Here is a 109,236-nt window from a genome sequence, read left to right as displayed (position 1 = left end):
AGATTCCCATGAGCAAGTGGATCCGGCAGAGCCACCGCTGGTTGTCCATCGCCTTCACGGCGACCGTGCTCGTCGCCATCGTCGCCGTCACCCAGGAGGAGCCCGCCATGTGGGTCTTCTACCTGCCCTTGTTCCCGCTCATCCTGCAGCTGCTCACCGGCCTGGTCCTGTTCGTGCTGCCGTACACCGCCAAGCGCCGCGCCTGACCCGCCCGCATTCCAAAGGATTCCTTGACATCCGGGAACCCGTCGGCTCAAGATTCCAAGCATGTCTTTGGAATCTTGGCGTGAGCTTCCGCGGCGGAAGCTCGACGACCCGGTCGCGATGCGCGCGTTCGCCCATCCCGTCCGCCTGGCGCTGCACGAGCTGCTGATGCGCTCCGGCGCCACGACCGCCGCCGACGCCGCCCGCGAGGTCGGCATCAGCCAGGCGCTGGCCTCCTACCACCTGCGGCAACTGGCCAGGTACGGCTTCGTGGAGCAGGCGGAGGCACGCGACGAGCGGGAACGGCCGTGGCGGGCGACCACGCTCAGCCAGGAGTGGTCGAACACCGAGTCCGACCCCGAGTTCTCGGCCGCCCGGGGCCTGCTGGAACAGGTCATCATCGAACGGGCGCTGGCTCAGCTCGCCGAGTGGCGGGAACGCCGTGCGCAGGAGCCGGAGGAATGGCGGGGTTACGGCGGGGTCGGCAACAGCTACCTCTACGTCACCCCCGACGAGCTCACCGAACTCGAAAACGCGATCGGCCGCCTGATGGAGCCGCTGATGGCGCGGATCACCGACCCGTCAGAACGGCCGGAGGGGGCCAGGCCCGTGTTGTCGGCCCATCTCCTGGTCCCGCTGCCCGTGACCGGCACCGGTGACTGAGGTCGGGGCCGCCGGGATCAGAGGCCTGTTAGCGGACAACCGGGACTACCGGCGGCTGCTCTCTGCAGGACTGATCTCGCAGACCGGCGACTGGGTCATCAGCACCGGCCTGGCGTACCACATCTACGTGCTCACCGGCTCCACGCTGTCCAGCGCAACTATGCTGCTGGCCGCCCGCCTCCCGGACGTCCTGCTCGGCTCGCTGGCGGGGGTGCTCGCCGACCGGTGGGACCGCCGCAGGCTGCTGGTGGCCACGGACCTGCTGCTCGCGCTGGGGCTGCTGCCCCTGCTCGCGGTACGCGATCCGGGCCAGGTCTGGATCGTCTACGCCGTCGCCCTGTGGACGGGCGTGATCAGCACGGTGCTGTTCCCCGCGCAGAAGGCACTCGTGCCGCAGATCGTGCCCGAGTCGCAACTCGTCAGGGCCAACGCGTTGCACGGGCAGAGCGGCCAGGCCGCCAGGCTGCTGGGCGCGCTGGCGGGCGGGGTCGCGGTCGGCGCCGGCGGGATGGCCGCCGTGGTCGGGATCGGCGTGGCCGGTTTCCTGCTCTCCGCGCTGCTGATGGCAGGGCTGCGGACGCCCGCCCGATCCTCGGCCGTGACGGTCACCGTGGGCGGGCAGTGGGTCGCCGGACTGCGGCTGGCCAGGGAGAATCGCGGCGTGCGCCTGCTGGTGGCGTACATGGTGATCACGGGTTTGGGTGAAGGCATCTTCGGCACGCTCACCGCGCCGTTCGTGGCGGACGTGCTCGGCGGGGAGGGGGAGGCGTACGGGCTGTTCCTGTCGGCGCAGGCGGTCGGCGGGATCGCGGGTGGCATCGCGGTGGCCGCGCGCCCGGGGAAGGCGACGCCGCGGGCGTTGTTCGGCTGGGGGACGGTCGTGTTCGGGCTGGCGGACCTGGCGTTGTTCACCTACCCGCTCGTGACGCGCGAGTTGTGGCCCGCCGTCGTGCTGATCGCCCTGGCCGGGCTGCCGGCCGCGGTGCTGGTGGCGGGAATGACCACCTACGCCCAGACGGTCGCCGGCGAGGGCCGGGTGGGTACGGTCTTCGGGCTGCTCGGCAGCGCCCAGGCCGCCACGTCGCTGCTCGGGATGGCGCTGGCGGGCGTGCTCGGTGAACGGCTCGGCATCGTCGCGACGCTGTGCCTGCACGCCGGTGGCCTGATCTCGGCGGGCGTGCTCGTTCTGGTCAGCACGCGGGACAGCCGTGGGAGTGAGGTCCGGGACTTCACCCCCGGGGGCTGTTAGCTTGGGCGGGTGGTGAGGTCCGGGACCTCACCACCGGGGGCTGTTAGCTTGGGCGGGTGCCCGTGACCAGGTAGACCACATCCGAGGCCACCCGTACCGCATGATCCGCGTATCGCTCGTAGTACCGGCCGACCAACGTGATGTCGATGGCCGGCTCCACCCCGTGTTGCCAATCCTTGGACAAGATGTTCCTGAACAGCTTGCGATGCAGCCTGTCCATGGCGTCGTCGTCCTGCTCAAGCTCCAACGCCTGTTCCACGTCCCGCGAGGCCACGCAGCTGCCGGCCTTGGTGACCAGGTTCTCGGCGATCTGCCCCATCTCCAGGATCGTGGAGCGGAGCCCCGGCGGGATCGCGGAGTCCGGGTGCCGCAGGCGGGCGACCTTGGCCACGTGCACGGCCAGGTCTCCCATGCGTTCCAGGTCGGTGCCCATGCGCAGCGCCGTGATGACGCTCCTCAGGTCCACCGCGACCGGCTGCTGCCTGGCCATCAGCTCGAAGATCGACGATTCGATGTCGGCGAACGTCGCGTTCACTTCCTCGTCGCGGGAAATGACACTCTCGGCGAGCTGGAGGTCGGCGTCAAGGAGAGCCGTGGTGGCCCGTGAAATGGCAGAACGAACAAGGCGGGTCATTTCGACCAGCTTGTCGGTCAGTGAATCGAGTTCCTCATGGTACGCGTCGCGCATGTCGTCACCGTACGACCCTGTCGATGAACGAACCCCTACAGCTAGATGAACTTTCCAGGAAAGGGTCGTTCATCCCCTGATGAGAGGGTCTGTCCGTGACAGAAGGCCACCTACCATCGGAGGCATGAGTGAGATGGCCATGAGCTTCGCGGCCCTGGCCGGGTTCGTGGTGGGCGCGCTGGCGGTCCTGTTCTATCGGAACCAGATCGAGGCGCCAAACCGCACCGCCGCGACGGACGGAGTGGAGACCGGTGCCGCGCTGCCGCAGGGCGTCGCGTCCGTGCTCGCCGTGCTGCCCTCCTCCGCGGTGGTCCTCGACGCCCACGACCGCGTCCTGCGCGCCAGCTCGGCCGCACGGGCGTTCGGGCTGGTCAAAGGGGACCGCCTGATGGCCGCGGAACTGCTCGCGCTGGCGAGGCAGGTACGCCGCGACGGCGAGATCCGCGAGAGCGAGATCGACGTCGCCGGGCACAAATTCGGTCAAGAAACCACAAACTTCGCAGTCCGCGTGGCACCGCTCGGCTCCTACGGCCAGGTGCTGGTGCTGGCCGAGGACCAGACGGAGCGGCGCAGGGTCGAGGCCGTGCGCCGCGACTTCGTCGCCAACGTCAGCCACGAGCTGAAGACCCCGGTGGGCGCCATGAGCCTGCTGGCCGAGACCATCCAGGACGCCGCCGACGACCCCGAGGCGGTCAGCCGCTTCGCCGGGCGCATGCAGCTCGAAGCCGCCCGCCTCAACTACCTCATCCAGGACCTGATCACGCTCAGCAGGATCCAGGGCGCCGAGCCCATCCCCACGCCGGGCCAGGTCTCCATCGACGAGGCCATCAACGACGCCATCGGATACTGCAACACCAGGGCCTCCGCCAAGGACATCGGGCTCGTCACCGGCGGCACCGAGGGCCTGCGCATCTGGGGCGACGACGAACTGCTCGTCACCGCCCTGCGCAACCTGATCGACAACGCCGTCGCCTACAGTCCCGACCACACCAGGGTCGTGGTCAGCGTGCGGCCCGCGGGCGACTCCGTCGAGATCAGCGTCAGCGACCAGGGCATCGGCATCCCGGAGGAGGCGCTGGAGCGCATCTTCGAGCGCTTCTTCCGCGTCGACGCCGCCCGCTCGCGCGCCACCGGCGGCACCGGGCTCGGCCTGGCCATCGTCAAGCACGTCGCCGCCGCGCACGCCGGCGAGGTGTCCGTCTGGAGCAAGGAAGGGTCCGGCTCCACCTTCACGCTCCGCCTGCCCGCCTTCGGCGGCACGGCGGTGGCAGTACCACCCTCGATGCCCCTGGAGGCAGCCTCGTGACTGAGCGAAGCGAAGCAACAATCGGACACAGCGCTCATGGCGTCACGGGTCCGGCGAAGGAGAACTCATGACGCGCGTACTCGTTGTGGAGGATGAGGAGTCCTTCTCCGACGCACTGTCGTACATGTTGCGCAAGGAGGGCTTCGAGGTGTCCGTCGCGGCCACCGGGCCCGAGGCGCTGGACACCTTCGACCGCAACGGCGCCGATCTGGTGCTGCTCGACCTGATGCTGCCCGGTCTGCCCGGTACGGAGGTGTGCCGCTCGCTGCGGCAGCGCTCCAAGGTGCCGGTCATCATGCTGACGGCCAAGGACAGCGAGATCGACAAGGTCGTGGGCCTGGAACTGGGCGCCGACGACTACGTCACCAAGCCGTTCTCCTCGCGCGAGCTGGTGGCCCGCATCCGCGCGGTGCTGCGCCGCCAGGGCGACGTCGTGGAGGAGCTGGACACGGCCGTGCTGGCCGTCGGCCCGGTGCGCATGGACGTCGACAGGCACGTCGTCGCCGTGCGGGGGGAGCAGGTGCAGTTGCCGCTCAAGGAGTTCGAGCTCCTTGAGGTGCTGCTGCGCAACGCCGGACGGGTGCTGACCAGGGGCCAGCTCATCGACCGCGTCTGGGGTGCCGACTACGTGGGCGACACCAAGACGCTGGACGTGCACGTCAAGCGCCTGCGCGCCAAGATCGAGTCCGACCCGTCGAACCCGCGCTGCATCCTGACGGTGCGGGGCCTGGGCTACAAGTTCGACGCCGTCGAGGAGTGACGAAACCCCGGTACCAGTTCGGTCGGTACCGGGGTTTTGTCATGTCCGCTGCCGGGTCAGTGAGCTTCTTCCTCAGCCGCCGGGGCGGTCGGGGTCGGGGTGGGCGAAGGGGGCGGGGTGGCGTTCGGGGCCGGGGGGTAGTCCTTGAACTCGCGGCTGCGCGTGACCACAGGCACGTCCATGGACACGACTCCGGCCTTGGCGAACTGGAGGTCCAACTTGATGCTCTCGCCGCCCCTGAGGCTCTTGGGGATCGCCTCAAGCATGATCTGCGGCGTCGGCTTGCCGGTGTTGACGAGCTGGTTGCTCGGGAGCTGGATGGGGGCCGTCACCTTCACCGTGCCCATGTTGCCCGCCGAGACCGCCTGCAGGGTGTCGGGGGCGCCGGCGGTGTTCAGGATGTTCAGGTAGATCGGGGCGGAGCCGCGCCAGGCGAGCTGCGCTCCGGAGTCGGGCCCCAGGATGAACGCCTGCGGGATGTGAATGCCGCTCTTGCCGTACTTACCGTTTTCGATCAACACTTGCGCCTCGTTCGGCGCGTACGGCTTGTTGGTGGTGGCGTCGAATCCAGCCCCGCAGCCCGTGAGCACGGGGGCTGCCAAGAACGCGGCGGCTACGACAATCCAGCGAGGGCTGGTCACGGGCGGGTTCTCCTTGGTTCTGCGCAGGTGTCGCGCGTGCGTGATGTGCAGCGCCCACCATATCCACCCCTATGCAAGGTCATATCCACACCCCCGCAGGTCATTCGCTATGTCCGGAAATGCGATTCATAGAGTTGAGCAGTTGTCAAGCCCCAATATGCGGCTTTGACCTGCAGTTATGAGGATTTCACTGTTCCGGGAGGCTGTGGATGCGTGGTACCCTGGAGTACAGCGGAAGGGGTACTTGTCACATGACTTTCCAGGTCGGCGACACTGTCGTCTACCCCCACCATGGGGCTGCTCGGATCGAAGCAATCACGAAGCGATCCATCAAGGGTGAGGAAAAGACCTACCTGGTGCTCAAGGTCGACAAGGGCGACCTTACCGTCCAGGTGCCAGCAGAAAACGCAGAACTCGTCGGCGTGCGCGATGTTGTCGGCCAGGAAGGCCTTGAGCGGGTTTTCGATGTCCTTCGGATGCCGCACACCGAAGAGCCGACCAACTGGTCTCGTCGATACAAGGCCAATCTCGAGAAGCTCGCCTCCGGCGATGTGAACAAGGTCGCCGAGGTGGTTCGGGACCTGTGGCGGAGGGACCGCGAGCGCGGTCTGTCCGCGGGCGAGAAGCGCATGCTCGCCAAGGCGCGTCAGATCCTGGTCAGTGAGTTGGCTTTGGCCGAGAAGACCAATGAGGACAAGGCTGAGGCCCTTCTCGACGAGGTTCTCAACTCCTGAACACGAATCTTCCGCGGGTGGGCGTCGGTGTCGACGTCCACCCGTTCGCTTCGAGTGACTCAGGGCGCGAGCTCAACCTCGCGGGCCTGAGCTGGCCGGGTGAGGCCGGGCTTGAGGGCCACTCCGACGGCGACGCCGCCGCGCACGCGGCCTGCGACGCGTTGTTGTCCGCGGCCGGCCTGGGCGACCTGGGCCGGCTGTTCGGCACGACGGACCCGCGCTGGGCGGGCGCCACGGGTGCCGCCCTCCTTGAGGAGACCGCCCGCCAGGTACGCGCCGCGGGCTTCGAGATCGGCAACGTGGCCGTCCAGGTGGTCGGCAACCGGCCCAAGCTGGCTCCCCGCAGGGAAGAGGCGGAGAAGGCGCTGAGCGCCGCCGTGGGCGCGCCTGTGAGCATCTCCGCCACCACCACCGACGGGCTGGGCCTGACCGGGCGCGGCGAGGGCGTCGCGGCCATCGCGACGGCACTGGTCGTCAACCTTTCCTGATTGCGCAGCGTCATACCAAGGGACCCTGACGGTGTCCTTACGGGCCGTCGCGCGGCCCACCCAGTTCGGAGGCGGCGGTTCGTCACTGGCGCGGTACGGACCGCCGCCTTCCTCTGGGTAGTTTTGCCTGATCAGGGGTATGTGTCCCCAAGACATGTGAACGTCTCGGGGGGAGCTACACATGATCGGCGCGATTGTTTCCGCAGTAGTCATCGGCGCCATCGTCGGTGCGCTGGCCAGGCTTCTGGTGCCTGGCAGGCAGAACATGTCCATCGGCCTGACCCTTATCGTCGGCATCGTGGCCGCATTGGTCGGCACGCTGATCGCGCACGCGTTCGGCTGGGCCGACACGAGAGGCATCGACTGGATCGAGCACATACTCCAGCTCGTGCTGGCCGTCATCGGTGTGCTCCTTGTGACCCGGATGGGCATGGGGCGCGGTGGTGGCGGTGGCCGCACCGGTCGAACCATGACCTGACCTGGCGATTCGTCAAGACGGCGCATAATCGCCGTAGATCGGGTAGCCGACTCCCCGTGAGAGTGAACCGCTCACTTTCACGGGGAGGTTTCATGTCATGACCATCGAATCCATCCTTGGCGCCATCGTGATTGGCGCCGTCATTGGCGCAATCGGTCGTCTGCTGCTTCCCGGTAGGCAGGCCATCGGGTGGATCCTCACCATCGTCGTCGGCATCGTGGCCGCCCTCCTGGGCACGCTGCTCGCACAGGTGCTTGGTGTGGAGACCACGCCCGGCATCGACTGGATCGAGCTGGTGATGCAGGTGGTGCTCGCGATCGTCGGGGTCGGACTGGTGGCCGGGCTTCGGCGCGGCTCCAGCGTCTGAGGACGCCCGACCGCAAGGCGGGATACAGAGGCCCGCCCGGGAACCCTCCCGGGCGGGCCTGTCGCCATTGCCCTGGAACCCTTGCCCTCTGACGAGCCGGCTATCTCGGCCGCCTACCCGTCAGAGGGCCTTATCCGCGGGCCAGCTACCGGCCAGAGGGCATCGTCCGCGGGTCGGCCACCTGCCGTCGGCCACCTGCCGTTGACCACCTGCCAGAGAGCATCGTCCGAGGGCCCGGCGGCCTGCCTCAGGGCCTGCCGGTCCCGTGATGGCCTTGTAGGGCGCCTCGGCCGCTGTTCCTCAGTCCTGGGGCGGGCGTGGGGTGCTGCGCAGGCGTCCTGAAGGGGCTGGGGTGTCGTCGTGGATCACCGGGTGCGGGGCGGTGTCCTCCATCTCGTCGTCCGCGTCGTCCCGGCGACCCTCCGTGTGGTTGGCGGCCGCGCGGCCGTGACCTGGAGCGGGGGTGTCGTCGCCGACGATGGGGTGCGGCTGGGTGTCGGCGTCCTTGTCGTCGTCCTGGTCCTCGGGGAGAGGGTGGACCAGGACGTCGGACGGCTTGACACGGTCACCCCATCGAACGGGCCGCTTCAACGGCTCCGGCTCCGGCTGGGGCTCTGGCACCGGCTCGGGCTCCGGAACCCGCTCAGGCTCAGGCTCGGGCTCAGGCGTCGGTACGCGCTCAGGCTCGCGGGCCTGCTCCGGGATGGCCTCCGGTTGGCGGGCCAGCTCCGAAACGGGCTCTGGCCAGCGGGGCCGCTCCTCCGGCATGGGTTCCGGCTCGCGAGATCGCTCGTCGAGTGTGGGCTCGGGCTCGGGGGATCGCTCCTCCAGCGCGGGCTCCGACTGACGGACCCACTCCTCCGGTGCGGCCTCTGAGCGTTGAGGTCGTTCCTCGTGCGCGAGTTCTGAGCGCTGGAGTCGCTCCTCCAGCGCGGGCTCGGGCTCGCGGGGTCGTTCCTCCAGCGCGGGCTCCGACTGACGGGATCGCTCCTCCGGCATGCGCTCCGGCTCGCTGCCCGCCTCCTCCTCATCCTCACCCTTACCCGCACCCTCCCGCATCGGCCGCTCCGACACTTGGGCCGCGACCGGCGGAGTCTCAGGGGCGGCGGTAGGGCCGACCAACGGGGTGGGCTCCAGCACATGCCCGGGAGCCGCCTGTGTGGCCAGCGGAGGCGGCGCCTCGGCCTGCGGATGGGCACGGTGGAACGGCACGATGTCCAGCTCCGCCGTACGATCCCTGTCCCGCTCCTGGTCCTCGTGGGCCGGGGCGCGCCGCGCCTGCACATGCTTGATCAGCAGTAACCACACCCACAGCGCCAGGGCCAGCATGACCCAGGGCGCCAGGGCCACGCCGATGGCCGTCTGCCGTACGTCGAACACGAACCGCACCGCCGTCGCCACATTGGCCGCCGCTGCCGCCGCGATGAGCAGGACCAGCAGGAACGCGGCCTGCACGCGTACGAGCAGCTTGGCCGAGCGCAGCAGGAGCACGCCGAGCAGCGCGATGACCAGCAGCGCGTCGAAAGCCGCCGGATAGAGGAAGGCCAGGTCGGGCCGGGCCTCACCGGTGAGGGCCAGCGCGCGCAGGTCGTCGAAGGAGAGCGCGCAGGCGGCCCCGGCGAGGGCGGCCACCGCGAGCCCGGCCAGGGCGAGGCCCAGGCGGCGGAGCACAGAGGGGGGAGTCACGTCCATGGCACTTTCGAGCCTACAGAACAATGGGGGTCAAGACCGATCAAGGGAGGCCCCGTATGACCGAGCTGTCGGCAGATGTCCGCCAACTTCTGGACGCGCCGAATTTCGCGACAGTGACGAGCCTCAACGCCGACGGCGGGCCGCAGTCGTCGGTGGTGTGGGTCCGTACGGACGGCGACGACGTGGTGTTCTCGACCGTGAAGGGGCGCAGGAAGCCGCGTAACTACGAGCGTGACCCGCGCGCCAGCCTGCTGGTGATCGATCCGGGCAATCCGTACCGCTATGTGGAGGTGCGCGGGCGGGTGACGATGACGCCCGACCCCGAGGGGGCGTTGATCGAGGAGCTGTCGCAGAAGTACCGGGGCCAGCCGTGGGAGGACAAACCGGGCACGGAGCGGCTCATTGTACGGATCTCTCCGGAGAGGGTCTTCCTGCGGGGCTGATTTATCGACCTGATTGCGCCTCCGAGGCGTTAGCCTTGCCTTCGTGACCCTGCACATCTACGACACCAGCACGCGCGCCATCCGTGAATTCGTTCCGGTCGAAGCCGGCCGGGCGTCGATTTATCTGTGTGGGGCCACTGTGCAGGCTCCTCCGCATATCGGCCATATTCGCTCGGGCGTGAACTTCGACGTACTCAGGCGCTGGCTGGCGCGTACGGGGTACGACGTGACGTTCTGCCGCAACGTCACCGACATCGACGACAAGATCATCCGGGTGTCGGCCGCGGAGGGCGTGCCCTGGTTCGTCGTGGCCGAGCGCAACCAGCGGGCCTTCACCTGGGCCTACGACACGCTGGGCTGCCTGCCGCCGACGGTCGAGCCGCGGGCCACGGGGCACGTACCCGAGATGATCACCCTGATGGAGCGGCTGATCGAGCGCGGGCACGCCTACGCCTCCGGCGGCGACGTCTACTTCAGCGTGCAGTCCTACGCCGACCGTTACGGCTCGCTGTCCAACCAGAAGGTCGAGAACATGCGGCCCGCGGCGGACACCGACGACGAGTCCTGCAAGCGCGATCCGCGCGACTTCGCCCTGTGGAAGGGCGAGAAGCCGGGCGAGCCGACGTGGCCGACGCCGTGGGGGCCGGGGCGTCCCGGCTGGCACCTGGAGTGCTCGGCCATGGCGACGAAGTACCTGGGGCCGGCGTTCGACATTCACGGCGGCGGGATCGACCTGATCTTCCCGCACCACGAGAACGAGATCGCCCAGTCGCAGGCGGCCGGCGACGGATTCGCGCATTACTGGATGCACAACGGGATGCTCAAGATCGGCGCCGAGAAGATGAGCAAGTCGCTCGGCAACTCGTTGCTGATTCCGGAAATGGTGCAGAAGGTACGGCCGGTGGAGCTGCGTTACTACCTGGCCGCGCCGCATTACCGTTCCTCGATCGATTACTCCGAGGAAGCGCTGTTGGAGGCCGCGGCGGCGTACCAGCGCATTGAGGGTTTCGTGACGCGGGCCGCCGAGGTCATCCACGACGTGGACGCCGACGCGCCGCTGCCGCAGGCGTTCGCCGACGCGCTCGACGACGACCTGGGCACGCCGCAGGCGCTGGCGGTCGTGCACGAGGTGGTGCGCGAGGGCAACGTGGCGTTGTCGCGCGGCGACAAGGAGGCCGTGGCGCGCCTGCTGGCCGAGACCCAGAACATGCTGGACGTCCTGGGCCTCGACCCGCGCTCGCCGCAGTGGCGGGGGGCCGGCTCCGACCTGAAGCCCGTCGTGGACGCGCTGGTGGCGGTGGCGCTTGAGCAGCGCAAGGCGGCCAGGGAGCGCAAGGACTACGCCGCCGCGGACGCGATCAGAAACCAGCTCGCCGCCGCCGGCATCACGGTGGAGGACACCCCGCACGGGGCCCGCTGGGAGCTCAGCCACTGACCGCGTGATCTCGGTCCGGGGCGGTTGGGTGATATGGGACGACCGCCCCGGCAGCCCGAGTACCCTTGGTGACATGGCAGCAGGCGGTAGGGCATCGGGCAGGCCCGCGAAGAAAAAGGGCCCGGCCAAGGGCACGGGTGGGCAGAACCGCCGGTCGCTTGAGGGCAGGGGCGCGACTCCGCCTGCCGAAGCGCGCCACTGGTACAAGGACAAGGCCCGCGAGGAGCGGGTCGCGCGCGAGGAGCGCGGCGGTGCCCGGCGTCCGGGTCCCGCCAGGCCGCAGCGCCGCTCGGAAGACGCCCCCGACTACATCGGCGGCCGCAACCCGGTGCTGGAGGCGCTGCAGGCCGGCGTGCCGGCCAGCGTCCTGCACGTGGCGCAGCGCATCGACAACGACGACCGCGTACGCGACTCCATCAAGATCGCGGCCGAACGCGGCATCGCCCTGCTTGAGGCCAGCCGCGACAAGCTCGACCGCCTCACCGAGGGCGGCGTACACCAGGGCGTCGCCCTGCAGATCCCGCCCTACGACTACGCGCACCCATCCGAACTGGTCGAACTCGCCCAGGACGCCGCAGAAGCGCCGTTGATCGTTGCCCTGGACTCGGTCACCGACCCGCGCAACCTCGGTGCCATCGCCCGCTCCGCCACCGCCTTCGGCGCCCACGGCCTGCTCATCCCGTCCCGCCGCGCGGCCGGCGTCACGGGCGGCGCCTGGAAGACCTCGGCGGGCACGCTCGCCAACCTGCGCGTGGCCCGCGCGTCGAACCTGACGGCGGCACTCCGCGAGTACCGCGACGCCGGCCTGTTCGTGGTGGGCCTCGACGGCGCCGGCAAGACCGACATCGGCGACGTCGACCTGCTGACCGAGCCGCTGGTGGTGGTCGTGGGCTCGGAGGGCAAGGGACTGTCGCGTCTGGTGCGCGAACAGTGCGACGTGGTGACCCGCATCCCGATACAGGCGGCTGAGTCGCTCAACGCGGGTGTGGCTGCCGGGGTGGCGCTGTATGAAGTCGCTCGTCACAGGCGCCTCTAGCGTCTACACTGGTAGGCCGTGCCGACGTAGCTCAATCGGCAGAGCATCTGTCTTGTAAACAGAAGGTCAGGGGTTCGATTCCCCTCGTCGGCTCTGCAACAAGAAGCCCCTGAACAGGCGATTCGCCGTCAGGGGCTTCTTTGTTTGCCAGGGTAATGTCGCGGACCGCCCACTGCCGGCGGGCGCCGCGATTCATGGTTAAGCGACCCGTACCGAGTGTGGGCCAACGCTGATCGTCACATCGACGTGGCCACCAAGGGCGGCTGCGTAGGCGCGGATGGTCTCGAGCTCCATCGAGTCCAGATCGCCGTTCTCGATCTGGGATACGCGTGCTTGCGAAATCCCGAGAGCAGCAGCGACCTCAGACTGCGTCTTACCGACGGACTTGCGCAGTTCCTTCAGGTGGTGACCGGCGACATAGGCATCCAGGTGGGCATCGGCGTCGGCCTGCCGCTGCGGGTCGGTCAGTTCGGGGTACAACCGGTGCGCTTCCGCCTTGACCTCACGCCAGTTGCGTCCTGGGCTCATCGTTTGTCCTCCCTCTTCGTCTCAGCAGACTTGGCGGCGCGGTACTCGGCGTAGCGTGCTTTTGCCAGTGGGATCGCTTCCTCGTACCAGCGTGACCATCTACCGGCCTTGTCACCGGCCACGAGGAAGATGGCTTCCCTGTCCGGATCAAAGACGAACACGATTCTGATCTCTGTCCGCTTTCGCGAGCCTGGGCGTAGCTCCTTGAGGTTGCTCATGTCGCCGTCTATCAGGGTGTCGACCAATGGACGCCCGAGGGCAGGGCCGACTTCGGAAAGGCGGTCAATGGCCTTCTCGATCAAAGCAGCGGAGTCTGGATCGCTCTCGCAGAGCTTGAGGAACCACGATTCGACGGGCTCAAGCAGCACGATCTCCCAGGCATGCAGGCAGTATAACGTGTGACTTATGGCGAAGCCAGTGGGTGATCCCACTAGTCGATGCGCGTCTTGGAGGCGTGAGCTTCCGTGGCTGGCCGGACACATGGGCAGGATGTCGGCAGGCCGTGCCCCGTATGCGTGGGCCGCGCTCCGACACAGGCACAAATACCGCAGCAGGTTGACGACGGGATATAGGGGGTGATCCCTACTGTGCGGGGGAAGGTCGCGGCATGGCGGACGTGCCGATCTTCAGCCACCTGAGCAGGAGGAGTAGATCGTGCATGCCCCAAGAGTCCCGTTGACGGAGCGGTGATGGCGCCCGTTCGCATCGCAGCAGCCGTCGCGGCGGCCGCTTTATGTATGAGTTCGGCCCTCGCGGGCTCGTCGGCCCACGCCGTCCAGCAAGCGCCTCCAGCGACGGGGCAGCGCATCGACACCGCCACCGAAGCCAGTGCTCAGCGGGCCGCGCGGTGGTTGCGGGAGCGGGTGGAGGTCGGCTCCATGCGTACCGAGACCCGGACCGTTCATGCCACCCCCGAGGGTGGTTTCGTGCTGGAGCAGCACGCTCGTCCGGTGCGGGTGCGGCAGAACGGGCGCTGGACCGATGTGGACACCACCCTGCGCCGCCTGCCCGATGGGTCGGTGGCGCCGGTGGCGACGGCTGTGGGGCTGCGGTTCTCCGGCGGCGGAGGAAAGGCGCCGATGGCGATGGTCGCGCGTGGGGGCAAGTCGCTCGCGCTGTCGTGGGTCGATGAGTTGCCCGCGCCGGTGCTTGACGGTCCCACCGCCACCTATCGCGAGGTGCTCAAGGGGGTGGATCTGAAGGTCAGCGCTGATGTTGACGGTTTCTCGCATGTGCTTGTGGTCAAGTCCCGTAAGGCGGCTGCCAGGCTGGGTAAGTTGCGTTTCTCCATCGGCTCGAAGGGGTTGAAGGTGGGGGAGGGCAACGGGGGTGGGCTTCGGGCGGTGGATGAGGCGGGTGGTGAGGTGTTTGCCGCGCCTACTCCGTTGATGTGGGAGTCGCCGGGTGACGGCGGGGCGGCGGCAATCAGGGCGGTTGGGCCTGGCAGGGGTGTGCCTCCCGGGGCGCGGCACGAGGCGATGGGGCTGGAGGTGACCGGCGGTGGCAAAACGCTGGAGCTCATGCCCGACAAGGAGATGCTCGACGATCCGGGTACGCGTTATCCGGTCTACCTGGATCCGTCCGTGTCGGCGCCGCGCGGGGCGTGGGCGGCTGTCTGGCAGCGGTATCCGAACACTAACTATCTGAACGCCGCCGACGTGGCCAGGGTTGGGCACGAGAGCAGCACCGGTCAGACCAATCGCTCGTTCTTTCAGCTGAATAATGGCAACGCCATTCACGGTAAGCAGATCGTCAGGGCCACGTTCCGGGTTTACGAGGACTGGTCGTGGTCGTGCAGTCCGCGGCCGGTTGAGCTCTGGCTCACGAGTGCGATCAGTAACACCACCACCTGGAACAATCAGCCGGCCTGGGTGGCGTGGCTGGATACCGAGCATGTGGCCAAGGGCTGGGGCGCCGGCTGTCCGCCCGGAGGTGTGGAGTTCGATGCCACGCATGCCGCGGTGCGTGCGGCGGCGGAGAACTGGCCGCACATCACGCTCGGGATGCGGGCCACCGACGAGCGCGACACGTACGCGTGGAAGAAGTTCAACAGCAACCCCGTCCTGGTGATCGAGTACAACAGCCCGCCGGCCACGCCCGCCGCCGCCGACGTCTGGACCGACCCGGGCGGCTCCTGCACGACGGCCGCCGTCGTAGGGACGGCGGCCCCCCGGTTGTACGCGCGGCTGCACGACGGCGACAACGCCGTGCGCGGTCGCTTCGAGTGGTACGACGGCGACACCAGGGTGGGCGAGGTCCTTACCGCGTCGGCCGGTTCGGGGAACGCGTTCTATGCCGCCGTTCCGGCGGGGGCGTACAAGGACGGATCGACGATCCGGTGGCGGGTACGCGCGGAGGACGGGATCGCCACCGGTGGCTGGAGCCCGTGGTGTGAGCTCCGGGTTGACGCCACCGCTCCGGAGCGCGAGCCCGAGGTGAGCTCGGTACGGTATCCGGAGAACGCCTGGGGTGACGGGGCCGGCCGGGCCGGTTCGTTCACGTTCGGCGCCAACGGGGTCACCGACGTGACCGCGTTCGTGCATGGGCTCAACCGCGAGCCGGACACCGAGGTCAAGGCCGTTGACGGGCGCGCCACCGTCGAGATCACCCCGCAGGAGGAGGGGCCCAATGTGCTTTCCGTACGCAGTAAGGACGGCGCGGGGAAGTTGGGCCCGATTCGGATGTACGTCTTCAACGTACGGGCGGGCACGGCCCCCGTCGGCCACTGGTCCTTCGATGAGGGCCACGGCGGCATGGCGGCCGACTCGGCGGGTGACCATCCGGCGACGCTGAGCGGCGCGGGGTGGGCCGAGGGGCGGCAGGGCGGTGCGGTGCGCTTCGATGGAGAGGGGCAGCACGCCGTGACGGGCTCGCCGATCATGGCGTCCGGGCAGAACCTCGCGGTCTCGGCATGGGTGCGGCTCGACAGGTTGCCCGCCGGCAATGCCGCCGCGGTCGCCCAGGATGGTGAGCTGCACGCCGGGCTCTGGCTCGGCTATCGGGCCGCGTCCAGATCGTGGTCGTTCAATCTGAATCACACTGCCGGTACGTCCCAGCCGGTGTGGGCGCACAGCGCGCAGGACACCGCCAAGGCCGGTGTGTGGACGCACCTGACCGGCGTGTACGACGCCGCGGCCAAGAACATGTACCTGTTCGTCAACGGCCGTCTGGCTGCCGGTCCCGTGAAGTACCACGGTGGTGCCGGACCCGCGGGGCCGCTGCGGTTCGGCCAGGCCCAGTTCCAGGGCGGCATGGTCGACTCGTGGCCGGGCGACGTGGACGACGTGCGGGTCTGGGACCGCGCCGTGGTGCCCGAGGAGATCGCCGGCCTGGTCAACGGGGCGAAGACGTTGACCGCCCACTGGAAGCTGGACGGGAACGGAGAGGACGCCACCGGCAGGACCGGGCCGCTCGCCCCGGGCGGTAGTGCGGCGTGGACCTCCGGCTGGGTCGGTGACGCGATCACGTTGGACGGCGTCGCCGGCCATGCCGCGGCGGGCGGGGCGGCGGTGCGTACCGACCAGAGCTACACCGTCGCCGCCTGGGTCCAGCTGGATCGCCTGCCGCCGTCCGATGCGGTGGTCGTTGCCCAGGGCGGGAGCCGGGCCAGCCATTTCTCGATGGGGTACTCCTCGGCGGGCCGTTGGGGGATCGGTGTGGCCGACGCCGACACCGATGCCCCCGGCGCGTGGGCGGCCCTGTCGGACGCGGTGGCGTACCCGATGGAGTGGACGCACATCGCGGGCGTCTATGACGCCCCGGCCGGGAAGGTGCGCATTTACGTCGGCGGGCAGCACGTGCCGTCCACCGATCTCGACTACGTCGGCACCTGGAACTCGGAAGGGCCGCTTCAGGTGGGGCGCGGGATCTCCGCCGGCGCGATGGGGGGCCACTGGCCCGGCGCGATCGACGACGTGCGCGTTTACCAGGGTGCCCTGAGCTCCGACGACATAGCCCGGCTCGCAGCCGGATAACTCCTTTCCGCCGGCCGGGCCGTCCCCCGATCATGCGGGGGCCTGCCGCGGGCGATCCTCGCTCTCTGGATGGTGTGCATGGACGGCTTCGGGGAGATCCCTGAGACCGAGCGCTCGACGTTTCTGATCTACGACTGGTATCCGCGTGCCGCGCGGTGGTTCGCCCGTGCCTGCGCGGTGATGGCGGTGCTGGTCGCCGCGCCGCTCGCGCCGGCCCTCCCCGCGCAGGCCGCCGAGCACCGCCGGGAACGGCCCGGTGTGCAGGAGGAGGAGCCCGTTCCTGGCACCGCGGTTCCCGTGCTGGCCAAGCGCGAGGACGCCGTGGCCGGCGATGCGCTCAAGAAGCCGCCGGTGGTGGCCTGGCCGCGCGCCGGCGCGGTGGAGGTGGAGCCCGGCGGGGCGAAGAAGACGGCGGGCGGCTCGCTCGGGGTCCGCCTCGACAAGGCGCCGGGCCGGGTCCGGCTGGAGGTCCTGGACCACCAGGCCCCCGGCCTGGATCAGGCCCCCGGTCATGCTCGGGTCCCCGGCCTGGATCAGGCCCCCGGTCATGCTCGGGTCCCCGGCCTGGATCAGGCCCCCGGCCAGGCTCGGGTCCCCGGCCTGGCGCAGGCTTCTGAACGGGCAGGGGATTCCGAACTGGTGTTGCGGGTGTCGCCGGGGAAGGGCGTCGCCGCGCGTGGCGGCAAGGCGCGGGTGCGCCTGGACTACTCCGGGTTCCGTCACGCCTTCGGCGGTGACTACGCCGCCCGGTTACGCCTGGTCAAACTGCCCGACTGCACCAAGGAGAGCGGCGCGAAGGACTGCGTCGCGCCGGAACCGGTGGCGGCGCGGAACGATGTGCGCGCCGCGACCCTCACCGCCGACCTGGACGTGAGCACCACCAGCCTGTACGCGCTGACCACCACCCCGGCGGGCCCGTCCGGCGACTACAGGGCGACGTCGCTGGCCCCGTCGGCGAAGTGGAGCGTGGGCCCGCAGTCGGGCGACTTCTCCTGGAGCTACCCGATACGGGTCCCGCCGGCGATCGGCGGCGACGAGCCGGCCGTGAACCTGAACTACTCCTCCCAGAGCGTGGACGGCCGCACCTCGGCCACCAACAACCAGGCATCCTGGGCGGGCGAGGGCTTCGACCTGACCCCGGGCGGCTACATCGAACGCCGCTACAAGGCGTGCACGGCAGACGGCAGGAAGACCGGCGACCTGTGCTGGGACCACGACAACGCCACCCTGGTCCTGAACGGCTCCGCCGTGGAACTGGTCAAGGGCGCCGGCGGCTGGCGGCTCAAGCGTGACGACGGCACCAGGATCGAGCAGCTGACCGGCGCCGTCAACGGCGACGACGACGGCGAGCACTGGCGGGTGACCAGCACCGACGGCACCCAGTACGTGTTCGGCCTGAACCGGCTGCCAGGCTGGAGCCCCGGCAAGCCCGAGACCCGCTCCGCCTGGACCGCGCCGGTGTACGGCAACGAGGCCGGCGAGCCCTGCCACAACGGCGTGGCCGACAACGCCTGGTGCCGGCAGGCCTGGCGGTGGAACCTGGACAGCTCGACCGACCGGCACGGCAACACCATCACGTACTGGTACGAGACCGAGCAGAACCACTACGGCCGCGGCGAGCACCCGGAATGGGGGACCCCGTACATCCGGGGCGGCCACCTGAGCAGGATCGACTACGGTTACCGCGCCGACGAGCTGTTCACCGGGCAGCCGGCCGCCCGCGTGTTGTTCACCGTGGCCGAGCGCTGCCTGCCCGGCGGGGCCGTCACCTGCGACCCGGCGCAGCTGACCAAGGACACCGCGACGCACTGGCCCGACGTGCCGTTCGACCGTAACTGCGCGGCCGGCGAGCAGTGCAAGGACAGGACCTCGCCCACGTTCTGGACGCGCAAGCGCCTGGCCAAGGTCACCACGCAGATCCGGTCGGGGAGCGCGTACCAGGACGTCGATTCCTGGACGCTGAGGCACTCCTTCCCCGCCTCCGGCGACGGCCTCGGCCCGGCGTTGTGGCTGGCGGGCATCCGGCACGCCGGGCACGTCGGCGGCACGGTCGAGCTGCCCGAAGTGACCTTCGACGGCGTGCAGCTGGACAACCGGGTGGACGGCGACGAGGGCCGCGCCCCGCTGATCAAGTGGCGGATCCGGTCCGTCTACAGCGAGGCCGGCGCCGAGCTGCGCGTCAACTACGCGCCCGAGGAGTGCACCCCGGCGAACCTGCCCGCGCCCGACCGCAACACGATGCGCTGCTTCCCGCAGCGGTGGGCGCCGCAGAACGAGCAGGAGGTGCTCGACTGGTTCCACAAGCACGTCGTCGCCCAGACCGTGGAGATCGACCGCACCGCCCGCTCGCCCTGGCTGGTCACGGACTACGAGTACGTGGGCGGCGGCGCGTGGCGCTACGCCGAGAACATCCTGACCAAGCCGGAGCAGCGCACCTGGTCCGACTGGCGCGGCTTCGGCAGGGTGAGGGTGCGTCAGGGTGACGGCCAGGACGGTAAGCGTACGCTCACCGAGCACGTGTACTACCGCGGCATGCACGGCGACCGGCTCGCCGCGGGCGGCGCCAAGAGCGTCCAGGTGATCGACTCCGAGGGCGGCGCCCGCGACGACCTGGACCAGTACGCCGGGTTCGAGCGGGAGACCGTCGTGCACGACGGCGACGGCGGCGAGATCCTTACGGCCACCGCGCACGAGCCGTGGTCGCGGCAGACGGCCTCCTCGACGTTCGAGGGCGTCACCAAGGCGGCGCACCTGGTGCGGGCCGGGGCCACGACGATGCGTACGCGTACGGCCGGCGGCTCGTGGCGGCGCACGTCCGAGCAGCGCGTTTATGACGATCACGGCATCGTCACCCAGATCGACGACCACGGTGACCTGGCCGATCCCGGCGACGACACGTGCACCCGCTACAGCCACGCCAGGGACACCGCCACCTGGATGATCGACTTCGTCAGCCGTACGGAGAGGGTGGCCAAGCCGTGCTCGGTGACGCCGCAGCGGCCCGCGGACGTGCTGGCGGACGACCGTACCCACTATGACGGGCGGGCCTTCGGCGAGCCGCCGGTCAGGGGCGATGTCACCAGGACCGAGGAGCTCACCGAGTACACCGGCGGCACCCCTCGCTACGTGACCGAGGAGGTCCAGACCTACGACGCCTACGGCCGGGTCACCTCCGAGACCGACGCGGCGGGCGCGAAGGAGACCACGGCGTACACGCCGGCGTCCGGCGCGTACGCCACCGAGGTCAAGGAGAGCAACGCGCTCGGCCACACCAAGGTCAGTTACCTTCACCCGGCGTGGGGCGAGCCGGTGGCCGAGGTGGACCAGAACGGCCGCCGCATCGACCTGGCCCACGACCCGATCGGCCGGCTCACCAAGGTCTGGCAGCACGACCGCGACCGGGCCGCCGGACAGTCGCCCAGCACCGAGTACGCCTACCTGACCCGCACCGACGGCCCCAACGTCGTCACCACGAGGACCCTGTCGGCCGAGGGCGCCTACCTCACCAGCCACGAGTTGTACGACGGCCTGATGCGCAAGCGCCAGACCCAGGAGCCGGCCATCGGCGGCGGCCGGGTGCTCACCGACACCTTCCACAACTCGATCGGCGAGGTGGCCAAGACCAACTCCGGCTACTACAACACCGGCGAGCCATCGACCGACCTGCTGGCCGTGTCGGACGACGACGTGAGCGGCCAGGTCGTCAGCACCTACGACGGCGCGGGCGAGCTGGTCGGGCAGGCCCTCCTGGTCAAGGGTGTGGAGAAGTGGGCGTCCACGGCCCTGCGGCAGGGCGACCGGGTGAGCGTCACCCGGCCGTCGGGCGGCGGCGCGACCACCCACATCGGCGACGCCGAGGACCGGGTGATCGAACTGCGGCAGTACAAAGGTCCCACGCCGACCGGCGCGTACGACGCCACGAAGTACACCTACGACAAGGCGGGCCGCCTTTCGACGGTGACCGATCCAGCGGGGAACGTCTGGCGCTACCACTACGACCTGCGCGGCCGGGTGACCAAGACGGAGGATCCGGACAAGGGCATCACCACCACCGTCTACGACGACCTCGACGAGGTGGTCTCCACCACGGACGCCCGCGGCAGGACGCTCCACCACGTCTACGACGCGATCGGCCGCAAACTCGCCACCCACGAGGGCTCGGCCGCCGGGCCGAAGCTGGCCGAATGGCGTTACGACACGCTCGCCAAGGGACACCTGGCCGGGACCGTGCGGTACGCGGGCGGGCAGCCGTACACCGCGCAGATCAACACCATCGACCGGGACTACCGCACGCTGCGGCAGACGATCACCATCCCCGCCTCCGAGGGCAAGCTCGCCGGCTCGTACGTCTTCAACACCCGCTACACGGCCGACGACCAGATCCAGTCGATCACGTTCCCCGAGGCGGGCGGGCTGCCGGCCGAGACCGTCACCTACGCCTACGACGGGTTGCGGCAGCCGGTCCAGGTCACGGGGCTGGACTCGTACGTCACCGACGCCCGCTACAGCAAGCTCGGCGAGAGCCTGCAGTACGAGCTCAGCACCGGCACCCGCAAGACCTGGCTGACCTTCACCCGCGAGGAGGGCACCCGCCGGCTGATCGGCTCCCGGCTGGACCGGGATCACGCGCCCGCCGCCGACCTGGACCTGCGCTACACCTACGACCCCGCCGGCAACGTCACGAAGATCGCCGACCGGGACGCCGACACGCAGTGCTTCACCTACGACCACCTGCGCCGGCTGACCTCGGCGTGGACCGCCACCGACGACTGCGGCTCGCGGTCCCCGAAGGCGGAGGTGATCGGCGGCGTGGCGCCGTACGCGACCAGCTACGAGTACGACGCCGTCGGCAACAGGACGAAGGAGATCCAGCACGCCTTCACCGGGCGCAGTGAGGTGACCAGCGCCTACTCCTACAAGGGCCCGCACACGCTCGCCTCCGTCACCCCGACGGCCGGCACGCCCTCCGCCTACTCCTACGACCCGGCCGGCAATACCGTCACCAGGCGGGTCGGCGGCTCCGAGCAGCAGCTCGTCTGGGACGCCGAAGGCAACCTGGAGTCCGTCACCCAGGACGGCAAGACCACCTCGCACGTGTACGACGCCGACGGCGAGCGGCTGCTGAGCAAGGGTCCCGACGCGGCGGTCCTCTCCATCGACGACCTGGAGTTGCGGCTCGACCGTGCCAAGGACGTGGTGGAGGGCAGCCGCTACTACACCGTCAACGGCGAGGCCGTGGCCATGCGCGACTCCGCCGGCAAGGTGTTCTTCTTCGGCAGCGACCACCACGGCACCGCCAACGCCGCCGTGAACGCCGCCACCGGCGAGCTCGCCGTCCGCCGCCAGACACCGTTCGGCGCCGATCGCGGGGCCAAGCCGGCCTGGTGGCCGGGCCGGCGCGGCTTCGTCGGTGGCACCGCCGACGCGAGCACCGGCCTCGTCCGGCTCGGAGCACGCGAGTACGACCCCGCCACCGGCCGGTTCCTGTCCGTGGACCCGGTGATCGACGTCTCCGATCCGCAACAACTGCACGGGTACGCCTACGCCGGCAACAACCCGGTGTCGATGAGCGACCCCGACGGGCAGCTCTGGTGGTTCCTGGCCATCGCCGCCGTCCGCATCGCCATCCAGATCGCCGCCAGGCGGGCCGCGATGGCGGCGGCCGCGCGGGCGGCAGCGGCGGCGGCGCGGCGCGCGGCCCTCGCGGCGGCCGCCAGGAGGGCTGCCGCCGAGGCGGCCAGGAGGCGCGCGATCGAGCTCGCCAGGCGCCAGGCCATAGAGGCCGCCAGGCGGAAGGCGGCCCAGCTCGCGGCGCGCCGGGCGGCGGAGAAGGCCAGGCGGGCGGCCGAGGCGGCGGCCCGCAGGCGCGCCGCGGCGGCGGCTCGCGCGGCCCGTGCCCGCGCGGCCAAGGCCAGGCAGGCGCAGCGGGCGCTGCAGGCGATGCGCCGGCAGCAGCAGAAGCGGTGGGCCAAGCGGGAGACGTGGACGAAGCGGTCCACCCCGAACTCCCGGCCCACCAACCGCAACGCCCACCACCGCCAGTCCCCGCCGAAGACGCAGCGCACGCCGGTCTCCGGCACGCAGCAGCGCTACGACTGGAACAAGATCCACGAGCAGGTCTCTCCCGGATCGACCAGGGAGCGCTACACGTCCACGGAGGTGGAGACGCCGCACGTCCTGTTCAAGCAGCACGACCCGCCCGGCGGGCCCAAGATCCTGTACGAGGGACGCGGTGGCAAGGTGAACGCCGTCATCAGGCTTGGCGAGATCTTCGCGCGATACCTGGAGCCGGCGTCCTGACCGGCGGTCGTGACCCCTCCACGCGAGGGGTCACGTTGAGGGGTGGACCAGACCGCGGTCGTACGCGTACGACCGCGGGGGGTCACGTTGAGGGTTGGACCAGGCCGCGGTCGTACGCGTACGCCACCACGTGGGCGCGGCTGGACAGGGCCAGCTTGGCCATCGCCCTGTTCAGGTGCGTCTTGACGGTGGCCTCGCTGATCCACAGGAACGCGGCGATGTCCTTGTTGGACAGCGCCCGTGCCACCAGCGCGATCACCTCGGCCTCACGCCTGGTCAGCACGCCCGGGTCGGGGGTCTCGTCGAGCGGGCACCCCGTCAGCGCCGCCACCACATCCCGGGCCAGCAGCACGCCGCCCTCCGCCACCGCCCGGATCGCCGCCAGCAGCCGGGCGGGCGGGGCGTCCCACGGCAGCAGCCCGGCCGCCCCCGCCCGCAGCACCGCCCGAGCATAACCGCCGATCTCGCCCCGCCTCCCCAGAACCAGCACCTTGGGCCCGCTCCCGGCCAGGACCTTGGGCTCGCTCCCGGTCAGGGTCTTGGGCCCGCCTCTGGTCAGGACCCGGGTGGCTGTGACGGCGTCGGGCGTGCGCGCGTACAGCAGGGCGACCTGGGCGCGGATCCCCGCCGCCGCCTCGGCGGTCGCCACCTGTCCCGCGACCTCCAGGCCGCGCGCGCCCCGGATGAGCGCCGCCACGCGCGCCCGCCCGCGCTCCCGATCGCCGACCACCAGCACCTTGATCGTCTCCCTGCGCGCCCGCGGGCAGCACGGCATCGCGGCCTGCGCCGCCAGCGCCCGCCCCCACGGAGCGGCACGACGCCTGGACGGGGATGCTGCGGTCATCGGGGCTCCTCGAACGGGGGAATCTGCCCCTTACTTACCGGATGCCCTTTTCGTTTTCTTGGTGTGCCCGTTCGATCGGGTACGCGCGAGGGTCGGCCGCCGATCTTCCGTGACGGGAGGTTCGTCATCAGTTCACGGGGCGTTGCAGCCCGAAGTCCGGGTTCGGTCAGTCGGGGCTGATGGTCGCGGCGAGTGTGGCGCCGAGTTCCCAGCAGGCCGCCAGGTCCTCCTTGCCCGGCGCGCCCGTCACCGACACAGGCCGGTGGACCTGCTCCCAGCCGAGGCCGGTCGCGATCGACTCCACCGCGCGGACGGCGCCGGTCGTGTCGTTGTTGCCGTGCACATAAAGCCCGTACGGCAGGCGCTGGGTGTCCTCCAGGCACGGGTAGTAGATCGTGTCGAAGAAGTGCTTGAGCGCGCCGCTCATGTAGCCGATGTTGGCCGGCGTGCCCAGGACGACGCCGTCGGCCTCGAAGACGTCCGTGGTGGTGGCGCGCAGGGCCGCGCGGGTGACCACCTCCACGCCCTCGATCTCGTCGGTGCCGGCGCCCTGCCGTACCGACTCGAAGAGTTCGCGCAGCGTGGGCGAGGTCGTGTGATGGACGATGAGCAGGCGCGGCACGTTGTCAATCCTAGTGAGACTTCTTCGTCCACCGCTCGTAGGTGCTGTCCCCGGGAAGTACCCAGGCCGTGACGTCGGGTCTGGTGATTTCGCGCAGGAGCGTCGTCTTGCCGGACTTCTTTTTCGAGAGCTGATAGATCGCCACTCCGGTCCGGGTCTTCGAGCGGATGATGAGCCGTCCCGAGCGGTCGAAGTCGAGATCGTTGATGTACCGGCCCTTCGGCAGGCGCGCGGTCAGCGTGTCGCCCGCCCGGCCGGTACGCAGGTTGAGCAGGCGGACCTTGCGGGACTTGGACCAGGTGCCGACCGGTACGGCGGCCGTGACGTGGTCGTCGGCCAGGGCCGCCGGGGACAGCCGGGACTTCAGGCGCAGGCGGGCGCGCAGGCTACGGTCGAATACCGTGAGGCGTTCTCCTGCCAGCAGCAGCCGCTTGCCGTCGGGGCTGAAGCCCGCGAAACCCCACGTGTCCGTCTTCCCCGGCGGTGGCAGCACCTTGCCGGTACGCAGGTCGGCGAAGACGCCCACTCCCGGTGCCGAGGTCATGGTGAGCACATAGCTGCCGTCGTACGACACCAACGGCCATTCCTCGTCGAGGAAGTGCGCCTTGAGCTTCCGTGACACGACCTTCTCCGAGCCGTTCACGGTCCGGCGGACGAACAGCCCATCTGATTTGCGGTAATAGAACAGTTGCCGGCCATCACCGCTGATCAGGAGAGGGACATCGTCGCCCGCGTTGATCGCGTCCTTGGGGGCCGTGGTGAGAGCCTCCGGGATTTTGACGACGGTTCCGTCGGTCAGCACCACTTCCCAGCCCTGCGTCCGCTGGGCGTAGGAGATCTTCGCCGGTCCGGTGGCGGCCGTCGCGGGGTCAACGATCAGGGTCGTGGCAATGGCCGTGGTCAGGAGAAGGGCCGCCATACGCAGGTTCATGAAACATGAGATGCCGGTGATGCTCTGAAGGTTGCCATGATGTCTCGCGGGGAGACTACGCCGGGATCACCGGTAGCCGGACGCGTCCGCCGGTTTGCCCGGGTCCTGGACCTCCACCAGGTAGCGCCAGCAGTCCGGCTGGGAGCCGTCCACGTCCGTGAAGCCGTACTCGCGGGCCAGTTGCCCGCTCGACAGCGACTGCCCGCTCCAGCGCATCACGTCCGGGTCCGAGGCGAGGGCGGCCACGGCGCGGCCGACGTAGCGGGGCGTTTCGGAGATGACGAAGTGCGGCTCCCGGACGGTGGCGTCGCGCCAGTTGGACTCGCTCACCTCGAACAGGTCCAGCATCAGCTCCGACCGGAGCCAGCCCGGGGTCAGCGTCACCGCCGTGCACCCGTGCGGCCGCAGTTCGTGCGCCTGCGCGAAGCCGAGTCTGATCACCGCGCTCTTGGCGTGGTCGTAGAAGAAGGAGACGCGGTAGTTGTCGTCGTTGTAGTCCTTGGTGCCGTCGGTCATCTCCACGACGAGGCCGCCGGGCCGTTCGATCAGCAGGGGCAGCGCGTAGTGGCTGGTGATGACGTGCGTGTCGATGGCCAGCCTGAGCAGGCGCAGCCCGGCGTCGAGGTCGTGCCGCCACAGCGGCGTGTCCCACTGCGCCAGGTGCTCGCCGCCCCAGATGTCGTTGACCAGTACGTCCAGGCGTCCGTGGTCGCGCCTGATGCGGTCGACGAGTGACTTGACCTGCTCGCGTTCCAGGTGATCGACCTGGACGGCGATGCCCTGCCCGCCGGCCGCGGTCACCAGTTCGGCGGTCTCCTCGATGGTCTCCGGACGGTCGTACTCGGATCGGCTCTCGCGGGTGGTGCGGCCCGTCACGTACACGGTGGCCCCGGCCGCGCCCAGCTCCACCGAGATACCGCGCCCGGCCCCTCGGGTACCCCCTGTGACCAGCGCGACCTTGCCCTTCAGCGTGTTGCTCATAATGCGAAGGTAGAAGCTATATCCGACAACGTCTGTCATGTTTTGGAGGGTTGACCAACTACTTGACGTTCCGTACGTTCCAGCGAGGAGGCGGTTATGACAGATCAGTCCGGCACCACCTCGGCCTGGCCCGACTATCCTCCGGGCCCGTACGGCACCCCATCCCCCGAGCTGGCCCGCAGACAGGCGGAGGCACCGATCGAGCCGGTCACGCTGCCGAGCGGCGACCGGGTCCCCATGATCGTCCGGTACGCGGACGTGCGCGGCCTGCTCACCTCACCCGCCAGCAGCCGCAACCTGCGTGAGCCCGGCCTGCCCAGGATGGTCAAAGGCGCCTTTCTGGACGACGACCCCGCCGCGCTGGCCAACCAGGACCCGCCCGAGCACACCCGCTACCGCCGCATCATGCACGGCACGTTCACGCCCCGGCACATCGAACGCTGGCGGCCCCGCGCCGCGGCCATCGCCAACGAACTGCTCGACGCGGCCGGCGAGGAGTTCGACCTGGCCGCGGAGTACGCGCTGCCGCTGCCCGCGCGGGTGATCTGCGAGCTGCTCGGCGTGCCGATGGACCGCTTCGAGGAGTTCCGCGGGTGGACCGACATGACCCTGTCCACCTCCGACGCGAGCGCCGAGGCCAGGGGCAGGGCGTACACGGACTTCATGGCGTACGCGGGTGAGCTGATCGCACAACACCGCGTCAAGCCGGGTGACGACCTGATCGACCTGCTCATCGAGGCGCGGGACGAGGGCGACCGGCTCAGCGAGGACGAGCTGACCAACATGGTGTTCACGCTCATCCTGGCCGGTCATGAGACGACCGCCTCGATGATCATCCGGGGTACGTTCCGGTTGTTGCGCCATCCCGACCAGTACGCCGAGCTGGTCAAGCGGCCCGAGCTGCTGGAGTCGGCGGTGGAGGAGATCCTGCGGCACGAGGGGCCCGGCGGGACCGGCATGTTGCGGCGGGTCACCGAGGACGTCGAGGTGTCCGGCGGCACTCTGCCGGGCGGGGCCGTCGTGCTGCCGAACCTCGCGGCCGCCAACCATGACCCGTCGGTGTTCGAGGAGCCGCAGCGCTTCGACGTCCACCGGTTCGCCGTCGCCCCGCCGAACTCCCACCTGGGGTTCGGGCACGGCCCGCACTACTGCCTGGGCGCGAACCTGGCCAGGATGGAGCTGCAGGAGGCGTTCCGTGCTCTGGTGGCCCGGCTGCCGGGGCTGCGGGCGGAGGAGGATCTGGCGGCGGTGCCGTGGAGCGACGGCGGGTTCGTCTACCGCCCCCGGCGGCTGCTGGTCTCAGCGGGCTACCGGTCCTGACACCGAAGCGGTCACCGGTCCTGACGCCCGGATGGTTACCGGTCCTGACGCCGAAGCGGATACCGGTCCTGACAGCGGGGTGAGCGGGTGCCCGATATTTCGGGCTATGGGCGAACGCTGCGTCCCTCAGTGCCGGTCAGGGTGACCGTGCCGGTGGTGGCGCGCAGGCCGAAGCCGTACCGATACTGCCCGAGCTCCTTCCCGATCATGCCCGCGACCGAGGCGCCGTGCACCCGCCGCCACTTCCCGCCCTGCTCGGCATAGGAGGTGACCCTGTCGCCCGACAGCAGCAGCGCGAACCGGTTCCCGGAAGTCAGCGTCAGCGGCAGTTCGGCGGACGCATGGCGGAATTTCCCACCGACCCGCAGATCGATCCCGGTGCTCTTGCGGGTGTTGTTGTACCAGGCGGTGAGGTAGTTGTCCCCATCCTTCACATACCCGACGAAGACGCTGTCCTCCGGCTGCCCGGACCCGGCGAACGCGCCCACGGTCACCACGCTGACGGCCTGCCCGGAGGAGAGCGCGCGGGGCCCGGCCACCATGCCGAAGTACGGCGCCGCGCCGGTGGCGCTGAACCTGCCACCGCCGACGGCGATCGCCGGCACGCTCTCATCGGAGAACGGCCGGTAGGCGGCGTACCGGCGTGAGGTGTCGCCGCCGAACCGATCGGTGGCGTCGATCTGGGGCAGCGCCGCGAGATCGAGGTTCGCACCGCCCAGGTTCGGCGGCGTCGTACCGTCAAGCCAGGACGGCACGACGAGCACACCCGCCGCAACGAGCATCGCCACCACCACGGCGGTCGCCGCGATCTTGACCCCGGCCGGACGTTTGCGCCGCGGCTCCGTCGGCGGGCCGGTCCGCGCGGCGGGCACGCGGGGAAGAGCTCCGTCCACAAGTGTGTGTTCGCCGCCCGTGAGGCTGCGGAGCAACGCGGCCGCGCTCGGCCGCGCCGCCGGATCCTTGGCCAGGCAGGCGGCCACCATCGCCCGCAGCGGCTCGGGTACGCGGGACACGTCGGGCTCGTCGTGCAGGATGGCGTTCAGCACGGCGGGCACCGTCGAGGCGGGAAAGGCGGACCGTCCGGTCGCGGCGAAGACCATGGTGCCGGCCCAGGAGAACATGTCCGAGGCCGAGGTGAGCGGCCGGTCGGTGAACTGCTCGGGCGACATGTACGACGGCGTCCCCATCGGCGCCCCGGTCGTCATGGTGTCGAGCGCGCGGGCGATGCCGAAGTCGATCACCACCGGCCCTTCGGGACCGAGCACCACGTTGGCCGGCTTGAAGTCGCGGTGCACGATCCCGGCGCCGTGGATCGAGGCCAGCGCGGTCAGCGTGGACACCGCCAGCCGTTCCAGCCCGCCCCCGGCACGCGGCCCGTCGCGCTTGACCAGCGCGTCGAGGGACGGCCCCGGCACGTACTCGCTGACGATGTACGGCCGCTCGCCCACCAGCCCGGTGCCCAGAACCCTGGCTGTGCAGAAGGTGGCCACGCTCGCCGCGACCTCCGCCTCCCGCAGGAACCGCCGGCGCGTGTTGGGATCGTGCGCGTACCTGGCGTGCAGCACCTTGATCGCCGCTCGCCTGCCGTCGGGCGATTCCCCGAGGTAGACCGTGCCCTGGCCGCCCTCGCCCAGCTGCGAGAGGACCCGGTGATCCCCGAGCTGCGAGAATTCCGGCGCGCGATCGACAGTCACGACATCACAGGCTATCGGCTACTCACGCGCCGCATGGGCGATAAGCCACGGACTGCCGGTAACCGCGCGGCGTGACGCCGACCGCGCTGTGCAGGTGCCTGCGCAGCGAGCCGGCGGTGCCGAACCCGGCCAGCGCGGCGACGCGGTCCACGGTGAGGTCGGTGCTCTCCAGGAGGTGGCGGGCGCGCTCGATCCGCTGGCCGAGCAGCCACTGGGCGGGGCTGGTGCCCACTTCCTGGCGGAAGCGGCGGGTGAGGGTACGCCTGCTCATCCCGGCGTACGGCGAACGGTGCCTGGCCAGGTCGTGGACGGTGTCCAGGAGTTGCCGGGCGGGCGCGTCGCCGTCACCACGTGGCAGCCTCCGGGCCTGTGGGGCGTCGGACCCGGCGGCGAGGTGGCCGAGCTGGTGCCCGGCCGGACGCTCCCCGGCGCCGCCGACTTCTCCTTCGACCGCCGTCGCGGGCTGCTCCTGCTGCCGGCCCTGCTGGAGGACCGGCTGCTGGCGGTACCGCTCGGGTGACCTCATGGCAGGAGGAGAAGCGGCCCGACCGCGGAGTTCTCCACGGCCGTCTCACTCGCGGCGACGCTGCTGTCCCGCGGCACCCCGACCCGCAGCGGCAGGTCGAGCACGGTGAGCGCGTCCCTGTCGCCCTGCGGCTCCCTGCCGCCCGGTTTGAGATTGCCGTCCTGGAACGCGCTGGCCGCCATGTCGGCGTCGGAGAGAGGACGAGCAGCTTCTCGCCCTGGAACGCCGAGGGCAGTGCGGCGGGCGCCGGATCCGGCGCGCAGCCGGATCCCAAGGAGGGGGAGGAGGGAGCGGTGATGGCGGTGGCGCCGATCGCGACGACGGCAACGAGCCTGGTGCCTGGCAATGTCATGAGTTCCTCGCTGGTGCTCGATGGGGGTGACCAGTGGTGTCTCTTGCCATTCGCCCGCTCACCGTAAGGAGAGCTACTCTCCCGGGGCAAGAACCGAACTTGAGGTGGCTAGCTCTCTCATGGTTCGTAACTAGCCTGACGAGCGCCCGAGGATTACGCTCCCCTCATGAGCGCCGAGGCCCCGGCAGAGCCGTACAACGCCTTCCTCGTCGGCTGCCCCGCCCGGCAGCTCTTCGACCGCATCAGCGACAAATGGGTGGGTCTGACCCTCAGCGCGCTGGCGCGCGACTCGCGCCGCTACAGCGAACTGTCACGCACCATCACCGGCGTCAGCCAGAAGATGCTCACCCAGACACTGCGCAACCTGGAACGCGACGGACTCGTCTCCCGTACGGTCACCCCGACCGTGCCGGTACGCGTCGACTACGAGCTGACCGAGCTGGGCCGCAGCCTGCTGCCCGCCGTGCAACTGCTCAAGGGCTGGGCCGAGGGCAACATCGAGCGCGTGCAGGCCGCCCGCGAGACGTACGACGCCCAGCCTTGAGCTAGAGCTCGCCCAGCTCGCCCAGCGGCTTGGTCCAGTAGTCGTGGCCGACGGGACGGCGGGGGCCGACGGCGATGTGCAGGATGTCGTTGAAGGTCCTGAACGCCTTGTCGTCCCCGGGTTTCATCGCGCACCTGTGGATGCGCTCGTACCAGTACTTCTGCTCCGCCTCGATGCGCGGAAGGAGCTCGGTCCTGGTCAGGGTCCTGGCTTCGTCGATCGTGAGCCGCTGGAATTCCGGCATGGGCCCATTCTGGCCCGGCAGGGCGACCCCCGGAAGGGCCGCCCCCGGACGCTCATCCCCGTACGGCGCACAGCAGCCGGTTGTTACCCCGCTGCCACAACGTGCCGATCTCGGTGAACCCGGCCTCCCGCAGCGCCTCGACGTGATGCGAGAGCAGATGGGACTCCGAGCCGCGGTGCGTGGATCCCGCCGTGGCGCGCTCGGCGTTGAGGCTGCTGAGCGCCGGGTCCCCGCCGATCGCGTCCCACCAGGACCGCCAGTCCTCCGGCGGGTTGCCGGCGAAGACCCGCTCGGTCTCCAGCCGATGCACCTCGTGCTCCAGCCGCGACAACGTCGGCGTGGTGTCCTCGGTGTCCATGTGGTCGCCGTTGAGCAGCAGCCCGCCGGGCCGCATGACGGTGGCCAGTTCGGCGAACACGGCCTTCAGCTCCGGCCCGGAGATCCAGTGCAGCGCCGTCGTGCTGACCGCCGCGTCCACCGGCCGGTCCAGGCCGAGCAGTTCCGTCCATCCGCTGGTACGCAGGTCCGCCGAGACGAACGTGAGCTGCGGGTACGCCGCCCGCCCGAGCCCGAGCAGCAGCGGGTCGGCGTCCACCGGGATCACCGTGGCCCCGGGCAGTCGTTCGAGCAGCCGCGCGGACAGCGAGCCGGGACCGCAGCCCAGGTCGACGACCACGGGATCGGGCCGCCCCAGGGCCTGCACGGCGTCGATCAAAGCGGTGAAACGCGCCTCGCGGTCGGGCAGGTAGCCCTCCTGCTGGCGGTCCCAGCGCACGATCCACTCCATCGCGGCATCGTGAGTAAGCACGAACGCCTCCCTGTAACTGTCGTTTAAGATATTGGCAGTCACAATCTAAGACACAAGGGTGTAACTGGTCAATTGAACTTCAACAGTCACACGGACACGGTGGTCAGGGTGGCGGTGTCGCTCGTCAATGAGGTGACCCCGGGTGAGCGGCGCGGGCGTGCCTTCCCCGCGCCGGTGGACACGGTTGCCGCCGTCACCAGCGGCCTGCGTGCCATCTATCCCACCTACCGCGAGGTCAACGAGGCGGAGGCGGCGGAGCTGGCCGAGGTCGCCGCCCGCCTGCGCGCGGTCTTCGCCGCGCTCGCGAGCGGCGACGTGGACAGCGCGGCCACGCAGGTGAACACGCTGCTGGCGGAGACGCGGGCCAGGCCGATGCTGGAACGCCACGACGGCGAACCCTGGCACCTGCACTTCCACGGCACCGGCGGCACCACGGCGGGCGACTGGGCGGCCAGTTGCGCGACAGGGCTGGCGATCGTGCTGGGCAGCGAGTTCAGCGACCGCCTCGGGGTCTGCACGGCGCCGCACTGCGACCGCGTCTACGTGGACGTCTCACGCAACGGCACCCGCAGGTTCTGCTCCACGGCCTGCCAGAACCGGGTCAAGACGGCCGCGTTCAGGGCCAGAGCCAAGACGGGGTGAAGTCCCACATCCAGAAAGCATCCTTACCGAAGGGCGGTTTCTTCCTTACCCGGCGAACCGGTCGTCCCGCGCAGCCGTGCGGATAGGTGTCCCAAAGGTCCGATGGGAGAGGAATTCATCCCATGCGCAGACAGTTAGCGGCAGCCGCCCTCGCCACCGCCGCCACCCTCACCGCCGTCGTCGCGCTGCCCGCCCAGGCGAGCGCCGGCGTCTCCGACACCGAGCGCGTCCGGCTGACCGGCAAGCAGGAGGTCCCGGGACCGGGTGACCGCAACGGCTCCGGCTGGTTCGTCTACGAGGTACGCCACGGGCGGCTGTGCTACTTCGTCACCGCCAAGAGGATCGGCCCCGCCACCATGACCCACATCCACAAGGGCAGGAAGGGCGTGGCGGGCCCGGTCGTCGTCACACTGAAGTCCCCGTCGAAGGGCTTCGCGCGCGGCTGCCTCAAGGCGGTCAGGCACCAGAACGCCAAGACCGCCGCCACCACGCTCACCAGGGCCGAGTTGCGCGACATCGTGAAGCGGCCGCACCGGTACTACGTCAACGTGCACAACAAGAGATTCCCGGACGGCGCCATCAGGGGCCAGCTCGACTGACGACCCACAGGTCGCCGGCAATGGCCCTCTGCGCCGGGCTCGACTGACCGTCCGCAGGCTGCCGGCAATGGCCCTCTGCGCCGGGCTCGACTGACCGTCCGCAGGCTGCCGGCAATGGCCCCCTGCGCCGGGCTTGACTGACGGCCCACAGGTCGTCGGCAATGGCCCCCTGCTCCAGCTCCCCGGATGCGCCCGGGGAGCTGGAGCCCGTTCACTCGGCGGCCAGCCGCTCTGCCTCTTCGTGCAGAAGCGTGATCAGGAACAACTCCAGCCTGAGCCGTTCGAGATCGGGCGCCGCGCGACCGTCTAAGACCTGCATCTTGGGCCTCCACACGGTGAGACGCCCCAGCCACCACAGGGGTTTACACGCGGTCCGAAAACATCAGGTCTCGCTTCTGAACCGCTCCCACGCGGACTGCCGTGTCATGCCGAGCGAGGTGCCGATGCGTTCCCAGCTCACATCCCGGGTACGCAGGTGCCCGACCCACTCGTGCAGATTTTCGTCCACCTGTGCCTGTACGGCGGCTATTTTCGGGAGATGGTCGAGTATTTGCTCCACCGACATTGACTCCCACGCGGGAAGCCGGGGTTCGGTCGAGGCGGCTTGCCGTTCCTGCTCCAGGATGTCGGCACATAGCCCGACGCACTCGTTGCAAATGTGTACGCCGGGCCCTGCGATCAACTTTTCCACGTTCGTGCTCTTCTTATGGCAGAAGGAGCAGTGGAGATTTTCCTTCCAGTCAGGCATGGCCTGACAGTAGCGCGTCAGGCAACGCCTGACAACCCTGATCGACGATCCCGATCCATCTGCACCCGCAGAATCTCCTGCCGCTCCTCGTTGATCTTGCGACAGATCAGCAGGTACGCGCTCAGTACCTGGCAGTACTTCCCGCGTGCCTGTTCGAGGTGGTCGCGCAGAGTGAAAGCGCGTTCGACGTCGCCGTACTGCTCGGCCTCCGCCAGCAGCGCCCGCGCCTCGTCCACGATTTCCTCCGCTCGTGCCCTCGTCCGCCGCAGCACGGCGGAGCATTCGTACAGCTCCGTCAGCCGCGCCGACGAGACAATGAACTCAGCAGTCTGCACGGCCGATCCGTCGGCCGTTTCGTTGCGGAGATCAGTTTCCATTTCCCGCCACCTCCCGCTCAAGGTCGCCTAACTGTAGACGCGCAACCCTCTTCGCAGGATGACTCCCCGCTCGCGGTGGGGTCTTAATGATCCCAGCGGAGATAATTCCACTCCCGGGTAGGAAATCATTATCCCTGAAAGTTTTTCACCTCCGTGCTAATGAGGTAATTGACGGGAGCAAGTGGCCTATCGGTGGAATGCCGCGATTTTCCGATGTCGGCAAAACGAAGGAGACGAAGACGTGCGATCCGCCCTCACGGGCACCCGCGCTCGTCACATACTGAAACCAGGCGATGGCGCAACGTGACTATGGAGTGGTGGCCATGCAGCGCGCAGGGTGCGGTGACGACGCGGTTGACGTAAGCGTCGTCATCCCCGTACACAACTGCCGGGCCTATCTCGACAGATGCCTCACCTCCGCGCTCGTGCAGCGGGTGAAGAAGGAGATCGTCGTCGTGGACGACGGCTCGACCGACGGCAGCGGCGAGTTGCTCGACCTCTACGCCTCCTATCACCCGGAGAGCGTCAAGGTGGTGCACGTCGAGGCGAGCGGCAGCGCGGGGCGCCCGCGCAACATCGGCCTGGAGCATGCCACCGGCCGCTATGTCTTCTTCTGCGACGCGGACGACTACCTGGGCCCCGAGGCGCTCGAACGCATGGTGGCCATGGCCGACAACAACGGCTCCGACATCGTGCTCGGCAAGATCGTGGGGCACGGCAGGCGGGCGCCGGTGTCGATGTTCGCGCGCAGCGCCGAGCGGGCGGAGCTGGGCGACAGCACCGTCTACAACAGCCTGTGCTGCTTCAAGCTGTTCAGGAGGGACCTGCTCGAACGCCACCGCATCAGGTTCGGCGAGGGCATGCTGGTCGGCGAGGACATCCTGTTCACCGTGCACGCCTACTGCCACGCCGGCGGGATCTCCGTGGTGGCCGACTACGACTGCTACCACTTCGTGCACCGCTCCGACGGCAGCAGCATCATGCAGCAGCCGGGCAGCAGGGACCCGCTGGCCTGGCTGGCCATGATCCGGGGGCCGATCCGGCTGATGGCCGACCACGTGCCGCCTGGCCCGCTGCGCGACCACCTGCTGCGCAGGCACTTCAGGCTGGATGTGTTCACCCAGCTCGGGCCGGTGTTCCTGGAGAGCGACGACGTGCGGCGCAAGGACATCGCGCGGGAGGTCGCGGCGCTGTGCGAGGAGTGGTACACCCCCGGCGTGCACGAGCGGCTCAACACCATCGACCGGCAGCGGGCGGGCGCGCTGGACGACATCGACCGCCTGGTTCGCCTGGCCCGCATCGAGAGCGCCACCGTCCGGCGCAGGCTGACCGGGCTGCGCTGGGACGGCGACCGCCTGGTGGTGACGGGCGCGGCCAGGCTCGCCGGCATCACCAGGGACGACGGCCTGGCCGTGGTGCTGCGCGCGCGGCACGACCCGGCCAACGAGCTGGTCGTGCCGGCCGAGCGCAAGGGCGGCGAGTTCACCGCGCGGCTGGACGTGAGCGCCCTGGACTCCGGCATCTGGGATCTGCGGGTGGCGGTCGAGATCGAGGGCGTGATCCGGCTCGGCAGGCTCGGGGCCGACCGCGACAGCGGCATCACCCGCCCGCAACCGCGGATGATCGGCGGCGTGGTGGCCCTGCCCTACTTCACCAGGGACAACGGCAACCTCAGCATCGACATGGGCGGGCACGTGGTCGCGGTGCCCGGCACGGCGCGGCTGATCAGGATGCGCTGGGCGCTGGGCCACCGGCTGCTCGTGGACGGCGAGGTCACCGTGGGCGGCGCCGTTCCGGCGGCCTCGGCGGTCAGGCGGATCGTCTGGCGGGAGCGGCGTACCGGCTGTGAGCGCGCCGACCGGGTCATGGCGCTGCCGGGAGGCGGCTTCGCGGCCAGGCCGGCGGTGGGGCGGCTGGCCGTCGGCACCTGGGACGCCTACCTGGAGCTCGACCTGGGCGGGCCGCCCGCGCGGTTCAGGATCGAGACGGAGACGGTGGCGGGGCCGCGCAGATGGTGGGGAACGGCCCTGCTCAGGAGCGTGCGGCCGTACGCGACCGCGGGCAAGGGGCGGCTGAGCGCGGTGGTGCGGCGGCTGACGGCGGAATCCGTGCTGAAAAGGATCAAACGGTAATTGCCATCTATGTGCAGGTGCAAGACGATGACCTGAAGAAGGTCTGTTCGTCCGGACCTCTTGATTCGGAGGTGTGCCGTGCACGTGCCCGATGGTTTCTTCAATGCGGTGACATCCATTTCGGCCGGGGCCGTCGCGGCCGCCGGCGTCGCGGTCTGCCTGCGCGGGGCACGGCGCGAGCTCGACGACCGGACCGCGCCCATGGCGGGGCTGGTCGCGGCGTTCATCTTCGCCGTGCAGATGCTCAACTTTCCCGTCGCCGCCGGCACCAGCGGGCACCTGCTGGGCGGCGCGCTGGCCGCGATACTCGTCGGGCCCTATACGGGCGTGTTGTGCATGGCCGTCGTTCTGCTGGTGCAGGGCGTCTTCTTCGCCGACGGCGGGCTGACCGCGCTCGGCGTCAACATCACGATCATGGGCATCGTCACCGTGCTCGTCGGCTGGGGAGTGTTCCGGCTCGTGACCGGGCTGGCCAAGGGACAGGTCGTGGTGGCGTCGTTCCTGGCCGCGCTGATCTCGGTGCCGGCCTCCGCGCTGGTCTTCACGCTGCTGTTCTGGATCGGCGGCACCGCGCCGATCGAGGTCGGCGCGGTGGCGGCCGCGATGGGCGGCGTGCACCTGCTCATCGGCATCGGCGAGGCGCTGATCACGGCCGTGACCGTCGGCGCGGTGCTGACCGTGCGCCCCGACCTCGTGTACGGCGCCCGCGGCCTGGGCAGGCCCCTGGTCCTGCGCGGCGCGGAGGGCACGAGCACCGTCGTCAGCGAGAAGGAACTGATCACCGCGCGCGGCTCGCTCAGGCCGTTCCTGCTCGGCGGCGTCGGCGTGACGCTGGTGCTGGCCGGGATCGTGTCCTTCTTCGCCTCCGGGGAGCCTGACGGCCTGGAGGCGGTGGGCGAGGACCAGGGCTTCCTCAGCCGGGCCGCCGACCACCTGTTCGGTGAGTGGGCGCTGGCCGACTACGGCGAGGTGGGCGGGATTCCCGTCGGCGTGGCCGGGATCATCGGGGTCGGGCTCGTGCTGCTCATCGCCGGGGCCATCGCGTACGCGGCGCGGAGCCGTACCGGGAGCAAGGTCTGAGACGTGGGCGCCGGGCACCATCATCAGCTCTATCTGCCGGGCGGGTCGGTCGTGCACCGGCTGCCGCCGCAGTGCAAGCTGCTGGCCGTCTTCGCCTTCGCGCTCGTGGTGGTGGCCACGCCGCGTGAGCGGTTCCTGGCCTTCGCCTGCTACGCGGTGCTGCTCGGGGTCGTCGCGGCGGTGGCCGGGGTGCCGCCGTTGTACGTGTCGCGGCGGATGGCGGTCGAGGTGCCCTTCGTGCTGTTCGCGTTCTTCATCCCGATCGTCGGGCTGGGGGAGCGGACCACGGTGCTGGGGCTCTCGCTGAGCGTGCCCGGCCTCTGGGCGGCCTGGAACATCCTGGCCAAGGCCACACTCGGGGTGGTCGCCAGCATCCTGCTCGCGGCCACCACGGAGCCGCGCGCGATTCTGCTCGGGGCGCAGCGCCTGCGGCTGCCGAGCCTGCTGGTGCAGATCGCCATGTTCATGCTCAGGTATCTGGACGTGATCGTGGCGGAGATGCGGCGGATGCGGGTGGCGCGGGAGTCGCGCGGGTTCGAGGCCCGCGACCTGCGGCACGTCCCCGTGATCGCACGTTCGGCCGGGGCGCTGTTCATCCGCTCGTACGAACGGGGTGAGCGCGTGCATCTCGCGATGCTGAGCCGGGGATATTCAGGACAGATGCCGATATTTCAGGATTTCTCGCCTTCTGTACGGCAATGGGGGATCGCCCTGGCCCTGCCCGCCGTCGCCCTCGCAGTCATGGGAATAACGTGGTGAACTCTCTCGAAGTCCGGCAACTCGCCTACGCCTACCCGGACGGGACGCAGGCGCTGTTCGGCGTGGATCTGTCCGTCGCGCGCGGTGAGCGGGTGGCCCTGCTCGGCCCCAACGGCGCGGGCAAGACCACGCTCGTCATGCACCTCAACGGCATACTCACCGCCGGGCACGGCAGCGTCACGGTCGCCGGCACGCCGGTGCGCAAGGACACGCTCAAGGAGATCAGGCAGCGCGTCGGGCTGGTCTTCCAGGATCCCGACGACCAGCTCTTCATGCCCACCGTGCGCGACGACGTCGCCTTCGGCCCGGCCAACGCGGGCCTGCGCGGCGAGGAGCTGGACCGGGTGGTCAAGGACGCGCTGGAGCGGGTGGGCATGTTGCATGTCGCCGACCGGCCGCCGCACCACCTGTCGTTCGGGCAGCGGCGCAGGGTGGCGGTGGCGACGGTGCTGGCGATGGCGCCGGAGATTCTGGTGCTCGACGAGCCGTCCTCCAACCTGGATCCGGCCGCCCGCAGGGAACTCGCCGAGATTCTGCGCTCCCTGGACGTGACGGTGCTCATGGTCACGCACGACCTGCCGTACGCGCTGGAGTTGTGCGAGCGCTCGCTCATCCTGTCCGACGGCGTGATCGCCTCGGACGGGCCCACCCGCGAGCTGCTCTCCGACGCCGAACTGCTGGCCAGGCACCGTCTGGAGCTGCCGTACGGCTTCGCGATCCCGGCCCTGTAAGGCAACCCGGTCTCCCAGGCCAGACATGGGCGCCGAGATGGGTAGAAAGCCGGAGGATGGTTCTTGATGGGGCGTTTGGCTCGCGTTTAGGCCAGCCTTGTCCTCCTGCTTCCGACTTTTCGTAGTTTGTGCATGCCCGGTATCCGGGGATGTCGAAGTACAGTGGCTCATCGAGGAGGGGCCAAATGAAGCTGCGGCTTGCGCGACACGCCCTTGGTGACGCCGTGGTGGTGGCCGTCGAGGGAGAGCTTGATCTGTTCACCGCGCCGTTCCTGCGTGATGAGGTGCGCGACGCCATCAAGCAGGACAGCGCCAGGCTCGTGCTCGATCTGCAGCAGTTGTCGTTCATGGACTCCAGCGGCCTGTCGGTGCTGATCGAGGCCTGGCGGCTGGCGACGGGAGAGGGCGGCGGCGTGTCCCTGGCGGCGCCCCAGGCGCCCGTCGCGCGCATCCTCCGCACGACGGGTCTGGACCGGCGGATCAAGGTCTACTCCGACGTGGACACCGCCGTGGGTGAGATTTAGCCGACCTGAGTAGAACTTCATTCGGTTTGCGCGTTAGGGTCCGTACATGGACCTGAACGGATCTGCAGCAATCATCTCCGGCGGCGCCAGCGGTCTCGGCGAGGCCACGGCCCGCGAGCTGGCCCGCGCGGGGGCCACCGTGGTGATCGCCGACCTCAACGAGGAGCGGGGCAAGGCGGTCGCCGACGAGATCGGCGGGGTGTTCGCCAGGACGGACGTCTCGGACGAAGAGCAGGTGCAAGCGGCCGTGGACGCCGCGGTGGCCACCGGCAAGCCGCTGCGCGTCGTGATCAACAGCGCGGGCATCGGCTGGGCCGAGCGCACGGTCAACCGTGACGGCAACCCGCACAACCCGGCCTCCTATCGCAAGGTCATCGAGGTCAACCTGATCGGCACGTTCAACCTCATGCGCATCGCCGCCGCCGCGGTCGCCAAGACCGAGCCGGTCGACGAGGACGGACAGCGCGGCGTGGTCATCAACACGGCCTCCGTGGCGGCTCTGGAGGGGCAGACGGGGCAACTCGCCTATTCGGCCTCCAAGGGCGGCATCGTGGGCATGACGGTGCCCGCTGCGCGCGACCTGGCCGCGATCGGCGTGCGGGTGAACACGATCTGCCCCGGCATCATCGACACCCCCATCTACGGCTTCTCCGGCAACGCCGAGGAGTTCAAGGCCAAGCTGGTGGCGCCGGTGGTCTTCCCCAAGCGGATGGGCCGGGCCGGCGAGTTCGCGCACCTGGTCAGGTCGCTGGTGGAGAACGACTACATGAACGCCGAGGTCATCCGCTTCGACGGCGGCATCCGCTTCCAGCCCAAGTGAGGTCACGTGTCTGACGAAGTGCTCGTCGAGGAGTCCGGCAATGTGGCCGTCCTCACCATCAACCGGCCCAAGGCGCGCAACGCGGTCAACGGGGCGGTGGCCCGGGGCATGGCCGAGGCGCTGGACGCGCTGGACGCCCGTCCCGACATCTCCGCCTACGTCCTGACGGGCGCCGGCGGCACGTTCTCCGCGGGCATGGACCTGAAGGGGTTCCTGTCCGGGGACTTCCCCGTCGTGGAGGGGCGCGGCTTCGGCGGGCTGACCGAGTCGCCGCCGAAGAAGCCGCTGGTGGCGGCCGTGGAGGGGTACGCGCTGGCGGGCGGCTTCGAGCTGGCCCTGGCCTGCGACGTCATCGTGGCCTCCGCGGAGTCCAAGTTCGGCCTGCCCGAGCCCAAGCGCGGCCTGGTGGCGGGCGCGGGCGGCATCATGCGGCTGCCGCGCAGGATCCCGTACCACGTGGCCATGGAGATCGCCCTGACCGGCGAGCACTACCCGGCCTCCCGCCTGTACGAGCTCGGCCTGGTCAACCGCATCACCGAGCCCGGCGCGGCCCTTGAGGGCGCGCTGGAACTGGCCCGCAAGATCGCCGGCAACGCCCCGCTGGCGCTCGCCGCGACCAAGAAGGTGATCATCGAGTCGCAGGACTGGTCGCTGGAGGAGATGTTCAGGAAGCAAGGCGCGATCATCAACCCGGTCTTCGGCTCCAAGGACGCCATGGAGGGCGCGGCCGCTTTCGCGGAGAAGCGCGCGCCCCAGTGGAAGGCGGAGTGACCGGTCCCCTCCCGCTTTCGTCAGGAAACGGGAGGGGACTGTTTTAGCGCGCGCATAGCTCGGCCTGGTTACGGTAAAGAAAGAGGAGACGACATACCAGGAGAGCGCATGAGCGACTATTCGGGTTCCAGGGGGTTCGAGTCGGCCAAGCGCGGCGCGGGAGCCCTGCTTTCCGGTGCGCTGAGCGCGCTGATCATCGTGGGCGGCATGCTCGCCGTGATGTGGGTGGTCGAGGGTGTCGACTACTTCCTCGGCGGCAGCCTCGACCGGCAGTTCGGCATCGTCGGCTGGGAGGGCGACGGGCTCGTCGGCATCATCTTCGCGCCGTTCCTGCACGGCGGCTTCGGCCATCTGATGGCCAACTCGCTGCCGCTGCTGATCCTGGGCTTCTTCGCGGGGCTGCGGGACGTGCGCAAGTTCCTCTGGGCCACCGTGCTGATCATCTTCATCGGCGGCCTGGGCACCTGGGCGACCAGCCCGGACGTCTACACGGTCGGGGCCAGCGGGCTGGTGTTCGGCTACTTCGGCTACATCCTGTCGCGCGGCCTGTTCGACCGCCGGCTGCTCGACATCGTCATCGGCATCGGTGTGGGCATCGCCTACTGGGGGATCCTGGCGGGCCTGCTGCCCAACCAGCAGGGCATCTCCTGGCAGGGGCACCTGTTCGGGCTCGTCGGCGGTGTGGTGGCCGCGTGGGTGCTGCGCCGCAAGCGCGAGGTGGCGCCGGTCAACCCGTACACGTTCTGAGCCTGACGCCTCGCGGCGGATCCCTCAAAAGTATGTCCAACTTTGCTCCCTATGTCGGATCCTTCTGCTGATCCTGGGCATGCGTCCGTGAGAGTTGACGGACGGGAGCGCTGACCATGTCGAACAAAGCGCGCGTAGCGTTTGCCCTGCTCGCCGGGTACTACCTCGGCAGACGCCGCAAGCTGCGCATGGCCGCCGCCCTGGCGGCGGCCGGGCTGGCCGGTCGGGCGGGCGGGGGCGGCGGCGGTGGCCTGCTGGGGCAGGCGCTGAAAAGCGTGACCTCCTCTCCCGAGGTCGGGCAGATCACCGACCGGCTGCGGGGCGAGCTCCTGCAAGTGGGCAAGGCGGCGGCGGTGGCCGCCACCGGCAGGCAGATCGAATCCCTGAGCGGCAAGCTGCACGAGCGTGCCGAGGCTCTGCGCGTCCCGGGTGCCAAGGGCTCCGACCGTGCCGAGGAGCAGGAGGAGGACGCCGAGGAAGAGGACACCGAGGAGGAGCCGGAAGAGGAGCCTGAGGAGTCCGAGAAGGCCAAGCGGGGGCCCCGCGTGTTGCGGCGGACCGGCCGGCCTCGGAGGTGAGCACGGATGGCTGAGAAGCGAGCCGAACGAGCCGGGAAGGCGGTCCAGGGGGCCGGCCGGCGAGTGACGGGAGCGGCGGGCAAGGGGGCCGGCGCCGCCAAGGACGCGGGCGCGGGCGCGGCCGGCGCCGCCAAGGGTGCGGCCGGTGCCGCCAAGGACACGGGCCAGGGGGCGCTCGGCGCGGCCAAGGAGGCCGGCCAGGGGATCATGGGGAGCCTGCCCATGGGCCAGCTCGGGGACGCGGCGCAGAACCTGCTGCACGCCGCCGCGGGACGCGCGCTGTCCGGCGCGGAGGACAAGCTCAAAGGGCTCACGGGCCGGTTGACCGACTACACGGAGAACGGCGGCTCCAGCCTCCTCGGCGCGGCGACCGGTTCTGACAAGCCGGGAGGCGTGGTGAGTGGAGCACTCAAGGGTGGGCTGAAGGGCATGATCTCCAAGTTCACCGGCGGCAAGGGCGGCAAGGGCGGCCAGGACAAGTTCACCGACATCGTCGAGACGATCGACGTCGGCGCGCCCCGCCGCCTGGTGTACAACCAGTGGACCATGCTCCAGGACTTCCCGACGTTCATGAAGAAGGTGGAGAACGTCAAGCAGGAGTCCGACGAGACGAGCATCTGGAAGGCCCAGGTCTTCTGGTCGCACCGGAACTGGAAGGCGCACGTCCGCGAGCAGATCCCGGACCAGCGGATCATCTGGCGCTCCGAGGGCTCGAAGGGCTACGTGGACGGCGCCGTGACCTTCCACGCGCTCACCGACGACCTGACCCGGATTCTGGTGGTGCTGGAATACCACCCGCAGGGGCTCTTCGAGCGCACCGGCAACCTGTGGCGGGCCCAGGGCCGGCGGGTACGGCTGGAGCTCAAGCTCTTCCGGCGGCACGTGATGTCGCGCCTCCTGCTGGATCCCGACCAGGTAGGCGACGGCTGGCGCGGCGAGATCCGCGACGGCGAGGTCGTCAAGGACCACGAGACGGCGATGGAGGAAGAGGAGCGCGCCGAGCAGGGCGAGGACGAAGAGGGCGACTACGAGGAAGACGACTACGAGGAGCCGGAAGAGGACGAAGGGGACTACGAGGAGGGAGACGAGGAGGAGGAGGACGAAGAGGAGCCTGAGGAAGACGACTACGAGGATGAGGAGGAGCCGGAAGAGGACGAATACGAGGACGAAGACGAATACGAGGACGAAGAGGAGCCCGAGGAAGAGGATGAGCCCGAGGAAGAGGATGAGGAGCCTGAGGAGGAGCCGGAGCCCGCTCCCGCCGCTCGCCGTCGCTCCCCCCGGGCCAGGCGGAGCTAGAGATGGGAGCGGGTGTGCTCGGCCGGTGAGGTGGACAGCAGCCGGTCGATCCAGGCCAGCCCCACGGCCGAGGCCACGAACGCCAGGTGCATCACCGTCTGCCACATCATCTTGTCGTTGGGCGTGCTCTGCGCGCGGATGAACGTCTGCAGCAGGTGCACCGAGGAGATCCCGATGATGGCCGTGGCCAGCTTGACCTTCAGCACGTTCGCGTTGACGTGGGACAGCCACTCGGGCTCGTCCGGATGGTCGTTGAGATTGATGCGTGACACGAACGTCTCGTAACCGCCGACGATCACCATGATCAGCAGGTTGGAGATCATCACCACGTCGATGAGCGCGAGGACCGTGAGCATGACCACGACCTCAGGAGCTGCCGCGCTGTCCGTAACCGGGGTTCCGCCGTGCAGGAACACCGTCTCGATGAGGTGCCACAACTCCAGCATGAACTGCCAGACGTAGACGGCCTGGGCCACGATCAGGCCGAGATAGAGCGGTACCTGAAGCCAACGACTGGCGAACATCAGATAACCGAGGCTCTTCGGCCGTGGGGTCCCCTGGCCGAATGGGGGCTTATCGGGCAAGAATGTTTCCTACTGATCGAGCCGGAGGGATGTGGAATTGGCGAACCTGGGATCCCTGGAACACGCGATCATGAACGTGCTGTGGGACGCAGGCAAGCCGATGCGCGTCAGGGAACTCCTGGTCAAGCTGAACGAGGAACGCGAACTCGCCTACACCACGGTCCAGACCGTGGCCGAGCGGCTGGTGAAGAAGGGCCTGCTCGCACGCACTCCGTACCGCAACGCGTTCCGCTACGCCGCGGTCATGACGAGGGACGAGCACGTCACCGCGCTCATGCTGGAAGCACTGGCGGCCAGCACCGACAGGCTGCCGGTGCTGGCCAGGTTCGCCAGGGACGTCGAGGAGGCGGACGCGCACGCGCTCCTCGACGAGCTGGCCCGCAGGACGGGCCGCAAGGTGGACTAGAGGCGCTCGACCACGTAGTCGACGCAGGTCGTCAGGGCCTCGATGTCGGCAGGCTCGACGGCCGGGAACATCGCCACCCGAAGCTGGTTGCGGCCCAGCTTGCGGTACGGCTCGGTGTCGACGATGCCGTTGGCGCGCAGTACCTTGGCCACGGCCGCGGCGTCCACGGAGTCGTTGAAGTCGATCGTGCCGACCACCTGGGAGCGGAACTCCGGAGCGGCGAACGGGGCGGCGTAGGAGGACTTGTCCGCCCACGTGTAGAGGCGCTGGCTGGAGTCGGCCGTGCGGGCGGTGGTCCAGGCCAGGCCGCCGTTGCCGTTCATCCAGTCGAGCTGGTCGGCCAGCAGGAACAGCGTCGCCACCGCGGGGGTGTTGTAGGTCTGGTCCTTGGCCGAGTTGTCGATCGCGACCGGCAGGCTGAAGAACTCCGGCACGAACCGGCCGCTGGCGGCGATCTCCTCGACCCTGGCCAGGGCGCGGGGCGACATGATCGCGATCCACAGGCCGCCGTCGGAGGCGAAGCTCTTCTGCGGCGCGAAGTAGTAGACGTCGGTCTCGGTGAGATCGACGGGCAGGCCGCCGGCGCCGGAGGTGGCGTCAACGAGCACCAGCGAGTCGTCGGAGCCCACGCGCTTGATCGGCATGGCCACGCCGGTGGAGGTCTCGTTGTGGGTGAGCGCGTAGACGTCCACCCCGTCCTCGGCGACCGCCTCAGGGTGGGTGCCGACCTCGGACTTGATGACGCTCGGCTCGCCCAGCCAGGGCGCCTTCTTCGCGACGGTGGCGAACTTCGAGGAGAACTCACCGAAGGACAGGTGCTGGGACTTCTCGCGGATCAGCCCGAAGGCGGCGATGTCCCAGAAGGCGGTGGTGCCGCCGTTGCCCAGGACCACCTGGTAGCCCTCCGGCAGCGAGAACAGGTCGGCGAGACCGGAGCGCACGCGGCCGACCAGGTTCTTGACCGGCTTCTGGCGGTGCGAGGTGCCCATGACGCTCGCGCCGGAGGCGGCGAGCGCGGCCAGTTGCTCGGTGCGAACCTTCGAGGGCCCACAGCCGAAGCGGCCGTCGGTGGGCTTGATGTCAGCGGGAATAACGATGTCAGCCACGTAACGGAGCCTACCGACCGGCGCACACCGGCCAGTACGCGGTCCGGACTTTGAGACCGGTGAAAGTTTCACCTGGGGGTCCAGGTCAGCGGCCTTACCAGAAGCCGGGGCTTGACGGGAGGGCGGCGGAAACTCACGTTCCAGGTAACTCGCACGAGGCGTTGATGGCCATGGAAGACCCTGACGTCCTCACCGCCAGAGAGCTGGAGATCCTCTCCCTGACCGGTTCGGGCCACAGCGCCCAGGAGATCGCGCACCTGCTGCGCATCTCCCGCTGCGCGGTGGAGAACCACCGGCGGCGCATCTACCGCAAGCTCGGGGCGGCCGGGCAGGGGCAGGCCGTCTTCCGCGGGCTCCTGCTGCTCGCCGCCCCGGCGGGCGAGCCCCGTCTGGCGCGGGGCAGGGAGCTGGTGATCGTGCACGCCAGGTGCGTACTGGCCGCGGAGCAGGTGACGCGGGCGCTGCTGGAGCAGGGGCGGGCGGTGGCGATCGTGCACGACGCCGTGCCGTACGAGGAGGACGTCCAGGGCTGGACGGGCACCAAGTTCACGGCGGTGCTCGTGGACCCCGTACCGGCCGACTGGGCGCTGGCGGCGCGGCTCGGGGCGCGGGCCGTGGCCGTGCCCTCGGAGCCTCCCGAGCCGTGCATGGTGACGGACGCGGTGGCGCGGGGGGCGTACGCGGTGTTGTGGCTGCGTGACGTGCCCGAGCATCTGTGCGCGGTGCTGGACCTGGTGGCCAGGGAGTATGTCGTGGTGGGGGCGGGAATGTGCCGGTCGCTGGGGCACGCCCCGCGGCTGACCGCGCGCGAGCGCGAGGTGCTGGCCTCGATCGCGCGCGGTCACACCGTGAAGCAGACCGCCAGGTTGCTCGGCATCGCGGGCAAGACGGTGGAGAGCACCAGGGCCCGCCTGTTCAGCAAGCTCGGCGCCCGAAACCGCTCGGAGGCGCTGACCAACGCCTACCGCACCGGCCTGATGGCGCCGTCCCCGGGCGCGCCGGGTGAGCGTCTTCTGCCGGGTGAGCGTCTTTCCCCGGGTGAGCGCCGGCGGTCGCGCCGGCTCACTGGCCCCGGCTCTGCGGATCTACCCGGGCGAACGTGAGCAGGTCCACCATCCGGAAGTCGCCCGTCACGCCGGTACGCCTGGGCAGCGTGGGCCGCCAGGACGGGTTGGCGCCGAGGAACGAGGTCGGGTCGAGCTGCAGCAGCCCGACGAAGACCTCCCCGACGATCCGCGCGCCCACCCCGGCCAGCCTGAGCCCGCCGGCCAGCACCTCGGCCTCCTTGAGCACGTAGTACCAGAGCGGGGTGCTGGCGGGCAGGCCGTGCCCGATCGCCTGCAGTTCCGGGAAGTGCTGCGCCTCCAGGGACTGCACGCCGATGGCGCGGGCGATGTTCTGCCCGGACGGGATCGACCAGGTGATGTGCCGCAGCAGGTTGCGCTGCGGCAACGAGGTCGGCGGGTCGGCGGACGGGATCGCGGCCAGCGGCAGGTTGAACAGCGGCGTGGACAGGTTGGTGTCGATGCGCTTGTTGGCCCGCACCTCGCCGTCGCCGAAGTCGAAGAACGTCTGCCAGCCGATGAACCGCCTGGCCGCCCTGGCGCCGCCGCGCAGGTCCACGGGGTCGGCCTGGCCCTGCCCCGCGGGGTCGAAGATGAAGCCGAAGAAGGCGGTGCCGTCGGGGTTGCCCGCGAGGTTGGCGCGGTAGGACGGCCTGACCATGCTGTGCCCGAACCGGTAGGCCGCGCCCTGGAACTCGACGGGGATGAACTGCTCGCCGGCGACCGGCCGGTAGAAGCGCCGCCCGTTGGTGAGGATGTCGTTGACCACGCTCTGGCCGAGGATCTGCGGCAGGAACTCCCTGAGCACCAGCCACTGGTAGTGCCACCTGACCTGCTGTCTCGCGGCCTCGAACACGTTGCCCTGCTGGCCCTGCGCCCGCAGGTGGTCCACCACCCGGTTGTGGAAGCGCAGGAACGCGGCGTGCATGCCGGAGATCATCAGGTTCTCGTCGTTGCGGGGGTCGGCGATGATCGCCGAGCGGTTCGCCCGGCGCGGCACGTCCTCGAACCTGCCGCCGCTCTCCAGCCGGAACTTGGCGGTGTCGGCGGGGTCGTAGAGCTGCGGGTCGGCCGCCGGGCCGCCGCCGTAGACGCTGTCGAGGTCGAGGGCGGGCGTCCGGGTGTTGGGCGTCTGCTCGGGCGGCGTCGGCACGCCTAGGGGCGAGACCTCGTCGAAGGTCATGTCGTGGTCGATGAACTGGCCGAAGAACGTCGTACCGGCAGTGTGGGTGGCGTTGTCGAGGTTGCCCGGACTGAGCTCCGGGTTGGTGATCAGCCTGATCGGGCCCTCCTGCAGCGGGTCCATGGCGTCGATCAGGCCGCCGGCGCGGCCCATCTCCAGCAGGGCCTGCCTCAGGGAGGGGGCGTTGAAGTCCGCGAACGGGGCCAGGTTGAAGATCCTTCCGAACCTGTCGGGGGAGGTGGCCAGGCCGCCCGCGCGCGCGGTGACGACCTTGGCGAGGGCCTCCGCGGGGGTGAGCGTCAGGACTGCGGCCCCGGCTCCTACGCCGGTGAGGAAGCCGCGCCTGGATAAGCCTGATGTGGGCTCGTCGATGGGCGGGGTCATGACGTGCTCCTTACTGCCGTCCCACCGGAGGAGTGGAGCAGGCGCACGCGGACGATCCGCGGAGGCGGGGTCGTCCGGCCTGCTCGTGGGAGGGCTGAGGGTGCCTGCCGTCAGGCTGTTCCCCCGTCAGGAGGTGGTCAAGGAACCACTTTCCCCTAAGGCGTTTCAAGCGGGAAACGAAACGGCTACCGCGTGGCGGGTGAGCCGCGCGGTAGCCGTGACACGGAGATCAATACTGGGATCAGTACTTGCCGACGACCTCGTCGGCGCCCGCGAGCCCGCTCAGCGGACGCGAGGTGGGACCGGTGTAGATCGCGCTCGGACGGACGAGCCGGCCCGTGCGCTTCTGCTCCAGGATGTGCGCGGCCCAGCCGGCCGTGCGCGCGCAGGTGAACATCGAGGTGAACATGTGCGAGGGCACCTCGGCGAAGTCCAGCACCACGGCCGCCCAGTACTCCACGTTCGTGGCCAGCACCCGGTCGGGCTTGCGCGCGTGCAGCTCCTCCAGCGCGGCCTTCTCCAGCGCCGCCGCGACCTCGTAACGGGGCGCGTCGAGCTCCTTCGCGGTCCGCCGCAGCACACGGGCGCGCGGGTCCTCGGCACGGTAGACGCGGTGGCCGAAGCCCATGAGGCGCTCGCCCTTGTCGAGCTCGCTCTGGACGTACTTCTTGGCGTCGCCGAGCTGCTCGACGCCCTCGATCATGTGCAGCACGCGCGCGGGCGCGCCGCCGTGCAGTGGACCCGACATGGCGCCGACGGCGCCGGAGAGCGAGGCGGCCACGTCGGCGCCGGTGGAGGCGATGACGCGGGCGGTGAACGTCGAGGCGTTCATGCCGTGCTCGGCCGCCGAGGTCCAGTACGCGTCGATGGCCTTGACGTGCTTGGGATCAGGCTCACCGCGCCAGCGGATCATGAAGCGTTCGACGATGGTCTTGGCCTCGTCCACCTTGCTCTGCGGCACCATCGGCAGGCCGAGGCCGCGCGCGGACTGCGCCACGAAGGACAGAGCCATGACGGAGGCGCGGGCGAGCTGGTCGCGGGCCTCCTCGTCGCTGATGTCGAGCAGGGGCTTGAAGCCGTACGCGGGAGCCAGCATGGCCAGCGCGCTCTGCACGTCTACACGGATGTCACCGGAGTGGACAGGAATGGGGTACGGCTCCGCCGGGGGCAGACCCGGCTGGAACTTGTTGTCGACCAGCAGGCCCCAAACGTGCCCGAACGGGACACGGCCGACCAGCTCTTCGATGTCGACGCCCCGGTATCGAAGGGCGCCCCCTTCTTTGTCCGGTTCCGCGATCTCGGTTTCGAAAGCTACGACGCCTTCGAGCCCGGGTTTGAAGTCGGACATGCTCGGCCGCCTCCTCTTCTCTTGCCATGTTTGGGCAATGCCTTGATGTCGAGATACCGGCGGGTCAATTTAACCGCCTCACAGGTCATGCTTGGTCTCGGGACCCGCCGTAAGGCTAAACCCGCTGGTCGGCGGGGGTGCGTGGGATCTTACGCACGAGCGCGCAAGAATACCGTCTCGTGGATGCCACCCCGCGCCCGCCCACGCTGGCGGGGCTTCGCCGTACGTACGAGGGCGAGCCAATGCTCGAATCAGACCTCGCGTCCGACCCCATCGCGCAATTCACCGTCTGGTTCCAGGACGCGCTCGACGCCGGCCTGCCGGAACCCAACGCCATGATCCTGGCCACCGCCTCCGCAGGAGGCCGCCCCAGCGCCAGGACGGTCCTGCTCAAGGGCTACGACGAACGAGGTTTCGTCTTCTTCACCAACTACGAGTCGCGCAAGGGCCGCGACCTGGCCGAGAACCCTCGCGCGTCCCTGCTGTTCCCCTGGCACCCGCTGCGCCGCCAGGTGCGCGTCGAGGGCACTGTGACGCGGATCTCGCACGAGGAGTCCGCGCGGTATTTCGAGTCCAGGCCGTACGGCTCGCGCATCGGCGCGTGGGCCTCGCGGCAGTCGGCGGTCGTGAGATCGAGGGAGGAACTGGACGCCCGCTACGACGAGCTGGCGGAGCGCTGGCCGGAGGATCCGCCGGTGCCCGAGTTCTGGGGCGGCTACCGGGTGGCCCCGATCGAGCTGGAGTTCTGGCAGGGGCAACTCGATCGTATGCACGATCGGCTGCGTTACAGGCGGACGCGACCCGGCTGGGTTCTGGAGAGACTTGCCCCTTAATGTTCAGTAAGTGGCTTTCGGGGACCTGATTAAGCGTCATCTTGTTGACACCCGGCCGCTGGGCGTGCTCGCGTACCGGCGGATCTGGCTCGGCCAGGCCGTGTCGAACATCGGCGTCGGCGTGACCGTGGTGGCGGTCGGGCAGCAGGTCTGGGAGCTGACGGAGTCCTCGTTCCACGTGGGTCTGATCGGCATGGCCCACTTCGTCCCGCTGGTCGTCTTCGGCCTGTGGGGCGGGGCGATCGCCGACGCCGTGGACCGGCGCAAGCTGCTGGTCGTCGGCTCGCTGATCGCCTGGGCGGCCACGCTGTTCATCCTCGTCCAGGCCCTGCTCGGCCTGGACAACGTCTACCTGATCTTCCTCGCGGTGGCGCTGAACTCCACCGGCTTCGCCATCACCGGGCCCACCAGGGGCGCGATCATCCCCAGGATCCTGGACGCGGAGCTGGTGCCCGCGGCCAACGCGCTCAACTCGCTGGGTTACACCACGGGCGCGGTGCTGGGGCCGATGGTCGGCGGCGTGGCGATGGCGACCGGGGGGTTCGCGGCGGCGTACGCGCTGGACGCCGTCCTGTTCACCGGAAGCCTCTACGCGGCCCTCAGGCTGCCCTCACTGCCTCCACTGGGCGAAGTGACGCGTCCGGGGGCGCGGGCGGTGCTGGAGGGGCTCAGCTTCATCTTCAGGAGCCCGGTGCTGCTGATGTCGTTCGTCGTGGACATCATCGCGATGGTGTTCGCCATGCCGCGCGCGCTCTTCCCCGAGCTGACCGCCGAACGCTTCGGCGGGGACCCGCTCGCGCTGGGCTGGCTGAACTCCGCCATGGCCATGGGCTCCGTCGCCGGGGCGCTGTTCTCCGGCTGGGTGGGCCGGGTCTCGCGGCAGGGGGTGGCGCTGTCGATCGTCATCGCCGTCTGGGGGCTGGCCGTGGCCGCCGCCGGGCTCGTGCACGATCTGTGGCTGGTGGTGCTGTTCCTGGCGATCGGCGGCGTGGCGGACGTGATCTCGTCGGTGTGGCGGCAGTCGATCCTGCAGTTGTACGCGCCCGACGAGATGCGGGGGCGGATGCAGGGGGCGTTCATGGTGGTCGTGGCGGGCGGGCCGCGCCTGGGCGAACTGCGGGCCGGGGCCATGGCGACGGGGATCGGGCTGACCGGGGCCTGGGTGTGGGGCGGCATCGCCTGCTCGATCACCGTGCTGGCCGTGGGGCTGTCGGTGGCCAAATTCCGCGACTACCGGGCCCGTACGAGCTAGGCGGCCCTGGCGGGAAGGAACTCGGCCGCCCCATTGTTGCCGTCCTTAGCCATCGTCGGTCGTTCTCCCCATAGGGTTCCCTTGACTCATGTGCCCGCAGCGGACGGGCTCAGTCCCCGCCACGACCGGCGTTATCATTCATTTGGGAGGAGCCTTGACCGCACACGGCCTGATCGACACCACGGAGATGTATCTCCGTACCATCTACGAGCTCGAGGAAGAGGGCATCGTCCCGCTTCGGGCCCGCATCGCCGAACGCCTGCAGCAGAGCGGCCCCACAGTCAGCCAGACCGTCGCGCGCATGGAGCGCGACGGGCTCGTCCGCGTCGAAGGTGACAGGCACCTGTCGATGACCGAGCTGGGCCGCACTCTGGCGACGCGCGTGATGCGCAAACACCGCCTCGCCGAATGCCTGCTCACGCAGGTGATCGGGCTTCCCTGGGAAGAGGTGCACATCGAGGCGTGCCGCTGGGAGCACGTGATGTCGGAGTCCGTCGAGGCACGTCTGGTGACGCTGCTGGACAACCCGACCGCCTGCCCGCACGGCAACCCGATCCCCGGACTGGCGGAGCTGGGCGCCAAGGAGCCGGTCGAGAGCGGCACCGACACCCTGACGACGATGTGCGACCTCGCAGGCACACGCGACACACCAGTCGTCGTGCGTCGAATTAGCGAACAAGTGCAAAGCGATCCCGCTGTGATGCTTAAACTCAAGCAAGTTGGGATACAACCCGGACGCGAGGTGACGCTCGCGGCGAGCGACGACGGTGTACGGGTGACAGGTGACAGTGACGCGAATGACACTCCCGCGGAGCTACCGCGCGATGTCGCCGCGCACGTTTTTGTCTCCAAGCGCTGACGCGCGCGCGACTACTTGGTTGAATCCCTCCTGGGAGGCCCTCCACTCTCCCCTGGCCAAGACTGTTGCAGGAGCGCTCGTGGTCCGCTTTGCATACACGCCACCCCGAGGAGTGGTCTCCGGATGAAGCGATGGGGGGATCTGTCACAAGAAGCGGCTGATCACCTTGCTGCCGGGTCCGTGCTCGACCACGCCGAAATGGCGGTGGTCGTCACAGACCGTTTCAGCAATCTCCTCTATTGGAATCCATTCGCCGAGCGGCTTTTCGGACGTACGGCGCCTTCGCGCGACACGTCCGGACTGTCCCTCGGGATCATGGAGAAGGACCACCCGCTGGCGATCGAGCTGGCCAAGCACGTGCTCAAGGGCGGCGTGTGGGAGGGCACGTTCGACGTCAGGCGCGGCGACGGCACCATCGTCTACGTACGCGCGCAGGCCGTGCCGCTGCGCCACTCGTCGGGCTCGGTGACGGGGATCGTCATCATGGCCCGCGAGGCGCTGCGCAGCAACGAGCGGGAGAAGGACCGCTTCGGGCTGCTGGAGCGCATCGGCGAGCGGCTGGCCGGCTCCCTCTACGTCGAGGAGACGCTCAAGCGCGTCGCGGAGATGCTCGTCCCCCAGTTCGCCGACCACTGCTTCATCGAGCTGACCGAGGGCGACCGGCTCGTCCGCAGGGTCTCGCAGCACGTACAGGGGTGGACGCCGCCGTCGGGAACATGGAAGCCGGTGGGCGCGGAGATCCGCTACCCCTCCGGCCACTACGCTGACACCGCACTGCGCCGCCAGGAGACCATCCTGGTGGAGGACTTCTCCAGCAGCCGCTACCCCGCTCCGCACGAGGGCAGCGCGCGCCTGTGCGGCGAGATCGGCATGACCTCCGCCATCGTGGCCCCGCTGCTGGTGCGCGGCGAGACGCTGGGCCTGATGTACCTGGGCCTGTCCAACCTCACCGACCGCCGCAGCCCCCACTACGACGCCTTCGACCGCGACTTCGTGGGAGCCATCGCCACCCGGGTCGCGCTCGCCATCGACAACGCGCTGTTGTTCGAGGAGGAGCGGCACACGGCGGAGTCGTTCCAGAAATACCTGCTGCCCCGCGCGTTGCCGCAGCTCGACGGGCTGCAGATCGCCGTGCGCTACTACCCGGCCGCCCCGCTGGCCTCTCACGGGCAGGGCATCCAGACCCAGGTCGGCGGCGACTGGTACGACGTCATCCCGCTGTCCGCCGGCCGCGTCGGCATCGTCATCGGCGACGTCGAGGGCAGGGGCGCCAAGGCCGCGGCCATCATGGGCCAGTTGCGGGCCGCGCTGCGGGCCTTCGCGCAGGACGACAAGTCCCCGGCCGACATCCTGGCCAGGCTCGACGAGTGGACCCGCATCATCGCCACCCCCGAGCAGGACGCGGAAACCGGCGCGGACGTCAGCGTCCCGCCCATCGTGACCTGCCAATACCTGGTCTACGACGCCTGGTCCAGGCAGCTCTCCTTCGCCAACGCCGGGCACGCCGCGCCGCTGCTGCTGGTCGACGGCCAGTGCGTGGAGCTGGACATCGAGGAGGTCGGCCAGCCGCTCGGGGTGCGCGCCAAGGGCCTGCACGCCGACCTGGTCTACAAGGAGGAGACGCGCACGCTGCCGCCGGGCGCGGCGCTGCTGCTCTACACCGACGGCCTGGTCGATCGCCGTCCGACCCGCGACGGCCGGATGCCGAGCGAGGCCGAGACGCTCGGCGTGCTCTGCGAGAAGCTCGCCAAGATGTCCGACGCCGAGGTCGAACGCATCGCCGACTCCGCCACCGTGGCGGTGCCCGGCGAGATCGACGACGACATGGCCATCCTCGTGGTCCGCTCCAGCGACGTGGACCTCGACGTGGAGTCCCGTACGTTCCCCGCCCAGCCCATCATGGTCAGCGAGGCGCGCCGGATGGCCGCGGAGGCGTTCTCCAGCTGGAACGTGCCCGAGGAGCGGGCCGAGCTGGCCTGCCTGCTCGTCTCCGAGGTCGTCACCAACGTGGTGCTGCACGCCGCCACGGCGGGCGTGCCGCGCAGGGAGCTGGTCGTGGAGGGGCCGCCGCTGCCGTTCGAGGAGTCCTGGGACGGCATGCCGGGCTTCGACGACGAGGTGGTCGGCGACAAGGAGTTCACGCTCAGGCTGCGCAGGGGCGAGGAGTCGGTCTGGGTCGAGGTGTTCGACCAGGACCTGCGCCTGCCCCGCATCCGCAGCGCGGGGGAGAACGACGAGGGCGGGCGCGGCCTTTACCTGGTGGACCAGCTCGCCAGGCGCTGGGGATCGCGTCCTACCAGGGAAGGCAAAGCCGTCTGGTTCGAGATTCCCACTCGCGGCAGGTGATGCTTCACTGGCGCCATGGATCTGGCCTTTGAACGACGGGGGACCGGTGCACCGCTGATCCTCATCCATGGCATCGGCCACCACTGGCAGGGCTGGCTCCCGGTGATGAACCGGCTGGCCGCCTCCCATACGGTGATCGCGCTCGACCTGCCCGGCTTCGGCGCCTCGCCGGCGTTGCCGCCCGGCATCCCGTACACGGCCGAGTCCCTGGCCGACGCGGTCGAGTCCTTCTGCGCCCGGCTCGCCATCCGCGACCCCGCCGTCGCGGGCAACTCACTGGGCGGCTACATCGCGCTTGAGCTGGCCTCGCGCGGCATCGTGAGCACGGCGGTCGCGCTCTCCCCGGCCGGCTTCTGGTCCCGTTCCGAGCTGCTCTACTGCCAGGCGGTGCTGCGCGCCACGCGGGCCTCGGCGCGTTCCGCGCCCATCGAGCGGCTCGCGGAGAACCGTTATCTGCGTACGGTGGCCGCCGGCCTCCTGGTCGCCCACCCCTCCAGGCTCGACCCGGCCGCCCTGATCGCCTCCACCCATGCACTGGTCCGGGCGCCCGGCTTCGAGGAGACCCTGGAATCCTTCACCGGCCTGATGCCGCCGGCGCCGCCGAAGTCGCCGATCGTGATCGCGTGGGGCGAGCACGACCGGCTGCTGTTGCGCCGCCAGGCGGTACGCGCGGCGCGGTGGTCGGGGCAGCGGGTCAAGCTGCTGAAGGGTTGCGGGCACGTGCCCATGAGCGACGATCCCGAGCTGGTGGCGCGCGTCATCCTCAGTTGAAGAAGATGAGCTGGACGGGTACGAAGAGCGCCGCCACGGCCGCCGACACGACGAGCGACACCACGAAGGGATTGCCGCCCATGTCGTCGAACTCGTTGTGGACGAGGTCGTGCAGCAGCGCCGTGTTCACGGCGGCGGCGGCGCAGGCGCCGGCCACCAGGACCCCGAGGACACTCGATCCGCCCTGCTCCTCGGCGAGGTAGAGGAGGTAGAAGAGCTCGGCGGCGATGGCCAGTCCCGCCGTCGGCAGGCCCCAGGCGAGCCACACGGCCCACGGCTTCCGGGGCTCCTCCTCCCAGTAATGGCGTTTGCGCTTGCGCTTGCGTAACCGCTTGTTGTTGCCGTTGCCCCCCATATCCGTCCAACGGCCCCGGCGATCTCGGAGTTCCGCGGGCCCGACGGTGAGAACCCAGGCCCCGCCGGGGGATTTATCGTTTCAGGGGACCGTCCAGGGCCGTTCCGTAGACGTGCGATACCCGGAGCCTGATGACCAGACGCCGGTCTCGTACCATCCGCTCGAAGAACTCCGCCTCGTCCGCCGGGTCGATGTTCCCGAACAACCGCAGCAGCTCCTGACCGATGGCGTCGCCAGGCTCCGTGGTGACTTCCGAGACCTCCGCCGCACCCTCGGCCACGGCATAGGACAGGACGGTCTCGCCCTGCACCTGGAAGGTCGCACGCGGGTCATTGAGGAGGTGGCGGACCTTGATGCGGTCGGCGACCGACGGGATCCGGATCGTCCGCTCTCGCGGGTCCCACCCGTAGACCATCGAGGCCAGGTGCGGCTGGCCGCTGCGCTTCAGAGTCGCCAGCACACCGAACTGCTGCCCGCCAAGAAGCCGGTCGGCCTCCTCCTCGGTGAGGGCTCGGGGGCTGGGTCCCTGGCCGGGACGGTACTCGCTCATTTTCATCCCTTCAGTCGTGCTTCAACAGAAGAGACCATAGCAGATAGTACCGTTATAGATAATATTGTTCAGATCGAATTTGGCGTAGGGTCGGGGGAGCTCAAAGCCGGCCGTGTGCCTCGATCGAGAGGTCCTGCCAGTCGTCCCAGGTCTTGAGCCGGTCGGCGTAGACCTGCTGGATCATCGGGTGGAAGCCCTTGCCGAACAGCACCCGCACCGGCGGGTTGGCGGAGTCGACGAGCTTCAGAAGTGCCTGCGCCGCGGCGGCCGGGTCTCCCGCGGGCATCTTCCCCGTCGTCGCGCCGAGACGCCGGCGGAGATCGTCATAGGCCGGGTCGGTCGTGGCCATGTGGCCGTTGGCGAGCGGGTCGGGGTTGTTGCCGTCGCGGGTGGCGAAGCCGGCGGGCTCGATGATGGTCACCTTGACGCCGAACTCGGCGACCTCGCCGGCGAGCGCCTCGTTCAGCCCCTCCAGGGCCCACTTGGAGGCGTGGTAGGCGCCGCCGAGCGGCATGGCGATGACCCCGGCGGCCGAGGACATCTGGATGATGTGCCCCGAGCGCTGTTCGCGCAGGTACGGCAGCGCGGCCTGCACCACCCACACCGCGCCGAACAGGTTGGTCTCCATCTGGTCGCGCAGTTCCCGCTCGCTCAGCTCCTCGACCGCGCCGATCTGGGCGTGCCCGGCGTTGTTCACGATGACGTCGAGCCGGCCGAAGTGCTCCTTGGCGCGCTTCACGCTCTCGAACACGCCGGCCCTGTCGGTCACGTCCATCTTCACCGGGAGTATCGCGTCGCCGTACGTGCTGACCAGCCCCTTAAGGCTTTCGGTGCTCCGGGCGGTGGCGGCGACCCGGTCACCGCGCGACAGGGCGGCCTCCACGAAGTTGCGGCCCAGGCCGCGGGACGAGCCGGTGACGAACCAGACCTTCTGCATGGCGTGCTCCTTGCTACCGGTTTCGGCTGTTACAACCCCCGAGACGAGACAGCCCCGTACGGATGTGAGCTCAGCCGAGTGTGACCTGCGACACCTTGTCCCCTCCGCCCGGCCATGGCGATGACAATGGTTGGCGTGACCCGCATCGAGGAGTTCCAGGAACTACGGCCGCTGCTCTTCGCGATCGCCTACCGCATCCTGGGCAGCGTGAGCGAGGCCGAGGACGCCGTCCAGGAGGCGTGGCTGCGCTACGAGGGTTCCGCGACCCAGCCCAAGTCGCCCAAGGCATTCCTGTCGGCCACGGTGACCCGGATCTCGATCGACGTGCTGCGCTCCGCCCGCGTCCGGCGCGAGGCCTACGTCGGGCCGTGGTTCCCCGAACCGCTGCTGACCGACCCCTACCAGGACCCGGCGCGGTCGGCGGAACTGGCCGACTCGGTGTCGATGGCGGCGCTGATCCTGCTGGAACGGCTCAGCCCGCTCGAACGCGCCGTCTTCGTGCTCCGGGAGGTGTTCGCCTTCAGTTACCGGGAGATCGCCTCCGCCGTGGAGCGGTCGGAGGCGGCCTGCCGCCAACTCGCGGTGCAGGCCCGCCGCCACATGGACGCGGGCCGCCCCCGCTTCGAGACGGACCGCCGCTCACGCGACCAGCTCGCCGGCCGCTTCTTCAACGCCCTCAGGGAAGGCGACATCGAAGGACTGCAACAACTGCTGGCCGCCGACGTCCAGTTGGTCAACGACGGCGCCGGCAAGATCGGAAGCACACTCCCCGTCTTCGGAGCCGCGAAGGTCGCCCGCCTGCTGTCCATCACCATCCCGCCGTTCGCCCAGATCGGCGCGGTACTGGAGCCACACGAGGTGAACGGCCAGCCCGGCGCGCTCATCCGCGACCGCGACGGCCGAATCTTCAACACCTGGACACTCGACATCCTGGACGGCCGCATCCACACCATCCGCTCGATCGTCAACCCCGACAAACTCCGACACCTCGGCCCTCTCGCCGACGCCCACGAGATCATCCGCGAGAAAAAGCAGACCCGCCGCGACCAGCAGTCGCCATGACCCGGCGCAGGTCAGAGGATGCCGGTCAATCGATGTGGGGATACTTCCGTTCCAGGTAGTCGTTGATCTGGCGCCATTGCGTGAGGTGGATGTCCAACGCGTGCAGGTCGCTCGGGTCCACCCAGCGGACGTCGCTGGCCTCGTCGTTGGCCCCCGGCTCCCCGCCGACCGGACGTGCGATCAGCATCACCTCGTACTCCTGCCGAACCTCGCCGTCGCTGTAGGCCACGATATGACCGGGGTCGGAGTAGATGCCGAGGATGTCGACCGCCTCGACGAGGACGCCGGTCTCCTCCTCGGTCTCCCGCACGGCGCACTGGGAAGGCGTCTCACCGATCTCCATTTTGCCCATGGGCAGAGCCCACTGGCCGGTGTCACGCCGGCGCTGCATGAGGATGCGCCCCGCGTCGTCCACGGTGATCGTCCCGCAGGCCGGCACCAGGCTGTTGGCCTTCGGGGCGTCCGGGTCGTTCCAGTACTCGACTCGTCCCATGAGATGCCTCTCAGATCTCAGCGCCAGACCATGGAACAGCTCCGGCCCAAACGCGCTCAAAGGATGACATGTAGTGCTCGGCTATGGTCCCTCCGTCGAGACGACGGAAGTGGAATGCAGGGTTGGCCGAAGCAGGTTCTCCGTACGCGTGCGGGTTGATCAGAAGGTCGTCGTCATAGCGGAATAGTGAGGCGTACAGCGTGGTGGAATGCAGGCGTATTTCACACCTGTCGAGGTCGGGCAGCGTCTGGTAGTAGGTCAAGGATGAGCGGATCTTGGCAGCAAGCGTTCCGCCGAGCCTCTCTTCGCGATCCCGGATCTCTACGGACTGCGTGGTGGGATCTCCGAAGCACAACCTAACCTCGACACCGCGCCCCGCAGCCTCGGTCAACAACCGTGCGATCTTGGGCTGGGTCTGGGCGAAGAACGTCCCTGAGAAGACCAGAACGTCCACCTTTTCCTGAGCCTCGCTGAGGAGTCGCAACCACAGCGCGCGAGGAACGCTGGCTCGGTCGGGGAAGACCTCCACGAGCTCTGACCTGGTCGCCATACCCCGACGTGACTGGCTGCTCTCCAGCACGTCAGGCCACAGGTACGTCTCGTCAGCGGTCAGCAGCTTCGCCGCCGCCCACCGATGCCGACGATGCGGGACCCGAGCCGTGTTGATCCACCGTTCGACCGTCTTCGGCTCCACACCGCACGTCGTGGCCAGGTCTTCCAGGGCCACGCCGTGACGAAGCATCGCTGTGCGTAGGCGTTCGTTCACACATACCAGTGGACGCGAACGTCCCAGGACGTTTCAAGTCCTTTGCGGGACGTGTTCCGGTGACGTAACACGTCCCGACAACAGGCTGCGGCGAAGTTTCAAAGTCCCGCCTGCCTCGCTTCACTGGACGCACTGGTACCGCACCTCTGGGAGGTAGGTGGATGAACCCCGGCCAAGCATTCGGCCCCGGACACATGGTGTCGTCGCTCGACACGGCTGAGCAGTTGCAGCGTGAGCTGAGCATCCTGGGCATTCCGAGCGACGTCCACGACGGCTACGGGCTCGCGCTGGTGTCGGTGTGGGTCGGCCTCGTCGTGTGGTGTGACCACGAACGGTTCTGGTGGCGTACGGGCTGGGACGCCGGCCGGAAGCGTGCCGTCTACGCCTGGCATCCCATCCTGGAGCCTGCGAGAGCAGCTCGTCGCGTTGCCCGCCGCTACGCGGACGTGCGCGCGTCCCGGCCGACCCTGGCACCGCTCGCCGGAGCGCATCCGTGCCCGTGACGATAGCGCAGGTGATCAGGGCTTTCCCTGAGTGGCAGATCTACGACCTGGCCGGCGGCTGGGCGGCCGTTCGCGCCAACCTCGTGCCCCGGGGCGGCGGCCGTTCCAATGTGCGCTGTGGGAAGACCTTGGAAGAGCTCGTCGAGAATCTGAAGGCCGAAACAAGGGTTTCAAGCTGAATCGACCTTTCGGCAGCTTGTCAGGTCCGCTGCATGGTTTCGGAGGAATCCGGCGTGACCTGCGGCTCGCCAAGTGAGTCCGGACGGGGGCCCATGGTCGTCCGGACTCACTTGGCGGTTTCTGCTGTCCGTTCCCAGATGATCTGTTCCAGACTCCTGGCCCGCGCTCACAACGCGATGGCGCGATACCTGAGAGCGGCTTCAACAACCTCCTCGGCTGTGGCGTCCTGTGATTCTTCCGGCGGCCAGAAGATCAGATCACTGACGCGTGGATGGAGCACATTGGCCTCTAGCAGGCGTAGGTAGTAGTCGGAGTCCGGGTCTGCATTCATGATTCTGCGGACAATTTCGGCGAGTTCTTCCCGGGTGATGTCCGACACCTTTAGCCGCTCCGGGCGGGCGGCATCCCGGGCGAGTCCCTCCAGATCCTGCGACTCCCAGTAAGCGGCGAAGTCCGACGGCTCGTAGGTGTGTCCAGTCTGCATGTTGAACGTGGTGACGGCCTCGCGTGCCTCCATCAGCCTGCCGGTTTCGATGAGTTCCGCGATCCGGTCGATCTCCTTCCCAAGCTGCTCCTGGCGCTCCTGGGAGACGGGCGGGGGAAGCAGTTCCGGACGTAGATCCATGCCAGGCATTCTGCATGTCTCATGTACGCGGGACTACCACTTGGATGCCCCACGAACCGCCGTCGGTGACCGCCCGGGCGTCGCGCAGCACCGTGTCCCCCACGTACGCGGCGACCGCCAGCCTCGGCAATGCTAGGCCCGCCGGGCCATCAGCACTTACTGGGCGCATGTCCGTACCCGGTTGACGTGGAGTCCACTCCAGGGGGCAGGCTTGGTTTCATGCACAACGCCATGAAGACGCGCTCCATCGGAGACCGCCAGGTCGGGGTCATCGGGCTTGGGGCCATGCCCATGTCGGTGGCCGGTCACATGCCGGACGAGGCGCAGTCGATCCGTACGATCCACGCCGCCCTGGACGCCGGCATCACCTTCATCGACACGGCCGACGCGTACACGCCCTCACACGAGGACGTCGGCCACAACGAGCGCCTGGTGGCGCGCGCCCTGTCCCTGTGGGGCGGCGACGCGGGCGGCGTGCTGGTCGCGACCAAGGGCGGCTGCACCCGCGTGCCCGGCGGCGGCTGGGACAAGGACGGCAGCCCGGCCCACATCAAGCGGGCCTGCGACCGCTCGCTCAAGGCGCTCGGCGTGGACAGCATCGACCTCTACCAGCACCACCGCCCCGACCCGAACGTGCCCTACGAGGAGACCATCGGGGCGCTGAAGGACCTGCACGACGCCGGCAAGATCCGGATGGCCGGCATCTCCAACGCCGATCCGGCGCAGATCAGGCTCGCCCACTCCATCCTGGGGGAGCGGCTGGTGAGCGTGCAGAACGAGTACTCGCCGCGGTTCCGTTCCAGCGAGCCCGAGATCGACGTGTGCGCCGAGCTGGGCCTGGCCTTCCTGCCGTGGTCCCCGCTGGGCGGCATCGGCCGTACGGACGAGTTGCGCGAGCGCAACGCCGCCTTCACCGAGATCGCAGCCGCGCACGGCGTCTCCCCGCAGCAGGTCTGCCTGGCCTGGGAGCTGGCCCGCAGCCCGGTCGTCATCCCGATCCCGGGCGCGAGCCGGCCCGAGACGATCATCGACTCCGCCGGCGCCGCGACCTTGGAGCTGAGCGAAGAGGAACTGGCGCGCCTGCGGTAACGCCTCCGTCTAATTGCAGGCGGGCAGGTTGAGGAGTTTGTCGGGGTTGAGGAGTCCGTACATCCGCAAGTTCTCGGATTTTTGGATCATTCGCCGGCCTGAGCAAAATGAGCATAATACCGATTCAGCGGGGCGTTTATTGCTCGTCAATAATTCCGCGAGCGCGTCCATTCAGATTTGTGCCTGCCCGATCGAAACAAAACCTGGGAGGCACAGATCATGACCGAACAGCCCATTGCTCCGCAGCAGGGTCCGAGGCTCCTCACCGCCGAAGCATTCCTTGAACTGCTCTTCGAGTACGCCGACAACAACCTCGACACCATCGCCAAGTTCTGGGCCATGCCCGGCGAGGGATGGGAGGACTCCCTGAGGACCGCGCTCACCGCCTACATCGAGGGCAAGCACCTCTGGGCCGACCTGGGTGAACCCGGTACCCGCAAGGTCTACACGACGACGGGGAACAAGCCCAAGGTGGCCGACTTCGTCCTCAACGGCAGCGTCGCCAACTACTACGAAGACGAGGTCATCGTCGAGGTGAAGACCCAGTCGATCGGGCGGGCGAAGGACTTCAGGAATGACTTCCAGAAGGATATCGCCAAACTCGACGGGGTGGACGACAACCATCTTCATTCGCAGCGTCTCGCCATCGGCATTTTCTTCACGAGGGACTACGCGCAGGGCGAGAAGGGCGCGACCGATCCCGTGGAAACAGAGAAGGTGTCGGTCGGCTTCACCGAGTGGCTGCAGAAATACGACCATGTCTATTTCTCCAAGAAATACCAGATGCTCAGGCGTCCCGCCGGCACGCGGACGCAACTCCAGCTCGACAAGGCCGGACCGATTCACACCACCGCTCCCACGGCTGTCCTACGGGATCCGGCGGTGCCGTTGCGGGCCCAGGACGTCAGGGAGCTCGGGATCGTCTACAAGCTGCTCGGCCCGAAGGTCCCGCCCACTCCGCCCGCCCCGGAATCCCCGGAGTCCTCTGAGAGCTCGGACAGCGTCTTCGAGACGAAGAAGACGCCGAAGCGCAAGCTGACCGGCGCGCCGGAGAGCGTGGCCAAGAAGGTCAAGTGAGGACACACGTACATCGGGGCTGAGTGACCCTCGGCCTCAGGCGTCGCAACGGAGAGCCGCCTGCCCACGCATGGGCAGGCGGCTCTCCGCACGTTCATGAGGCCGGCCGGCCACGTTCCCTGTGATCCGGACGCCCGTTAGATCTTGGTCTGGCCCCAGAGCAGCAGCATGACGATGACGAACACGATCATCACGCCGGCATAGCCGATCGGTCCCAGGCGGATCGCCCGGCGTACGCGGTTGAGGCCCCAGGCGAACAGCAACGCCAGGAAGACCAGGAGGATCAGGCCGCTGTCCATGTCGTCCAGTATGCGGCCGGACCCGCGTCGCCGCGCAGTGACGAATCAGGATCAGAACCCGAAGGAACGGCCGATGATCTCCTTCATGATCTCGGTGGTGCCGCCGTAGATCGTCTGGACCCGGCTGTCGAGCCACGCCTTGGCCACCGGGTACTCGGTCATGTAGCCGTACCCGCCGTGCAGTTGCAGGCAGCGGTCGATCACCTTGCCCTGCAGTTCGGTGGTCCACCACTTGGCCTTGGCGGCGTCCACCGCGGTCAGCTCGCCGGCGTTGAGTGCCAGGATGCACTTGTCGACGTAGTGGCGGGCGATCTCCGTCTCGGTGGCCAGTTCCGCCAGGACGAACCGGGTGTTCTGGAAGGAGCCGATGGTGCGGCCGAACGCCTGGCGGGTCTTGCAGTACTCGATGGTCTGCTCCAGTACGGCCTCCGCCGCGGCCACCGCCGCCACCGCGATCGACAGGCGTTCCTGCGGCAGGTTGTGCATGAGCTGGAAGAAGCCCTCGCCGTCGCGGGGGCCGAGTCGGTTGGCGACGGGCACGCGTACGTTGTCGAAGAAGAGCTCGGCCGTGTCCTGCGCCTTCAACCCGACCTTCTCCAGGTTGCGCCCCCGCCCGAACCCCTCCATGCCCCGCTCCACCATGATCAGCGTGGTGCCCTTGGCGCCCGCGTCCGGGTCGGTCTTGGCCACGACGACGACCAGGTCGGCGTTGATCCCGTTGGTGATGAACGTCTTCTGCCCGTTGACGACGTAGTGGTCGCCGTCGCGGATGGCCGTGGTCCTGATGCCCTGCAGGTCGCTGCCCGCCCCCGGCTCGCTCATGGCGATCGCGGTGATCAGCTCACCGCTGGCGAACCCGGGCAGCCAGCGCTGCTTCTGCTCGTCGTTGGTGAGATCCACCATGTACGGGGCCATGACGTCGTTGTGCAGCGAGAAGCCGAGCCCGGTGACACCGTTCCGCATGATCTCCTCGACGATCACCGCGTTGAACCGGAAGTCCCTGACACCGGCCCCGCCGTACTCCTCCGGCACCGAGAAACCGAACATGCCCAGTTCGCCGGCCTTCTTCCAGACCTCACGCGGGACGATGCCGTCCTTCTCCCACTGGGGGTGGTGCGGTACGGCCTCGCGGGCCATGAACTCGCGCACGGTGTCCAGGAAGAGCAGGTGTTCGTCGTCGAAGAGGTCTCGCCGCATCAGTCGTCTCCCGCTGCAGAATTCCATTCTGTTACCGAGAGGTATACCCGGTGCGTGAAGCGGCGGACACGGGTTCATTACAAGTGGTGGAAGATGCCTGATTCGGCATGTGTTGCAGGTGTTTCCGACCCTAAGATCTACCCTCGGTCTAGTTGTGGGTGATCGGAGTCTCCGTGAGTCGGTGGCGCAAGGCGTTGATCGCCGCATCGCTTGGGTCGGTGGCGACATTAGGGTTAGGGGCACTGCACCAGGTGCCCGCATCGGCCGCACCGGCCGACCTCCTCATCGACTACACGTGTACGCCGACCGGGGTGAGCAGCATCGTCCGGCACGGCACGGTCAAGCTCCGGACCAATCTCACCTTCGCCACCGACCTCGTGGTGGGAGACCCGCTCAACCTCACCTGGAAGCTGAACTACACCGGTGATGGCAGTCGGCTGCAGTCGCCCGGGTATTTCGACGAGGGCGGCCAGGTGCACGCCACCGGCCACGTCGAACATCGCAGCTCCTGGGTGGGCGACCTGATGCCGAAGGGCAGCGCCGAAGCGGAGGGCGCGCTGCGCCCCGATGATCCGCTCCAGTTGCCCGAGATGCTGAACGACCCCGGCCTCACCAACAAGGCGGGCGTCATCACGATCACGCCGAAGGACATCGACCTCGACTTCACCCCGCCGGACGGCGAATCGATCGTCAACGACGGCGACGACGCCGACAACCCGAGCGACATGCAGATCAAGTACAGCAGCGGCTGGATCTCGATCGACGACCGCCCGGCGTCCGAGAACCACGTGCACAACGACCTGCACCAGACCGTCGGGAACGGCGATTTCGCCGATCTGACGTTCGTCGGCACCGGCGTGAAGTACATCGGCCCGACCGACAAGGACTCCAGCCCCGTCGACATCTACATCGACGGGGTGAAGAGGGCCACGGTGGACCCCTCCAGGTCGGCCGACGACACGCCCGTCAACGACGACCTCGACGGCGGCAAGACGCTGTGGGAGTCGCCCCAGCTGACCTACGGCGAGCACACGATCAGGGTCCAGAAGGCCTCGGCGGAGGGCACGATGTGGCTGGACGCCTTCGAGGTGTCCACCACCACGGCCCAGACCCCGACCGGCTACCACAGCGCGAAGTGCACCCCGGTCAATCCCTCGTCGGTGCAGGTGACCGTGGGCGAGAAGCCGGACCCGACGGACGACCCCACGACGGACCCGCCCACCGACGACCCGGACGACCCCGATGATCCGGATGATCCGAACGACCCCGACGACCCGAATGACAACGACAACAACGACGTCGGCAACTTGGAGAACGTGGTCGTCGTGCCCCAGGCAACCAGTTCGTCATCGTCATCGTCCACCCCGAAGAGCACCGGCCCGACCGCGACCAAGTACTACAGGGCCCAGGTCGCCAAGACACCCAGCGGCGGGGTCGAGACCGGCGTCGCGCCGGATGAGGGGCATCCGTACGGGCTCATGGCCGGCGGTATGGCGGTCGTGATGGGAAGCGTCGGCGGCGGGTTGCTGCTGCGCAGGCGGCGGGCCGAGCATGCGGGAGGGGTGCTGTGATGGCCGAGCAGGAGATGCCCATGCAGGGGCCCCCGACGCCACCGCCCCCGACGCCGCCGCAGACGCCGATGCAGCGGGCGCTGCCGGGGTTGCTCATCGCCGGGTCGCTGGGCGGTGTCGGGCTGGTCATGGTGAGCCTGCTGTCGCTGGCGCCCCCGGTGGACGACGGCTCACGGCCGCTCGCGGCTCCGCAGGCCGCGCCCGAGACGATTCCGAGCACGGTGGAGATGCAGAACGCGGGCGCGTTCAACCTCTCGCCGACGGTGGGCCCCGGCGGTAAGGACAAACCCCTGATCCCGGCACGCCTGGACGCGCCGCCCCCGCTGGCGGCCCTCCCGGAGGTGCCGGCCATCCCGAAGCCGAAGACCAAGACCGCCAAGGCCGCGACGAAGCCGACCCGTATCAAGATCCCCAGCATCAAGGTGAACTCGGTCATCGGCACGGTCACGATGGACGCCAAGAACAACCTGACCACGCCTCCGCTCAGCAAGCCCAACCGGACGGGCTGGTACAAGTACTCGCCGGTGCCGGGGGAGGCCGGCCCGTCGATCATCAACGGGCACGTCAGCACCCGCAAGGGGCCCGCCGTCTTCGACCGCCTCCGGGAGTTGAAGAAGGGGGATCACATCTACGTGTACCGGTCGGACAAGAAGGTCACCCGGTTCACGGTGAGCGGGATCGAGCAGGCGAGCAAGAGCTCGTTCCCGACCAAGCGGGTGTACGGGAACACGGACAGCTCTCAACTTCGGCTCATCACGTGCGGTGGCGTCTACAACAAGAAGACCCATCACTACACGGACAACATCGTCGTGTACGCAACGTTGTCGAAGAAGAAGGGTTGAGATGAAAAGATGGGGCCGATTTGATGGTTTACGGGAAGTTGACAGGGACAGTTCGTAGGATCTCAACCGAACCGTGACCAACGGCTGGAATTCTGGCACGACTCGTTGACACACTGCGTTGAAACGGAGAAGGACCCGTGCTTATGTCCCAGGTGAGGCGACGCCTCGCCCATAAGACGTCCGCGTTGGGATTGATGGGTGCGCTCGTCGTCTCCGTTTGCTCCGTCTTCGCCTTGTCGGCTCCAGCGCAGGCAGCGGCGGACAAGACGATGGACGTCACCTACGACTGCACGGGCGGCTTCTTCGCGGCCACCGGCATCAAGGTCACGGTTACGGCGCCTGACACCGTAGAGCCCAGTGGAACAGCCAGCGTGAAGTGGACGATGCCCACTTCTTTCACCGCGACGAAGAACTTGGTGGCGCAGACCGCGATTTCGATCGAGGGCACTCTCACTGTCGCTGGGGGCGGCACGCCTGCCTCGTTGAAGGGGACGCACACCGGCACGGTGAGCGCGGCCGGTACAACGTATACGCCGACGTCGAACACCATGACCGCCACAGTGACGGCACCCAGCAGTGGCGGCCCGGTAACGTTGTCTCCGGGAACCGCAGATACCACACAAAGCTTCAAGATCACCGCTACGCCGCCCAACGGTGGGACAGCGGAGACTACTAACTGCACCTACCAGTCGGCTACGCCCACAACGAGCCTGTCGATTGCAGTCCAAACGGGTGGTGGCAACGGCACCGGCGACGACATCATCGCCTACAACTGCGACCTCGGTAACAGCGCCACCGACGCCGACTACCCCCTCGACGTGGACATCAAGGTCGCCATGACGACCCCCACCAGCGCCTCCGCCAACGCCGACGCCTCCATCACCTGGACCGGCACCATCCAGACCGGCAGCACGCTCCCGGTCCCCACAGGCTTCCCCACCACAAGCCCCAAGCTCTACGCCACGATCAAGGCGAGCGGCGCGGGCACCCCGGCCACCGCGACCGGCGAGGCCACACTCACCAGCGTCTCGGTGGGCTCGAACATCACCACGCTCCCCACCGTCACCATCAAGGTGAAGCCCACCACCACGGGCACCGTGACGCTGACCCCGGGCGACCTGGCGTTCGGCACTTCCTCGACCTCGCCCGCGATCAAGTGCACGGCCCCCACCTCGAACCTCAAGACGTGGACGTTCACGGTGGGCAACGGCACGAGCACCCCGACCCCGACCCCCACTCCGACCCCCACGACCACCACCCCCCGCCCCACCACGACCCACACCTCCACGGTGACGGTCACCCCCACCGAGAGCACCACCAGGAAGTCCCAGACCCCCAAGGCCGGGGCGGACACGGGTGCCGGTGGGATGGCGGGTCCTGACGGGCGGCTGTTCGTGCTGGTTGGTACGGGTCTGATCGGTGCGGCGGCGGTCGGTGGGCTGGTCATGCGACGTCGTTCCATCAAGGACTGATCGCAGGTGTCGGGCTACTATCCCTACGGCGGCACCCCCACCCCGCCGCCGGCCCCCGGGAACAAGGGCAGCAACGCGCTGCGGGCGGTCCTGATCGTGGCCGCCATAGCCGGTGTGGTGACGGTCGCGGCGGGCCTGGTGATCGTGCTGAAGTCGCCCGCCGAGTACGACCTCCAGGGCAGCCGAGACCAACTCGGCGTACAGGCACAACCGAAGAACACCGGCGAAGCACAGGACGCGTGGTTCCAGGCGCCCGCCAACGTGCCACCCCCGCTGCCGCAGATCACCCCGGCCCCCCCGATGCTGCCCTCCACCCCGGTCAGAATCGTGATCAAGCGCCTGGGTATCAACGCACCGATCAAGTCCGTCGGCCTGGAAAAGGACGGCACGATCGAGGTCCCCCCGTCGCAGAACGCCAACCTGGCCGGCTGGTACCGGAACATGTCCACCCCGGGCGAGGTGGGCCCGGCCGTACTGCTGGGGCACAAGGACACCGCGACGCGGCCCGCCGTCTTCTCCCGTCTGCCGGAGATCAAGAACGGCGACACCATCGAGGTCAAGCGCCAAGATAAAACGACCGCGGTGTTCACCGTCGGCGGCGTGGAGCAGGCGAGCAAGAAGACCTTCCCGACCCAGCGGGTGTACGGGGAGCAGCAGAACGCCCAGCTTCACCTCATCACCTGCGGTGGCGTCTACAACAGGCGCACCGGGCATTACACCGACAACGTCATCGTGTACGCCACGATGACGAGCTCCTATCGAAGCTGAGCGCGGAGGCGGGCACAAATGGGCTGGATGGCGAAGCGCAGACTGCGTACTGGCCCCACGGCGGCACTGCCCGCCAAACCGGACCCCGATGAGCTGTTGCGGATCGTCCAGCTCGCCGATCCGGGCGCGCGGCGGGACGGCGACGACATCCTGGCGGTGGACGTGCGCGTGTGCGCGCCCGTCGAGGCCGGTGCGGAGCTGACCGGCGGCGTGCTGGAGAAGGTGTGGGCGGTACGGGTGGCCGGCGAGGGCCCGCTGCCGCTGGACTTCTTCGACCGGTACCTGGCCGAGGGCCTGGCCTTCCGGCTCGGCGGCCTGGCGGTGTGCCGGGGCGAGGTGAGCGATCCGGCCGACGACGCCGGCGAGAGCGGCCCGGCCGTCATCCTGCCGGTACGGCCGACCGCCGAAGAACTCGCTCCGCTGCTGGAGCAGCAGGAAGAGGAGTTCGCGTTCACGGCGGGCGACATCAAGGCCGCGCTGGTGCCGCAGAAGGGGCAGCCTCCGGCCGTACAGGAGCTGCTGCCCTTCGCGACCGAGCTGACCGCGATCGAGCTGCGGGGTGAGGACCCGGTCAAGCTGGGCGCGCTCGCCCTGGAGCTGGCCGAGGCGCTGAACGGGATCGCCGTGGACCGGTGGCGGTTCCGCATCGACTCGGCGGAGGATCTCGCGGTCTCCAAGGAGGAGAAGCCGGAGGAGGAGGCGCAGGAGGAGGAAACGGACCCTGCGCCCGAATGACGTTCTGTTGTACCCTGCCCCTAGTAACCGAATAATGCTCGGTTTCCAGGAGGCACTGTGGCAGAGGCGTACATCGTCGGGGCGGTCCGCACCCCGGTCGGCAAGAAGAAGGGCGGCCTTTCCACCGTCCACCCCACTGACCTGGCCGCTCACACGCTGAAGGCGCTGATCGACCGCACCGGCGTAGACCCGGCGGCGGTCGAGGACGTCATCATGGGGTGTGTCATGCAGTTCGGCCCCCAAAGCATGGACATCGCGAGAAATGCCTGGCTGTCGGCGGGTCTGCCCGAGACCACCGCCGGTGTCACGATCGACCGGCAGTGCGGCTCCTCGCAGCAGTCGATCCACTTCGCCGCCCAGGGGGTCCTGTCGGGCACCCAGGACATGGTGGTGGCGGCCGGCGTCGAGTCGATGAGCATCGTGCCCATGGGTTCGTCGATCAAGGCGGCCCTCGACATCGGCATGCCGTTCCCGTTCGGCAACAAGTGGGTCGAGCGGTACGGCAAGCAGGAGATCTCGCAGTTCCGTGGCGCGGAACTGATGTGCGAGAAGTGGGGCTACACGCGCGAGGCGCTGGAGCAGTACGCGATGGAGTCCCACCAGCGCGCCGCCAAGGCCATCGCCAACGGCCACTTCAAGGACCAGATCGCGCCCTGGGGCGAGGTCGCGGACGACGAGGGGCCGCGCGCCGACACGACGCTGGAGAAGATGGCCGGTCTGAAGACGCTGAAGGAGGGCGGGCAGATCACCGCCGCCACCTCCTCCCAGATCTCCGACGGCTCGGGCGCGGTGCTGATCGCCTCCGAGCAGGCCGTACGCGACCACGGGCTGACCCCGCGCGCCCGCATCCACCAGCTCGCGCTCATGGGCGACGACCCCGTCTACATGCTGACCGCGCCGATCCCCGCCACCCAGCGGGCGCTGAAGAAGGCCGGCATGTCGATGAGCGACATCGACGTGGTCGAGATCAACGAGGCGTTCGCCCCGGTGCCGCTGGCCTGGATGCACGAACTGGACGCCGACCCGGCCACCGTCAACCCCAACGGCGGCGCCATCGCGCTCGGCCATCCGCTCGGTGCCACGGGAGCGATCCTGATGACCAAGCTCCTGCACGAACTGGAGCGCACCGGCGGCCGGTACGGGCTGCAGACGATGTGCGAGGGTGGCGGCCAGGCCAACGTCACCATCATCGAACGGCTCTGAAAGAAGGGTGCGGGCGCCGCCTCCGGGCGTAACAGAGGAGGCGGCGCCCGTCTCTAACTACCATCCAGGTAGTTGTCTATCGGCCCTTGGGCGGGATGCGGCGCGGCGGCGCGATCGGCCGCTGCGGCATCTTGGGCATCGGCCGCACCACGGGCAGGTTGGGCCGGTTCTTCTTGTTGCTGGCACGGATGAACATACAAAGCTCCTCTACGTAATTCGGCGACGCGGCTCATCGCATCGAGAGCCGGTCTGCGAGCTGCCGCGTCACATGGCTGAACGGGGGACGGGGCTTGCTTGCGAATTACAGGTAAAGGCGCATGTCCAAGAGGCTATGGGGACACCAGGTGCCCGTGCAACCGAATTAACGACCGGCCGCCGCCACGTCCTAACGCGCGTCTCCTTCGAGCAGGTCGTTCCACAGCTTCTTCGCCTCCGCGTCGCGCAGCCAAGGGCTCTCGCTGACCCGGCTGCCGCCGGCCGTCCGCTCGGTCCGGCGGATGTGTCCCAGGCCGCCCGCCGCGCACAGCTCGTACGTGGTGGGCTCGTGGTCACAAGTGTGAGCCCGGACCCTGATGAAGGCGGACCTGCGCACCGACTTGGACCAGTCGATCTTGGTATGCCCCTCCTTCGCGGGTTTTGGGTGCGGACCATGGAAATCCTCCAAGCTCATACCGGCCTCCAGGATGGTCGCGTGTGAGTGCCGCCCTCGGAGGATGGGGCCTCCTCCGCTGCGGCACCCGGACGGCGGTGGCGCGGAGCATCCTTCGAGGGCGGTGCTTGTGGTGGCCCCGCCTCCTGGGGGCCCTCCGGCCGAGGGCGGGGCCATGGTCCCGGATTGACGGTCCGGAACCGGCTCAGTGTGGATGCATGACCGTCAGTGTAGACCAAACGTTTGCCAACGTCTGCCCCCGTCGCCAAACGTGGGCGGTCGAAGGGGGATGGTGGCGGACATTTACCATCCATGACCATGTCGATCGATCACGATGGGATCGAGCCCCTGTACCTCCAACTGGCGTCGCTCCTGCGGAGGCAGATCCGCTCGGGTGAGTTGCTGGCAGGCAGGGCGATTCCGAGCGAGCAGCGGCTGATGCAGATGCACGAACTGGGCCGCGATACCGTGCGGGCCGGCATCGCTGTGCTGAAGAAAGAGGGCTGGCTCGTCACGCAGCGTGGCCGGGGCACGTTCGTGAAGCCTGCGGAGCAATGGCCGGATGAAGATGCCGCGCCATCCGGCGAGAACCGCTGACCGGCCAGGCGGGTCGCCGCATGCATCCGAGCCGGTCGAAGTGGCGGCAGGCGTACGCCGCCATCGTGGAGAGAATCCGCACGGGCAAGCTCCGGCCCGGCGATCGGGTGCCGACCATACACGAGTTGATGGTCGAGTGGGGCATGTCGAACACGGTCGCGCAGAAGGTCCATCGCGCGTTGCGTGAAGCGGGCTTGGTGGAGACGGAAGCGGGCACCGGCTCGTATGTGCTCGAAGGGGCCGCCGAGAAGCTCCAAGCCGCCGAACAGGGCGAGTGACGGCGTCAACGCCGCGGAGATCAGGTCGGTTTCACCCGGTGCCGATGGTCTTGTCGGTGACGGTGACGTCCGTGACCATGTGCACCCCCGGCCAGGTGCGAATGCTCTCCTTCAAGGGGTCGGCGTCGATGCCCGGGCGCAGCTTCACCAGAAACGCCTCAGGATGAATGTCGCCCCATGGGCGGCTCCCCGGAAACCACTCGGGCAACTCGTCGGCTGAAGCGCGGAAGACCACTTCAATCTGTGGCATCGTCACCAGGCGCCGGCTGATCTCATCCTTTTTCGATTCCGGTTCGTCCGGCTGCAGGATGACCGCGGTCACGGGGTTGTGCGCCGGCTTGGTCACGGCGCGGAAGACCAGGTATCCGCCGACGCCCAGGACGCTCACGCCGAGGAAAGCCGCAACGACGAGCACGGTGATCAGCCCCAGTCGCTTCCTGGGCGGATCGTTGCCCGGTGGGGGTATTGGTGCGGGATATTGCTGATATGGCGGCTGATTCACCTGAAGCAGCCTAGAGCAGGACGGTTCCGCAGAAGGCGGCTCAGGCCATGACGTCTCAGCCGCTGATCACCGCTGGGCCGCTGTGACGACGAGGTCGAGGGCTTGGCGGGCAGGACGCCGGCGATGGCGGAGGTGCTGAGCCCGGCCGCGAGCAGGCTGCGGATCCTGAGTCCAAGTACGTGACGTACTTGCCCACGGGGCGGCAAGCTGGAGGCACGCTGCAGTGGAGGTGTGCCGCCATGATGGCCGTTCATTTTGACAGTTATTCGGAGGCCCGCGCGCATCTGAAAGCGCTCTTGGACGCGGCCGAAAGAGGTCGTGTGGCTACCATGAGCCGGGAGACGGCCCGAACCGCCATCGTCGACGTCGAGCGGCTGCGTCACCTTCTCGCGGCGGTTGCTCCGTCTCGTGCGCAGGCGGTGTCAGAGGACGGTGGCTGGTCCATCTTCATTCCAGGGCTGCCGATCGCGGCGGACGGTCGGACGTTCGACGAGGCAGTCACCGAGATGGTGCGCGCGCTACGTGAGTACGCGGAGGACTGGAAGGATCACCTGCTCGATGCGCCCAATCACCGCGAGAACTGGGGGCTGGTGCAGTTGATCAGTCTCAGCGATGATGACCAACTGCGCGAGTGGCTGGTGGGTCTGGAAGAGGGCGAGGTTGCGCGTATGACCAAAGAGGAGGCCCTCAGCAGGCTGCAAAAGTACTGGACTGACGGCGGCTGAGCGGCAGACGGATGGTTACCGGCCCGCCGCCGTGATGACCAGGTCCAAGGCGTCCCTGGATTCGCTCAGGTTCCGCATCGCGCGGTCGATCCTGTCCCGTTCGGCTCGCAGTTGTCCCAGTACGTCCGGGCAGGTGGGGGCCAGGCGTTCGCCGTCGGTTTCCAGGCAGGGCAGGACGGCGGCGATGGCGGAGGTGCCGAGCCCGGCCGCGAGCAGGCTGCGGATGCGGCGGACGGCGTCCACGTGGGAATCGGTGTACTCGCGGTAGCCGCTGCCCGGATGGCGTGAAGGGCACAGCAGGCCCTGCTCCTCGTAGTAGCGCAGGAGCCGCTCGCTCACCCCGGTGCGCCGGACGAGTTCGCCGATGCGCATGTGACCTCCCTCACCGCCGGTTGACTCTCACATACATGTGAGACTTTAGCGTGCCCGCATGAAGAAAAGTCTTGTGGTGCCGGCCGTGCTCATGGTGAGCGTGTTCGTGGTCGGCACGTCCGAATATCTCATCGCCGGGTTGTTGCCTCAGGTGGCCGAGGACCTGGGCGTTTCGGTGGCCACGGCGGGGCAGACCGTCACGGCGTACGCGCTGGGCGTGGTGATCGGCGGGCCGCTGGTGACGATCGCGACCGTGCGGCTGCCGCGCAAGGGGCTGGCGCTGGGGTTGCTGGTGTTGTTCGCCGCCGGGAACGCGATCTGCGCGGCGGCCGGTTCGTACGAGCTGCTGATCGTCGGCAGGATCGTCGCCTCGCTCAGCCACGCGGCCTTCCTGACCCTGGCGCTCATGGTCACCACCCGCGTGGTCGAGCCGCACCGCGTGGGCACCGCCATCGCCGCCGTGGCCTCGGGATTCTCGGTGGCGACGCTGCTGGGCGTGCCCGTGGGGGTGTTGCTGGGCGAGGGCGCGGGCTGGCGGACGCCGTTCGCGGTGCTGGCCGGGCTGGCGCTGGCGGTCACCGGGCTGCTGGCCGTTCTTATGCCCCGCCAGGACGCCCCGGCCACCAGCGTGCGGGCCGAGGTGGCCACGGTTCTGCGGGGGCGGGTGCTGGTCGTGATCGCCACCACGGCGGTCGGGCTGGCGGCCACCTCGACCGTGTTCACCTACCTTGCCCCGACCCTGACCGAGATCACCGGATTCGGCCCGGCGGCGGTCTCCACGCTGCTGTTCGTCTACGGGGCGGGCAGCCTGGTCGGGGGCCTGGTGGCGGGAAGGCTGGCCGATCGCTCGTTGGCCGGGACCGTCCGTGGCACGTTCGCCGGACTGGCCGTGGTGCTGGCGCTCTTCCCCTTCGCGGTGCTGTGGGCGGGGCCCGCTGTCCTCGCCGTGCTCGTCTTCGGGCTGCTGACCTCCGCCACCACGCCGATCCTGCAGAGCCTGATGTTGCGGCAGGCCGGTCAGGCGCCCACGCTGGCGACGTCGGTGAACGTGGGCGCGTTCAACCTCGGCATCGCGGCCGGGTCGGCGCTCGGGGGTGGGCTCGTGGCCCTGGACGGGCTGCGCTGGCTCGGGCTGGTGGCCGCCGCGCTGAGCCTGGCCGCCCTCGCGATCAGCTACGCCGCCATCCCGCGCCGCGAACCCGTGCCCGTCACGGTCGCTTGAGAGCCTGAGCCGGCGTCCCGGTCTCGGGGAGGCCGGTGGGGCGTACACGGCGGAGAAAGATCACCGCGAGGACGGTGACGGCGGCGGTGAGGACCGCGCCGGCGGTGGCCGCGGTGGTGAGAGCGGTGGTGAACGCCTCACGCGCGGTGGCCAGCAGCGCGCCGTCGGTACCCGCCGCGACTGCTCCGGCGAGGGTGTCGCGGACGGCGTCGGGCGCGTCGGCGGGAATCTGGTCCCGGTAGGCGGCGGTGCCCAGGCTGCCCATGCCGGCGATGCCCAGCGCCACACCAAGTTCGGTGCTGGTCTCGCTGAGCGCGGAGGCGGCGCCCGCCTTCTCCGGTGGTGCGGAGCCGACGACCAGATCTGTGCCGAGGGCGGTGGTCGGGCCGGTCCCCGCGTACACCAGGACGAACCCGCAGACCAGCAACGGCAGCCCCGCGCTCGCGTCCACCTGAGTCAGCAGCAGGTAGCCGAGCGTGGAGATCGCCAGCGTGGCGGCGACGACACCGCCGGGGCGTACCCGGCGCGTGATGATCGGGGCCACCATCGAGGAGACGATCATGGCGGCGGCGGCGGGCAGCAGCCACAAGCCGGCCCGCAGCGGCGACTGACCCTCGACGAGTTGGAGGTACTGGGTGACGAACAGGTAGATGCCGCCCACCGCGCCGGTACTGACCAGCAGGGTCACCAGTGCGCCGGAGAAGGCGCGGCTGGTGAATAGGCTAACGTCCAGCAGCGGATTGGCCAGCCGGCGCTGCCGCCGGACGAACAGCACCCCGGCCGTCAGGCCAACGGCGATCGCGAGTACGGGCACCGGGCCCAGGCCGTGCTTGGGCAGTTCCTTGATGCCGTAGGTGACGGGGAGCATCATCGTCAGCGACAACGCCACGCTGGCCAGGTCGGGCCGCCCGGCCTTCGCGTCACGGAACTCCGGCAGCAGGAACGGTCCCGCGGCCAGCAGCAGCGCCATGACCGGCACGCCGAGAAGGAACACCGCACCCCACCAGAACTGGTCGAGGAGCGCCCCACCGGCGACCGGCCCGATGGCGATGCCCGCGGAGAACATGGTCGCCCAGATCCCGATGGCCAGCCCGCGCTGCCGGGCGTCGCGGAACATGTTGCTGATGAGCGACAGCGTGGACGGCATCAGTGTCGCGCCGGCGATCCCCAGCAGCGCCCGTGCCACGATGAGCATTTCGGCGGACGTGGCATAGGCGGCGAGCACCGACGCGGCGCCGAAAGCGGCGCCGCCGCCCATCAGGAGCCGGCGGCGGCCGATCCGGTCGCCCAAGGTGCCCATCGTCACCAGGAAGCCGGCGATCATGAAGCCGTAGATGTCGATGATCCACAGGGTCTGGGTGCTGCTGGGCCGCAGGTCGGCGCTCAGCTCCGGCACGGCCAGATGCAGCACGGTGAGGTCCAGCGACAGCAGCAGGGTGGGCAGGGCCAGTACGGCCAGCCCGATCCACTCCTTTGGCCCGGCGCGGTGCCCGAGGTCGGTAGCGGTCATGAGACTGCAGAGCTCCCAGACCGGTCGTTCAGATGATCGGAAGCAGGGCCGCGTAGGGGGCCGGGGCGTTCGGTGATCGGAAGGTAGCCGAAAAGTTCGTTGACCGATGACATGGGCTCCATCTTGAACAAACCGACGAGCCGGAACGAGAGCGAAATGTCCTACCATCGGTGCGCGAGACTCACCAATCAGGCGGAGGTGAGCGGTCGATGCGGTGAGGGGGACACGATACGGCGATGGAGCGGCACGAGATCGAGGCATTCCTGGCCGTGGCCGAGGAGCTGCACTTCCGGCGGGCCACCGAGCGGCTCGGGGCGAGCCAGGGCCGCGTCAGCCAGATCATCAGGGCCCTTGAACGCCGTTTGGGCGTGACGCTGTTCGACCGCACCAGCCGCCGGGTCGCTCTGACGCCCGCCGGGCAGCGGCTCCATGATGGCCTGGCCCCGGCCTACCGGCAGATCGAGGAGACGGTGGCGCAGGCCGTCGCCGTCGGCAAGGGCGTTACCGGGACCCTGCGCGTCGGCTTCTCCTCCCAGTGGGCGAGCGACATGGTGCTCAAAACCGCTGAGGTGTTTCGCCGTTCGTACCCCGGCTGCGTGATCGAGGCCCAGGAGGTGCAGCTCACCGACACCTTCGGCCCGCTGCGCGCCGGCACGCTGGACCTTCAGCTCACCGAGTTCCCCGTCGACGAACCGGACCTGGTCGCCGGGCCGGTGATCTTCTCGGAGCCGCGCGCCCTCCTGGTGCCCGAGGGGCATCCGTTCTCCCGGTCCGGCTCGGTGTGCATGGAGGACCTGGCGCGGGCCCCGATGATCGTCATGTCGGGCACCGGCCCGCGGTACTGGCACGAGAACATCTACCCCCGTCAGACGCCGCAGGGCCGGCCGATCACCCACAGCGCCGCCGCCGCCTACTGGATGGAAGTGCCGGCCCTGGTCGCCTCCGGGCGGGGCGTGTCACCCGCCGCACTGCGCGCCGCCCACTACCACGCCCGACCCGGCATCGCCTTCGTGCCGATCCGCGACGCGCCGCCCCTTGAGTACGGCCTGATCTGGCCCCGCGACCGATGCACCGCGCGAGTACGAGCGTTTATCGAAATTCTCTGCCGGCTCGCCCCTCGGGACCCATGACCTGGGATGGCCCGACAACCGCCCTGCTGACACCGTGAGACGTGATCACGTGTCACCGGTGCCGCGCGGCCGTCGAACGCCGCCCTCCCAATCTCAGACGAGCTGCCGTTCGAAGCCGCTCACCATGGCGATCAGACCCGAGTCGAACCACTGGTCGTAGAAGGCTTGGGCCGCGTCGTCGTGCGTCTCCCCGCCCGTGCCGACCTGGGCCAGGGCATGGCCGAGCACGTACACGCCGACCGACTGCACCGCCGTGAGCGCGTCCCGGGAGGCGATGCCGGCCGCCTCGAAGCGGGACAGCAGCCCCGTGAGCAGTTCCAGACCCAGGTCCACGTCGACCGGATGGGTGGCGAGCAGCGGCACTGCCCGCGGGTGCGCCAGCAACATGTGCCGGTACGCCACTCCGAACTCCGTCAGGGCCTCGGGCCAGGCGGAGTCCGGCGAGTGGTCCGCGACCGCCTCGGCGAACAGGCCGTTCACCACGGCCGCCAGCAGCGCGTCCCGGTTGGGGAAGTGGCGGTAGAGCGACATCGCCGCGACGCCGAGCTCGGCGCCGAGGCGGCGCATGGTCAGCGCCTCCGGCCCGTCGCCGTCCAGCACCCCGACGGCCGCCGCGACGATGCGTTCGGTGGTGAGCACGGCGGGCCGTCCCGCCCGTCTGCGCTCCGGAGTCATGCGCTCAGCGTAGTGAAGAGCATGATCAGGGAGAGCGCCCCCACCACCATGTGCTGGACGTCCGGGACCACGCCGCGCCCCCCGGCGGGCAGGATCTTCAGCGTACGGGCATACTCCCGCTGGTAGAGCTCGCGTTGCGCGGCCGAGGCCGGGCCGAAGTAGGGCAACCACCAGTTGTACAGGTGCCCGGCGAGGATCAGCACGCAGATGCCGGTGGCGGCGGCCAGCGACCAGGGCCGCCCGTGGGCGACCCCGGCGGCGACCAGTAGCGGGAACGGATAGTTGATCGCCCCGGCGAGCGCCCGGCCGCGTACGTTGGCGCCGCTCAGGTCGTTGAGCGGGAACATCGGCACCCAGTCAGTGACGATCAGCCAGGCGAGCCAGACGAGAGGGACGACGATCGCGACGGTGTGCACGGCTGCCTCCGAGGGAAGGATTTGCGTACCTTGTAAGCTTACACAGTACACAAATCCTGGCGATTGTCACCCCCAGGCCGGCGAGGGCCGCCACCAGCACCGCGACCGACAGCGGGGCGGGGAAGTAGGTGAGCTGGGCCCACGTGACGGTCCGGCCGTTCACGAGGATCGACACGAGGTCCGGATACGCGGCCAGCACCGCGACGGGGACGAGCGCGGGAACCATCCGCAGCCCGATCCGCCACCACGGCCGGCCCGACCGCCGCAGGGCCCAGCGCCGCGCCCGCACCCCGCCCAGGACGCCCAGCCCGGCCGCGAGCAGCGCGAACACGCCCAGCGCCGCTTCGAAGAGCTGCCGTTCGTTGCCCGGCCCCTCCGGGGTCCTGCCCTCGGTGAGCGCAGTGAGGCCGAGCATGATGTCGTACGTCGGGTCGTACAACGTCGCGTTGTTGGTCATCACCGCGAAGCCGTAGCCGGTCTTGGGCGAGATCGCTTCGACGGCGTTGTAGGTGAACAGGTTCCCCGAGTGCACGAGTTGCCCGCCGTCCTCGATGCCCCACCCCATCCCGTACGGGCGCAGCTTCGACGGCTGGTGCATGGTCTCCAGGCTCTGCCGCTTGACCAGCGGGCTGCCGTCGCCCGACTGAGCGATCAGCCACTTGCCCATGTCGGCGGCGGTGGTGATGACCCCGCCCGCGCCGCTGTCGTCGTGGAACCCGGCCAGTTCGGGCCGGGGCAGCCAGGCGCCGAAGAGGGAGTTGTAGCCGTTGGCGACCGGCACGACCTTGTCGGAGACGGCGCTGGACTTCATGCCCAGCGGCCCGAACACCCGCTCACGCAGGTACTCCCCGAACTGTTGCCCGCCGGCCACCTCCACCAGCCGCCCGGCCAGGTCGTAGTTGACGTTGCAGTACTCGTAGCGGGTGCCGGGGTCGGCGGCGAGTTTCGAGTCGGCCAGGCGGGCGGTGTAGTCGGCCAGTGAGGTGGCCCGCTCGGTCGCGTCGATGTCCACCGTGCGGTCCGACAGGCCGGAGGTCTGGTTGAGCAACTGACGGACGGTGATCCGGGCCGCCCTGGGGTCGGCCATCGTGAAACCGGGCAGCTGCGCGGCCACCGGCTCGTCCAGCTTGATCTTGCCGCGTTCGACGAGCGTCATGACGGCCATGGCGGTGAACGACTTGCTCACCGAGGCCACCCGCATCGGGGTGTCGGCGGTGACCGGGCGGCCGGCGGCGTCGTGCCCGTACCCGGCGGCGTGCACCACCTCACCGCCGCGCGTCACCACCACGGACAGGCCGGGCACGCCGGTGCTCTCCATCGCCTCCCGCAGGTAGGCGTCGATGGTGTCGGGCGTCGGCTGGGGGGACGGAGAGAGGGCCAGGGCCATGGCCAGGAGAATCTTCACGCGGTAAAGCTAGAAAGGCGGCACCCCTCTCCGTATCGGCCGACCGTCCAGGACCGACCCTGACGAAAGTCAGGTCCGCAGGCCGTACGGGTCCGGCGGCTGCTCCTCGTCCTTCACCACATCGAAGTAGACCGTCACGTACGGCCAGGAGTCGCCGTCCTCGTCCATGTCGTTGTGCAGGACGAGGTCGCGGATCTCGACGTCGCCCATCTCCTCCAGCGCGGCGGCCAGCCGGCGCAACAGGTTCGGCACATCGCCCTGGCCATCGCCCCGCGGATTGTTCAGCGAGAAATGCTGGGCTTGGAAGCCAGGCTTGTCGGACATCTACTTCCGCCCTCTCTTCTGCTTGTTACGGTCGCCCTCGAACTTCTCGGCCTGGCGCTCCTTGGCCGCCGCCCGGTTGAAGATCGACCGGTCGTAGGGCTGCCCGGATTCTTTCGCATCCTTCGCCGCCTGCTCCTCAGGGCTCAGGTTGGCGTTGGAGTCGTTGCGCCCACGGCCACCGCCACGGCCGCCCCTGGCCATCTGCGCGATGCCGGGAAAGCGGTCCAGGCCGGTCTTGCCGTTGCCCACCCCGCTGAGCGAGGTCCGCCCGCCGGGTATGCCGGCCAGCGCCGGGTTGCCGGGCGCTCCCGGCAGCTTGAGATTACCCAGGATGTTACGCAGCGGCTGCGTGGACCGGCCGGCCAGCTCGGGCGCCAGCTTGCGCCCGCTGCCCTCCGCCGCCTGCCGGAAGATCTTCGTGCCGGCCCGCCTGATGCCCAGCAGCACGGCGGTGCTGCTCAGCCCGGCCATGGGCCCGCCCGCCAGCACGGCCTGGAGCAGGCGGACGGTGCCGACGGCCGCGAGCGTGCCGGTCGCGACCTTGGTGGCCGTCACCACCGTGCTCAGGCCGTCGAGCACGGCGGGCGCGGCCTTCACCGCGGCCGTGGCCTGTGCCAGGTGGCCGGAGGTGTTGTCGTTGGCCTGCCAGGAGCCCTGCAACGCGGTGGCCGAGTCGCCCCGGTACACCTGCGTCGCGCCCTGCACGTTGGCGTCGGCGTCGGCGCCGGCCTGCGCCGTCCCGGCCGCGACGATCCTGGCGGCCCGGGAGTCGGCCTCGATCTCGTCCTCGTTGACGTTGGGGAACCACAGGCCCGCCAACTCCAGCGTCGCGTCCAGCTCCGGCGAGAGCATAATCGCCATGCGCCGGGCCCTAGATGGTGCTGGCGGCGTTGGCCGCGTCGATGTTGTTCGAGACGGTGTTGACGCCCATGCCCACCCCGTTGATCGTGGAGCCGATCCCCGGTACGGCTTCGATCATGGTCTGCCGGCACTCGATCCACGTCGACTCGATCGCGGCGAAGAGACCGTCATCGCCCCATCGGCCACCCCGCGCCTGCAGCCGCTGCACCGCCGCCGCGTACTCTTCCCCGTTCGTGACCAGCCGGTTGGCCTGCGATCTGAGCGCGCCCCCGACTACTTCCACCCCAGAATGCATAACGAGACCCTAGCCAATCTTCTGACTTGTGATGTTCATCTGAATTTCGCCTGTTGTCAGTCCAGCAGCCTCTCCAGGCGCTGCCGCAACTCCACGGGGTCCATGGCGAGGTCCGGGACGGCCTGCCGGAGGTGCCCGCGCAGCAGGGCCTCCGCCTGGCGCTGTACGTCCTCCTGCGCGTTGCCCACCGCGGTGAAAATGTCCTCGCAAAGCGCGATGGCGCCCTCACGCAACGCGCGTTCCCCGACCGTGACGTCCAGGACCCGGCCCTCGGCGTTCACGACGGCGCTCACGTGGCCGCTTCGCGAGCGGCCGGTGCCGGTGAGCTCGGCCAGGAGCCCGTCCGCTTCGGCGAGCGCGGCCTCGACCCCGCGGGCCTGCTCGGTGGCGCGGTCGACATCCTGAGGACGAAGGTCCATCGGGTTGAGGTCGTGACCGAACATCACAGCCCTCCCGAGTACAGGTCGCGCATCGCCGTCTCGACCCGATGCTCGACGAACCTCTCGTCCAGCGGCTCCGGCAGGGCGTCGACGTGGGAGGCGACGCCGTTCACGATCTCCTTGGCCTGCCGCGCCGAGTCGTCCTGGGCGGACTGGATGGCCCTGGTCACCTCGCGGCCGATGGCCTCGGGGGTGAGACGGAGCGCGCGGGGGTTGAGGTCGACGTGGCGCAGGACGCCGTCCGCGCCGGTCCGCACCCTGATCAACCCGTCCGCGGCCTCGCCGGTGCCCTCCACCTGACCGATCATGTGCTTCGCCGCGCGGAGGTGCCGCATCGCGTCCCTGGTCTGCCGCAGGATCGTGTCCAGATACTGGCTGTCCTGGTCAGGCGCCGGCCATGACACCGTTAATCCCCCCTGTCAGATCAATACGGGAAGATATTGGATATCACAACGTATAGATCGTTAGTCTACTGTTCACATTTTTTCGAACTCTGGTAGCCGGCCCGGCACCGGCTTCTGTACCTGCTGGAACACCACGGACGTGCGGAAGCCCACGATCTCCTTGCGCTTGCTCAGCCGGTCGAGCAGGAATCCGTGCAGGTGGTCGAGGTCCTGCACCCCCACGTGCAGCAGGAAGTCGTCCCCGCCGGCCAGCACGAACACGCTCAGCACCTCCGGCATCGCGGCGGCCGACTCCTTGAACGCGTTGATCACGGCCCGGCTCAGCGGCCGGACCTGGATCGAGACCATGGCCTGCACGCCCCGGTTGAGCGCGGCCGGGTCGATGTCGGCGTGATAGCCGCGGATCACACCCCGCCGGGTGAGCGCCCTGACCCGCTCCAGGCAGGTCGAGGGCGCGATGCCGAGCTGTCTGGCCAGCTCCCGGTTGGACTGCCGCGCATCCGTTTGGAGCAGCCGTACGATCGCCGAATCAAGTTCATCCATCCGGCCAGCTTGGCATGCCATTCCGGCCAAACGTTCGGTGACGCCGCTTGGCAGCCGAATGAACGAGCTATGTTCTGCCTGGTGAGTGGACATATGGGAACCAAGGAGGGCACGGCGCTGCTCGTCGGCGCGGTGCTGGGGCCGGGGATGCTGGTGCTGCCGCACCTGGCCGCCGCGGCGGCGGGGCCCGCCTCGGTGCTCGCCTGGGCGGGCATGCTGGCGCTGAGCGTGCCCGTCGCGCTGACCTTCGCCGCGCTCGGCGCGCGTTACCCCGGCGGCGGTGGCGTGGCCGCGGTTGTCGGCCTCGCGTTCGGCAGGCACGCCTCGGCGGTGGCCGGATGGTGGTTCTACGGCGCCGTGCCCATCGGCACCGTCGCGGGCGCGCTGATCGGCGGCCGGTACGTCGAAGCCTGCCTGGGCGTGGACGCCACCCTCGCGGCGGGCCTGATCCTGGCGGTGGCGTTCGCGGCCAACGCCGCCGGGCTGCGCACGTCGGGCAGATTGCAGATCGGCTTTGTCGCCCTGCTGGTCGCGCTGCTGGCCACCGCCGTGATCACCGCCGCGCCGCACGCCGACCCGGCCAACTTCACCCCCTTCGCCCCGTACGGCCCGGCGGGCGTGGCGAGCGCGGCCGGCGTGCTTCTGTTCGCGTTCGTCGGCTGGGAGGCGGCCAGCCACCTGTCGGCCGAGTTCGCCGCCGGCGGACGTGGCCTGCTGCGCGCCACCGTCGTGACCCTCGTCGTGATCGGCCTGCTGTACGCGGGCATCTCCGTCACCTCGGTCGCCGTGCTCGGCGCGGACATGACCGGCGTGCCGCTCACCGCGATGCTGGAGGTGAGCCTCGGCCCGGCGGCCCGCCCGGTGACCGGCGTGGTGGCGGTGCTGCTGACGTTCGGCGCGGTCAACACCTACCTCGCGGGGGCGGCCCGGCTGGGCGCGGCGCTGGCGCGGGACGGCGCGTTGCCGGTCTGGTTCGCCAGGGGAGGCGGGCCTGGGCAGACGCCGTACCGGAGTCTCGGGCTGGTGCTCGTGCTGAGTGTGCCGGTGTTCGTCTGGGCGGGGGATCTGGACGTGCTCATGCGGGCGACCTCGGCGTGCCTGGCGGCGGTCACGTCGGCGGGCGTGCTGGCGGCGGTGCGGATGTTGCCCGCCGGGCGGCATCGGGTCACGGCCGTCGTGGGGAGCGGGATGTCGCTGCTCGGGCTGGCGTTCTGCGGCGCCTATCTGCTGGTTCCCGTGGTGCTGGCGGTGGGGGCGGTGGCCGGGCTCAGGGTTAACGCTCGCCGTTCGTACAAAATCGGGCTATAAACGGCGACAGGGCGCCGTCAGGCGGGCAGTAGTCATGAGCACAGGCGGCGCACAACGTCGGGAGGTGCCATGACCGAGCACACCAGGACCGAGCACACCAGGACTGAGCAGCACACCGAGTACGCGGAGTCCAGGCAGGTCGGCGAGCAGGCCCGCGAGAAGGAGTGGACCCGGCCCAGCTTCGCCAGGCAACTCTTCCTCGGCGACTTCCGGCTGGACCTGGTGCGCCCGGCGCCCACGCCGCCCCCGGAGGCGGTCAAGAGGGGGGAGGAGTTCGTCCGGGCGGTACGCCGCTACCTCGACGCCCACGTCGATCCCGCGCTCATCGAACGCACCGCCCAGGTGCCCGACGAGGTGGTCAAGGGCCTGGCGGGGCTCGGCGCGTTCGGGATCACGATCAAGGAGGAGTACGGCGGGCTCGGCCTGCCGTACCTCTACTACTGCCGCGCGCTCACCCTCGTCGGCTCCTACTGCCCGGCCCTGGCCACGCTGCTGTCGGCGCACCAGTCGATCGGCGTGCCGCAGCCGCTGAAGTTGTTCGGCACCGAGGAGCAGAAGCGCGAATTCCTGCCCAGGTGCGCGGCCGGCGAGATCTCGGCGTTCCTGCTGACCGAGCCCGACGTCGGCTCCGACCCGGCGCGGCTGGCCACCACCGCCGTGCGCGACGGCGACGACTACGTGCTCGACGGCGTCAAGTTGTGGACCACCAACGGCGTCATCGCCGACCTGCTGGTCGTCATGGCCAGGACCGGCAAGAAGATCAGCGCGTTCGTGGTCGAGGCCGACTCGCCCGGCATCACGGTCAAGCGGCGCAACGAGTTCATGGGCCTGCGCGGCATCGAGAACGGGGTCACCGAGTTCTCCCAGGTCAGAGTGCCCGCCAAGAACCTCATCGGCAAGGAGGGCGAAGGGCTCAAGATCGCCCTCACCACGCTCAACACCGGCCGCCTGTCGCTGCCGGCCACCTGCGCGGGCAACGCCAAGTGGGCCGTCAAGATCGCCCGCGAGTGGGGCAACGAGCGCGTGCAGTGGGGGCGCAAGGTCGGCAGGCACGAGGCCGTGGCCACGAAGATCGCCTTCATCGCCGCCACCGCGTACGCGATCGACGCCGTCTGCGAGCTGACCGCGCGCCTGGCCGACGACCGGAGCAACGACATCAGGATCGAGGCGGCGCTGGCCAAGCTGTTCGCCTCCGAGCTGTCCTACCGGGCGCTCGACGAACTGGTCCAGATCCGTGGCGGGCGCGGCTACGAGACGGCCGGGTCGCTGGTGGCCAGGGGCGAACGAGGGGTGCCCGCCGAGCAGATGTTGCGCGACTCCCGGATCAACCGCATCTTCGAGGGCTCCTCCGAGATCATGCGCCTGGCGATCACCCGGGAGGCGGTGGACGCGCACCTGTCGGCCGCCGGCGAGCTGATCAACCCCGAGGCGAGCCGTCAGGAACGCGCCCAGGCGCTGCGCCGGGCCGGCGCGTTCTACGCCAAGTGGCTGCCCACGCTGGTGGCCGGGTCGGGCAACCTGCCCACCGCGTACGCCGGCTTCGGCCCGCTGGCCGCCCACCTGCGCTTCGTGGAGCGGACCAGCAGGAAACTGGCCAGGTCCACCTTCTACGGCATGTCCCGCTGGCAGGGCGGGCTGGAGCACAAACAGTCCTTCCTCGGCAGGATCGTGGACATCGGGGCCGAGTTGTACGCCATGACGGCCGCGTGCCTGAAGGCCGAGGAGGATGCCAAGGACCTGGGGCGCAGGCCGTACGAGCTGGCCGACACCTTCTGCCACCAGGCACGACGCCGCGTGGACGGCCTGTTCGACCGGCTCTGGGACAACAGCGACAGCGGCGACGTACGGCTGGCCGGCTACGTGCTGGAGGGCCGCTACACCTTCGTCGAGGAGGGCATCCTCGACCCGTCGATCGAGGGGCCGTGGATCGGCTCGCCGGAGGGCGGGGAGAGCGTACGGCGGAGAATCCTCTGACATCCGGTCTAGACCGGATGTGCGGGATCCGTTGGTCGAGTGTTGCCAAACCGAGACAGGCCGGTATAGACCAGATGCTTAACTCCGGCTTACGCTGGCGCAAACGCGGATGAGCTCGGTCAAACCCATGGCTTGCCCGCCACATCCCCCTGGGCGGGGTTCCGCTGCACTGGTACGGACCAGCGGGCCCGTCCGACGAGAAGGCGGTAACTCCAGTGAACATGAAGCTTGCGGGCGGCGCCGCTCTCGGCCTTGCCACGATGCTGGTCCTGTCCAGTTGCGGAGCCGGCGGCTCCGGCGGGGGCGACACCCAGGCGGAGAGCGGCGGCCAGGTGACGCTGAAGATGGTCGCCGCCGACTATGGCGACGGTCCCGGCAAGCCCAACTCGGGCGAGACGTTCTGGAAGGGCGTCACCGACGAGTTCACCAAGGCCAACCCGAACATCAAGGTCGAGGTCCAGGTCATCAACTGGAACGACATCGACAAGCAGGTCGCCACCATGGTCCAGAACGGCCAGGTGCCCGACATCCTGCAGACCGGCGACTACTCGGGTTTCGTCGCCGACCAGCTCCTGTACAAGGTGGACGAGGTCCTGTCGCCGAACGTCTCCGGCGACATGCTGCAGAAGTTCGCCGAGTTCGGCAAGGTGGACGGCACCGCGTACGGCATCCCGTTCGTCTCCTCCGCCCGCGCCCTGTTCTACAACAAGGACCTGTTCGAGCAGGCGAAGATCGCCGAGCCGCCGAAGACGTGGGACGAGCTCAAGGCCGCCGCCGAGAAGCTCAAGGAGGCCGGCGTGACGCAGCCGTTCGGCCTGCCGCTCGGCCAGGAGGAGGCCCAGGCCGAGTCCTTCCTGTGGATGCTCGGCAACGGCGGCGGCTACAAGGACGCCGCCGGCAAGTGGGCGATCAACTCGCCGCAGAACGTCGAGACGTTCACCTACGTCAAGGGCCTCGTCGACGCCGGCCTCACCACCCCGAACCCCGGCACCAAGGACCGCAAGACGGTCTGGGAGGACTTCGGCGCGGGCAAGGTCGGCATGGTCAACGGCGGCCCCATGTCCATCCCGATCTTCGACGCGGCCGGCCTGAAGAACTACGGCGTCGCGCCCATCCCCGGCAAGGCCGGCGCGCTCGACACCACGCTCGGCGTCATGGACTGGATCATGGCGTTCAACAAGAACGGCCACGCCGCCGAGATCAAGAAGTTCTTCGACTTCTTCTACACCGGCGACGCCGCCGCGAAGATCTCCGACACCTACAAGCTGCTGCCCGTCACCAACGGCGGCATCCAGAAGCTGGCCGGCGACGAGAAGCTCAAGCCGTTCCTCGACGGGCTGCCCAACGCCAGCTTCTACCCCTTCCAGGACCCCAAGTGGGCCACCCTGAACCCGGCGATCAAGCAGACCATCGGCGGGGCCGTCCAGGACCCGGCCAAGGTGCTCGGTGAGCTGCAGAAGACCGCCGAAGCGGCCGGCTGACCCATCGGGACACCGGTACGGCCGGCACACGCCGGCCGTGCCGTCCTGGAAAGGTAATCCATGAGAAGGTTGCGCGCCCTCGAACCCCTCGCCTGGGTCGGGCCCGCCATCGTGCTGATCGCGCTGGTCGTGCTCTGGCCCGTCGTCGAGATGATCAGATCCTCGTTCCTGCAGATCAGCCGGCTGGGCGTGGTACGCGGATACAACGGCTTCGCGAACTACGAGAAGCTCTTCGCCGAGAAGGACTTCGCCGACGTCATGGTCCGCAGCGTGATCTGGGTGGTCGCGGTCGTCGTGCTCACCGTGATCATCTCGCTGGCCCTGGCCCAGCTCTTCAACCAGCGCTTCCCGCTGCGCAAGGTGGCCCGGTGGGCGCTGATCGCGCCGTGGGCCGCGTCCGTGCTGATGACCGCGATCATCTTCAAGTGGATGCTCGACCCCGAGGTCGGCGTGATCAACCAGATCCGGCTGAAACTCGGCTGGATCGACGCGATGGGCGGCAGCTCGGCCGACCAACTCGGCAACGCCGCCACCGCCATGCCGTGGCTGATCTTCGTCGCGGTGTTCGTGTCGGTGCCCTTCACCGCGTACGCGCTGCTCGCCGGGCTCGCCACGATCCCGGCCGACGTGTACGAGGCCGCCAGGATGGACGGGGCAGGACGATTCCGTACGTACTGGTCGATCACGCTGCCGCTGCTGCGCCCCGCGCTCACCGTGGCGGCCCTGATCAACGTCATGAACGTCTTCAACAACTTCCCGATCATCTGGGCCATGACCCACGGCCAGCCCGGCTACGACACCGCCACCTCCACGATCCTCATGTACATCCTCAAGGGCTCCGACATCGGTGAATCCGCCGCCATGTCCGTCGTCAACTTCGGCATGGTGATCGTGCTCACCCTGATCTTCCTGAAGGTGTCGCGGTGGAACAAGGAGGTGGCCTGATGGCCGTCAAGACCATGCCGCCGGCGACCAGGCCACACCACCACGCCCGTACGAGCCGGGGCGCAGCCAGGGCCATGCCGAAACTGAAGACGGTCCTCGTCGCCGCCACCGCCTACATCGTGGCGTTCCTGTTCCTCTTCCCGTACATCGTCATGCTGCTGACCTCGCTCAGGTCGCAGGAATCGTTGCGCGACGTGACGTTCTGGCCGGAAGAGTGGGTGTGGACGAACCTCACCGACTTCTGGGGCAGCGGGCTGGCCGGGAACCTGTGGGTGACGATCAAGGTGGCGGCCGGCTCGACCGTGCTGGTGCTGCTGGTGGCGCTGCCCGCCGCGTACTACTCGGCCCGGCACAACTTCAGGGGCCGCACCGCGTTCCTGATCCTCGTCCTGATCACCCAGATGTTCCAGCCCACCGCCATGGTCGTGGGCATCTACCGCGAGTTCTTCATGCTCGGGCTGGTGGACTCGATCTGGGCGCTGATCCTGGTCAACGGCGGGTTCAACCTGGCGTTCGCGGTCTGGATCCTGAACGCCTACTTCTCCTCCATCCCGCGTGAGCTGGAGGAGGCGGCCTTCATCGACGGGAACGGGCGCTTCGGCGCGCTCTTCAGGATCACGCTGCCGCTGGCCATGCCCGGCGTCATCACCGCGCTGATCTTCACGTTCATCGCCGCGTGGAACGAGTTCGTGGTCGCGCTGACGCTGACCACGACGACGGCCAACCAGCCGCTTCCCGTGGCACTCAACTCGTTCATCGGGCAGTACCAGGTGGACTGGCAGAACCTGTTCGCCGGCTCGGTGATCGCCACCATCCCGGTGATCATCCTGTTCGCCCTGATCGAGCGGAAGGTGGTCGGCGGCCTGACCGCCGGCTCCATCAAGTAAGGGCTCCCGGCCGCCGCACACCACCCCAGTGGGGCGGCCGGGAGCTTCTGCCTACTTTTCCATCGGTACGCGGGCCACGCAGAACACGGTCTGACCGAACGGCGGCCGGATGAAGCGCTCGATGAACCGGGTCGTCGGCACCACCGTGCGGTCGTAGATCTTGACCAGCCGCGGGTCCGGATAGCCCACCCCGCCCCGGCGCACGGCCACCCACCAGGCGATGCCGCCCAGGAAGTTGATCGGCTTGAGCACCTCGGCGTCGAGGCCCGCCTTGGCCACCGTCGTGCCGAGCGTCTTGGGCGTGTACCGCTGGACGTGGCCCACCTTGCGGTCGAAGTCCCCATAAAGCTGCGGGTAACCGGGCACCCAGATGATGATCCGCCCGCCCGGCTGCGTCACCCGCGCCAGTGAGCGCAGCGCCTCGGCGTCGTCCTCGATGTGCTCCAGGACGTTCATCATGACGACGGTGTCGACCTTGTCCTCAAGCGGGATGTTCGTGGGCAGCCCGAACTGCAGGACGCTGATGTCGTCGTTGTCGACGAAGCGCTTCTCCAGCTGCTCGACGCAGTAGGGGTCGAAGTCGCTGACCACGAGCCGGTCGAGACGCGGCAGGAACTGCTCGGCGAAGTGCCCGAGGCCCGAGCCGATCTCCAGCATCGAGCGGCCGACATGCGGGGCGACCATGTCGAACTCGTACTGCCGATAGTTCTTGGCCTCGTCCCCACCTAGGTGGTTCTCCAGGGCCTCGTCACCGGCCGCCGGTTGTACTACACGGTCATACCCAGAAGACATAATCCCGTTCCTTCGAGGGGCTCACGGATTGCCCGAGTCTAATGCCCATGGCAGTCACCAGCATGACACGATCTGCGAATCTCCCTTCCGCACGTGCGTGGTATGCGGTGGAATCTGACTCGCCATGGACGACGACGAGGCGATCGCCCGTTCGCTCGACGGTGATCTGGCGGCCTATGAGGCGCTGGTCGCCCGGTACAGCGCGCTCGCCCACCGTACGGCGTACCTGCTCGGTGCGGGGGACGAGGCCGAGGACGTGGTGCAGGAGGCGTTCGTCAAGGCGTACCGGCATCTGGCCGGGTTCCGCAGGGACGCGCCCTTCCGGCCGTGGTTGTTGCGGATCGTGGCCAACGAGACCCACAACCTCAACCGCTCGCGCGGGCGCCGGTCCGAGCTGGCCCTGCGGCTCGGGGCCACCGCCGATGCGCGCACGCCCGACGACCCGTCGGACGTCGTGGAGGCCGGGGATCGGCGGGCGCGGCTGCTGGCCGCGGTACGCGGGCTGCCGGAACGGGAACGTCAGGCCGTCGTGTGCCGGTACTTCTTACAACTGACCGAAGCGGAGACCGCGCAGGTGCTCGACTGGCCCGTCGGGACCGTCAAGTCCAGCACCCATCGGGGGCTGGCCCGGCTCAGGGAGGAGGTGGGTGGTGAACTCGCGTGAGCCTTTCGACGACCTCGAAGCCGAACTCCTGGCCCTCGGCGACCTCCTCGACGTCCCCGCCCCACCCCCACCCGCCGACCTCACCGCCACCATCCGCGCCCGCCTCGAACCCCCTGCGTCCGACACCTCCACGCCCGACGCCTCCACGCCCGAGGTTTCTGCGCCCGACGCCCCTGCGCCCGACGCCTCCGGGCCCGATCCGGCGCACGGGCCGGTCAGGGGGCCGGTACGGCCGCACTCCCGCCGGGACCCCCGAGCGCCGGGTCGGCGGGACGGTGGTCGGCGGAGTCCGGCGCGACGTGGGCGGCGGGCAAGGTGGGCGCTCGTGGCCGCAGTGGTCATCGCCGTCATCACCGTCACGGCCGCCACACCCCAAGGCCGGGCCGCCGTCATCACCATCCTGCGTTTCGCCGGCATAGAGCTGGAGATCGGCCAGACCACACCGCCACCCGTGATCACCACCGCGCCCTTGCCCGGCGAAACCCCCGTCCCGAACCTCCCGGACGCCGCCAGAACCCCGGCCGCCCTGGGCGCACCACAACGCGTGACGACCTCAGACAACGGCAGGGTGGTGTCGATGTTCTGGCCGGACGGCATCAGGCTCGACCAGTTCGACGGCACCATGGACCAGTTCTTCTTCAAGAAGCTCGGCCCGCCCTACCCCGACTACACCCAGGTCAACGGCCGCCAAGCCTGGTGGATCCCCGGCGAGCACCCACTCGGCTACATCACCCGCCAGGACGGCACAAGAGTCCCCCTGCGCCAGGCGGCCCCCACGCTCATCTGGGAGCAGGACGGCCTCAACTACCGCCTGGAAGGCGCGAGCACGATGCGGGAGGCCGTCCGCATCGCCTCCTCAATCAAGTGAAAGCGACCGCGTCAGCCAGTCGTCCACACCCTTGAGCAGTTCCTTGCGCACCGACTCGGGCGCGGTGGAGGACCGTACGGACTGGCGGGCCAGCTCGGCCACCTCCGCGTCGCTGAACCCGTACACGTCCCTGGCCAGCTCGTACTGACGCAGCAACCGCGTCCCGAACAACAACGGGTCGTCCGACCCCAGCGCGATCGGCACCCCCGCGTCGAACAACCTGCGCACCGGCACGTCGGCCGGCGCCTCCGCCACCCCCAGCCCGACGTTCGAGGTCGGGCAGATCTCGCAGCAGATCTGCCGGTCGGCCAGCCGCTGCATCAGCCAGTCGTCCTCGGCCGCCCGCACCCCATGCCCGACCCGGTCGGCCCCCAGGTCGTCCACGCACTGCGCCACGCTGCGCGGCCCCATCAGCTCGCCCCCGTGCGGCACGCACAGCAGCCCGCCCCGCTTGGCGATCCTGAACGCCCGCTCGAACTCCCTGGCCTCGCCACGCCGCTCGTCGTTGGACAGGCCGAAGCCGACCACGCCCTTGCCGGCGTACTGGACGGCGAGCCTGGCCAGCGTGTTCGCGTCGAGCGGATGCCGGGTCCTGTTCGCCGCCACGATCACCGCCATCCCGATGCCCGCGTGCCCGGCCGCCTGCTCCACCGCGTCCAGCATCAGCTCCAGCGTGGCGGTCAGGCCGCCGAAGCGCTGGGCGTACCCCGAGGGGTCCACCTGGATCTCCAGCCACCGCGAACCGGCCGCCACCTCGTCCTCGGCCGTCTCGCGCATGAGCCGGTAGACGTAGTCGGGCCTGGTCAGCACGGACCTGGCGATGTCGTACAGCCGCTGGAACCTGAACCAGCCCCGCTCGTCGGTCGCCCGCAACTTCGGCGGCCAGTCCTGCTCCAGCGCGTCGGGCAGGTGCAGGCCCTGCTCCCTGGCCAGCTCGATCAGTGTCGAATGCCGCATCGAGCCGGTGAAGTGCAGGTGAAGATGGGCCTTGGGAAGCGCGTGCAGGGGCCGGTACATCTGCATATCTTGCCACTCAACCCCCGGAGGGGTTCGCGCGTTGGGGAGGGCGAAAGGGGACCCTCGCTGATGACGGATGACGACCGATGACCGGTGACGACGAAGCGGCGTTCGACGAGTTCCTGGCCGGCGGGAGCACGTCGCTGCTGCGTACCGCGATCCTGGTCTGCGGCGCGAGCAGGCACGACGCCGAGGATCTTGTCCAGTACGCGCTGGAGAAGGTCTACCGGAACTGGCCCAGGATCCGGCACGACAACCCGGAGGCGTACGCGAAGAAGATCGTCGTGAACGCGGCGATCAGCAGGGCGCGGCGCCGCAAGGTGCTCAAAGAGATCACCTTCTCCCGGCCGCCCGAGACCGCCGCGGACTCACCCGACCTCGACCTGCGCGACACGCTCATCGGGGAACTGCGCAGGCTGCCGCCCAGGATGCGGGCCGTGCTCGTACTGCGCTACTGGGAGGACCAGTCCGAGCAGGCCACGGCGGCGCTGCTGGGCTGCTCGGTCGGGACGGTCAAGAGCCAGGCGGCCCGGGGGCTCGCCAGGATCCGCGAAAACCTGCAAGTTTCGGAGGAAGTGACCAGATGACGATCGAGGACGACCTCGCGGACGCCATGGCGGCGCACGTCTCCGGCGTGCGGGCCGCCCCGGACCTGGGCGGCGCCGTACGCCGCAGGCATCGCGCCCGCGTGGCCAGGTTTCGCGCGGCGGGGGCGGCGCTGGTCACGGCGGCCGTGGCCGTGGCCGTTCCGGTGACGCTGAACGTCGCGGTACCGGCGACGCCGAACGTCGCGGGACCCGCGACCACCCCCGACGCCGCCATGGGCGACAACCGCGCCGTGATGCGCGATGACGTGATCGTGCCCGACATGACGGGCAAGGACGCCAACGAGGCGGCGAAAGAGCTGCGCGACGCCGGACTGACGGCCGTGCTCCTGGTCTCCGGCCAGGACGGCAAGGACGGGGACAGGCCGGACGGCCCGGTGAGCAGGCAGGAGCCCGCCGCCGGCACGGTCGTCGCACCCGGCACCCAGGTCAAGCTCGTCGTCACCCTGACGTGGGCGCCTACACCCCAGGCCCTTGGTGATCTGGGCGACGGGCGGGAGTTCGGCGGCATCCGGCTCACCTACCTGCCGGAAGGGCTCGAATGGGGCAAATGGTCTGATTCCAATGTGATCGGCAAGGACAAGAGCTACACCACCAGCTATCGGAAACCCGGCATCGAGCGAAACGCGTTCTCCGTCCAGGTGATCGTGGCCCACGGATCGTCCGCCGATCGTCTGTACGACTTCGAGTTCAAGCCGGCGGCGGAGACGGTGGACATCGGCGGCAGACCCGCCCGGCTGTCCAGAGACGGTGAGTCCGGCCCGGCCGGCGTGAGCACGCCCACGATCATCTGGAAACTCCGGGACGACCTGGCCGTCGAGGTGTGCCTCAGCCCCGACTACGCCAAGGAGATCGACGCCATCGGCGAACTGAAGAAGATCGCGGAAGGCATCCGGGCGACCAAGTGAGCTCCGACGGGATATCAAAGGATGCATGATCCCGGAGGGGCACGGCATCGGCCAGGGAGGGCGGGCGGCGCTGGCGGCGCTGGCGCTCGGAGTGACGTCGCTGATCATCTACGCGCTGTTCTCCTCGGGATTCGGCAGCCTGCCACGAGTCGCGCTGCCGACGCCCGAACCCGTCCCGGTTCCCGCGCCTGTCCCGCCGGCCGTTCTCGACCCGCCTCCCGTCGCCGCGGCCGGCTCCGCGCTCGCGGTGATCACCGGCGACCTCTGGCTCACGTACCTGCCGGCGGGGCTCGTACGCAGCGGCGGCGGGATCATCAGGGGCTGGCCGGGCGTCGCGGGCGCCATGGCCAGGTTCACCTCGGCTGACGGATTCGCCGAAGCCCAGGTCGAACACGGTACGGCAGCCGCCTCCTTCGCCGACTACCGCCGGCGGGTCACCGTACGGGATGCCCGCCCCACCACCGTCAGGGGCAGACCCGCCATGGTCGGCAGGCATCCGGCCGGCGGCCGGATGATCTTCTGGCTCGAACGCCCGGGAACCGCCGCGTGGATCCGCGTGAGCGATTCGCTCGGCGGGGAACTGGTCCCAATTGCCGCCTCCGTTAAGACTCCTGTAGGAGACTAGGAGCCTTTTCCTGGTTAACCGTTCAGCGTCATGGGGGGTCGATGCGGCAGTTGACGGCGGCGGTGCTCCTCGTGTGCACCCTTACGGCATGCGGTGGCGGCGGAGGCAGCGGCGGCGGTGGCGGCGGGGCGCCCGGCCCCAGGACCAGCACCACGCCGCACCCGGAGCCCGCCGTCACCCGTTCGATCACGATCACCCTGTCCTGCGACGACACCGAGGTCTGGGTGCCCGCCTCACCCGCCGGGCTCACCCCCGCGGGCTCGTTCGCCCGCCTCGACTCGCTCCAGCGACCGATGGAGGTCAGCGGCCGGGTCTGGAGCGACAACGACGAGCGGCTGTACGTCGGGGTGGTGTGCGGCGCGCGGACGCCCGAGCAGTTCGCCACGCTGGTCGCCAAGTCCACGCTGACGGTCTACCAGGGCAAGCCGGCGGTGCGCTGGACCACGCGTACGGGAGTGCGCAGCTTCATGTGGCTGGAACGGCCGGGCACCGCCGTCTACATCGGCGCGACCCCCGGCCTCTCCGACGAGATCAAACCCATCGCCACCGACATCACCGCAGGCTGACCACCCCTCAGCGCGCCTTGAGCGGTAGCAGGCCGGCGCGCTTCGGACGGCAGATCGGCGGCTCCTTCTAAGATTAGGTCGGCGGCTCAGCGGGCTTCGGACAGCAGCTTGCCCAGGCGGCTGACGCCCTCCGCCAGATCGTTGTCACCCAGCGCGTAGGACAGCCGGAAATAGCCCGGAGTCCCGAAAGCCTCACCCGGGACCACGGCCACCTCGGCCTCCTCCAGGATCAACTCCGCCAGCTCCGCCGACGACTGGGGCCGTCGGCCGCGCAACTCCTTGCCGAGCAGCTCCTTGACCGTGGGATATGCGTAGAACGCCCCCTTCGGCTCGGGGCAGAACACGCCCGGGATCTCGTTGAGCATCCGGACCATCGCCTGACGGCGCCGATCAAAGGCCGTACGCATCTCCGCCACCGCCGACAGATCACCGGAAACCGCCGCCAGCGCCGCCATCTGCGCCACGTTGGAGACGTTGGAGGTGGCGTGCGACTGCAGGTTGGTCGCCGCCTTGACCACGTCGGACGGACCGATCAGCCAGCCCACGCGCCAGCCGGTCATCGCGTACGTCTTGGCCACGCCGTTGAGTACCACGACCCGGTCGCCCAACTCGGGGACGGCGGTGGCGATGCTGGTGAACTCGGCGCCGCCGTACACCAGATGCTCGTAGATCTCGTCGGTGACGACCCACAGGCCGTGCTCGGCCGCCCAGCGGCCGATCGCCTCGGTCTCCTCGCGGGAGTAGACGGCGCCCGTCGGGTTGGACGGCGAGACGAACAGCAGCACCTTCGTACGCTCGGTGCGCGCGGCCTCAAGCTGCTCCACGCTCGCCAGGTAGCCGGTGGACTCGTCGGTCACGACGTCCACCTGAACGCCCCCGGCCAGCTTGATCGCCTCGGGGTAGGTCGTCCAGTAGGGCGCGACGACCACGACCTCGTCGCCCGGGTCGAGCAGCGTCGCGAACGCCTCGTACACGGCCTGCTTGCCGCCGTTGGTCACCAGCACCTGCGAGGCTTCCACGGCGAGGCCGGAGTCGCGCAGCGTCTTGGCCGCGATCGCCTTCTTGAGCTCGGGCAGGCCGCCGGCGGGCGTGTACTTGTGGAAGCGCGGATCGCGGGCCGCCTCGATCGCCGCCTCGACGATGTAGCCGGGCGTCGGGAAGTCGGGCTCGCCCGCGCCGAAACCGATGACGGGGCGTCCCGCCGCCTTCATCGCCTTCGCCTTGGCGTCCACGGCGAGCGTGGCGGACTCGGAAATCGCGGAAATTCTCGCGGAGATGCGGGGTCGGGTCGGCATGCCTCCATGCTCCCACGCGGCTCCCAAACGGCCCCCGCGTGCACGTGACCTGCGCCGTCGCCTATCAGTTCGACGTACGCGGCAAGTGCCCGTATGATTTCGCCTGGTCCTTCCGCCGCATGTCGGCGAGCGGTTCGGTCCAGGCAGTGAGTCGATCAGGGTAGTCTGGTCAACGACATAGGGCACTGGCGCAATTGGTAGCGCACCGGTCTCCAAAACCGGCGGTTGGGGGTTCGAGTCCCTCGTGCCCTGCGAGTGCGGTCCGCGCAATGGTAGGCGTGTAAGCGCGCCGCATGACTGCGTTGGATACGACGGATCAGGTGAGGACTGTGGCGATCGACACGCGCGGCGAGACCGCAGACAAGCCTAGTGGCGGCGAGAAGAAGAGCCGCACGTCTCCTGCCCTCTTCTATCGGCAGGTCGTCACTGAGCTTCGCAAGGTCATCTGGCCGACACGCAAGGATCTCATCACCTACACCACGGTCGTTCTGATATTCGTTCTGATCATGGTTGCCATCGTGTACGGGCTCGACAGTGCCCTGGGATGGGCGGTCCTCCGCATCTTCGGCGGATCCTGACCGAGACACCGCCGGGTGGGTCGCCTGACGGAGTCGCCATTCGAAAACCACGAAAGAGGAAGAGACACCGTGTCCGAGTCTTCAGTTCCGGCGGACGAGTCCCGCGACAAGTGGGGCGACGAGCCGGAAGAGGCCACTGAGGAGTCCGCCGAGGCGGCTCTGGAAGAGGCCGAGGTCGAGGAGAGCGACGAGGAGGAGGCCGCCGAGGCCCCCGTCGCCGACGTCGAGGACGAGGACGATGCGGATCTTCCCGACGTCGATCCCGTCGAAGAGTTCAAGAGCTCGCTGCGCGGCCTCCCCGGCGAGTGGTACGTGATCCACTCCTATGCCGGTTACGAGAACCGCGTGAAGTCCAACATCGAGAGCCGCAACGTGTCGCTCAACATGGAGGACTACATCTACCAGGTCGAGGTGCCGACGCACACCGTCCAGGAGTTCAAGAGCGGCAAGAAGGTCCCGGTCAAGGAGCGGGTGCTGCCCGGCTACGTGCTGGTGCGCATGGAGCTGACCGACGAGTCCTGGGCCGCGGTGCGCAACACGCCCGGCGTGACCGGCTTCGTCGGCCTGTCCAACAAGCCGAGCCCGCTCAGCCTCGACGAGGTCGCCAAGCTGCTGGCGCCGGAGCCGACGGAAGAGGCCAAGAAGACCTCGACCAAGGCGGCCGCCGGCCCCACGGTCGAGTTCGAGATCGGCGAGTCCGTCACGGTCATGGACGGCCCGTTCGCCACGCTGCCCGCCTCGGTCAGCGAGATCAGCCCCGAGTCGCAGAAGCTCAAGGTGCTCGTCTCGATCTTCGGCCGGGAGACTCCGGTGGAGCTCTCGTTCAACCAGGTCTCGAAGATCTAAGACGATCACATACACTTAGACGTTCGGTTGGCCGCCTCATCGCGAGGGCGGCCTCCGACATGTCCGGGCCCGCAATCCTTCGGGCCGGACGGCACCGCAATCAGGACCCGGAGAAGGACTAATGCCTCCGAAGAAAAAAATTGCCGCACTCGTCAAGGTGCAGCTGCCGGCCGGCCAGGCCACGCCGGCGCCCCCCGTCGGTACCGCCCTCGGTCCCCACGGCGTCAACATCATGGACTTCGTCAAGCAGTACAACGCTGCGACGGAGGGTCAGCGGGGCAACATCATCCCCGTTGAGATCACCATTTTCGAGGACCGCAGCTTCACCTTCATCACGAAGACGCCTCCGGCGCCCGAGCTGATCAAGAAGGCGCTGGGCCTCGACAAGGGCAGCGCGGTCCCGCACCGCGACAAGGTGGGCAAGCTCAGCCGCGACCAGCTGCGCAGCATCGCCGAGACCAAGATGCCCGACCTCAACGCCAACGACATCGAGGCGGCCGAGAAGATCATCGCCGGCACCGCCCGGTCGATGGGCATCACGGTCGAGTAACCACCCTTCCAGACGTCGTGGGAGGGCCGCCCGTCGCAGGCGCGGCCCGGATACCACTAGGAGTGAGAAATGAAGCGCAGCAAGGCGCACAAAGACGCGGCCGCCAAGATCGACCGCGACAAGCTCTACACGCCCGTAGAGGCCGCGAAGCTGGCCAAGGAGACGTCGGCGACCAAGTTCGACGCCACCGTGGAGGTCGCGCTCCGGCTGGGCGTCGACCCTCGCAAGGCCGACCAGATCGTGCGCGGCACGGTCAACCTTCCGCACGGCACCGGCAAGACCGCCCGGGTCCTGGTCTTCGCGACCGGTGACCGTGCCGAGACGGCCCGCGAGGCGGGTGCCGACATCGTCGGCGCCGACGAGCTGATCGACGAGATCTCCAAGGGCAACCGGCTCAGCGAGTTCGACGCCGTGGTGGCCACGCCCGACATGATGGGCAAGGTCGGTCGCCTGGGTCGTGTGCTCGGCCCGCGTGGTCTCATGCCCAACCCGAAGACCGGCACCGTGACGCCCGACGTCGCCAAGGCCGTGACGGAGATCAAGGGCGGCAAGATCGAGTTCCGTACGGACCGGCAGGCCAACCTGCACTTCATCATCGGCAAGACGTCGTTCGGTGAGCGTCAGCTCCTGGAGAACTACGCCGCCGCTCTGGACGAGGTGCTGCGTCTCAAGCCGTCGGCGGCCAAGGGCCGTTACCTGAAGAAGGTCACCTTCTCCACGACGATGGGCCCGGGTGTCCCGGTCGACCCCAACGTCACCCGCGGCCTCACGGCCGACCTGGACGCCTGAGCCTCACTCGGCTCCCAACGCCCCCGCCCGATCCCCTCGGGCGGGGGCGTTTCCATTCCCGCCACCCGCTCCCGGACCTGCCCTCGCACCCGCTCCCGAGGGGTGGTTGTGTGGGAATTGTGTGGGGGTGTGGGGGAGAACCCTGGGTTTTCCCCGAATTGTGCGGGGAAGAGGCCACGACCCCGGAACTTAAAAGTAGGGTCAAGACATGCTGAAGCGCACGATAGGTATGACAGCGGCCGGAGCCGCCCTCGTTATGGCGGCGGTCGCCGGTTGCGGATCGAACGCCCAGCCCATCCAGGTCAACCTGGCCGCCTCCGAAGTGCTCTCGCAGGCCGCGCTGAAGACGGCCGAGGTCACCAGTTACACGGTTGACGCCGTGGTGAACGTGTCGCACCCGCAGGAGGGCGCCGGCAAGATCCAGGGCCGCATGCTCTACCAGAGCAAGCCGGAACTCGCCGCCGACCTCACCCTGGACACCGTCCAGATGGCGGGCAAGAACGTTCCCGGCGGCGTACGCGCGGTGCTGCAGGGCGACGCCGTCTACGTGAAGGTGCAGGCGCTCAACGACTTCCTGGGCAACACCAAGCCGTGGCTCAAGGCCTCCCTGAACGAGATGGGGAAGAGCGGCGAGGTCAACCAGTACCTGAACCAGGTGCAGCAGTTCGATCTCGGCAACATGACCAAGCTGGTCACGGCCTCGCAGGACGTGAAGTCGGTCGGTACCGAGAGCGTCAACGGCGAGGACGCCACCCACTACAGCGGCACCTTCCCCGTGGAGGCGGCCGTGCAGCAGGTGCCCGCGGAGGACCAGGAGCAGGTCAGGAAGGGTCTGGCCGAGCTGAAGGACGTCAAGTTCGACCTGTGGGTGGCCGCTGACGGGCTGCCGCGCAAGCTCGCCCTGAACGGCTCCAAGGAGGGCGCCACGCTCGACGCGTCGCTGTTCTTCAAGGGCTACAACGAGCCCGTCAACATTCAGGCCCCGCCCGCCGACCAGGTCTCCGAGGCCCCCAAGAACACCACCAACTGAGAACGATTTGGAAACTCGGCGATCAGGACGTACTCTGGTCGTTGCCGAAGACCGCCGGTCGTCGTCAGGTGCTCATTATCTGGCGACCGAAGGATCCACCTCAGGTGGACGGCCCGCGCAGGTGTGATACGAGTTTCCCTCACGGTTGATCCGTGTGCGTGAGCCCCGTGCGCCCTGCGCCGGGGCTGTTCTCATTTCTGGAGTCCTTCGCCGGTGGCACATCTGGAAGGAGGCCCATGGCGAGGGCGGATAAGGCGACAGCGGTTGCCGAGCTCAAGAGTGAGTTCGAAGGCAGCGCCGCCGCCGTTCTGACCGAGTACCGCGGTCTCACCGTTGCCCAGCTCAAGGAGCTGCGCACTTCTCTCGGTGGGAATGCGAAGTTCGCCGTGGCGAAGAACACCCTGACCAAGATCGCGGCCAATGAGGCCGGTCTTGCGGGCCTCGACGGCCTGCTCGCCGGTCCGACCGCGATCGCCTTCGTCAACGGTGACGTTGTCGAGGCGGCCAAGGGTCTGCGTGACTTCGCCAAGGCCAATCCCCACCTGGTGATCAAGGGCGGCGTCCTCGACGGCAAGACGCTCGACGCCACCGAGATCACCAAGCTCGCCGACCTCGAGTCTCGCGAGGTTCTGCTCGCGAAGCTCGCCGGTGCCATGAAGGCCAAGCAGAGCGCCGCCGCCGCGACGTTCGCCGCGCTGCCCACGCAGATGGTCCGACTGGCCGAAGCCCTGCGCGCCAAGCGCGACGAGGCGGGCGAGTAACACGGGGGTTGCCGCACGTACCGCGGTCCCGTTCCTAGTTTTCAGCAAGTCCTAAACGTAAGGAAACAATCATGGCGAAGCTCAGCACCGACGAGCTGCTCGACGCGTTCAAGGAGATGACCCTCCTTGAGCTGTCCGACTTCGTGAAGCTCTTCGAGGACACCTTCGACGTCAAGGCCGCCGCCCCCGCCGCGGTTGCCGTCGCCCCGGCCGCCGGTGGCGGTGGCGAGGCCCCCGCGGCCGAGGAGCAGGACGAGTTCGACGTCGTCCTCGAGGCTGCCGGCGACAAGAAGATCCAGGTCATCAAGGAGATCCGCGCCCTCACGTCCCTGGGCCTCAAGGAGGCCAAGGACCTGGTGGACGGCGCTCCCAAGAACGTCTTCGACGGCAAGGTCAACAAGGAGCAGGCGGAGAAGGCCAAGGCTGCCCTCGAGGGCGCCGGCGCCACCGTGACCGTGAAGTAACTTCCCCTTCGCTTCACGGCTTCAAAGCTCTTCGGAAAGAGGCGGACACACCCTGGTGCCGGGTGTGCCGCCTCTTTTTCGCGTTTCTGGGCGCGTACAGGCTCAGAAGATTCTCATGTACGTCTCATCGCCCGGCCAACCGGCCTGCCTAGCGTTCCTGGCGTGGTCGTTACGCATGCGAAGTCTCGTTGGGCGCTCATCGCGCTGCTGGTCGGCACCGGGGTGCTCTACATCTGGGGCCTGGGGGCCTCGGGGTGGGCCAATTCCTTCTACTCGGCGGCGGTGCAGGCCGGCAGCCAGAGCTGGCAGGCGTTCTTCTTCGGAGCCTCCGACGCCGCGGGCGCGATCACCGTGGACAAGACGCCGGCCTCGTTGTGGCCGATGGCGCTCAGCGTGCGGCTGTTCGGGCTGAACTCCTGGGCCATCCTCGTGCCGCAGGCGCTGATGGGCGTCGGTGCGGTGGCGATGGTGTACGCGTCGGTGCGCAGGGTGTCCTCAGCCTGGGCGGGCCTGCTGGCCGGGGCCGCGATGGCGCTGACGCCCGTGGCCGTGTTGATGTTCCGCTTCAACAATCCCGACGCGCTGCTGGTGCTGTTGCTGACCGTCGCCGCGTACTGCGTGATCAGGGCGCAGGAACGGGGTTCGACGCGGTGGCTGGTGCTGGCGGGCGGCGCGATCGGGTTCGCGTTCCTGGCGAAGATGTTGCAGGCGTTCCTGGTGCTGCCGGGGTTCGCGCTGGTCTATCTCCTGACGGCGCCGGTGGGTTTCTGGCTCAGGGTGCGGCAGTTGTTGCTGGCCGGCGCGGCGATGGTGGTCTCGGCCGGGTGGTGGCTGCTGGCCGTGGCGCTGGTGCCGGCGGCCGATCGGCCCTACATCGGCGGCTCCCAGAGCAACAGCGTGCTGGAGCTGGCGCTGGGCTACAACGGCATCGGGCGGCTGAACGGCGACGACTACGGCGGCCTCGGCAACCTCAACCAGCAGGCGGGCTGGCTGCGGCTGTTCGACACCGAGGCGGGCGGCCAGATCGCCTGGTTGTTGCCGGCCGCGCTGGTGTTGCTGGCCGCGGCCACGTGGCTGACCTGGCGGACGCCCCGGGTCGATCCGGTACGGGCCGCGCTCTGGGTCTGGGGGAGCTGGCTGCTCGTGACCGGGCTGATCTTCAGCCTGATGCAGGGGATCTTCCACGCCTACTACACGGTGGCGCTGGCTCCGGCGATCGCGGCGCTGGCAGGCATGGGGGCGGCCGTGCTCTGGGAGCGGCGGGCGCACAGGACGCTGGCCATGGTGACGGCGGGCACGGCCGTGTGGTCGTACGTGCTGCTGTCGCGCAGCGCGGACTGGAATCCGTGGCTGGGGGTGGTCGTGCTGGTGGCGGGGCTTGGGGCGGCGCTGGCCATGCTCTTCCCGCGGGTCCTGCCGCGTTTCCTTCCGCGCCGCATGTTCGCCGTCGGCGTGGTCGCCGCGGTCGTGTGCCTGGCGGGGCCGGCGGCGTACGCGCTGGACACGGCCGCTTCGCCGCACACGGGCGCCATTCCGACTGCTGGGCCCTCCACCGGTGGGGGTTTTGGGAGGCCATCCGGTGGGGGGTTCCAGCGTCCTGGGGGAGGACAGGGCGGGCCGGGGCAGTGGCGGGCCGGCAATCAGCAGCGGCCAGGTGGCAGCGACGGCGGCGGTAACAGCCGTGGTGACGGCGGTCGGGGTGACGGTGGTCTGGGTGGCGGCGGTGATGGTGGGGCGCAGGGGCGCGGGCCAGGTGGGATGGGGCGTGGGGGCGGCATGGGCGGGCTGCTCGGCGCGTCCACCCCGGACGCCGCGCTGACCGCGCTGCTGAAGTCCTCCGGGCACACCTGGGCGGCGGCGACGGTCGGCTCCAACAACGCGGCCGGCTACCAGCTCGCCTCAGGTAAGCCCGTGATGGCGGTGGGCGGGTTCAACGGCACCGATCCGGCTCCGACGCTCGCCCAGTTCAAGCAGTACGTCGCCGAGAAGAAGATCCACTACTTCCTCGGCACCGGCATGGGAGGCGCCGGCCGCAGCACGGGCGGCAGCGACGACGCGGCCCAGATCGCGGCCTGGGTGCAGCAGACGTTCACCGCCACCACGGTCGGCGGCACCACGGTCTTCGACCTCACCCAGCCTTGAGGGTCTAGGCCGCCGCCCGTACCTTGGCGACGGCGCTGGAGTCCATGTAGTCCCTGGTGTGCACGATCCGGCCGTCCCTGACCCGGAGCACGAGCAGCCCGGGGACGGTGATCCGGCGGTCTCCCGCCGTGCCGGACACGTTCTGCTCCACCACCACGACCTCAGGGTCGTCCGTACGGTGCAGCGCGACCTGGCGTACCTCCTCGACCTCGAACGGCGTGGCGCCCCATGCCGCGCGGTAACCCACCCGAATGGCCTCCCGCCCCTCGTACGGCGGCAGCCCGCCGAACGGGAACTCGTGCAGCCCGTCCTCCGCGTAGAGGTCGGCCAGTTCGTCGGCCGACTTGTGCAGCATCGCCCCGTGGAAGGCGGTGACGATCTCGTCGATGGACATGGTGATCCCCTTTGATTCACTCAACAGTCGTTGACTCAACGAGCGTAGAGCGAAATCGCGTGCTCGGTCAACGCATGTAGAGTCAGAGCCGTGGGTGAAGGACTTCCGCGGGCCGAGAGGCGGCGCAGGACCGAGGAGCGGATCCTCGTCGCGGCCCGGTCGCTGTTCGCCGACGTGGGCTACGAGCGCGCCACCATCAGGGGCGTGGCCAAGGCGGCGGAAGTGGACCCGGCCCTGGTGATGCAGTACTTCGGCAGCAAGCAGGAGCTGTTCCGGCAGGCCGTGCGCGTGTCACTGGTCGCCGGCGAGAGGTTGGGCGCTGACGCGAGGCCGGGTACCGGCCCGGAGTCGGGTGCTGACGCGAGGCCGCGTACCCGCGCGGAGTCGGGTGCTGACGCGGGATCGCGTGGCCGCCCGGAGTTGGGCGCCGATGAGCTGGTCGAGCACCTGCTGGGCACGCTCACTGTGAAGATGGGCGAGTTGCCGCAGAGCTCGCTGGCCATGATGCGTTCCATGCTCACCCATCCCGAGGCCGCCGCGTCCGCGCGTGAGGTGCTCGGCAAGCAGATCGACCTCCTGGCCGAGACGCTGCCCGACGAAGACGCCCGCCTGCGGGCGGCGCTGATGACGCTGGTCATGCTGGGGGTCACCGTGGGGCACCAGCTCCTGGAGCTGGACGAGCTGCGCGGCGTGCCCCAGGAGGAGCTCGCCCGCCTGCTGCGCCCCAGCCTGCGCGCGCTTACTGGACAGGACGTCTCATAACCGCCCGGTAACAAGCCTCGGGAACCCGTTTCGGCCGGGCCCCCGGCGCACGTAAAGTCACGTACCTCGCGGTAAGTCTGCGTGCCTCTCTGCGGTCGGGAAGGTGCCCGATGGGCGTGGAAGTCGTGATCGACGGACTGACCAAGTCGTTCGGCCGGCAGGTCATCTGGGAGGACGTCTCCCTCACACTGCCCGCCGGCGAGATCTCGGTACTGCTCGGCCCCTCGGGCACCGGCAAGTCGGTCTTCCTCAAGACCATGGTCGGCCTGCTGCGCCCGGACCGCGGGCACATCTGGATCGACGGCTACGACCTGGCCAACTGCCCCGAACGCAAGCTGTACGAGCTGCGCCGCCTCTTCGGCGTGCTGTTCCAGGACGGCGCCCTGTTCGGCTCGCTCAACATCTACGACAACATCGCCTTCCCGCTGCGCGAGCACACCAAGAAGAGCGAGACCCAGATCCGCCAGATCGTCATGGAGAAGATGGACCTGGTCGGCCTGGTGGGCTCGGAGGCCAAGCTGCCGGGGGAGATCTCCGGCGGCATGCGCAAGCGGGCGGGGCTGGCCAGGGCGCTGGTGCTGGAGCCGGAGATCATCCTGTTCGACGAGCCCGACTCGGGCCTCGACCCGGTCCGCACCGCGTTCCTCAACCAGGTGATCGTCGACCTCAACGCCGAGATCGAGGCGACGTTCCTGATCGTGACGCACGACATCAACACCGCCCGTACGGTGCCCGACGGCATCGGGCTGCTGTTCCGGCGGGAGCTGGTGATGTTCGGCCCGCGCGAGATGTTGTTGTCGAGCGACGAGCCGGTGGTGCGGCAGTTCCTGAACGCCAGGCGGCACGGGCCCATCGGCATGTCCGAGGAGAAGGACATCTCCGAATTGGAGGCCGAGGCGCAGATGGGGCACGATCCCGGGCCGCTGCCGCCGATCCCGCCGCAGCTCATGCCGACCGGCAACCGCATCCGCCGCACCCAGCGGCCCCCCGGCACGTGGCTGGCGGCCAACGGGGTGATCCCGCCGCAGGGGTCGTTCGTGGACGAGCGCGGCCGCAACTGGCTGGAGGAGTATCCCCGCCTGGTAAACGCCCACCTGCACGGTATCGCGTAAGACGCACTCTCTTGGGTGGCCCAGGGCCTGCCGGGCGCTCAGCGGGCTTCTGAGGGCCTTCTGGGGCTATTCGCGGGAGATCCTACGGCCTTGCCCGATCCAGTCCGGAAGCCTTGCCCCATCCAGTCCGGGAACCGGCTTGCTCCGGGAGGCGGTCCCGGTCGCGCCGGAAGCCTTGGCCGATCCAGATCCGGTCCGGAAGCTTCGCCCGGTCCGCGCCGGAAGCCTTGGCCGGATCGCCCGCCGGAAGGGGGCCCGCGGGCTCGACGTGCCGCGGTGTCCAACCGCCTGGGTCGTTTCGAGGACTTCGGGGCCGGGTGTCGGGTTATGATCCGGCAGCGACCAGCCGGGAGAAGGTGAGCAGACGTGGCAGGACTTGCCGCTCGCATCCTGATCTCGGCGCTCAGCGTGACGCTGGCGGTGCTCGTCGGGGCGGGCGTGTGGATCGCGGTGCAGGCGCGCGAGGTGCAGGGCAGGGCGGGCGACAGGCAGGCAGCGCTACTGGCCGCGGGAACCCACGCCAAGAACCTCGTCGCGCTCGACTACCGCAGCGTCGACGCCGACCTGCGGCGCATCCTGGAGACCTCCACCGGGCCGGCCAGGGCCGAGTACGAGGCCGGCGCCGCCAAGCTCAGGTCGACCACCGTCGGCAGCAAGGTCGTCCAGCACGGCGTGCTGCGCGCCACGGGGCTGGTCTCGATGACGGAGAGCACGGCGAAGGTGCTGGTCGTGGCCGACGGGGAGATCCGCTGGGACGGCTCCAAGAGCCCGCCTCAGGAGCGCTTCTACCGCTGGCAGATGGACCTGAGCAAGGTCGGCGGCCTCTGGCTGGTCTCGAAAGTGGTGCACCCGTGAGGATCTTCACGATCGTGCTGCTGAGCGTCCTGGTGGCCGCGGGCGGGGTCCTGGTGCCCACCATGTGGTTCAACCTGGGCGACCTGCGCGCGGCGGACGCGGCCGGGGCGCAGGCCGTGATCGTGGCCAGGAAGGTCGCACCCGATCTTCTCTCGTACGACTACCGATCGGTCGCGGAGGACCTGGCGCGGGCGGGCACGTTCACCACGGGCGAACTGGGCGAGCACTACAAGGAACTGGCCAAGACCCTGGTGACCAGGGCCAAGGAGCAGAAGATCGTGCAGAACGTGAACGTGGTGGAGGCCGCGGTGGAGCGAGCCGAGCCCGACCGGGTCGAGGTTCTGCTCTTCGTGAACACTGATACGGTCAAGAAGATCCCCGGTAAAAAGGAGCTGACGCAAGAGCGGGCCTCGAACCGGGCCAGGTTCGTCATGGTGCGGCAAGATTCGCGCTGGCTGGTGGCCAGCCTGTCCACCCTGTTGGGTGTCGCCTGACGCTCTGGAGATCGCGGGCGCGCCGCTTCCTTCAATTGTTACCAAAAATCAGGTTTAGCGAAGCCTTCGACAGGGGTACGCCAGTCACTGCAACACCGGTTGTCGGCATTGGTTCGACCCTCGGTGTGACGGAGCGTTAACCGCCCCCGTTCGCGGGTATCGTCTTGGGCCTGGCGGTAGGCGATCAGTCACGCAGGGGAGAAAACCCAGCGTCCGGGCCCTGAGTCGGCTAAAAGTCGGGCTTTTGGGCTTGACGTTTCCGCCTGAACGGGCGATGCTGCGACCAACGTGGAGCATGCAGCGAGGGTGAAGTGGACAGGCGTGTGCCGTTCGGCTACACTGCCCCTTTGCGCTGCCCTTTGACGACCCGTGATGCTTGCTCACGTTGCGAGGTTGTCTGGCGTGCGTGTAGTCAGTCCGCCGCGAGCCCTCGGAAGGACATCTGTTGGCAGCCTCGCGCAACGCCTCCGCCGTACCCGCTGGTCCCCGTCGCGTTTCTTTCGCGCGTATCCAGGAGCCTCTTGAAGTTCCTGACCTTCTCGCTCTGCAGACCGAGTCGTTTGACTGGTTGCTGGGCAATGAGAAGTGGAAAGCCCGGGTCGAGGCGGCTCGCCAGGCCGGGCGCAGGGACGTCCCGACGCAGTCGGGTCTTGAGGA

General features: G+C 69.0%; 121 protein-coding genes and 2 tRNA genes. 77 read left to right on the top strand and 46 right to left on the bottom strand.

Annotated features, from left to right (window positions below; translation table 11 throughout):
- Nucleotides 1-8 precede the first annotated feature (8 nt).
- From AB0I81_RS55455 to AB0I81_RS55445, 3 genes are all read left to right on the top strand, one after another.
- A complete protein-coding gene (locus AB0I81_RS55455; RefSeq protein ID WP_360676910.1) occupies nt 9-206 on the top strand; it encodes a hypothetical protein in 198 nt (65 codons plus the stop codon).
- 61 nt (nt 207-267) lie between these two features.
- Complete coding sequence (locus AB0I81_RS55450; protein ID WP_360676908.1) at nt 268-867, top strand: helix-turn-helix domain-containing protein; 600 nt, start codon at nt 268-270, stop codon at nt 865-867.
- Nucleotides 860-2,116: an MFS transporter gene (locus AB0I81_RS55445; protein WP_360676906.1), complete on the top strand. Its 1,257-nt coding sequence runs from the start codon at nt 860-862 to the stop codon at nt 2,114-2,116. Before AB0I81_RS55450 ends, AB0I81_RS55445 begins: the two co-directional genes overlap by 8 nt.
- A gap of 43 nt (nt 2,117-2,159) precedes the next feature.
- On the opposite strand, the gene phoU is transcribed toward AB0I81_RS55445, so the two are convergent.
- Nucleotides 2,160-2,804: a phosphate signaling complex protein PhoU gene (phoU, locus tag AB0I81_RS55440; RefSeq protein ID WP_360676904.1), complete on the bottom strand. Its 645-nt coding sequence runs from the start codon at nt 2,802-2,804 to the stop codon at nt 2,160-2,162.
- Between the two features lie 133 nt (nt 2,805-2,937).
- On the opposite strand from phoU, the gene AB0I81_RS55435 reads away from it, so the two are divergent.
- Entirely contained in the window at nt 2,938-4,110 is a 1,173-nt protein-coding gene (locus AB0I81_RS55435) for an ATP-binding protein (RefSeq protein ID WP_360676935.1), read from the top strand.
- A gap of 67 nt (nt 4,111-4,177) precedes the next feature.
- The gene (locus AB0I81_RS55430; protein WP_360676902.1) at nt 4,178-4,870 is read left to right on the top strand and encodes a response regulator transcription factor; all 693 of its coding nucleotides are present in this window, start codon (nt 4,178-4,180) and stop codon (nt 4,868-4,870) included.
- Nucleotides 4,871-4,926: 56 nt separating this feature from the next.
- On the opposite strand, the gene AB0I81_RS55425 is transcribed toward AB0I81_RS55430, so the two are convergent.
- Nucleotides 4,927-5,511, bottom strand: a complete 585-nt coding sequence (locus AB0I81_RS55425; protein ID WP_360676900.1) for a copper chaperone PCu(A)C — start codon at nt 5,509-5,511, stop codon at nt 4,927-4,929.
- Nucleotides 5,512-5,762: 251 nt separating this feature from the next.
- Here AB0I81_RS55425 and AB0I81_RS55420 point away from each other — a divergent pair, with 251 nt between their 5' ends.
- The 4 genes from AB0I81_RS55420 to AB0I81_RS55405 all read left to right on the top strand — a co-directional run bounded on the left by AB0I81_RS55420 (nt 5,763) and on the right by AB0I81_RS55405 (nt 7,578).
- Nucleotides 5,763-6,245, top strand: a complete 483-nt coding sequence (locus AB0I81_RS55420; protein ID WP_043624891.1) for a CarD family transcriptional regulator — start codon at nt 5,763-5,765, stop codon at nt 6,243-6,245.
- Nucleotides 6,246-6,262: 17 nt separating this feature from the next.
- Nucleotides 6,263-6,733 carry a 2-C-methyl-D-erythritol 2,4-cyclodiphosphate synthase gene (gene ispF, locus AB0I81_RS55415; RefSeq protein WP_360676898.1) on the top strand — a complete coding sequence of 157 codons (471 nt, stop codon included), beginning with the start codon at nt 6,263-6,265 and terminating at the stop codon, nt 6,731-6,733.
- Between the two features lie 181 nt (nt 6,734-6,914).
- The gene (locus AB0I81_RS55410; RefSeq protein ID WP_360676896.1) at nt 6,915-7,211 is read left to right on the top strand and encodes a GlsB/YeaQ/YmgE family stress response membrane protein; all 297 of its coding nucleotides are present in this window, start codon (nt 6,915-6,917) and stop codon (nt 7,209-7,211) included.
- Between the two features lie 97 nt (nt 7,212-7,308).
- Nucleotides 7,309-7,578, top strand: a complete 270-nt coding sequence (locus AB0I81_RS55405) for a GlsB/YeaQ/YmgE family stress response membrane protein (protein ID WP_360676894.1) — start codon at nt 7,309-7,311, stop codon at nt 7,576-7,578.
- 300 nt (nt 7,579-7,878) lie between these two features.
- Here the strand turns inward: AB0I81_RS55405 and AB0I81_RS55400 are convergent, their stop codons facing one another.
- Nucleotides 7,879-9,264: a DUF2637 domain-containing protein gene (locus tag AB0I81_RS55400; RefSeq protein ID WP_360676892.1), complete on the bottom strand. Its 1,386-nt coding sequence runs from the start codon at nt 9,262-9,264 to the stop codon at nt 7,879-7,881.
- A gap of 62 nt (nt 9,265-9,326) precedes the next feature.
- Between AB0I81_RS55400 and AB0I81_RS55395 the strand changes: the two genes are divergently transcribed.
- From AB0I81_RS55395 to AB0I81_RS55380, 4 genes are all read left to right on the top strand, one after another.
- A complete protein-coding gene (locus tag AB0I81_RS55395) occupies nt 9,327-9,713 on the top strand; it encodes a PPOX class F420-dependent oxidoreductase (RefSeq protein ID WP_360676890.1) in 387 nt (128 codons plus the stop codon).
- Nucleotides 9,714-9,756: 43 nt separating this feature from the next.
- Nucleotides 9,757-11,148 (top strand): cysteine--tRNA ligase, encoded by a 1,392-nt coding sequence (cysS, locus tag AB0I81_RS55390; protein WP_360676888.1) that lies wholly within the window; start codon nt 9,757-9,759, stop codon nt 11,146-11,148.
- A 73-nt stretch (nt 11,149-11,221) separates the two neighbouring features.
- Nucleotides 11,222-12,184, top strand: coding sequence for a 23S rRNA (guanosine(2251)-2'-O)-methyltransferase RlmB (rlmB, locus tag AB0I81_RS55385; RefSeq protein WP_360676886.1), 963 nt, complete (start codon nt 11,222-11,224; stop codon nt 12,182-12,184).
- 20 nt (nt 12,185-12,204) lie between these two features.
- A tRNA-Thr gene (locus tag AB0I81_RS55380) sits at nt 12,205-12,277 on the top strand.
- Nucleotides 12,278-12,382: 105 nt separating this feature from the next.
- Here AB0I81_RS55380 and AB0I81_RS55375 read toward each other — a convergent pair.
- Both AB0I81_RS55375 and AB0I81_RS55370 read right to left on the bottom strand, forming a co-directional pair.
- A complete protein-coding gene (locus AB0I81_RS55375; protein WP_360676884.1) occupies nt 12,383-12,712 on the bottom strand; it encodes a helix-turn-helix transcriptional regulator in 330 nt (109 codons plus the stop codon).
- Nucleotides 12,709-13,080, bottom strand: coding sequence for a type II toxin-antitoxin system RelE/ParE family toxin (locus tag AB0I81_RS55370; protein WP_360676882.1), 372 nt, complete (start codon nt 13,078-13,080; stop codon nt 12,709-12,711). Before AB0I81_RS55370 ends, AB0I81_RS55375 begins: the two co-directional genes overlap by 4 nt.
- Nucleotides 13,081-13,449: 369 nt before the next feature.
- Between AB0I81_RS55370 and AB0I81_RS55365 the strand changes: the two genes are divergently transcribed.
- Together AB0I81_RS55365 and AB0I81_RS55360 are read left to right on the top strand one after the other, a co-directional pair.
- Nucleotides 13,450-16,686, top strand: coding sequence for a LamG-like jellyroll fold domain-containing protein (locus AB0I81_RS55365; RefSeq protein ID WP_360676880.1), 3,237 nt, complete (start codon nt 13,450-13,452; stop codon nt 16,684-16,686).
- A gap of 78 nt (nt 16,687-16,764) precedes the next feature.
- Nucleotides 16,765-22,986: an RHS repeat-associated core domain-containing protein gene (locus tag AB0I81_RS55360; protein WP_360676878.1), complete on the top strand. Its 6,222-nt coding sequence runs from the start codon at nt 16,765-16,767 to the stop codon at nt 22,984-22,986.
- A gap of 82 nt (nt 22,987-23,068) precedes the next feature.
- On the opposite strand, the gene AB0I81_RS55355 is transcribed toward AB0I81_RS55360, so the two are convergent.
- From AB0I81_RS55355 to AB0I81_RS55340, 4 genes are all read right to left on the bottom strand, one after another.
- Nucleotides 23,069-23,830 (bottom strand): response regulator transcription factor, encoded by a 762-nt coding sequence (locus tag AB0I81_RS55355; protein WP_360676876.1) that lies wholly within the window; start codon nt 23,828-23,830, stop codon nt 23,069-23,071.
- Between the two features lie 166 nt (nt 23,831-23,996).
- Nucleotides 23,997-24,452, bottom strand: coding sequence for a flavodoxin (locus tag AB0I81_RS55350; protein WP_360676874.1), 456 nt, complete (start codon nt 24,450-24,452; stop codon nt 23,997-23,999).
- A 10-nt stretch (nt 24,453-24,462) separates the two neighbouring features.
- Complete coding sequence (locus tag AB0I81_RS55345) at nt 24,463-25,371, bottom strand: hypothetical protein (protein ID WP_360676872.1); 909 nt, start codon at nt 25,369-25,371, stop codon at nt 24,463-24,465.
- Between the two features lie 78 nt (nt 25,372-25,449).
- A complete protein-coding gene (locus AB0I81_RS55340) occupies nt 25,450-26,364 on the bottom strand; it encodes an SDR family oxidoreductase (RefSeq protein ID WP_360676870.1) in 915 nt (304 codons plus the stop codon).
- A 96-nt stretch (nt 26,365-26,460) separates the two neighbouring features.
- Here AB0I81_RS55340 and AB0I81_RS55335 point away from each other — a divergent pair, with 96 nt between their 5' ends.
- On the top strand, nt 26,461-27,684 hold the full coding sequence (locus tag AB0I81_RS55335; RefSeq protein ID WP_360676868.1) for a cytochrome P450: 1,224 nt from the start codon (nt 26,461-26,463) through the stop codon (nt 27,682-27,684).
- Nucleotides 27,685-27,788: 104 nt separating this feature from the next.
- Here AB0I81_RS55335 and AB0I81_RS55330 read toward each other — a convergent pair whose 3' ends face one another.
- Genes AB0I81_RS55330 through AB0I81_RS55320 form a run of 3 tightly spaced genes read right to left on the bottom strand, consistent with a single transcriptional unit; the run spans nt 27,789 to nt 30,086 of the window.
- Entirely contained in the window at nt 27,789-29,378 is a 1,590-nt protein-coding gene (locus AB0I81_RS55330) for a serine/threonine-protein kinase (protein ID WP_360676866.1), read from the bottom strand.
- A gap of 22 nt (nt 29,379-29,400) precedes the next feature.
- Nucleotides 29,401-29,904 carry a helix-turn-helix domain-containing protein gene (locus AB0I81_RS55325; RefSeq protein WP_360676864.1) on the bottom strand — a complete coding sequence of 168 codons (504 nt, stop codon included), beginning with the start codon at nt 29,902-29,904 and terminating at the stop codon, nt 29,401-29,403.
- Nucleotides 29,901-30,086 (bottom strand): hypothetical protein, encoded by a 186-nt coding sequence (locus tag AB0I81_RS55320; protein WP_360676862.1) that lies wholly within the window; start codon nt 30,084-30,086, stop codon nt 29,901-29,903. Before AB0I81_RS55320 ends, AB0I81_RS55325 begins: the two co-directional genes overlap by 4 nt.
- Before the next feature lie 336 nt (nt 30,087-30,422).
- Here AB0I81_RS55320 and AB0I81_RS55315 point away from each other — a divergent pair, with 336 nt between their 5' ends.
- Nucleotides 30,423-30,800: a helix-turn-helix domain-containing protein gene (locus tag AB0I81_RS55315; protein WP_360676860.1), complete on the top strand. Its 378-nt coding sequence runs from the start codon at nt 30,423-30,425 to the stop codon at nt 30,798-30,800.
- 1 nt (nt 30,801) lies between these two features.
- Here AB0I81_RS55315 and AB0I81_RS55310 read toward each other — a convergent pair whose 3' ends face one another.
- Both AB0I81_RS55310 and AB0I81_RS55305 read right to left on the bottom strand, forming a co-directional pair.
- Nucleotides 30,802-31,044 (bottom strand): hypothetical protein, encoded by a 243-nt coding sequence (locus AB0I81_RS55310; RefSeq protein ID WP_360676858.1) that lies wholly within the window; start codon nt 31,042-31,044, stop codon nt 30,802-30,804.
- A 52-nt stretch (nt 31,045-31,096) separates the two neighbouring features.
- Entirely contained in the window at nt 31,097-31,852 is a 756-nt protein-coding gene (locus AB0I81_RS55305) for a class I SAM-dependent methyltransferase (RefSeq protein WP_360676856.1), read from the bottom strand.
- Nucleotides 31,853-31,924: 72 nt separating this feature from the next.
- Here AB0I81_RS55305 and AB0I81_RS55300 point away from each other — a divergent pair, with 72 nt between their 5' ends.
- The gene (locus tag AB0I81_RS55300) at nt 31,925-32,494 is read left to right on the top strand and encodes a CGNR zinc finger domain-containing protein (RefSeq protein WP_360676854.1); all 570 of its coding nucleotides are present in this window, start codon (nt 31,925-31,927) and stop codon (nt 32,492-32,494) included.
- 122 nt (nt 32,495-32,616) lie between these two features.
- Nucleotides 32,617-33,093, top strand: a complete 477-nt coding sequence (locus AB0I81_RS55295; RefSeq protein WP_360676852.1) for a CHRD domain-containing protein — start codon at nt 32,617-32,619, stop codon at nt 33,091-33,093.
- A 382-nt stretch (nt 33,094-33,475) separates the two neighbouring features.
- Here AB0I81_RS55295 and AB0I81_RS55290 read toward each other — a convergent pair whose 3' ends face one another.
- Nucleotides 33,476-33,841: a ClpX C4-type zinc finger protein gene (locus AB0I81_RS55290; protein WP_360676850.1), complete on the bottom strand. Its 366-nt coding sequence runs from the start codon at nt 33,839-33,841 to the stop codon at nt 33,476-33,478.
- Nucleotides 33,842-33,858: 17 nt separating this feature from the next.
- The gene (locus tag AB0I81_RS55285; RefSeq protein WP_360676848.1) at nt 33,859-34,218 is read right to left on the bottom strand and encodes a hypothetical protein; all 360 of its coding nucleotides are present in this window, start codon (nt 34,216-34,218) and stop codon (nt 33,859-33,861) included.
- A 323-nt stretch (nt 34,219-34,541) separates the two neighbouring features.
- On the opposite strand from AB0I81_RS55285, the gene AB0I81_RS55280 reads away from it, so the two are divergent.
- The 10 genes from AB0I81_RS55280 (at nt 34,542) to AB0I81_RS55235 (ending at nt 43,659) form a co-directional block, all read left to right on the top strand.
- Nucleotides 34,542-36,350, top strand: a complete 1,809-nt coding sequence (locus AB0I81_RS55280) for a glycosyltransferase family 2 protein (protein ID WP_360676846.1) — start codon at nt 34,542-34,544, stop codon at nt 36,348-36,350.
- Nucleotides 36,351-36,428: 78 nt separating this feature from the next.
- Nucleotides 36,429-37,430 carry an energy-coupling factor ABC transporter permease gene (locus AB0I81_RS55275; protein WP_360676844.1) on the top strand — a complete coding sequence of 334 codons (1,002 nt, stop codon included), beginning with the start codon at nt 36,429-36,431 and terminating at the stop codon, nt 37,428-37,430.
- Nucleotides 37,431-37,433: 3 nt separating this feature from the next.
- Nucleotides 37,434-38,189, top strand: coding sequence for a cobalt ECF transporter T component CbiQ (gene cbiQ / locus AB0I81_RS55270; RefSeq protein WP_360676841.1), 756 nt, complete (start codon nt 37,434-37,436; stop codon nt 38,187-38,189).
- Entirely contained in the window at nt 38,186-38,920 is a 735-nt protein-coding gene (locus tag AB0I81_RS55265) for an ABC transporter ATP-binding protein (protein WP_360676839.1), read from the top strand. The genes cbiQ and AB0I81_RS55265 overlap by 4 nt, the downstream gene beginning before the upstream one ends.
- Before the next feature lie 185 nt (nt 38,921-39,105).
- Complete coding sequence (locus AB0I81_RS55260) at nt 39,106-39,444, top strand: STAS domain-containing protein (RefSeq protein ID WP_148442055.1); 339 nt, start codon at nt 39,106-39,108, stop codon at nt 39,442-39,444.
- Nucleotides 39,445-39,490: 46 nt separating this feature from the next.
- The gene (locus tag AB0I81_RS55255) at nt 39,491-40,264 is read left to right on the top strand and encodes an SDR family NAD(P)-dependent oxidoreductase (RefSeq protein ID WP_360676837.1); all 774 of its coding nucleotides are present in this window, start codon (nt 39,491-39,493) and stop codon (nt 40,262-40,264) included.
- A gap of 6 nt (nt 40,265-40,270) precedes the next feature.
- Nucleotides 40,271-41,035: a crotonase/enoyl-CoA hydratase family protein gene (locus tag AB0I81_RS55250; protein ID WP_360676835.1), complete on the top strand. Its 765-nt coding sequence runs from the start codon at nt 40,271-40,273 to the stop codon at nt 41,033-41,035.
- A 108-nt stretch (nt 41,036-41,143) separates the two neighbouring features.
- Nucleotides 41,144-41,782, top strand: coding sequence for a rhomboid family intramembrane serine protease (locus AB0I81_RS55245; RefSeq protein ID WP_360676833.1), 639 nt, complete (start codon nt 41,144-41,146; stop codon nt 41,780-41,782).
- 116 nt (nt 41,783-41,898) lie between these two features.
- Complete coding sequence (locus AB0I81_RS55240; RefSeq protein WP_360676831.1) at nt 41,899-42,360, top strand: hypothetical protein; 462 nt, start codon at nt 41,899-41,901, stop codon at nt 42,358-42,360.
- Nucleotides 42,361-42,366: 6 nt separating this feature from the next.
- Nucleotides 42,367-43,659, top strand: a complete 1,293-nt coding sequence (locus tag AB0I81_RS55235) for an SRPBCC family protein (protein ID WP_360676829.1) — start codon at nt 42,367-42,369, stop codon at nt 43,657-43,659.
- Here the strand turns inward: AB0I81_RS55235 and AB0I81_RS55230 are convergent.
- Complete coding sequence (locus tag AB0I81_RS55230) at nt 43,656-44,183, bottom strand: TIGR00645 family protein (RefSeq protein ID WP_360676827.1); 528 nt, start codon at nt 44,181-44,183, stop codon at nt 43,656-43,658. The genes AB0I81_RS55235 and AB0I81_RS55230 overlap by 4 nt on opposite strands.
- Before the next feature lie 97 nt (nt 44,184-44,280).
- Here AB0I81_RS55230 and AB0I81_RS55225 point away from each other — a divergent pair, with 97 nt between their 5' ends.
- Nucleotides 44,281-44,649 carry a BlaI/MecI/CopY family transcriptional regulator gene (locus AB0I81_RS55225; RefSeq protein WP_360676825.1) on the top strand — a complete coding sequence of 123 codons (369 nt, stop codon included), beginning with the start codon at nt 44,281-44,283 and terminating at the stop codon, nt 44,647-44,649.
- Here AB0I81_RS55225 and serC read toward each other — a convergent pair.
- Nucleotides 44,646-45,755: a phosphoserine transaminase gene (gene serC, locus AB0I81_RS55220; RefSeq protein ID WP_360676823.1), complete on the bottom strand. Its 1,110-nt coding sequence runs from the start codon at nt 45,753-45,755 to the stop codon at nt 44,646-44,648. The genes AB0I81_RS55225 and serC overlap by 4 nt on opposite strands.
- A gap of 170 nt (nt 45,756-45,925) precedes the next feature.
- On the opposite strand from serC, the gene AB0I81_RS55215 reads away from it, so the two are divergent.
- Nucleotides 45,926-46,858 carry a LuxR C-terminal-related transcriptional regulator gene (locus AB0I81_RS55215; protein WP_360676821.1) on the top strand — a complete coding sequence of 311 codons (933 nt, stop codon included), beginning with the start codon at nt 45,926-45,928 and terminating at the stop codon, nt 46,856-46,858.
- Here AB0I81_RS55215 and AB0I81_RS55210 read toward each other — a convergent pair.
- Both AB0I81_RS55210 and AB0I81_RS55205 read right to left on the bottom strand, forming a co-directional pair.
- Complete coding sequence (locus tag AB0I81_RS55210; protein ID WP_360676819.1) at nt 46,818-48,386, bottom strand: heme peroxidase family protein; 1,569 nt, start codon at nt 48,384-48,386, stop codon at nt 46,818-46,820. The genes AB0I81_RS55215 and AB0I81_RS55210 overlap by 41 nt on opposite strands.
- A gap of 241 nt (nt 48,387-48,627) precedes the next feature.
- A complete protein-coding gene (locus AB0I81_RS55205) occupies nt 48,628-49,734 on the bottom strand; it encodes a citrate synthase 2 (RefSeq protein WP_360676817.1) in 1,107 nt (368 codons plus the stop codon).
- Between the two features lie 179 nt (nt 49,735-49,913).
- Here AB0I81_RS55205 and pdxH point away from each other — a divergent pair, with 179 nt between their 5' ends.
- The 5 genes from pdxH (at nt 49,914) to AB0I81_RS55180 (ending at nt 55,795) form a co-directional block, all read left to right on the top strand.
- Nucleotides 49,914-50,567: a pyridoxamine 5'-phosphate oxidase gene (gene pdxH / locus AB0I81_RS55200; protein WP_360676815.1), complete on the top strand. Its 654-nt coding sequence runs from the start codon at nt 49,914-49,916 to the stop codon at nt 50,565-50,567.
- Between the two features lie 10 nt (nt 50,568-50,577).
- The gene (locus tag AB0I81_RS55195; RefSeq protein WP_360676813.1) at nt 50,578-51,819 is read left to right on the top strand and encodes an MFS transporter; all 1,242 of its coding nucleotides are present in this window, start codon (nt 50,578-50,580) and stop codon (nt 51,817-51,819) included.
- Between the two features lie 154 nt (nt 51,820-51,973).
- A complete protein-coding gene (locus AB0I81_RS55190; RefSeq protein ID WP_360676810.1) occupies nt 51,974-52,678 on the top strand; it encodes a metal-dependent transcriptional regulator in 705 nt (234 codons plus the stop codon).
- Between the two features lie 123 nt (nt 52,679-52,801).
- Nucleotides 52,802-55,024 carry a SpoIIE family protein phosphatase gene (locus AB0I81_RS55185; RefSeq protein WP_360676808.1) on the top strand — a complete coding sequence of 741 codons (2,223 nt, stop codon included), beginning with the start codon at nt 52,802-52,804 and terminating at the stop codon, nt 55,022-55,024.
- Between the two features lie 15 nt (nt 55,025-55,039).
- Nucleotides 55,040-55,795, top strand: a complete 756-nt coding sequence (locus tag AB0I81_RS55180) for an alpha/beta fold hydrolase (RefSeq protein ID WP_360676806.1) — start codon at nt 55,040-55,042, stop codon at nt 55,793-55,795.
- On the opposite strand, the gene AB0I81_RS55175 is transcribed toward AB0I81_RS55180, so the two are convergent.
- The 3 genes from AB0I81_RS55175 to AB0I81_RS55165 all read right to left on the bottom strand — a co-directional run bounded on the left by AB0I81_RS55175 (nt 55,788) and on the right by AB0I81_RS55165 (nt 57,637).
- Nucleotides 55,788-56,150: a hypothetical protein gene (locus AB0I81_RS55175; protein ID WP_360676804.1), complete on the bottom strand. Its 363-nt coding sequence runs from the start codon at nt 56,148-56,150 to the stop codon at nt 55,788-55,790. The two genes, AB0I81_RS55180 and AB0I81_RS55175, sit on opposite strands and share 8 nt — an antisense overlap.
- 73 nt (nt 56,151-56,223) lie before the next feature.
- Nucleotides 56,224-56,700, bottom strand: a complete 477-nt coding sequence (locus tag AB0I81_RS55170) for a TIGR03618 family F420-dependent PPOX class oxidoreductase (protein ID WP_360676802.1) — start codon at nt 56,698-56,700, stop codon at nt 56,224-56,226.
- A gap of 100 nt (nt 56,701-56,800) precedes the next feature.
- Nucleotides 56,801-57,637 (bottom strand): SDR family NAD(P)-dependent oxidoreductase, encoded by an 837-nt coding sequence (locus AB0I81_RS55165; protein WP_360676800.1) that lies wholly within the window; start codon nt 57,635-57,637, stop codon nt 56,801-56,803.
- A gap of 135 nt (nt 57,638-57,772) precedes the next feature.
- Between AB0I81_RS55165 and AB0I81_RS55160 the strand changes: the two genes are divergently transcribed.
- Nucleotides 57,773-58,699, top strand: coding sequence for an RNA polymerase sigma-70 factor (locus AB0I81_RS55160; RefSeq protein ID WP_360676798.1), 927 nt, complete (start codon nt 57,773-57,775; stop codon nt 58,697-58,699).
- A gap of 25 nt (nt 58,700-58,724) precedes the next feature.
- On the opposite strand, the gene AB0I81_RS55155 is transcribed toward AB0I81_RS55160, so the two are convergent.
- Both AB0I81_RS55155 and AB0I81_RS55150 read right to left on the bottom strand, forming a co-directional pair.
- A complete protein-coding gene (locus tag AB0I81_RS55155) occupies nt 58,725-59,192 on the bottom strand; it encodes an NUDIX domain-containing protein (protein ID WP_360676796.1) in 468 nt (155 codons plus the stop codon).
- Between the two features lie 10 nt (nt 59,193-59,202).
- Entirely contained in the window at nt 59,203-59,958 is a 756-nt protein-coding gene (locus AB0I81_RS55150; protein ID WP_360676794.1) for an XRE family transcriptional regulator, read from the bottom strand.
- A gap of 161 nt (nt 59,959-60,119) precedes the next feature.
- On the opposite strand from AB0I81_RS55150, the gene AB0I81_RS55145 reads away from it, so the two are divergent.
- Entirely contained in the window at nt 60,120-60,461 is a 342-nt protein-coding gene (locus AB0I81_RS55145; RefSeq protein ID WP_360676791.1) for a hypothetical protein, read from the top strand.
- 11 nt (nt 60,462-60,472) lie between these two features.
- Entirely contained in the window at nt 60,473-60,640 is a 168-nt protein-coding gene (locus AB0I81_RS55140; protein ID WP_360676789.1) for a hypothetical protein, read from the top strand.
- Between the two features lie 167 nt (nt 60,641-60,807).
- Here the strand turns inward: AB0I81_RS55140 and AB0I81_RS55135 are convergent, their stop codons facing one another.
- A complete protein-coding gene (locus AB0I81_RS55135) occupies nt 60,808-61,266 on the bottom strand; it encodes a bacteriocin immunity protein (protein ID WP_360676787.1) in 459 nt (152 codons plus the stop codon).
- 219 nt (nt 61,267-61,485) lie between these two features.
- On the opposite strand from AB0I81_RS55135, the gene AB0I81_RS55130 reads away from it, so the two are divergent.
- Nucleotides 61,486-62,355 carry an aldo/keto reductase gene (locus AB0I81_RS55130; RefSeq protein WP_360676786.1) on the top strand — a complete coding sequence of 290 codons (870 nt, stop codon included), beginning with the start codon at nt 61,486-61,488 and terminating at the stop codon, nt 62,353-62,355.
- A 219-nt stretch (nt 62,356-62,574) separates the two neighbouring features.
- The gene (locus tag AB0I81_RS55125) at nt 62,575-63,432 is read left to right on the top strand and encodes a hypothetical protein (protein ID WP_360676784.1); all 858 of its coding nucleotides are present in this window, start codon (nt 62,575-62,577) and stop codon (nt 63,430-63,432) included.
- Nucleotides 63,433-63,569: 137 nt separating this feature from the next.
- Here AB0I81_RS55125 and AB0I81_RS55120 read toward each other — a convergent pair whose 3' ends face one another.
- Nucleotides 63,570-63,731 (bottom strand): hypothetical protein, encoded by a 162-nt coding sequence (locus AB0I81_RS55120; RefSeq protein ID WP_360676782.1) that lies wholly within the window; start codon nt 63,729-63,731, stop codon nt 63,570-63,572.
- A gap of 51 nt (nt 63,732-63,782) precedes the next feature.
- Nucleotides 63,783-64,928 carry an acyl-CoA dehydrogenase family protein gene (locus tag AB0I81_RS55115; RefSeq protein ID WP_360676780.1) on the bottom strand — a complete coding sequence of 382 codons (1,146 nt, stop codon included), beginning with the start codon at nt 64,926-64,928 and terminating at the stop codon, nt 63,783-63,785.
- Nucleotides 64,929-65,239: 311 nt separating this feature from the next.
- On the opposite strand from AB0I81_RS55115, the gene AB0I81_RS55110 reads away from it, so the two are divergent.
- A complete protein-coding gene (locus AB0I81_RS55110; RefSeq protein WP_360676778.1) occupies nt 65,240-66,499 on the top strand; it encodes a hypothetical protein in 1,260 nt (419 codons plus the stop codon).
- The gene (locus AB0I81_RS55105) at nt 66,499-67,341 is read left to right on the top strand and encodes a class F sortase (RefSeq protein WP_360676776.1); all 843 of its coding nucleotides are present in this window, start codon (nt 66,499-66,501) and stop codon (nt 67,339-67,341) included. Before AB0I81_RS55110 ends, AB0I81_RS55105 begins: the two co-directional genes overlap by 1 nt.
- Before the next feature lie 280 nt (nt 67,342-67,621).
- Here the strand turns inward: AB0I81_RS55105 and AB0I81_RS55100 are convergent, their stop codons facing one another.
- The gene (locus AB0I81_RS55100) at nt 67,622-67,891 is read right to left on the bottom strand and encodes a hypothetical protein (protein ID WP_360676774.1); all 270 of its coding nucleotides are present in this window, start codon (nt 67,889-67,891) and stop codon (nt 67,622-67,624) included.
- 268 nt (nt 67,892-68,159) lie between these two features.
- Here AB0I81_RS55100 and AB0I81_RS55095 point away from each other — a divergent pair, with 268 nt between their 5' ends.
- Genes AB0I81_RS55095 through AB0I81_RS55080 form a run of 4 tightly spaced genes read left to right on the top strand, consistent with a single transcriptional unit; the run spans nt 68,160 to nt 71,519 of the window.
- On the top strand, nt 68,160-68,813 hold the full coding sequence (locus AB0I81_RS55095; protein WP_360676772.1) for a hypothetical protein: 654 nt from the start codon (nt 68,160-68,162) through the stop codon (nt 68,811-68,813).
- A gap of 6 nt (nt 68,814-68,819) precedes the next feature.
- Nucleotides 68,820-69,581 (top strand): class F sortase, encoded by a 762-nt coding sequence (locus tag AB0I81_RS55090; RefSeq protein WP_360676770.1) that lies wholly within the window; start codon nt 68,820-68,822, stop codon nt 69,579-69,581.
- A 27-nt stretch (nt 69,582-69,608) separates the two neighbouring features.
- On the top strand, nt 69,609-70,316 hold the full coding sequence (locus AB0I81_RS55085) for a hypothetical protein (protein ID WP_360676768.1): 708 nt from the start codon (nt 69,609-69,611) through the stop codon (nt 70,314-70,316).
- Between the two features lie 57 nt (nt 70,317-70,373).
- Nucleotides 70,374-71,519 (top strand): acetyl-CoA C-acetyltransferase, encoded by a 1,146-nt coding sequence (locus tag AB0I81_RS55080; RefSeq protein ID WP_360676766.1) that lies wholly within the window; start codon nt 70,374-70,376, stop codon nt 71,517-71,519.
- Nucleotides 71,520-71,904: 385 nt separating this feature from the next.
- Here the strand turns inward: AB0I81_RS55080 and AB0I81_RS55075 are convergent, their stop codons facing one another.
- Nucleotides 71,905-72,189, bottom strand: a complete 285-nt coding sequence (locus AB0I81_RS55075) for a hypothetical protein (RefSeq protein WP_360676764.1) — start codon at nt 72,187-72,189, stop codon at nt 71,905-71,907.
- A 297-nt stretch (nt 72,190-72,486) separates the two neighbouring features.
- On the opposite strand from AB0I81_RS55075, the gene AB0I81_RS55070 reads away from it, so the two are divergent.
- Nucleotides 72,487-72,765: a winged helix-turn-helix domain-containing protein gene (locus AB0I81_RS55070; RefSeq protein WP_360676762.1), complete on the top strand. Its 279-nt coding sequence runs from the start codon at nt 72,487-72,489 to the stop codon at nt 72,763-72,765.
- Between the two features lie 20 nt (nt 72,766-72,785).
- Nucleotides 72,786-73,043, top strand: a complete 258-nt coding sequence (locus tag AB0I81_RS55065) for a winged helix-turn-helix domain-containing protein (protein WP_360676760.1) — start codon at nt 72,786-72,788, stop codon at nt 73,041-73,043.
- Between the two features lie 31 nt (nt 73,044-73,074).
- On the opposite strand, the gene AB0I81_RS55060 is transcribed toward AB0I81_RS55065, so the two are convergent.
- Nucleotides 73,075-73,545, bottom strand: coding sequence for a hypothetical protein (locus AB0I81_RS55060; protein WP_360676758.1), 471 nt, complete (start codon nt 73,543-73,545; stop codon nt 73,075-73,077).
- 239 nt (nt 73,546-73,784) lie between these two features.
- On the opposite strand from AB0I81_RS55060, the gene AB0I81_RS55055 reads away from it, so the two are divergent.
- Nucleotides 73,785-74,270, top strand: coding sequence for a prevent-host-death protein (locus AB0I81_RS55055; RefSeq protein WP_360676756.1), 486 nt, complete (start codon nt 73,785-73,787; stop codon nt 74,268-74,270).
- A gap of 15 nt (nt 74,271-74,285) precedes the next feature.
- Here the strand turns inward: AB0I81_RS55055 and AB0I81_RS55050 are convergent, their stop codons facing one another.
- The gene (locus tag AB0I81_RS55050) at nt 74,286-74,642 is read right to left on the bottom strand and encodes a MerR family transcriptional regulator (RefSeq protein WP_360676754.1); all 357 of its coding nucleotides are present in this window, start codon (nt 74,640-74,642) and stop codon (nt 74,286-74,288) included.
- 58 nt (nt 74,643-74,700) lie between these two features.
- Between AB0I81_RS55050 and AB0I81_RS55045 the strand changes: the two genes are divergently transcribed.
- On the top strand, nt 74,701-75,864 hold the full coding sequence (locus AB0I81_RS55045; protein ID WP_360676752.1) for an MFS transporter: 1,164 nt from the start codon (nt 74,701-74,703) through the stop codon (nt 75,862-75,864).
- Here AB0I81_RS55045 and AB0I81_RS55040 read toward each other — a convergent pair.
- Nucleotides 75,851-77,374, bottom strand: a complete 1,524-nt coding sequence (locus AB0I81_RS55040; protein WP_360676750.1) for an MFS transporter — start codon at nt 77,372-77,374, stop codon at nt 75,851-75,853. The genes AB0I81_RS55045 and AB0I81_RS55040 overlap by 14 nt on opposite strands.
- A 236-nt stretch (nt 77,375-77,610) precedes the next feature.
- On the opposite strand from AB0I81_RS55040, the gene AB0I81_RS55035 reads away from it, so the two are divergent.
- On the top strand, nt 77,611-78,504 hold the full coding sequence (locus AB0I81_RS55035; protein ID WP_360676748.1) for a LysR family transcriptional regulator: 894 nt from the start codon (nt 77,611-77,613) through the stop codon (nt 78,502-78,504).
- A gap of 93 nt (nt 78,505-78,597) precedes the next feature.
- Here AB0I81_RS55035 and AB0I81_RS55030 read toward each other — a convergent pair whose 3' ends face one another.
- From AB0I81_RS55030 to AB0I81_RS54990, 9 genes are all read right to left on the bottom strand, one after another.
- Complete coding sequence (locus AB0I81_RS55030; RefSeq protein WP_360676746.1) at nt 78,598-79,179, bottom strand: TetR family transcriptional regulator; 582 nt, start codon at nt 79,177-79,179, stop codon at nt 78,598-78,600.
- Entirely contained in the window at nt 79,176-79,595 is a 420-nt protein-coding gene (locus AB0I81_RS55025) for a hypothetical protein (protein ID WP_360676744.1), read from the bottom strand. The genes AB0I81_RS55030 and AB0I81_RS55025 overlap by 4 nt, the downstream gene beginning before the upstream one ends.
- Nucleotides 79,537-81,000 (bottom strand): serine hydrolase domain-containing protein, encoded by a 1,464-nt coding sequence (locus AB0I81_RS55020; RefSeq protein ID WP_360676742.1) that lies wholly within the window; start codon nt 80,998-81,000, stop codon nt 79,537-79,539. Before AB0I81_RS55020 ends, AB0I81_RS55025 begins: the two co-directional genes overlap by 59 nt.
- 69 nt (nt 81,001-81,069) lie before the next feature.
- Nucleotides 81,070-81,324, bottom strand: coding sequence for a hypothetical protein (locus AB0I81_RS55015; RefSeq protein WP_360676740.1), 255 nt, complete (start codon nt 81,322-81,324; stop codon nt 81,070-81,072).
- Complete coding sequence (locus AB0I81_RS55010; RefSeq protein ID WP_360676738.1) at nt 81,325-82,185, bottom strand: hypothetical protein; 861 nt, start codon at nt 82,183-82,185, stop codon at nt 81,325-81,327.
- Between the two features lie 10 nt (nt 82,186-82,195).
- Nucleotides 82,196-82,468, bottom strand: a complete 273-nt coding sequence (locus AB0I81_RS55005) for a hypothetical protein (RefSeq protein ID WP_360676736.1) — start codon at nt 82,466-82,468, stop codon at nt 82,196-82,198.
- A 68-nt stretch (nt 82,469-82,536) separates the two neighbouring features.
- Complete coding sequence (locus AB0I81_RS55000) at nt 82,537-82,923, bottom strand: YbaB/EbfC family nucleoid-associated protein (RefSeq protein ID WP_360676734.1); 387 nt, start codon at nt 82,921-82,923, stop codon at nt 82,537-82,539.
- The gene (locus AB0I81_RS54995; RefSeq protein ID WP_360676732.1) at nt 82,923-83,324 is read right to left on the bottom strand and encodes a YbaB/EbfC family nucleoid-associated protein; all 402 of its coding nucleotides are present in this window, start codon (nt 83,322-83,324) and stop codon (nt 82,923-82,925) included. Before AB0I81_RS54995 ends, AB0I81_RS55000 begins: the two co-directional genes overlap by 1 nt.
- Before the next feature lie 72 nt (nt 83,325-83,396).
- A complete protein-coding gene (locus AB0I81_RS54990) occupies nt 83,397-83,867 on the bottom strand; it encodes an Lrp/AsnC family transcriptional regulator (RefSeq protein WP_360676730.1) in 471 nt (156 codons plus the stop codon).
- Nucleotides 83,868-83,960: 93 nt separating this feature from the next.
- Here AB0I81_RS54990 and AB0I81_RS54985 point away from each other — a divergent pair, with 93 nt between their 5' ends.
- The 5 genes from AB0I81_RS54985 (at nt 83,961) to AB0I81_RS54965 (ending at nt 90,462) form a co-directional block, all read left to right on the top strand.
- Complete coding sequence (locus tag AB0I81_RS54985; RefSeq protein ID WP_360676728.1) at nt 83,961-85,175, top strand: amino acid permease; 1,215 nt, start codon at nt 83,961-83,963, stop codon at nt 85,173-85,175.
- 69 nt (nt 85,176-85,244) lie between these two features.
- Nucleotides 85,245-87,149: an acyl-CoA dehydrogenase family protein gene (locus tag AB0I81_RS54980; protein ID WP_360676726.1), complete on the top strand. Its 1,905-nt coding sequence runs from the start codon at nt 85,245-85,247 to the stop codon at nt 87,147-87,149.
- A 221-nt stretch (nt 87,150-87,370) separates the two neighbouring features.
- Nucleotides 87,371-88,630 (top strand): extracellular solute-binding protein, encoded by a 1,260-nt coding sequence (locus AB0I81_RS54975; RefSeq protein WP_360676933.1) that lies wholly within the window; start codon nt 87,371-87,373, stop codon nt 88,628-88,630.
- Nucleotides 88,631-88,690: 60 nt separating this feature from the next.
- A complete protein-coding gene (locus AB0I81_RS54970; RefSeq protein WP_360676724.1) occupies nt 88,691-89,575 on the top strand; it encodes a sugar ABC transporter permease in 885 nt (294 codons plus the stop codon).
- The gene (locus AB0I81_RS54965; protein ID WP_360676722.1) at nt 89,575-90,462 is read left to right on the top strand and encodes a carbohydrate ABC transporter permease; all 888 of its coding nucleotides are present in this window, start codon (nt 89,575-89,577) and stop codon (nt 90,460-90,462) included. Before AB0I81_RS54970 ends, AB0I81_RS54965 begins: the two co-directional genes overlap by 1 nt.
- A gap of 51 nt (nt 90,463-90,513) precedes the next feature.
- Here the strand turns inward: AB0I81_RS54965 and AB0I81_RS54960 are convergent, their stop codons facing one another.
- Nucleotides 90,514-91,254, bottom strand: coding sequence for a class I SAM-dependent methyltransferase (locus AB0I81_RS54960; RefSeq protein ID WP_360676720.1), 741 nt, complete (start codon nt 91,252-91,254; stop codon nt 90,514-90,516).
- A gap of 124 nt (nt 91,255-91,378) precedes the next feature.
- Here AB0I81_RS54960 and AB0I81_RS54955 point away from each other — a divergent pair, with 124 nt between their 5' ends.
- Both AB0I81_RS54955 and AB0I81_RS54950 read left to right on the top strand, forming a co-directional pair.
- Nucleotides 91,379-91,918: an RNA polymerase sigma factor gene (locus AB0I81_RS54955; RefSeq protein ID WP_360676718.1), complete on the top strand. Its 540-nt coding sequence runs from the start codon at nt 91,379-91,381 to the stop codon at nt 91,916-91,918.
- The gene (locus AB0I81_RS54950; protein ID WP_360676716.1) at nt 91,905-92,786 is read left to right on the top strand and encodes a hypothetical protein; all 882 of its coding nucleotides are present in this window, start codon (nt 91,905-91,907) and stop codon (nt 92,784-92,786) included. The genes AB0I81_RS54955 and AB0I81_RS54950 overlap by 14 nt, the downstream gene beginning before the upstream one ends.
- Here AB0I81_RS54950 and AB0I81_RS54945 read toward each other — a convergent pair.
- A complete protein-coding gene (locus AB0I81_RS54945; RefSeq protein WP_360676714.1) occupies nt 92,775-93,803 on the bottom strand; it encodes an adenosine deaminase in 1,029 nt (342 codons plus the stop codon). The genes AB0I81_RS54950 and AB0I81_RS54945 overlap by 12 nt on opposite strands.
- 86 nt (nt 93,804-93,889) lie before the next feature.
- Between AB0I81_RS54945 and AB0I81_RS54940 the strand changes: the two genes are divergently transcribed.
- The 4 genes from AB0I81_RS54940 to AB0I81_RS54925 are packed head-to-tail and all read left to right on the top strand — an operon-like array spanning nt 93,890 to nt 96,507.
- A complete protein-coding gene (locus AB0I81_RS54940) occupies nt 93,890-94,390 on the top strand; it encodes a SigE family RNA polymerase sigma factor (protein WP_360676712.1) in 501 nt (166 codons plus the stop codon).
- A complete protein-coding gene (locus tag AB0I81_RS54935; RefSeq protein WP_360676710.1) occupies nt 94,387-95,316 on the top strand; it encodes a PASTA domain-containing protein in 930 nt (309 codons plus the stop codon). The genes AB0I81_RS54940 and AB0I81_RS54935 overlap by 4 nt, the downstream gene beginning before the upstream one ends.
- Nucleotides 95,317-95,341: 25 nt before the next feature.
- A complete protein-coding gene (locus AB0I81_RS54930; RefSeq protein ID WP_360676708.1) occupies nt 95,342-95,941 on the top strand; it encodes a hypothetical protein in 600 nt (199 codons plus the stop codon).
- Nucleotides 95,942-95,982: 41 nt separating this feature from the next.
- Nucleotides 95,983-96,507 carry a hypothetical protein gene (locus AB0I81_RS54925; protein WP_360676706.1) on the top strand — a complete coding sequence of 175 codons (525 nt, stop codon included), beginning with the start codon at nt 95,983-95,985 and terminating at the stop codon, nt 96,505-96,507.
- Nucleotides 96,508-96,593: 86 nt separating this feature from the next.
- Here the strand turns inward: AB0I81_RS54925 and AB0I81_RS54920 are convergent, their stop codons facing one another.
- A complete protein-coding gene (locus AB0I81_RS54920; protein ID WP_360676704.1) occupies nt 96,594-97,802 on the bottom strand; it encodes a pyridoxal phosphate-dependent aminotransferase in 1,209 nt (402 codons plus the stop codon).
- Between the two features lie 179 nt (nt 97,803-97,981).
- On the opposite strand from AB0I81_RS54920, the gene AB0I81_RS54915 reads away from it, so the two are divergent.
- From AB0I81_RS54915 to AB0I81_RS54875, 9 genes are all read left to right on the top strand, one after another.
- Nucleotides 97,982-98,054 (top strand) — tRNA-Trp (locus tag AB0I81_RS54915).
- 77 nt (nt 98,055-98,131) lie between these two features.
- Nucleotides 98,132-98,380 carry a preprotein translocase subunit SecE gene (secE, locus tag AB0I81_RS54910; RefSeq protein WP_360676702.1) on the top strand — a complete coding sequence of 83 codons (249 nt, stop codon included), beginning with the start codon at nt 98,132-98,134 and terminating at the stop codon, nt 98,378-98,380.
- Between the two features lie 69 nt (nt 98,381-98,449).
- The gene (nusG, locus tag AB0I81_RS54905) at nt 98,450-99,226 is read left to right on the top strand and encodes a transcription termination/antitermination protein NusG (protein ID WP_360676700.1); all 777 of its coding nucleotides are present in this window, start codon (nt 98,450-98,452) and stop codon (nt 99,224-99,226) included.
- A 121-nt stretch (nt 99,227-99,347) separates the two neighbouring features.
- Nucleotides 99,348-99,776, top strand: coding sequence for a 50S ribosomal protein L11 (gene rplK / locus AB0I81_RS54900; RefSeq protein WP_360676698.1), 429 nt, complete (start codon nt 99,348-99,350; stop codon nt 99,774-99,776).
- 69 nt (nt 99,777-99,845) lie between these two features.
- Nucleotides 99,846-100,565 (top strand): 50S ribosomal protein L1, encoded by a 720-nt coding sequence (gene rplA / locus AB0I81_RS54895; RefSeq protein WP_360676696.1) that lies wholly within the window; start codon nt 99,846-99,848, stop codon nt 100,563-100,565.
- Nucleotides 100,566-100,773: 208 nt separating this feature from the next.
- The gene (locus AB0I81_RS54890; RefSeq protein ID WP_360676694.1) at nt 100,774-101,595 is read left to right on the top strand and encodes an LppX_LprAFG lipoprotein; all 822 of its coding nucleotides are present in this window, start codon (nt 100,774-100,776) and stop codon (nt 101,593-101,595) included.
- Nucleotides 101,596-101,831: 236 nt separating this feature from the next.
- Nucleotides 101,832-102,356: a 50S ribosomal protein L10 gene (gene rplJ, locus AB0I81_RS54885; protein ID WP_360676692.1), complete on the top strand. Its 525-nt coding sequence runs from the start codon at nt 101,832-101,834 to the stop codon at nt 102,354-102,356.
- A gap of 71 nt (nt 102,357-102,427) precedes the next feature.
- Nucleotides 102,428-102,820: a 50S ribosomal protein L7/L12 gene (gene rplL / locus AB0I81_RS54880; RefSeq protein WP_360676690.1), complete on the top strand. Its 393-nt coding sequence runs from the start codon at nt 102,428-102,430 to the stop codon at nt 102,818-102,820.
- A 162-nt stretch (nt 102,821-102,982) separates the two neighbouring features.
- A complete protein-coding gene (locus AB0I81_RS54875; protein WP_360676688.1) occupies nt 102,983-104,962 on the top strand; it encodes a glycosyltransferase family 39 protein in 1,980 nt (659 codons plus the stop codon).
- Between the two features lie 4 nt (nt 104,963-104,966).
- On the opposite strand, the gene AB0I81_RS54870 is transcribed toward AB0I81_RS54875, so the two are convergent.
- Nucleotides 104,967-105,356 carry a nuclear transport factor 2 family protein gene (locus AB0I81_RS54870; RefSeq protein ID WP_360676686.1) on the bottom strand — a complete coding sequence of 130 codons (390 nt, stop codon included), beginning with the start codon at nt 105,354-105,356 and terminating at the stop codon, nt 104,967-104,969.
- A 90-nt stretch (nt 105,357-105,446) separates the two neighbouring features.
- Here AB0I81_RS54870 and AB0I81_RS54865 point away from each other — a divergent pair, with 90 nt between their 5' ends.
- The 5 genes from AB0I81_RS54865 to AB0I81_RS54845 form a co-directional block, all read left to right on the top strand.
- On the top strand, nt 105,447-106,118 hold the full coding sequence (locus tag AB0I81_RS54865; protein ID WP_360676684.1) for a TetR family transcriptional regulator: 672 nt from the start codon (nt 105,447-105,449) through the stop codon (nt 106,116-106,118).
- A 110-nt stretch (nt 106,119-106,228) separates the two neighbouring features.
- Nucleotides 106,229-107,230 carry an ATP-binding cassette domain-containing protein gene (locus tag AB0I81_RS54860; protein ID WP_360676682.1) on the top strand — a complete coding sequence of 334 codons (1,002 nt, stop codon included), beginning with the start codon at nt 106,229-106,231 and terminating at the stop codon, nt 107,228-107,230.
- A gap of 366 nt (nt 107,231-107,596) precedes the next feature.
- Nucleotides 107,597-108,085, top strand: a complete 489-nt coding sequence (locus tag AB0I81_RS54855; RefSeq protein ID WP_360676680.1) for a hypothetical protein — start codon at nt 107,597-107,599, stop codon at nt 108,083-108,085.
- On the top strand, nt 108,082-108,579 hold the full coding sequence (locus tag AB0I81_RS54850; protein WP_360676678.1) for a hypothetical protein: 498 nt from the start codon (nt 108,082-108,084) through the stop codon (nt 108,577-108,579). The genes AB0I81_RS54855 and AB0I81_RS54850 overlap by 4 nt, the downstream gene beginning before the upstream one ends.
- Nucleotides 108,580-109,024: 445 nt before the next feature.
- The coding region (locus tag AB0I81_RS54845) for a hypothetical protein (RefSeq protein ID WP_360676675.1) at nt 109,025-109,236 on the top strand (212 nt) is incomplete at its 3' end.

The organism is Nonomuraea sp. NPDC050404, assembly GCF_040655495.1.
Taxonomy (GTDB): domain Bacteria; phylum Actinomycetota; class Actinomycetes; order Streptosporangiales; family Streptosporangiaceae; genus Nonomuraea.
Note: the sequence above shows the minus strand (reverse complement) of the source record. Positions and strands in the feature narration are given on the sequence as shown.

Excerpts from the sequence above, each read along its gene's own strand:
- AB0I81_RS55070 (WP_360676762.1), top strand. The coding sequence starts at position 72,487 with ATGTCGATCGATCACGATGGGATCGAGCCCCTGTACCTCCAACTGGCG.
- AB0I81_RS54945 (WP_360676714.1), bottom strand. The coding sequence starts at position 93,803 with ATGTACCGGCCCCTGCACGCGCTTCCCAAGGCCCATCTTCACCTGCAC.
- AB0I81_RS54935 (WP_360676710.1), top strand. The coding sequence starts at position 94,387 with ATGACGATCGAGGACGACCTCGCGGACGCCATGGCGGCGCACGTCTCC.
- AB0I81_RS54965 (WP_360676722.1), top strand. The coding sequence starts at position 89,575 with ATGGCCGTCAAGACCATGCCGCCGGCGACCAGGCCACACCACCACGCC.
- AB0I81_RS55165 (WP_360676800.1), bottom strand. The coding sequence starts at position 57,637 with ATGCAGAAGGTCTGGTTCGTCACCGGCTCGTCCCGCGGCCTGGGCCGC.
- AB0I81_RS54960 (WP_360676720.1), bottom strand. The coding sequence starts at position 91,254 with ATGTCTTCTGGGTATGACCGTGTAGTACAACCGGCGGCCGGTGACGAG.
- AB0I81_RS55335 (WP_360676868.1), top strand. The coding sequence starts at position 26,461 with ATGACAGATCAGTCCGGCACCACCTCGGCCTGGCCCGACTATCCTCCG.
- AB0I81_RS55260 (WP_148442055.1), top strand. The coding sequence starts at position 39,106 with ATGAAGCTGCGGCTTGCGCGACACGCCCTTGGTGACGCCGTGGTGGTG.
- AB0I81_RS55325 (WP_360676864.1), bottom strand. The coding sequence starts at position 29,904 with ATGAGGTCACCCGAGCGGTACCGCCAGCAGCCGGTCCTCCAGCAGGGC.
- AB0I81_RS55050 (WP_360676754.1), bottom strand. The coding sequence starts at position 74,642 with ATGCGCATCGGCGAACTCGTCCGGCGCACCGGGGTGAGCGAGCGGCTC.
- AB0I81_RS55365 (WP_360676880.1), top strand. The coding sequence starts at position 13,450 with ATGAGTTCGGCCCTCGCGGGCTCGTCGGCCCACGCCGTCCAGCAAGCG.
- AB0I81_RS55430 (WP_360676902.1), top strand. The coding sequence starts at position 4,178 with ATGACGCGCGTACTCGTTGTGGAGGATGAGGAGTCCTTCTCCGACGCA.
- AB0I81_RS54990 (WP_360676730.1), bottom strand. The coding sequence starts at position 83,867 with ATGGATGAACTTGATTCGGCGATCGTACGGCTGCTCCAAACGGATGCG.
- AB0I81_RS55105 (WP_360676776.1), top strand. The coding sequence starts at position 66,499 with ATGGCCGAGCAGGAGATGCCCATGCAGGGGCCCCCGACGCCACCGCCC.
- AB0I81_RS55345 (WP_360676872.1), bottom strand. The coding sequence starts at position 25,371 with ATGGCGGCCCTTCTCCTGACCACGGCCATTGCCACGACCCTGATCGTT.
- AB0I81_RS54940 (WP_360676712.1), top strand. The coding sequence starts at position 93,890 with ATGACCGGTGACGACGAAGCGGCGTTCGACGAGTTCCTGGCCGGCGGG.
- AB0I81_RS55010 (WP_360676738.1), bottom strand. The coding sequence starts at position 82,185 with ATGGCGATTATGCTCTCGCCGGAGCTGGACGCGACGCTGGAGTTGGCG.
- AB0I81_RS55015 (WP_360676740.1), bottom strand. The coding sequence starts at position 81,324 with ATGTCCGACAAGCCTGGCTTCCAAGCCCAGCATTTCTCGCTGAACAAT.
- AB0I81_RS55055 (WP_360676756.1), top strand. The coding sequence starts at position 73,785 with ATGATGGCCGTTCATTTTGACAGTTATTCGGAGGCCCGCGCGCATCTG.
- AB0I81_RS54870 (WP_360676686.1), bottom strand. The coding sequence starts at position 105,356 with ATGTCCATCGACGAGATCGTCACCGCCTTCCACGGGGCGATGCTGCAC.
- AB0I81_RS55310 (WP_360676858.1), bottom strand. The coding sequence starts at position 31,044 with ATGCCGGAATTCCAGCGGCTCACGATCGACGAAGCCAGGACCCTGACC.
- AB0I81_RS55125 (WP_360676784.1), top strand. The coding sequence starts at position 62,575 with ATGACCGAACAGCCCATTGCTCCGCAGCAGGGTCCGAGGCTCCTCACC.
- AB0I81_RS55185 (WP_360676808.1), top strand. The coding sequence starts at position 52,802 with ATGAAGCGATGGGGGGATCTGTCACAAGAAGCGGCTGATCACCTTGCT.
- AB0I81_RS55075 (WP_360676764.1), bottom strand. The coding sequence starts at position 72,189 with ATGAGCTTGGAGGATTTCCATGGTCCGCACCCAAAACCCGCGAAGGAG.
- AB0I81_RS54890 (WP_360676694.1), top strand. The coding sequence starts at position 100,774 with ATGCTGAAGCGCACGATAGGTATGACAGCGGCCGGAGCCGCCCTCGTT.
- AB0I81_RS55215 (WP_360676821.1), top strand. The coding sequence starts at position 45,926 with ATGGAAGACCCTGACGTCCTCACCGCCAGAGAGCTGGAGATCCTCTCC.
- AB0I81_RS55455 (WP_360676910.1), top strand. The coding sequence starts at position 9 with ATGAGCAAGTGGATCCGGCAGAGCCACCGCTGGTTGTCCATCGCCTTC.
- AB0I81_RS55405 (WP_360676894.1), top strand. The coding sequence starts at position 7,309 with ATGACCATCGAATCCATCCTTGGCGCCATCGTGATTGGCGCCGTCATT.
- AB0I81_RS55340 (WP_360676870.1), bottom strand. The coding sequence starts at position 26,364 with ATGAGCAACACGCTGAAGGGCAAGGTCGCGCTGGTCACAGGGGGTACC.
- AB0I81_RS55230 (WP_360676827.1), bottom strand. The coding sequence starts at position 44,183 with ATGTTCGCCAGTCGTTGGCTTCAGGTACCGCTCTATCTCGGCCTGATC.
- AB0I81_RS55065 (WP_360676760.1), top strand. The coding sequence starts at position 72,786 with ATGCATCCGAGCCGGTCGAAGTGGCGGCAGGCGTACGCCGCCATCGTG.
- rplL (WP_360676690.1), top strand. The coding sequence starts at position 102,428 with ATGGCGAAGCTCAGCACCGACGAGCTGCTCGACGCGTTCAAGGAGATG.
- AB0I81_RS54860 (WP_360676682.1), top strand. The coding sequence starts at position 106,229 with ATGGGCGTGGAAGTCGTGATCGACGGACTGACCAAGTCGTTCGGCCGG.
- AB0I81_RS54955 (WP_360676718.1), top strand. The coding sequence starts at position 91,379 with ATGGACGACGACGAGGCGATCGCCCGTTCGCTCGACGGTGATCTGGCG.
- AB0I81_RS55085 (WP_360676768.1), top strand. The coding sequence starts at position 69,609 with ATGGCGAAGCGCAGACTGCGTACTGGCCCCACGGCGGCACTGCCCGCC.
- AB0I81_RS55375 (WP_360676884.1), bottom strand. The coding sequence starts at position 12,712 with ATGAGCCCAGGACGCAACTGGCGTGAGGTCAAGGCGGAAGCGCACCGG.
- AB0I81_RS55180 (WP_360676806.1), top strand. The coding sequence starts at position 55,040 with ATGGATCTGGCCTTTGAACGACGGGGGACCGGTGCACCGCTGATCCTC.
- AB0I81_RS55235 (WP_360676829.1), top strand. The coding sequence starts at position 42,367 with ATGGCTGAGAAGCGAGCCGAACGAGCCGGGAAGGCGGTCCAGGGGGCC.
- AB0I81_RS55210 (WP_360676819.1), bottom strand. The coding sequence starts at position 48,386 with ATGACCCCGCCCATCGACGAGCCCACATCAGGCTTATCCAGGCGCGGC.
- rplA (WP_360676696.1), top strand. The coding sequence starts at position 99,846 with ATGAAGCGCAGCAAGGCGCACAAAGACGCGGCCGCCAAGATCGACCGC.
- AB0I81_RS55320 (WP_360676862.1), bottom strand. The coding sequence starts at position 30,086 with ATGGCGGCCAGCGCGTTCCAGGACGGCAATCTCAAACCGGGCGGCAGG.
- AB0I81_RS55145 (WP_360676791.1), top strand. The coding sequence starts at position 60,120 with ATGAACCCCGGCCAAGCATTCGGCCCCGGACACATGGTGTCGTCGCTC.
- AB0I81_RS55245 (WP_360676833.1), top strand. The coding sequence starts at position 41,144 with ATGAGCGACTATTCGGGTTCCAGGGGGTTCGAGTCGGCCAAGCGCGGC.
- AB0I81_RS54980 (WP_360676726.1), top strand. The coding sequence starts at position 85,245 with ATGACCGAGCACACCAGGACCGAGCACACCAGGACTGAGCAGCACACC.
- AB0I81_RS55355 (WP_360676876.1), bottom strand. The coding sequence starts at position 23,830 with ATGACCGCAGCATCCCCGTCCAGGCGTCGTGCCGCTCCGTGGGGGCGG.
- AB0I81_RS55120 (WP_360676782.1), bottom strand. The coding sequence starts at position 63,731 with ATGGACAGCGGCCTGATCCTCCTGGTCTTCCTGGCGTTGCTGTTCGCC.
- AB0I81_RS55280 (WP_360676846.1), top strand. The coding sequence starts at position 34,542 with ATGCAGCGCGCAGGGTGCGGTGACGACGCGGTTGACGTAAGCGTCGTC.
- AB0I81_RS55045 (WP_360676752.1), top strand. The coding sequence starts at position 74,701 with ATGAAGAAAAGTCTTGTGGTGCCGGCCGTGCTCATGGTGAGCGTGTTC.
- AB0I81_RS55205 (WP_360676817.1), bottom strand. The coding sequence starts at position 49,734 with ATGTCCGACTTCAAACCCGGGCTCGAAGGCGTCGTAGCTTTCGAAACC.
- rplK (WP_360676698.1), top strand. The coding sequence starts at position 99,348 with ATGCCTCCGAAGAAAAAAATTGCCGCACTCGTCAAGGTGCAGCTGCCG.
- AB0I81_RS55040 (WP_360676750.1), bottom strand. The coding sequence starts at position 77,374 with ATGACCGCTACCGACCTCGGGCACCGCGCCGGGCCAAAGGAGTGGATC.
- AB0I81_RS55435 (WP_360676935.1), top strand. The coding sequence starts at position 2,938 with ATGGCCATGAGCTTCGCGGCCCTGGCCGGGTTCGTGGTGGGCGCGCTG.
- rplJ (WP_360676692.1), top strand. The coding sequence starts at position 101,832 with ATGGCGAGGGCGGATAAGGCGACAGCGGTTGCCGAGCTCAAGAGTGAG.
- AB0I81_RS55155 (WP_360676796.1), bottom strand. The coding sequence starts at position 59,192 with ATGGGACGAGTCGAGTACTGGAACGACCCGGACGCCCCGAAGGCCAAC.
- rlmB (WP_360676886.1), top strand. The coding sequence starts at position 11,222 with ATGGCAGCAGGCGGTAGGGCATCGGGCAGGCCCGCGAAGAAAAAGGGC.
- AB0I81_RS55035 (WP_360676748.1), top strand. The coding sequence starts at position 77,611 with ATGGAGCGGCACGAGATCGAGGCATTCCTGGCCGTGGCCGAGGAGCTG.
- AB0I81_RS54985 (WP_360676728.1), top strand. The coding sequence starts at position 83,961 with ATGGGAACCAAGGAGGGCACGGCGCTGCTCGTCGGCGCGGTGCTGGGG.
- AB0I81_RS55290 (WP_360676850.1), bottom strand. The coding sequence starts at position 33,841 with ATGCCTGACTGGAAGGAAAATCTCCACTGCTCCTTCTGCCATAAGAAG.
- AB0I81_RS54925 (WP_360676706.1), top strand. The coding sequence starts at position 95,983 with ATGCGGCAGTTGACGGCGGCGGTGCTCCTCGTGTGCACCCTTACGGCA.
- AB0I81_RS55030 (WP_360676746.1), bottom strand. The coding sequence starts at position 79,179 with ATGACTCCGGAGCGCAGACGGGCGGGACGGCCCGCCGTGCTCACCACC.
- AB0I81_RS55295 (WP_360676852.1), top strand. The coding sequence starts at position 32,617 with ATGCGCAGACAGTTAGCGGCAGCCGCCCTCGCCACCGCCGCCACCCTC.
- AB0I81_RS55360 (WP_360676878.1), top strand. The coding sequence starts at position 16,765 with ATGGACGGCTTCGGGGAGATCCCTGAGACCGAGCGCTCGACGTTTCTG.
- AB0I81_RS55100 (WP_360676774.1), bottom strand. The coding sequence starts at position 67,891 with ATGGTGTTCGACGTCGGCGTATACGTTGTACCGGCCGCGCTCACCGTG.
- AB0I81_RS54970 (WP_360676724.1), top strand. The coding sequence starts at position 88,691 with ATGAGAAGGTTGCGCGCCCTCGAACCCCTCGCCTGGGTCGGGCCCGCC.
- AB0I81_RS54975 (WP_360676933.1), top strand. The coding sequence starts at position 87,371 with ATGAAGCTTGCGGGCGGCGCCGCTCTCGGCCTTGCCACGATGCTGGTC.
- AB0I81_RS55240 (WP_360676831.1), top strand. The coding sequence starts at position 41,899 with ATGTCGAACAAAGCGCGCGTAGCGTTTGCCCTGCTCGCCGGGTACTAC.
- AB0I81_RS55115 (WP_360676780.1), bottom strand. The coding sequence starts at position 64,928 with ATGCGGCGAGACCTCTTCGACGACGAACACCTGCTCTTCCTGGACACC.
- AB0I81_RS55130 (WP_360676786.1), top strand. The coding sequence starts at position 61,486 with ATGCACAACGCCATGAAGACGCGCTCCATCGGAGACCGCCAGGTCGGG.
- AB0I81_RS55450 (WP_360676908.1), top strand. The coding sequence starts at position 268 with ATGTCTTTGGAATCTTGGCGTGAGCTTCCGCGGCGGAAGCTCGACGAC.
- AB0I81_RS54920 (WP_360676704.1), bottom strand. The coding sequence starts at position 97,802 with ATGCCGACCCGACCCCGCATCTCCGCGAGAATTTCCGCGATTTCCGAG.
- AB0I81_RS55175 (WP_360676804.1), bottom strand. The coding sequence starts at position 56,150 with ATGGGGGGCAACGGCAACAACAAGCGGTTACGCAAGCGCAAGCGCAAA.
- phoU (WP_360676904.1), bottom strand. The coding sequence starts at position 2,804 with ATGCGCGACGCGTACCATGAGGAACTCGATTCACTGACCGACAAGCTG.
- AB0I81_RS54930 (WP_360676708.1), top strand. The coding sequence starts at position 95,342 with ATGATCCCGGAGGGGCACGGCATCGGCCAGGGAGGGCGGGCGGCGCTG.
- AB0I81_RS55420 (WP_043624891.1), top strand. The coding sequence starts at position 5,763 with ATGACTTTCCAGGTCGGCGACACTGTCGTCTACCCCCACCATGGGGCT.
- AB0I81_RS55395 (WP_360676890.1), top strand. The coding sequence starts at position 9,327 with ATGACCGAGCTGTCGGCAGATGTCCGCCAACTTCTGGACGCGCCGAAT.
- AB0I81_RS55315 (WP_360676860.1), top strand. The coding sequence starts at position 30,423 with ATGAGCGCCGAGGCCCCGGCAGAGCCGTACAACGCCTTCCTCGTCGGC.
- AB0I81_RS55135 (WP_360676787.1), bottom strand. The coding sequence starts at position 61,266 with ATGGATCTACGTCCGGAACTGCTTCCCCCGCCCGTCTCCCAGGAGCGC.
- AB0I81_RS55255 (WP_360676837.1), top strand. The coding sequence starts at position 39,491 with ATGGACCTGAACGGATCTGCAGCAATCATCTCCGGCGGCGCCAGCGGT.
- AB0I81_RS55285 (WP_360676848.1), bottom strand. The coding sequence starts at position 34,218 with ATGGAAACTGATCTCCGCAACGAAACGGCCGACGGATCGGCCGTGCAG.
- AB0I81_RS55170 (WP_360676802.1), bottom strand. The coding sequence starts at position 56,700 with ATGAGCGAGTACCGTCCCGGCCAGGGACCCAGCCCCCGAGCCCTCACC.
- AB0I81_RS55000 (WP_360676734.1), bottom strand. The coding sequence starts at position 82,923 with ATGTTCGGTCACGACCTCAACCCGATGGACCTTCGTCCTCAGGATGTC.
- AB0I81_RS55410 (WP_360676896.1), top strand. The coding sequence starts at position 6,915 with ATGATCGGCGCGATTGTTTCCGCAGTAGTCATCGGCGCCATCGTCGGT.